This is a genomic window from Delftia deserti, assembly GCF_042653485.1.
In the GTDB taxonomy this organism is placed as follows: domain Bacteria; phylum Pseudomonadota; class Gammaproteobacteria; order Burkholderiales; family Burkholderiaceae_C; genus Comamonas; species Comamonas acidovorans.
This window is the reverse complement of the sequence record NZ_JBHSIH010000001.1, coordinates 113978-224987: the sequence shown is the minus strand read 5'-3', so window position 1 is coordinate 224987 and position 111010 is coordinate 113978. Positions and strand designations below refer to the sequence as shown.

Here is a 111010-nt window from a genome sequence, read left to right as displayed (position 1 = left end):
GGTCGGACAGCAGCGAGGCTGCCAGTTGCGTGGAGCGCGACTGCGTGCCGCCCACCCAGCTGCCGGCATCGCGGTGGTTGAGGTCCAGGCGCAGGTAATGGGTGGTGCCCTGGCTGGCGGTGGCATCGCCCAGGCGGCGGTTCAGCCCTACGGAGGCTTCCTTCAGCCCGTAGCTGCCCAGGCGCAGCTGGCCTTCGGTGAAGCTGTCGCGCTGGGCCAGCTTGGTGATGTAGTTCAGCGTGCCGCCTACGCCGCCTGCGCCGTAGAGAAAGCCGGAGGCCCCGCCGATGGCCTCCACCCGGTCGTAGATCCAGCTGTCCACGGGCCGGGCCGCAATGGAGTACTGCAGGTTGATACCGTTGAACAGCTGGCTGACCGAGCCCGTGCCGAAGCCCCGGTAGCTGATGCCGATGTTGCCGGGCGGGCTGTAGGCCGTGACGCCCGGAATGGAGCGCAGGATCTCCTGCGTGTCCTGGGCGCCGCGCGCCTCGATGGCCGCGCGGTCCACGATGTGCACCGAGGCCGGTGTCTCGCGCGCCGTCAGGCCCAGACGGCTGGCCGTGCCTACGGTCTTGTTCAGCGGCAGCAGTCCGTTGGCGTCGGCCGTGGCCTGGTCGGAGACTTCGACGGCGGGCAGTGCCGCCTCGGCCAGGACCTGCGCGTGTGCGGCAGGCGCCCATGCGGCGCCCAGCGCACAGTACAGCGCCGTGGCCAGGGGGTGGAGACGAAAGGCGTGCGTGTACGCGCGCACCGGCGCCGTCATCGCGGGGAAAGGGGAAGAATTCACGAACTGACTCCGGGTCTTGCGCCGCGCAGGCGGCGCAGTCCTGGGCCGCAGGCGCGGCACAGGCGGGCCGGGCGCGCATCAGCAGGCCCGGCGGCGATTCAAGAGAACACGGCAGTCAGTGCGGGAGGGCCGCGCGCCGGCAGCGGCGCGCGCGTGACGGAGGCAATGTGCGCCGCCACCAGCGGCAGCAGCGCGTGGGCCAGCGGCTGCTGGTGGGGTATCGCCATCTGTGGCAGGGCCGGCGGTGGTGCGCCGACGGGCAGGCACATCGGGCAGTCGAGCTGGTGGTGGCCCATGCCCGGGGCTGCGCTGTCGCCCAGCGCCACCAGCTTGACGTCGCCGCTGGCCGTGCAGACCAGCTCGAAGCCCTGTGGATTCACCAGGGGCGAAGCCACGGCAACGCCCAGCGTCACGGCAAACCAGGCCAATATCAGCCGGGTGAGCCAGAACGAGGAGCGAAGCGCTTGCATGGGCCGTGATTATGGCTTGGCGGCAGGCGTGGACGTGAACAGGCTGCCGCCCAGCTTGACGCCGGCCTTCAGGCCGCGCTTGGCAAACCAGCCCTGGTTCATCTCCAGCACATAGCGCACGGGCTTGGCCGAGCAGTGCGAGTCCTCGGTCATGGGCTTCATGTCGGCCAGGTTCACGATGGTGCCGTCATCGGCCACGAAGGCGGCGGTCAGCGGCAGCAGGGTGTTGCGCATCCAGAAGCACTGCACGGCGGGCACCTCGAAGACGAAGATCATGCCCTCCTGCGCGGGCATGTCCTGGCGGAACATCAGGCCGATGGCGCGCTCGCGGTCCGAGGCGGCCACCTGGGCATCGATGCGATGGAACCCGGCCGTCAACTCCACGCGGCGCAGATTCATCTGGGGGGTGCCCTGGGGCTGTGCGCCTGCCGATACGGCGGCACCGGCCAGGCAGGCGGCCATGAGCAACCGCTGCAGCGCGCGGCGTGAAAGGGATGTGTGGAGGGGGGTCGAAGGCTTCGTCATCTTGCACATTCTGTCGCAGGGGGAGTATGGCCGGACGCAAAAATCGGCCTGGCCGGGCCATCATGGCCGGGCGGGCGGCAAAAAGCCCGCAGGGCATTGCTGACTTGCGGGCTTTTTTTGAGGGGATGCCGGCTGGCATCCCGTGGCATGGATCAGGCCACGGCCTTGTGTGCCTTCTTCGTGGAGCGCTTGGCGTGCTTCTTGCCGGAGTGCTTGCCGCTCTTGGCGACCTTGGCCTTCTTGGCTGTGTGAGCGGGAGCAGCTGCGGAAGCGGCCGTGGGAGCCGACATCGGCGCTTCGGGTGCTGCGGCGGCCTGTGCGAAGGCGCCTGCGGCAAACGAACCGGCGATCAGGACAGCGAGGAGTTTTTTCATATATGCCATTTCCTAGAAAAGCGGTAGAAGCCAAGTTGAATCAGACAACGGTGCGAAATTCTTGATGCACCGCACATGCTCAACGCGCTTACTGTATCGCCGTTGACAGGAGGGCGGCCCGATTGTCGTTAGAATTTTCTGCACCAAATTCGTGCCCGATCCGGGCATTCACTCTTGCCTCGTGCACCAGCCAACGGAGACCCGTCCCCATGAACCGCTTCCAGCACATCCAGGTGCCGGCCGAGGGCCAGAAGATCACTGTCAACGCCGACATGTCGTTGAACGTGCCAGACCAGCCCATCATTCCTTTCATCGAAGGTGACGGCACCGGCGTGGACATCACGCCGGTGATGATCAAGGTGGTGGATGCCGCCGTGGCCAAGGCCTATGGCGGCAAGCGCAAGATCCAGTGGATGGAGGTCTTCGCAGGCGAGAAATCCACGCGCATCTACGGCCCCGATGTGTGGCTACCCGAAGAAACCATGCAGGCCCTGCGCGAGTACGTGGTCTCCATCAAGGGCCCGCTGACCACGCCCGTGGGCGGCGGCATCCGCTCGCTGAACGTGGCGCTGCGCCAGGAGCTGGACCTCTACGTCTGCCTGCGCCCCGTGCAGTATTTCAAGGGCGTGCCCTCGCCGCTGAAGGAGCCCGAGAAGACCAACATGGTCATCTTCCGCGAGAACTCCGAGGACATCTACGCGGGCATCGAGTACGAGGCCCGCAGCGAGAACGCGAAAAAGCTCATCGACTTCCTGGTCAAGGAAATGGGCGTCAAGAAGATCCGCTTCCCCGAGACCTCGGGCATCGGCGTCAAGCCCGTGTCCATCGAGGGCACGGAGCGCCTGGTGCGCAAGGCCATCCAGTACGCCATCGACAATGACAAGCCCAGCGTGACCCTGGTCCACAAGGGCAACATCATGAAGTTCACCGAAGGGGGCTTCCGCGACTGGGGCTACGCGCTGGCGGCGCGCGAGTTCGGCGCCCAGCCCATCGACGGCGGACCCTGGCTCAAGTTCAAGAACCCGCGCACGGGCCGCGACATCGTCATCAAGGACTCGATTGCCGACGCCTTCCTGCAGCAGATCCTGCTGCGCCCGGCCGAGTACTCGGTGGTGGCCACGCTCAACCTCAACGGCGACTACATCTCGGACGCGCTGGCGGCCCAGGTCGGCGGCATCGGCATTGCGCCCGGCGCCAACATGTCCGACTCCGTGGCCTGCTTCGAGGCCACGCACGGCACGGCCCCCAAGTACGCGGGCAAGGACTATGTGAACCCGGGCTCCGAAATCCTCTCGGCCGAGATGATGCTGCGCCACATGGGCTGGCGCGAGGCGGCCGACCTGGTCATCAGCGCGCTGGAAAAGGCCATCCAGAGCAAGCAGGTCACCTATGACTTCGCCCGCCTGATGGACGGCGCCACCCAGGTGTCGTGCTCCGGCTTTGGCCAGGTGATGATTTCCAAGATGGACTGAACTGCGCAGCCACGGCGAGGCCACCCGCCCCGCGTGGCCGCGCCGAACTCAAGGCGCCGTGATGGTGACGGGCACCGTCGCCTGGGCGCTGCGGCCCAGGGAATCACGTGCCACCACCAGCAGCGCATAGCTGCCGGCCACAGGCTGGGCCCACCGCATGCTGATCGCGGAGCCCTGGGCCGCGAACACCATGCCCAGCGGCACGCCGGACAGGGAGACGGACACGGAGGTGGCGCCAGGCGCCGACACGCTGATCGTTGCGGACAGGGGGATGCCTGCCTTGCCCTGCACGGCAGCGGCGGTGATGGCCAGGCCGGTGCCCGCTGTACCGGCGGCGGCCACCTTCACCGTGAAGACGGCGCTGCCGCTCAGTCCGGTCGCCGTGTCCCGGGCCACCACCGTAACGTTGTAGTTGCCCGCCACGGGCTTGGGCCAGCTCACCAGGCCGGTGGTGCTGATGGCCATGCCGGAAGGCGCGGAGACCAGGCTGTAGCTGACGGGGTGGGGCGCGGTTGCGGCGGCGCTGAACGATAGCGCCACGTTGGCCGTACCGCTGATGCTGGCTCCGGTGACCACGGGAGGCTGGGGCGGTGCGATCCTGACCGTATAGGCCGCCTGCCCGGTCAGGCCTGTTTTTGTGTCCGTGGCCCGGGCCGTGATGGCGTAGCTTCCCGCCACGGGGGCTGGCCAGGTGACGATGCCGGTCGTGGCTGCGATCGTCATTCCCGTTGGAGCGCCTGCCAGGTTGTAGCTCAGCGGGTTGCTGCCTGTCGCCGACACGGTGAAGCTCAGGGCCTTGCCGGCATCGCCCGAGATGGTGGCCGCGGCCACGATCGGTGCCACCGCAGCGGGTGTGGCGGCGCCCAGTGCGCTGAGCAGATCCGTGGCATTGGGCGTGCCAAGGCCGGTGAGTTCGTCAAAGCCTGCACGCGCAGAACAGGTGGCGCAACTGCCGTGCGAGCCGCTGGTGATGTCGGCGAATGCCCTGGAATAGCTCGTGGGCGTTGCCGCCACCTTGCCGTACAGCATGGGCTGGGTGCTGCCCAGGGGTGCCAGCGCAGATTGGGCGCGCATGGCGTTGGCTACGGCGACCAGTCCAGCCCACATCGGGGAAGACAGGCTGGTGCCGCCGGCGCTGACCCACTGCACGGCCGTGCCGCCCGAGGGGATGACGGCCAGATAGTGCCCGGTGGACGGATCCGCGTTCATTGCCACATCGGCCACGGTGCGGCGGCTCAACCCGCCCACGCCCGGCACGCCGCTTTGCTGGTAGGCCGATGCGGGCACGTAGGCGCTGATGCCGCCTCCGGTGCCCGACCAGGCCACCTCGGAGCGGCTGCCTGCCCCGGAGTAGCTCAGCGAAGTGCCTCCAACCGCGAGCACCCTGGAGGAGACCGAAGGCCACATCACACCCGCTCCCCAGTCGCCGGTGGCAGCCAGGTACGTCATCTGGCTGGCGCCGAACACGGAGTCCACCGAGGTGGTCCAGCTGCCCTCGGCCGTGCCGAAGCTCATGGAGAGCGCTCCCGGGCCCATGGCATTGGCCAGTTGCACGGCACGCAGCAGGCTGTTGGTCGATGCGTCAGGCGCCTCGATCAGAACGATGCGTGCAAGCGGTGCTATGGCATGCGACCACTGCACATCCAGCGCGATCTCGGTGGCCCAGCCTGCGTTGTAGGCCGGTGCGCTGGCCGCCAACTGGCCCGATGTGTCGCTGTACGCCACCAGCAGCTCGCAGCCTGTCGAGGGTGCCGCGGGCATGGGCAGCGGGGTCGCGGGCGCCAGTACCCGGCCAGTACAGCCGGGCAGGCCGAAGCGCTGGTTGAAGGTGGCCAGTTCGGTCGCGACGTTGGGGTTGTGGTAGGCATTCACGACGTAGATGGTCTGACCTGCGCCCATCTGCGCTGCCTGTGCCGGTGTGAGTGGGCTGCCGGACGGTGCCAGTGCGGGAAAGCCATAGGCTGCCCGAACCTGCGCCGGGGTGTAGGTCACGATGGAGCCAGAGGCCAGGGGCGTGGGCGTGCCCTGCTGGGATGTGATCTCCATGGATGGCTGTCCGCGCTGGGCTGCCAGCAACTCGTCGGGGGTGAGCCTGCGGGTGGACAGCGATCTGGTCTGAGGCGGCAGGATGCTGGCCACAGGCGGCAGCTGCGCCCCGGCGCCTGCAACTGCGACGCCTGGCCCCTGCGGTGGCTCCACAAATACGGGGGCAATGTGGAACTGCGGCTGCGCTATGGCCGAGCCCACGGTGTCGTCCAGCACCACGAGGTTCTCGAGGGTCGTCGTGCCGGAGGCCAGCGGGCCGGCCACCGACTGGGAGGGGGAGGCCGTGTCGCTTCCCCCTCCGCAGGCTGAAAGGGCTGCTGCGCACAGCGCCGTGGTAGCCCACCAGCGCGGTGGTGCGAGGAAAAGGTTCAAGCGAATCGTGCGGCAGGGTGCCATGCTGATCTCCGTCAATTGTGGCCATGCACGGCCCTGGCGAAGTCGCATGCAGGGGCCGGCAGGAACGACGGAACCTGGCAACCCCGCTGTCATGCCCGCCCGTCAAAGGGCGGGGGTAGACCGGAGGCTTTGCGACCCCGCCTTTCGTACGGGTGTGCTGGTTCACAAATTGTAGGTAAATTTAATATTTTTATCAAATTGTATTTTATCAAATATGCTGATTTTCACTGGCGCAACCGTGCACCTCCAGCAAGTGCTCTGGGTCCTCAGCCTTGCCCTGGCAGGGCGCATCCGTCTGCATCACATCCGGGCGCGTCGGCGGGGGCAGCTGATCCACCCTGAAGTGCCGACACCTGTTCGACCCACTCGCCCAGTTGCACGGCCCAGCCATCGGCATCTCCCAGCCAGGGCCCGATGTCGATGCGCTGGACGGCGCGCTGGCCCGGCTGCTCGGCCTCGGGGTGGTCGAACTCCAGCGCAAAGGTCGGGAAACCCTGGCCTTGGGCCAGTTCCAGCCATTCGCGTGCCTCGGTGATATGCGCCTGGGTGGCAGCGCCGGACAGGCGCTGGAAGGCCTGGGCAAAGGCCTGGCCGCCCAGGCCCAGGTCCCGGGCCAGTTCCTGCAGCACGGCGGGGTCGCTGATGCGGCGGCCTTCCACATAGTGGGCCTGCTGCTGGCGCGCCAGCATGTCCAGGCCACGGCCGGCGACCTCTTCGGCGGCGAGCAGGGCCGTGGTCGGCGGCTCGGAGTCCAGCACGGCGCCCAGGTCGTTGAGCAGGCCGTCGAAGTAGGCCGTGCCGAAGGGCTGGCCCGTCATCTCGGCAATGCGCTGGTCGTGCGGCATCACGTGGCCGCGCCAGTCGGCCGTGATGGTGCGGGTATGGGCGCCCGTGAGCATGCCGCCGCCATGCCATTGCAGCGTGACGCCGGGCACGCTGCGCGCGGCCTTGACCAGTGGCGCGGCGGCATAGCACCAGCCGCACAGCGGGTCGAAGATGTAGTGGAGGACAAAGGGCGGCTGCGCGGTCGTGGTCATGGCAGGAGCGGGCTGTGATGAAGGCGCCCACTGTAGCGGCTATTGGCTTGGCCGTGGCGGGGCGGGGCTGCAGGCAGAATGGGCGACCGCCACCTTGCTGCCACCGTCGATCCCGTCTGCATTGCCATGCGCCTGAAATCCACGCCGCGTTCGCCCGATCCGTCCGCTTCCTCCTCTGCCGGCACGGCCGCCGAGCCCAGCGTCCAGTCCGTCGCCCGCCGCGGCATGCTGGGTTTTCTGCTGTTCTGGCTGCTGGTCATGGGCGTGCTGTACTGGGCCATGCAGATGTACCTGAAGCCGGCCGGCGTCAAGGTCCAGGCCGATGGCACCGTGGCCATTGCGCGCGACCGCGACGGGCATTTCCGCGTGGAAGGTGCCGTCAACGGGCAGCCCGTCATGTTCCTGGTGGACACGGGCGCCAGCATGGTCGGCGTGACCGAGCCGCTGGCCGAGCGTGCGGGCCTGGACGGCGGCGAGCCCGTGCGCTTTCGCACCGCCAATGGCGAGCGCGACGGCCGCATGGTGGTGGCCGAGCAGGTGCGCGTGGCCTCTCTGGTGGTCAGCGGCCTGCGCGTGGGCACGGGCTATACCGGCAGCACGGACAGGGATGCGCTGCTGGGCCAGAACTTCCTGCGCCAGTTCGACGTGGAAATACGCGGCGACCGCATGCTGATCCATCCGCGCGGCAGCGGGTCTTCGCCCAGGCTGTAAGTACGTAAGTAAATAAGTAAGTAAGGGAGAGGGATATGACAAACAACGGCTTTCGCATCGACAGGCGCAGATGGCTGCAGACGGGCGCAGCCCTGGCGGCGCTGGGCTGCACGGCCTGTGCCAGCGTGGGGCAGGGCGGTGCCTCTTCCACAGGCACCGGCCTGGCCGACGATCTGGGCGAACGCCTGGACCGGGGCGTGCAGAGCGGAGAGCTGGCGAACCTGCACGCCCTCGTCGTGATGCGCCACGGCCGGCTGGCGCTGGAGCGCTATTTCGAGGGAGAGGACGAACGCTGGGGCGAGCCGCTGGGCAAGGTGGCCTTCAACACCGACTCCCTGCACGATGTGCGCTCGGTCAGCAAGAGCATCGTCGGCCTGCTGTACGGCATGGCCCTGGCCGAAGGCAAGGTGCCCGCGCTGGACACGCCCCTGGTCCAGGCCTTTCCCGCCTACAGCGATCTGGCGGCCGATGAGGGCCGGCGCGGCATCCTGGTCTCCCATGCCCTGGGCATGACCATGGGCCTGCAATGGGACGAGGAGATTCCGTACTCCGACCCGCGCAACAGTGAAATCGCCATGGAGCGCAGCAGCGACCGCTACCGCTACGTGCTGGAGCAGCCCGTCGTCGCCCCGCCCGGCGAACGCTGGTGCTACAGCGGCGGTGCGACGGCACTGCTGGGCCATCTGATCGCGCAGGGCAGCGGCATGCCCCTGCTGGACTATGCGCGCCACAAGCTGTTTGCCCCGCTGGGCATCGACAAGGCCGAGTGGACGCCTGGCACCAACGGCGAGGCCGCCGCCGCCTCTGGCCTGCGCCTGCGGGCGCGCGACCTGGCCCGCATCGGCCAACTGGTGCTGCAGCAGGGCGAGTGGCCGGGTGAAGGGCAAGGAGGAAGGCAGGGCCGGGCGCTGGTGCCCCGGAATTGGATTGTGCAATCCATGCTGCCGCGCGTGGACGCCTGGCCCGGCCTGCGCTACGGCCACCACTGGTATGTGGGGCAGACCCGCGCGGGCCTGGCGTACTACATGGCCATCGGCCTGGGCGGCCAGCGGCTGGTGGTCGTGCCCCAGCATTCGCTGGTGTATGCCGTCTTCATGGGCAACTACGACAGCCCCCAGCAGGTGCAGCGCGTGGCCGCCGTGCAGGGCCTGATCGCCGCTGCCTTGCGTTGACAGCCTTGCCCTGACAGCCGAGCGCGGGCACGTCGGGCGTGCGAGAATCCCCGTTTCCAAGGTCGGCCGCATGCCCGGCTCGCGCAAGCAAGGCGCGAAGCGGGGCGGGCCGGTGCGTGTCGAGGCTCGATCCACTTTCCTGGTTCCGGTGCCGGTCCATGAGCCCCTGAGGCCATGGCGCCGGTTGTTTCTGCCTCCCGCATGATCGCCAGATCACCGTTTGCCCGTGTCCCACCGCCAGCCTATCCGCATCGCCGACCGCCACCAGTTCGACACCCTGATCGACGCCCGTTCTCCTGCCGAATTTGCGCAGGACCACATTCCCGGCGCCATCAACTGCCCCGTGCTCGACAACGAGGAGCGCGCCCGGATCGGCACCATCTACAAGCAGGTCAGCCCCTTCGAGGCCAAGCGCCTGGGCGCGGCCATGGTCTCGGCCAATCTGGCGCGCCATCTGCAGGAAACCTTCGCCGACAAGCCCGCCAACTGGAAGCCGCTGGTCTACTGCTGGCGCGGCGGCCTGCGCAGCGGCTCCATGGTCACCTGGCTGCGCCTGGTCGGCTGGGATGCCCAGCAACTGGCCAACGGCTACAAGTCCTATCGCGGCCATGTGATCGAGCTGATCGATCGCCTTGTGCCCCAGTTGCGCCTGCAGGTGCTGTGCGGCGCCACCGGCAGCGCCAAGACCCGGGTGCTGCATGCCCTGGCCGAGGCCGGCGAGCAGGTGCTGGACCTGGAGGGCTATGCCAGCCACAAGGGCTCCTTGCTGGGCAACCTGCCCGGCGTGGAGCAGCCCAGCCAGAAGTACTTCGAGACGCTGCTGGCCCAGCAGCTGGAGAGCTTCGATCCGTCGCGCACCGTGTACGTGGAAGGCGAGAGCGCCAAGATCGGCCGCGTGTCCCTGCCACTGGTGCTGGTCGAGCACATGCGCCAGTCGCCCGTGATTGCGCTCGATGCCACGCCCGAGGCGCGCCTGGCCTACCTGCTGCGCGACTACGCCTACCTGGGCGACGATCCGCAAATGCTGGCCGACAAGCTCGGCTGGCTCAAGGAGCTGCAGGGCAAGGAGACCATCTCGCGCTGGCAGGCCTGGGCGCATGAGCGCAGCCTCTCGCCGCTGTTCTCCGAACTCATGGCCCAGCACTACGACCCGCACTACGAGCGCTCGCAGGAGCGGCATTTCACGCAGTGGCGCACGCGCCGCAGGGTGCAGGCCGACGACCTCAGCGAGGCCGGCATCGCCGCGCTGGCGCGCCAGATACTGGCGCTGGATGCGGCATCAGCCGGGTGAGCCGACCTTGTGGTTCAGGCCGGTGAGTCGGCCAGCACCGGGTACAGCGACACCAGCAGCAGGGCCGCCATGCACCAGTTGAAGCGGCGCAGTGCCTGCGGCGAGCGCAGTGCGCGCCCCACGGCGCTGCCGAACAGCGTCCAGACGCTGACGCTGGGATAGTTCACGATGCCCAGCACCAGGGCCGCCAGCACCAGGTTGATGAAGAAATCCTCGCGCGGCGTGTACGTGGCAATCACGCCGATGGCCATGATCCAGGCCTTGGGGTTGACCCACTGGAAGGCCGCCGCCTGCCAGAACCCGAAGGGCCGGGCGCCCGCGTTGCCGCCGTCGATGCCGCCGCTGCCCGCAATCTTCCACGCCAGCCAGACCAGGTAGGCCGCACCCAGGTACTTGAGCGCGGTGTAGATCACCGGCAGGCGTTCGAACACCGCGCCCAGGCCCGCGCCCACCAGCAGCACCATGACCACCACGCCCATGGTGATGCCCAGCATGTGGGGCACCGTGCGGCGGTAGCCGAAGCTGGCACCCGAGGCCGTCAGCATCACATTGTTGGGGCCGGGCGTGACGGAGCTGACGAAGGAGAACATGGCCAGCGGCAGCAGGAACGAGGTGTGGGCGGTATCGAAGGGCATGGTGTCAGAAGGCAAGGCTGGGAATCCGGCGCCCTGTCTGCGCATGCCGCAGGCCGCGGCGCCGTCAGGCCATGCTAATGGCAGCTTTCGGTACAGTAGCAGTACACTTTGCCATAACAATTTGCCAACTGGCCTGCCCGTATGACCCTGACACTCGATCCGGCCGCCATGCCGAATACACCGCAGGCACCGCGCGCATCCTCCGATACGGCTTTCCAGGCCGCTGCACCCTGGCGTCCGCTGCGGTCCTCCGATCTCTCGCTGGTCGATCAGCTCGTGGACCATTACGGAGGTCTCATCCGCCACCATGGCCTGCGCGCGGGCTCGCGGCTGCCCTCGGTGCGCGCGCTGGCACAGCAGGCTGGCGTCAGCCGCGATACCGTGGTCCAGGCCTACGACCGGCTGGCTGCCCAGGGCCTGGTGCATTCCCGGCGCGGCTCGGGTGTCTTCGTCAGCGCCCGGCGCGCGGCCCAGGCCGTGCCGCGCGCCAGCCAGGGCCTGCCCACGCTGGAGCAGGGCGCTGCCTTCGATACCGCCTTTCTGTTGCGCAGCATGTTCCGCGAAGGCATGGAACACTCGGGCGGCGCCGGCATGCTGCCGCCCGACTGGCTGGACCAGGAAATGCTGGCCTCGGCCCTGCGCGCCGTGGGCCGCAGCACGGGACCGGGCCTGCTGACCTATGGCGTGCCCCAGGGCTATCTGCCGCTGCGCCAGCAGATCGCCTCGGTGCTGCAGGCCCAGGACGTGCCTGCCCACCCCGAGGCCCACCTGATGACCGTGGCCGGCGTCACGCAGGGGCTGGACCTCATCGTGCGCAGCCTGGTGCGCCCTGGCGATACCGTGCTGGTGGAAGACCCCGGCTGGTTTCTCATCTTCGGCCGGCTCAACGCCCTGGGCGTGAACGTGGTCGGCGTGCCCCGCCTGCCCGGCGGCCCTGATGTGGAGGCGCTGGAGCGGCTGGCCCGCCAGCACCAGCCCCGGCTTTTCATCCTGAACACGGCCGTGCACAACCCCACGGGCCAGACCCTGTCGGCTGGCGTGGCCCACGAGGTGCTGCGCATTGCCGAGCGCCACGACTTCTACCTGGCCGAGGACGACACCTACTCCGACTTCCTGCCCGGCGTGCCCGTGCGCCTGGCCGCCATGGACCGGCTGCAGCGCGTGCTCCTGGTGGGCGGCTACTCCAAGACCCTGGCCGGCAGCCTGCGCGTGGGCTATGTCGCGGCACACACCGATCTGATACGGCGGCTGACCGACCTCAAGCTGCTGGGCGGGCTGACCACGGCGCTGCCGGGCGAGCAGGTGGTGCACCGCGTGCTGGCCGATGGCCAGTACCGCAAGCATGTGGACCGCCTGCGCGAGCGCGTGGACCGCGCGCGCAACCGCTGCCTGCGCATGCTCGAAGCCCTGGACTGCCGGGCCCCGCACGAACCGCAGGCCGGCATGTTCGCCTGGGTGGACTGCGGCGTGGACTCGGAGGTGCTGGCCCGCCATGCCGCGCCGCAGGGCCTGCTGCTGGCACCGGGCCTGCTGTTTTCGCCCAGGCAGGCCGCGGGCAGCATGCTGCGCATTCCCGTGCCCATGGTGGAGCAGCCCCAGACCTGGAAGATCCTCGGCCACCTGCTGGCGCAGCACCGGGGCGGTGGTGGATGACTGGATGACGGGATGGTGCAGCAACGCTGCCTGACGGGAGGTTGACGCTGCCGGTGCCAGGGCATGTAAGACAGAGCATCGGGCTTCGGCGCCCCGGTAGTCCGCTGCTATCGTTCCGGGATGACTATTGAGCTTGTCTTGCCGGGGAGGGCCGGCCGCAGAGCCGGGGTGAACGACAGCCAGCCCCGACCGGGAGGTGGCACGGCGCGCCGCCTGGCGCCGGTGCTGGCGCTGCTGCTGACAGCGGGCTGTGCCGACACGCCCGCGCCGCGCGGCAAGGTGGAGGGTGCCTCGTTCGAGCCCAGCGAAATCGTGCAGTCCGACAGCAACCGCATGGCCACGCTGGCCATGAAGGAGAATCTGGACAGCCTGATGCGCATCATGGACAAGCTCTACCTGCGCAACCCCGCCGAGTGGAAGAAAACCGCTGAAAGCCGCGAGGCCGCATCCGCCTACGTGCGCATCGCCATCACCGAGCGCCAGCCCTGGGCCGACCTGCGCGGCGCCCAGGACGTGGCCGCGCTCTCGCTGGCGCTGCAGCCCGACTTCAAGGGCGACCGCGTGGCCGCCTTCGTCCATGCGCTGGCCGACACCATCATCACCGCCCATGGCGGGCGCACCAGCTTCACCCTGGTCCACGGGCTGGACCCGCAGCTGATCTACAACGCCGCACGCAACGTGGAAGTGGCCAACTGGATACTCAACTCGCGGCGCAACGCAGCGGGCGGGCCGCTGCTGCTGTCCAACCACCTGGGCGACGACGCGCGCAACCTGAGCTTCGAGCGCGAGATGGGCAAGATCATCGGCCGGCTGGACCTGATCGCCAACTACACCACCGAGCGCTACAGGCGCTCCTTCATCGGCTATGGGCAGGGGCTGGTGGCTGGGCCGTTCATGCAGTTCCTGCCCGTGCGTTGAGGCGCGGCCTCAGAGCCTGTAGCTGAGCGTCACGGCCACCGAGCGCGGTGCTCCGTAGCGCGCCAGGGCCCCCGACCATGAATAGCCAAGATCCTGGTAGTAGCGACGGTCCAGCAGGTTGTCCACGCTCAGCTGCACATGGGCATTGGCATTGACCTGGTAGCCCACGCCCAGGCCCAGCAGGGCGTAGCTGCGCTGCGTGGTCTCGAAGCCGGTTTCGCGGCGGAACATCTTGCTTTGCGCATGCAGCGATCCGTACAGGCTCCAGCGCCCGTACTCGCCGGGCAGGCGATAGCTGGTGTAGAGCTTGAGTAGATGCTGGGGCTCGTCGGTGCTCACGCGCTGGCCGATGTTGGTGGCAATCCGGTCCTTGGTGTAGCGCGCCCGCACATAGGTGTAGCCGGCCGAAACCTGCCAGCCGGGCTGCAGCAGTCCGGACAGCTGCAACTCCAGGCCATCGCTTTGGATCTCGCCCGCCGCGCGAAAGCAACTGATGGCGCCGCTGGTGGGGCAATTGGCATCGTCACGCACGGCACGGTTGCGCTGCGTGATGCGGAACACCGAGGCGCTGGCATGGAGTCGCCCGTCAAAGTACTCGCCCTTGGCGCCCAGCTCGTAGTTGGTGCCTGTCATCGGGTCCAGGGTGTTGCCCCGCACGTCCATCGAGCTTTGGGGCTGGTAGCTCTGTGTCAGGCTGGCATAGACCGAATGCCTGTCATCCACGTCATAGACCAGGCCCGCATAAGGAACGAACTTGGCGCTCTCGTCCAGGCTGCGCTTCCAGTTGGGCGTGCCGGTGTACCAGCCCGTCGTGTCCTGCTCGTACCAGCCCAGACGCCCGCCCAGAATCAGGTGCAGCGGATCGGCCAGGCTGAAGTTGCCGCTGGCGTAGATGGCTTTTTCGCGCGTCTTGCGGCCCCACAGGTCGCCATTGGCAGGCACCGAGCCGGTCCAGGGCGCGGAGTAGGGATTCCAGGTGGCAATGTCGACGATGCGCGAGGCTGACGACCCCCAGGTCTCGGCCGCATGCGAGCTGTCATTGCGGTAGCTGGCGCCCACGGCGATCTCGTGCGCGCGCCCGAACCACTCGACCGGGCCCCGGGCGCGCAGGTCGGCCACGGTCTGGCGTGTGCCGTAGCGCCAGCCCGTCTCGGACTGCTCCAGCTGTGTGGTCGATCCCGCGACGCGGCTGTTGGTGGTGTTGCGGATGTCGGAATCGGCCTCGACATGGTTGATGCCCAGCTTGACCGTCCAGCCGTTGCGCAGGCGCTGCTCCAGATCAACGAACACGCCATCGTTGTCGCGGTTCTGGAAAGACCCCGCGTTGTTGAGGAAGGTGGAGCGCGGCAGGTCCATATGGCCGCCATCGGGCAGGGTGGGCAGGCCCGTGAACACGCCCTTGGTGCGCGTGCGCTGGCGGTAGGCGCCCACGCCCAGCGTGGTGTCTGGCGTGAGGTCCGCTTCCACGATGCCGTACAGGCTGGCATTGCGGGTGTTGGTGACATCGACAAAGCTGTCGCTGTCGCGCCAGCCGCCCACCACGCGAGCGCGCACGCTGCCGCTGGCATTGAGCGCACGGCTTGCGTCCAGCGAGGCCTGGCGGTTGTTCCAACTGCCCAGGCCCAGCGTGGCATTGAGCAGCGGCTGGGCCGTGGGACGCTTGCGCACCAGGTTGACTGAGCCCGAAGGCGCGCCCACGCCATCCATCAGGCCCGTGGCGCCGCGCACCACCTCCACGCGGTCATACATCAGCAGGTCGGCCGAGACATTGCGCGAATTGAAGCCCGTCACATCCAGCGGCAGGCCGTCCACATTCACATGGTCCAGCGCAAATCCGCGCGCGTAGAAGGTGGACTCCGAATCGGTCACGGCCTGGTTCTTGGCGTACAGCCCGGGCGTGACCTTGGCAATGTCCTGCAGGGTGCTCAGGTGGAAGTCATCCATTTGCTGGCGCGTCACCACGCTCACGGACTGCGGCGTCTGGCGCTGCGACAGGTTCAGCCCCGTGGCGCTGGCCATGCTGGGCGTGGTGTATGAGCCCGTGCCTTCCGTGGCGCTGCTGCGCTCCGCATCGGCCGTCACATTGACGGTCTGCAGCGTGCTGGCGGAAGAGGGTGGGGTGGGACCTGCCGCAGCAGGCAAGGGCGCGGCAGCCTTCAGTGAAAAGCCTCCGCCAGGCTGCTGCACGGCTGCCACGCCGCTGCCCGCCAGCAGTTGCTGCAACCCGGCAGACACGCCGTGGCTGCCGGTCAGCCCGCCCGTGCGCAGGCCCGCCACCAGTGCCGGGTCATAGGAGAGGCTGACGCCCGCTGCGCGGGAGAAGCGATCCAGTGCCGCATCGAGCGGACCTGCTGCAATGCTGAAATCGCGCGTGAGCGCTCCGGCCTGGCCAGTGGCCGTCTGCGCCCATGCTGCGCCTGAAGGCACGAGGGTCGACATCGCCATGCCGATGACGGCGGCTTGCACAAGGGTGACAAGCGGCCGGGGACGCCACTGTGGTTGGCTACCGGGCCTGGGCGGGTGATGACGGGACATGCTGGGTTCTCCTGGATGGAATACGGGAAAGGATTGAAGGACTCATTCCCAGGCCGTACGAAAATCCGGATCCCCTCACTTTTTCTGAAAAAAAGTGGAAATCACTGGCCGGATGCCGGCCCCACATGAACCCACCAGCGCGTACGCCGGCTGATGCTCACGGGCTGCGTCTGCGCGATGAGCTGGAGCACCTGCTCGGTCTGGCGCACATGGAAGGTGCCCGACAGGCGCAGGCCTGCCACGCGCTCATCGCAACTGATGTGCCCATGGCGGTAGCGCCCCAGTTCCGCCAGAAGGTCACCCAGGCGGATGGCCCGGCCTGCCATCACGCCATCTGCCCAGTCGTCCGCACCAAAGTCCGGGGGAGGTGCCGGGGTACTGGCATCGGCCGACAGCCACCACGGCGAGCCGGACATCGCGGTTTGCCGTGCGGCGCTGTCTGCGGCCTTTGCAGGCGTCAGCCGTACGGCGCCCTCCTGCACGCTGACAAGGGCCCGATGCTTGTGCAGTCTGACCACAAAGCGCGTGCCCAGGGCCTGTAGATCGCCAAACGGCGTGCGCACCCTGAAGGGCCGGTGGCCGGGTGCAGTCTCGTCGGCGCCCGTGGTCACCAGGATTTCCCCACGGCTGAGCACCACCAGGCGCTGCTGCGGGTCCAGCTCCGTGCGGATGGCCGTGTCCGTGTTGAGCACGATGGTGCTGCCATCGTCCAGCCTGACGGTGCGCTGCCCGCCCACCGAGGTGCTGGCGCTGGCCAGCAGGCGCTGCCAAGGCGTGTGGCTGTAGACCATCCAGCCCGTTGCCGTGGCGATTCCAGACAAGGACAGCAGCTTGAGGGCGCGGCGGCGCGAGACGCTGCGGGACTGGCGCAGGCGCTGCGCTGCATCCAGCGTGTCCAGTGCCAGGCGTTGCGGTATGCGGCCAAAGTCAGTCCTTAGCGATTGCACCCGATCCCAGGCCAGGGCGTGGGCGGGCTGCGCATGCAGCCATTGCTCGAAGGCCTGCCGTGTGTCGGGGCTGGGCGTGTTGAAGTCCAGCCGTACGGACCATTGGATGGCTTCGTCGATCAGGCCGGGCGAAAGATCGCTGCTCATGCCCCGAAGCGCAGTGCGTAGCAGTGGCTCAGGGCCGTTGCGATGTAGCGCTCGGCCGTGGCCAGGGACACGCCCAGTCGTTCGGCGATCTGCGGGCAGGTGAGTCCTTCCAGCTGCGCCCACAGAAAGGCGCTGCGCACGCGGGGCTTCAAGGCATTCAGCATGCGGTCTATGGCGACCAGGGTTTCCAGGAAGATCAGCCGGCTTTCCGGCGAGGGGGCCTGCGCCTCGGGCATGAGGGCCAGGGTCTCCAGCCAGGCGCGCTCCAGCTCGCGGCGGCGCCAGTGGTCCACCAGCAGGCCATGGGCAATGGTGCTCAGGTAGGCGCGGGGCTGGCGCAGGCCGGTTGCGTCAGGGCCGGGTTGGCGGGTGAGCAGGCGCATGAACACGTCCTGCGCCATGTCGGCCGCGTCGAAGGAGTCGCCCAACCGGCGCCGCAACCAGCCCTGCAGCCAGCTCTGGTGGCTGTGGTACAGGCTTTCCAGGCTGGTTGTCGCCTTGGCGGACTGGGAAATCTGCGCGTCCATGGAGCGTCCATTCAACGAATGCAATCACGGGGCTCGTCATGCATTGCGAAGGGCCGGCGGCGGCTGCGTCCATGGCGTGAGCTAACGAGAAAGGCGTGATTATAGATTTGGTAATGAGAATGAATCGCAAATGGAGCGCAGGCACAACCATTCGCACGCGGGCAGGCCGCGCGCGAGGCTGCATGATCCGCGTCAGCCGTTCAGCTGCACAGAACGATGGTGACCAGAGCGGAGGTGTCCTCGATGGCGCGTACCGCATGCGCCATGTTGGCCGGCAGGTGCATCAGCTGGCCGGCCTGCAGGGACTGGCGGCTTTCGCCGAGCATCACCTCCAGCTCGCCTTCCAGGCAGTGCAGGCTGACGCTGCCCGGCACCTTGTGGGGCGGCAGCGACTGGCTGGCGCGCAGCACCACGCGGATGACCTCCATGTCCTGGGACTTGAACAGGGCGCAGGTCCGGGCGCCCGCCAGCCGCGCACCAAACGGCAGGACATCGATGGCTTGAGCGGTCAGTGCAAAGGGGGTGGCCATGGCGGACCTCCGGGCGTTGGCGGGCAATACTGCCATTGTCCTCCGAAGCACCGCAATCCATCAACCGCAGCTGTGTGACAGCAGGGGCTTGTGCAGGGTCTCAGCCCGGCACGCTGGCCTCCACCAGCAGGGTCAGCAACTGCAGTGACTCCTGCCAGCCCAGGTGACAGGCCTCGGCGGGAATGACGGCGGGCACGCCTTCCTGGGTCACATCCATTTCAGTGCCGCAGAACACCTCGCGCAGCGTGATGGTGGTGATCATCTCGCCAGGCAGTTGCGGGTCGTCGAAGCGGTCGGTATGGCGTACCAGCCGACCGGGCTCCAGGTCCAGGAACTCCCCGCCGAAGCCGCTTCGCCCGCCCGTGGACAGATTGACGAAGGCCATGCGGTAGCGCCCGCCGACCCGGGCGTCGAACTCGGGCACCTCGCAGACGTAGCCGTGGGGCGGCAGCCATTTGGCCAGGGCAGCGGCCGTGGTGAAGGCCTGGTACACGCGCTGCGGCGGCGCCTTGAGGACGCGGTGCAGCCGGATGGTGTGGACGGTGTGCGACATGCGGAACTCCTTGGCGTGGTGTCGTGCAAGGCTGCCAGCCTCGCACCGATGCAGTCCTTGCGCAAGAGGCGGGACATGGAGCCTGACGCAGGATTCAATGATTCATAAATCGAATCCTTGCTTGGTTTTAAAGAATTGGACTTGAATCATTGACGCCCGCACCATGGCGGCGAGCGCTGGATACACAGCGCCGCTTTCCATAGGAAACAGGATAGAAAACAGGAGACAAGCAAATGAAGCATTCCCCGTTGCGCAGGGCCCTGGCCCTTGGCGCTATCAGCAGCATTGCGGCCGTGGCCGCGCCCTCCGTGTCGGCACAGGGTGGTTACCCCTCCAATCCCATCACCCTGGTCGTGCCGTTCGCGGCCGGCAGCGGCACGGACGCCGTGGCGCGCCTGGTGGCCACCCGGCTGGGCGAGCGGCTCAGGCAGCCCGTGATCGTGGACAACAAGGCCGGCGCCAATGCCCAGATTGCCGCCAACCATGTGGCCAAGGCCAGGCCGGACGGCTACACCCTGTTCATGACCACCAACACCTCGCACTCGGCCAACCCCTGGCTGGTCAAGGGCCTGAAGTACGACCCCGTCAAGGACTTCACGCCCGTGGCGCGCGTGGGCGAGCTGCCGTTCGCGCTGCTGGTCCACCCCTCCGTTCCGGCCAAGACCGTGCAGGAACTGATCGACTACGCAAAGGCCAATCCCGACCGCCTGTCCTACGGCACGCCCAACAGCACCTCGCTGGTGGCCTCGGAAACCTTCAAGTACGTCACGCACACCCAGATCACTTCGGTGCCCTACAAGTCCAGCCCGCAGGCGCTGACCGACCTCATGGGCAACCAGATCCAGGTCTATGTGGCCGACCTGGGCTCGGCCTGGGGCACGATCAAGACCGACCGCGTGCGCACCCTGGCCGTGACGGCGGCCAAGGGTTCCACCCTGCTGCCCAATGTGCCGGCCATCGGCAAGACGCTGCCGGGCTTCGACATCACCTCATGGAACGGCATCTTCGGCCCGGCCGGCATGTCGGCCGAGATCACCGAGCGGCTGAACACCGAGCTGCAGGCCATCCTCAAGGACAAGGCCGTGCAGGAGCAATTGGCCCAGGTCGGCTTCGAGGTCTGGCCCACGGCCACGCCCGCCGAGTTCGCCACCTATGTGAAGGACCAGATGGCCCGCTGGGGGCAACTGGTCAAGCAGGCGGGCATCGAGGCGCAGTGAGGGAGACCGGCATGCAAGAAGCGCAGCAGGGGCAGCAGGAGCAGCAGGGACAGCAAGGCCCTCTTGCCGGCGTGAAGGTGCTGGACATGACCTCGGTGGTCATGGGCCCCTTTGCCACCCAGATCCTTGCGGGCCTGGGGGCCGAGGTGATCAAGGTCGAATCGCCCGAGGGCGACAACATGCGCCACGTCGGCCCCATGCGCAACCCCGCCATGGGCCACATCTTCCTGCAGGCCAACCAGGGCAAGCGCTCCGTGGTGCTGGACCTCAAGCAGGGCGCCGCGCGCGAGGCCCTGCTGCGCCTGGCCGAAGGCTGCGACGTGCTCATCAGCAACGTGCGGCCCCAGGCCATGGCGCGCCTGGGCCTGGCCTACGAGGACGTGGCTGCGCGCAACCCGCGCATCATCCACGTGAGCTGCTGCGGCTTCGACCAGCGCGGCCCCCATGCGGCCCGGCCCGCCTATGACGATCTCATCCAGGGCGCCACCGGCGTGCCCTGGCTGGCGCAGCAATACGGCGGCGGCGAGCCGGCCTATGCCCCCATGACCCTGGGCGACCGCGTCACCGGCCTGCACGCGGTCTACGCCGTCACGGCCGCCCTCTATGCGCGCGAGAAGACCGGCAAGGGCCAGGCCGTGGTCGTGCCCATGTTCGAGGCCATGACCCAGTTCATCCTGGGCGACCACATGGCGGGCCTGTCGTTCGAGCCGCAGCTGGGCGGCCCCGGCTATGCGCGCCTGCTCACGGCCCACCGCAGGCCCTACCGTACGCGCGACGGCCATCTATGCGTGCTCATCTACAACGACAAGCACTGGCACAGCTTCTTCACCGCCATAGGCCAGCCAGGGCGCATGGCCGAGCCCATCTTCGCCACCCACAGCCAGCGCGCCCTGCACATCGATGCCGTCTATGCCGAAGTCTCGCGGCTGATGGCCGAGCGCAGCACCGCCGAATGGCGCACGCTGCTGGACGCGGCCGATGTGCCCAACATGCCCATGGCCTCGCCCGAGGACCTGATCGCCGACCCCCAGCACCAGGCCACCGGCTTCGTGCACGAGATAGACCACCCCAGCGAAGGCCGGCTGCGCACCACGGCCAGCCCCACGCGCTGGAGCGCCACGCCGCCCGCAGAACGCGCCGCCCCCGCGCCGCGCCTGGGCGAACACACCCTGCAGGTGCTGCGCGACGCGGGCCTGACCGAGGCCGAACTGGCCGCCCTGCAGGCCAGCCGTGCCTGCAGCCAGGCAGCCCCGCTGCAAGACACACCACCACAAACACAAGTGCAAACACAAGCACAAACAGAAGGAAACCGCCCATGCCCCGCTATCTGATCCGCGAACAGGACGTGCCCGGCTACAGCCCCGCCAACCACCACGGCACCGTCAACCGGCGCCTGGTCAGCGCCGCCAACGTGGGCGCGCGCCATATGGAACTGGTGCTGGGCACGCTGGAGCAGGGCGGCGGCGCGCTGCCCCATGCCCACCCCGGCATGGAACAGGCCTGCTACCTGCTGGCCGGCACGGCCGAAGTGGAAATCGACACCCCGCACGGCAAGGAGAGCTTTGCCATGCAGCCCGGCGACACCTGCTTCTTCCCCGAGGACTGCATGCATATCTTCCGCGTGACCAGCGCCGAGCCCGTGCGCCTGCTGGTCTTCTACAGCCCGCCGTACGGCGAGAACCCCGAGCGCGTGCGCCGACCGGCAGCCTGAGCGCCGTCACCCCACGGACACTACAAGCGAACAGCAACAAGCAACGGAGAACTCACCATGGACTTTCTGTGGAACGAAGAACAGGAACAGATACGCGACGCCGTCGAGCGCGCCTGCGCCCCCTTTGACGCCGACTACTGGCTGCGCAAGGACCACGAAGGCGGCTTCCCGCACGACTTCCACAAGGCCCTGGCCGACGCGGGCTGGCTGGGCATTGCCATGCCCGAAGAGTTTGGCGGCGCGGGCCTGGGCATCAGCGAGGCGGCGCTGATGATGCACACCATCTCGGCCACGGGCGCGGGCCTGTCGGGCGCCTCGGCCGTGCACATGAACATCTTCGGACTGCACCCGGCCGTGGTCTTCGGCAGTGATGAGCAAAAGCGCCGCTGGCTGCCCCCGCTGATCGCGGGCACGGACAAGGCCTGCTTCGGCGTCACCGAGCCCAATGCCGGCCTCAACACCCTCAAGCTGCAGACCCGCGCCGTGCGCGATGGCGACGTCTACGTGGTCCATGGCCAGAAAGTCTTCATCTCCACCGCCCAGGTTGCCAACAAGATCCTGCTGCTGGTGCGCACCAAGCCCGTGGAAGAGTGCAAGGGCACGGAAGGCCTGAGCCTGTTCTATACCGACCTGGACCGCGAACGCATCGAGGTGCGCGAGATCGACAAGCTGGGCCGCAAATGCGTGGACACCAACCAGCTGTTCATCGACGGCCTGCGCATCCCCGCCGAGGACCGCATCGGCGAGGAGGGCAAGGGCTTCTCGTACATCCTGCACGGCCTCAACCCCGAGCGCATCCTCATCGCCGCCGAGGCCGTTGGCCTGGGCCGCGCCGCCCTGGCGCGCGCCACCCAGTACGCCAAGGAGCGCGTGGTCTTCGACCGCCCCATCGGCCAGAACCAGGGCATACAGCACCCGCTGGCCCAGGCCTGGATGGGCCTGGAAGCCGCCCACCTCATGGTGCAGAAAGCCGCCTTCCTCTACGACAGGGGCCTGCCCTGCGGCGCCGAGGCCAACGCCGCCAAATACCTGGCGGCCGAAGCCTGCGCCAAGGCCTGCGAAACCGCCATCTTCACGCACGGCGGCATGGGCTACGCCAAGGAATACCACGTGGAGCGCTACATGCGCGAATCCTGGATCCCGCGCCTGGCGCCCGTCAGCCCCCAATTGATCATGTGCTTCATCGCCGAAAAGGTATTGGGCTTGCCTAAATCGTATTGACCCCCTGAGTCGCTTCGCGCCTTCCCCCTTCTCGCTGCGCGGAGGGGGACGACACCCTCGGTGCGGGGCGGCCCTTCCTCGGTGTCTCAAAGTTGAGGTGCGCGGGTTTTGTGGCTGCGAACCATCTGAAGTCCCATGATTTATCAATCTGTATTTCAGAGGTAGCCATGGTGCAAGATGCCATCTCGCTTGCTCCTCATCCGCCGCCTCTCATGAAGACCCACCTGCTGCGCTATTTCGTCGCCCTGGCCGAGGAACGCCACTTCGGCCGCGCGGCCCAGCGCCTGTGCATCACCCAGCCGCCGCTGAGCATGGCGCTCAAGACCCTGGAGCAGGACCTGGGCGCCAGCCTCATGGACCGCGACGCCAAGAACGTGCGCCTCACCCCTGCGGGCGAGGCCTTCCTGGTCGAGGCACGCAAGGTGCTCGCCCAACTGCAGCATGCGGCCGACGTGGTGCGCGGCGTGGCCGAGGGCATGCAGGGCCGGCTGGACGTGGGCATTACCGGCTCCATGGTCTATCGCCAGGTGCCGGATTTCTGCCGCGCCTTCCGCGCCGAGCGCCCCCTGGTCGAAGTCTGCCTGCATGAAATGTCCACGCGCGAGCAACTGCAGGCCATTGCCAGCGGCCAGATCGACTGCGGCTTTCTCAACATAGCCACCCCGCCAGACGGCCTGCAGACCCTGTCGATTGGCGAGGAACCCTTTGTCTGCTGCCTGCCCGCCACGCATGCGCTGGCCCGGCAGCCCGATCTCGACCTGCGCGAACTGGCCCGCGACACCTTCGTCATGTTCGCGCGCGAAGTGGCCCCGGCCAACTACGACAACGTCATCGCCTGCCTGCAGCAGGCCGGCATCCACCCCCACACCCGCCACGCGGCGCGCCAGTGGCTCACCGTCATGGCCCTGGTCTCGGCAGAGCAGGGCGTGGCCCTGGTGCCCAGCTGCATGCAGCGCGTGGGCATGAACGGCGTGGTGTTCGTGCCGCTGCGCGGTCCACAGCAGGCCATGACGCCGGCTGTCATGGCCTGGCGGGCGGACCAGCCTGCGGCGGTGCTGCAGGCGTTTATCGAGAGGGTGAGGGTTATGGCATCCACCGCCGTCAAGGGTGGTAGGGGTTGAGGGCTGTCACCTCTACAGACCCTTCGCAATAGTGCATGGCGAAAACCACCAGCTCCTTACCATTCGATTGGGTGAAGGCCTCCACGTGCCAAAAAGGCACTTTTTCTCCCGGAGAAAACGTCACCTTGGTGATATCGAATGCGTACTGAGGAAACTTCTCTTTCAGTTTTTTCAGTACATTCGTCCGAACCAGATTAAGGTCATGGTTTTCGCAAGCGGTTGCGTTTTTTGCGTCCCCGCATGCTGTGATCAGCAAGACTGAGCCAGCCAACACACTGCGCAAAAAGCTGGATCTTGACATGGTTTTTTCATATCAGCGGCCTGTGAAGTAATTGGCCAAAGCCGTTGATGGCCGGATACTGGCTGGAGTTATGCGCGGATGTGCGGCGTTGTGCGGGCACCATCGTCAAAGACGGGTTGCCATGGTACTTTCTCCTGTTTTAGCCTGAAGAAGGCACCATGGCTTCCTGGTGTCATGCACTTGGTTTATTGTTGCTTCAATAGATTTCCATTATCCCATTTTCACTGGCCGAGTATTTGCTTTCCGAAACTGCTCGAGCAGAAACGGCCTTTCCCCCTGTGCCGGCCAAATGGGGGTACATGTAGCACAGAACTGCGACTTGCAAATTTGCTACTGGAATGCTACCAGCCATGGTGAAACCATTGTTATAGCAATTTGGAATTCCTCGAACTCCAACGGCGAGTGAAAGATCGCCACCTCTCGCGACAGAAAAGTCAACTCCTGCACTTGCAGATACTCTTGTATACGAACCAGCACGTGGGTAAGGGGCGTAGCTTAGAGATAGAACAGGTCTGTAGTCCCATTGGCCACCAGGCATGTAATAGTAGTTGGAATGTTGCTTAAATGACATTTCCTTTTGAAGGGAAGCTGGTTCTCAATGAAGAGGTATATTCCTTTCATCGCTGCCAATTACCATTTTTCCAGGAGATTCTGGATTTTTGTCTCCGTACATTTCACACAACCTCTTGTTGAATTCAATTGCTTCATCATTTTGATTGGTGGTTTCGTAGAGATACGATCCATTTGATAGCTTGACTAGATTTATGGTAACAGTACCATTCATTCCAGCCATGCTGCCAGAAATACTTCTGGCGACCATTGGCATGCCGTTCTTTTCAATTTCCTCATTCCCTATCAAAAAATCTTGAGCCATTGCAGAGATTGATACGAGAAAAAGTATAGATCCGGTCAGAATTTTACTTGGCATAGTTCCCTCTGTGCTGAAATGTTAATAGGCCTTTGCTACATGGCAGTGAGTGGCGCTATCAGTCTAAGTTCTTTCGAATTTTCAGATCAAGTGGAGACTGCTGTCGTTTTCTATTTTTTCTGAAAAATAAGATACTTCCTAGGAATTGACGTGAATTGACGATCAACGGTCTAAACACACGCATTCGGATGGCCTGATGAGCAAGGCTTGCGCTGATTCGCAGGCTTGATGAATCCGTAAGCTCCTGGTGCCGTGCATCCGAGTGCTCTTGCCGCTTTGGCAGTGCCCCTTTGTCGTCGGCGATCGAGTCTGCCCACATAGCCACTACGAGGGCCGAGGGAGATGCGATATGGCAGGGTTTGAGCTGCGAGACAGGCGCCCGGAATCTGCGGGTCACCACGGCGCCAGCCGCGCAACTCAGTCCGATGGCACAGCGTCGGTACTGCCCAGAATCTCCGCCACCTTGAGCGCCAGCGCATCCAATGTGAACGGCTTGGTCAGAAGCTGCGTCCCGGGGTGCAGGTTTTCCTGGCTGAGCGGAGATGCCTCGGTGAACCCCGTGATGAAGAGCACCGGCAGGTCGGACCGGGCCAGGCGTGCCTCGTCGGCCAGTTGCTTGCCGTTCATTCCGCCGCGAAGCCTCATGTCCGTGATCAGCATGTCCACCCGGGTTCCGGCACGCAGTACCTGCAGCGCGGCGGCTGCATCGGCCACGGCAAGCACCGTGTAGCCCAGGTCGACAAGCGCCTCGTCGATGAGATGGCGGATCGGGGCCTCGTCATCCACGACCAGCAAGGTCCTTTGGGCAGGAACGACCGCCTGCCTTGCCGCATCGACCGCGCGTTCTGCAACGGGCGCGGCGTCGCACCGGGGCAGATACAGGCAGACCGTGGTGCCCTGGCCCGGCTGGGAGAAGATCCTTACCGCTCCTCCCGATTGCCGCGCGAAGCCGTAGATCATCGACAGCCCCAACCCTGTTCCATGGCCCACCGGCTTGGTGGTGTAGAACGGCTCGAAGGCACGCGCAATGGTCTGCTCCGACATTCCGGTGCCCGTGTCGGTGACGCAAAGCGACACATAGCCGCCCGGCGGAAGATCCCACTCCCGGGCTGCCGCCTCTTCAAGCTCGATATTGGCTGTCCTGATGGTCAGCCGGCCGCCTTCGGGCATGGCATCGCGGGCGTTGATGCACAGGTTCAGGATGGCGTTCTCCAGCTGCGTTCCATCGATTTGCGCGTGCCACAGATGGGCTGCCGGCACGATATCTATGTCCACGCTGGCGCCCACGGTCCTGCGCAACAGGTCCTCCCAATCGGCCAGGAGCGCGGCCATGTCGGTGGGCTTGGAGTCCAGGATCTGCCGGCGCGAGAACGCAAGCAGCCGCTGCGTGAGCGTGGCGGCGCGCCGCACCGCCCCCTGCGCTCCATGGATGAAGCGCGTGAGGTTGTCCACCTGGCCGCGCGCCAGCATCCGCTGCAGCAGCTCCAGATTGCCCATGACGGCCGCTAGCAGGTTGTTGAAGTCGTGCGCAAGGCCGCCCGTCAACTGGCCCACCGCCTCCATCTTCTGCGACTGGCGCAGTTGCTCCTGCACCTTGGCCAGCGCTTCGGCCTTGGCCATTTCGGAGGTGATGTCGCGGCCCACGGCATTGATGCGGCCTGCCGCCGAACGCGTGGACCAGGAGATCCAGCGATAGCTCCCGTCCCGATGGCGATACCGGTTGTCAAACCGGGCATGCGCCATGCCTGTGGCCAGCTCCTGCGTGTCCTGGATGGTGCGCGCCAGATCCTCCGGATGGATGAGATGAAAAAGCGTCGTGCCCAGCAGCTCGTCTTCACGCCAGCCCAATACCTCGGTCCAGGCCGGGTTGACCGCAGTGATGATGCCCTCGAACGTGCAGCGCATCATGATGTCGGAAGACAGCTGCCACAGCGCGTTGCGGTCGGCCGTGCGCTCTGCCACCTGTTCCTCCAGCGTGGCATTCAAGCGCTCCAGCGCGGCCTGGGCCTGCTTGCGCTCGGTGATGTCGGAGGCTGCTCCCAGCCAGCCGGTGATGGCGCCTGCGGCATCGAACAGCGGCACGGCGCGCGAGAACGCCCAGCCCACGCTGCCATCGACCCGGTTCACCCGGTGCTCGATCACATAGTCGGTCTTCGTTCGGATGGCCCGCGCGATTTCCGCGCGCACCAGGTCGCGGTCCTCCGGGGGGATGTAATCTTCCAGCCAGTTCGTGTTGGACGCCTGCGTGTCAGGGATGAACCCGCCGCCTGCCAGCTGATGCAGTTCGCTCCAGTCCGCACTGATGGAGTAGCGCACCTCCGAGGAGGAACGCACCAGCGCATCCAGCCGTTCCTCGCTCTGGCGCAACATGTCCAGCGCGCGCCGTTCCGCATCGATGTCCAGAATGGCGATGGCCGTGGCCACCACCTCCCTGTCCGCATTGCGCAGCGGCACCCCGAACACGCGCGTCCATACCTCAAGCCCCTGGGGCGTGTCATAGACACAGTCAACACCCGGCACCACCAGCTCCCCGCGGAACGCGCGGGCGGCCACAAACTGGTCGCGGGGAACGGGCTTGCCATCCTTGTCCCAACTGCGCCAGCGCCCCCGGTCTTCCTCGGCCGACAGCAGCGACGGGATGGGGGTGTCCGGCAGGAAATGTCGGTAGGCCGGGTTGGACATCAGCACCTTGCCGCCCTTGCCCACCAGGCACAGGCCTATCGGCAGATGCTCGATGAAATCCGAAAACAGCGTCTTCTGGTCTGCCACCTGTGCATCGAAGGGGTCCTGATCGCTGGCGCCCGCGCCCTGCATGGCGCTGGCATGGCCCGCCGTGGCAATCGCCAGCTGCGCCCGCAGCCGGGCGTTTTCCTCGCGAAGCAGGGCAATCTCTTCGGACTCTTGGATCATGGGGGGGATGGGGCGGGGCGTTGGGTGGAGGAGAGGGGGCAGCTCGCCGCTGGCGGGGACGGCGATGCTGCCTGAGGATCATAGCGGTGACTGCTGGTGCGACCGATGTTGAGGCTGCAGTCCTCGGTGCGGCAATTCTTGTGGGTTTTCGGCCTCCCAGGGACTATGGGGTTGAACTGGCCGTGCAATGGGCTGAATTTGGGTCCCCAATGACCGATGAATCGGTCGACGAACGCTCGAAATGTTCCATTGAAAATCTGAAAGTCGAGAACCTTATTGGGAAAATGGCAAAAGGATGCATATTTCCGCCAATTCCTCGAATATGAATCAAACAAATCGGCAATGAATGATCTGCCCCGTCGTGCAAGCCATGGCTGAAGGGGGGCGGCGAGAGGGCTTCCCTGCAGGAAATGTGCCGCAGGCACCGCCGCTGCTGTGACTTTCATGTCACACAGCACAGCTGTCACGAAGAATACTTATGTGTTGCTTAGAGTTCCCGCAGCGGTGGCAGGAGGCTACCGTCATTCTCATTAATAAGTTCAGTTCGTATCTCGCCAATGAAAAATCCAAAAACGTGCTCGCGCATTCTGGGACTCGCGATGGGCACATTCTTCGCCTCTTCTTCCAGCTTGGCCTTGGCACAATCTTCCGTCACCATTTTTGGTGTGGTGGACGTCGGCGTCACCATTGCCAAGTCCGGCAGCAACAGGCTCAATGCACTGAACTCCAGCCAAGGCAAGACCAGCTTGCTTGGCTTGCGTGGCACGGAGGACCTCGGCGGCGGCAACCGAGCTCAGCTCTGGCTTGAAGGCGGCCTCAACCCCGATGTCGGCACTGGCGGCAGCAGCGGCTCCCTTGGCTTCGAGCGCCGCTCCACGATCGGGCTGAGCAACAATTCCTGGGGTGAAATCCGGCTGGGTCGCGACTACACCCCCAGCTACAACATCTTCACCGCTTTCGCGGGCCCCGACACCACCACCGGTGTGCAGGCCAATCTGTTCCAGACGATCCGCCAGACTGCCTACAACGCCGCCAGCCAAAGCGGCGTGGTCGACCGCACGCGCATCAGCAACGCCGTGGGCTACTTCCTGCCGAGCGACCTGGGCGGTGTCTATGGCCAGTTCTCGATTTCCTTTGGCGACGAGAACGCCTCCGGCTCTGGCGCAAGCAAGGCCCGCAGGTACATAGGCGGCAACCTGGGCTATCGCTCAGGCCCGCTGAACGTGGGTATCGGCTACGGCAGGATCGACGGCACCGCAGCCGTGGCTTCGCCCAGCGCCATCGCCGCAACCAGCGATCTCGAAGACCTGGTGCTGGGCGCCTCGTACAACTTCGGCAGTTTCCTGCTCAATGGCGGATACAACAGCCTGAAGTGGGAGCCCGTCAACGGCGCAACCTCCGGGAAGGTGGACGGTTTCTACCTGGGCGCGACCATCCCCATGGGGCCAGGCAGCTTGCGCGTCAAGTACGCCAGCGCCAAGTTCAGCGGCAACGCCTCTGCCCTCACGCGCAGCGGCGGCAAGGCCGACAAGTATTCGATCGGATATGTCTACGACTTCTCCAAGCGCACCTCTCTGTACGCAGGGCTGGCGCGTGTGAACAACAAGAACGGCGCCAGCGTTGGCCTGATCGGCGGCCCTGCGGGTGTGGCCAACGCCGGCTCGACCGGTGTGGATCTGGGCATCAGCCACTCGTTCTGAGCGGCACAGCGCCTTTTCCAGAAACGAAGCCTTCAAGCTTGGGCAGGCCCTTGCCACGCAGGGCCTGCCGATCTGCCGATCTGCCGATCTGCCGATCTGCCTATCTGCCTATCTGCCTATCTGCCTATCTGCCTATCTGCCTATCTGCCTATCTGCCTATCTGCCTATCTGCCTATCTGCCTATCTGCCTATCTGCCTATCTTCGTATCAGGCTTGCCTCTTCTTCTCAAGACCTACTCGCCATGCGACCCCCCACTTCTTCTTCCTGCCTGATGGCAGTGATCGCCGCCGCGGCTGCCTTGCTGAGCGCCTGCGCCGACACCCGCCCGCTCCAGGTCGCCGGCTCCGAGACGGTGACGCAGACCACCGGCGTCGGCAGCATCCGCGCCATCGTCACGCGCCAGGACGTCCAGTTCGACGACAGGTTCTATTTCCCCTACGAAGGCCAACACCCCGCCACCAAGGCCGATTTCCCCAAGGGCTTTCTGCCAGCCTACGGTTCGGGCCTGGCCTTGAAGGGCAGGCGTGCCGACGGCACGCTGGAGTTCTACGCCATCACCGATCGCGGCCCGAACGCGACCACCGGCCCGGTCACGCAGATCACCGACGGCTCCAATCCCACGGGCTTTGCCAGTTCCACGGTGTTTCCCTCGCCCAACTTCACTCCGTCCATCGGCGTGATCGCCCTGGGAAAGGACGGAGCCAGGCTCGTCTCCACCCTGCCGCTCAGATTCAGCGCCACACAGAATGCCAACGGCCGCGTGCAGCCACGGGGCATCACAGGCAACACGGGCGAGCAAGTCCTGGACGACTCCTTCACCTATCCCGGCAAGGCCAAGGGCTACAGCGAATTCGGCCTGGACACAGAATCCGTGGTGGTGGATGCCGCACGCAATGCGCTGTGGGTGTCCGACGAATACGGACCCTTCATCGTGAAGATCGACCCGGCGACCGGCATCATCCAGAAGAAATACGGGCCCGGTACCAGCGCGGCCGATCTGCCGGCCATTCTCGCCAAGCGCCGCGCCAACCGTGGCATGGAGGGGCTGAGCATTGATGTGGCCAGCGGCAAGCTGCACGGTTTCCTGCAAAGCCCCCTGGACGACGGCAAGGCCGACTACACCACCGCTGCCGTTGCCGACGCCACTGGCAAGTCGGAGAACGTGCGCGACTACGCTCGCTTTGTGCGCTGGGTGGAGTTTGACCCGGCCACCGAGAAAACCCGCCTGTTTGCCTTGCCCGTGGACAGCCGCTGGTACAACCAAGGCAAGACCGGCAATGCCAAGCTGGGTGATGTGGTCTCACTGGGCAAGGGGAAGTTCGTCGCCATCGAGCAAGGCACGGGCAAGGACAAGAAAGTCTTCAACGACCTGGTTCTGATCGAGTTTCCGGCCAACGCCACCGACATCACCGCGCTGGGCTCCGACCTGGAAAAGAGCAGCCTGACTGGCAAGCCGGTCAATGGCTCGGACTATTCCAAGGTCGTGACGCTCAAGAAGACCCGGCTCTTCAACCTGAACGCCACCGGCTGGGTGGCCGAGAAGGCCGAAGGCCTGGCACTGGTCGATGACTACACGTTGGCGCTGACCAACGACACCGACTTCGGTGTTTCGCTGGCCGTGCTGGACGCCAGCGGCAAGGAAATCGAAGGCTCGGACGTCACCAAATGCATGGTGGACGCCGACGGCAAGATCGTGAACGACGGCCAATGCGCCAAGGGCGCGGCGAGCCTGCGCTTTACCACCAATGACGTCAACGATCGCACGCAGCGGCTGTGGACCTTTGGGTTCAGCAAGAAGCTGAGCGAATACGGCACTCCCTGAACGACTGCGACTGCGACTGCATGGCATAGGCAAGACAACGGGGCCACGGCGATCCAGGGCGGTTCGTCCAGCGCGAAGGCGCTGCGACGGGCCGCAACGCTGATGTCGCCTCCTCTGGCATCTGCACGGAGCAGCACCGCCGTTGCGGCGCAAGTGCGGGCTTGCCACAATGACTGGTCCTTTCGACCTTCGGAAGTGTTCCGGCATTGCCCAAGGCGGTAGTCGTCGAGTGCGTAGATGGCTGGTATACGTCCGAGCCAAGCACTTTCACAATCAAATCCCCCTCTGCTTGGCCATTTCAAAAGCGCTCTCGGATTCCATACTGGTTTCCCCGTGAATCGAGGAAATTCAACAGTGAGCAGTGACCCGTTCAGAGTCCCTCTCGGATTTCCGATGGCTTGGAATTGGCCAGTCATCGAATTCCTGAAGAGATGGCGCGTGCGGTATCCTCAGCCGCTCTGTGGAGGAGAAGAAAGTGGCGGTACTGATTCCTGCGATGGGGGCGTGCGTTGGGCGCATGACGCCTGGCGAGCGACGCTTGGCCGAGCGTTTGGAGCAAAAGCTCGAAGACGATTACATGCTCTGGTATGACGTGCCCATCGGTCCCAAGCAGACGCATCCTGATTTTGTCGTCATTCATCCACGCAGGGGCGTTCTGATTCTTGAGACCAAGGATTGGCGGCTCGAGACGGTTCAAGAGGCGACCAAACAGGCCTGGACGCTCATCGTGGATGGAAGGCCCAAGGTCGTCATCAATCCGGCAGCTCAGGCGCGACACTGCGCCATTCAAGTGGTCAACGCACTGGAGCGGGATCAGCAACTCATTCACGGCGAAGGCCCTCATCAGGGGAAGCTGGCATTTCCATGGGGCAGCGGCGTGGTGTTCACCAACATCACGCGCAAGCAGTTTGAAGAGTCTGCACTGGACCAGACGATTGATGCGCATCTGGTCATCTGCAAGGACGAGATGCTGGAATCCGTTGATGCGGAGGCTTTTCAGCAGCGCCTGTGGAACATGTTCCCCCACGCTTTCGGCAAAGCCATGTCGGTGCCGCAGCTCGAGCGCACGCGGTGGATCATGTTCCCGCAGGTGCGTGTTCCGGTGCAAGGCAGCCTTCTGCCGGAAGACGCGGACGAGCTGCCGGACATCATGCGCGTCATGGACTTGCAGCAGGAGCAACTCGCGCGCAGCCTGGGCGATGGGCATCGCGTGATCCACGGAGTTGCCGGCTCAGGCAAGACCATGATTCTTGGCTATCGTGCGGAACACCTGGCCAAGACCGCTTCGACCAAGCCCATCCTCGTGCTCTGCTACAACGAGCCCTTGGCCGTGAAGCTCAATGCCTGGTTCGCGGCCAAGGGCCTGGCCGATCGGGTGCACGCCCGCAACTTCCACAAGTGGTGTCGCCAGCAGTTGGTGGCCTATGGTCAGACGCTACCCGCTCAGGGCGCAGGCATGTTTGATCAGATGGTGGAGTTTGTGATTCGCGGCGTGGACAGGCAACAGATTCCGTCCGGGCAATACCAGGCCGTGATGGTCGACGAGGGGCACGACTTTCAGCCTGAATGGCTCAAGCTCGTCACCCAGATGGTGGACCCCGAGACCAACAGCCTTTTGATCCTGTACGACAGCGCCCAGAACATCTATGGCAAGAGCAAGGCGCGTGGCTTCAGCTTCAAGAGCGTGGGAATCCAGGCCTCTGGGCGCACGACCATTCTCAAGATCAACTACCGCAACACCAGGCAGATCCTGCAAATCGCCAACCGCGTCGCCGCCGAGTTCCTGCAACCCAATGCCCAGGATGAGGACGGTGTTCCGCTGGTGCAACCCATCAGCTGCGGCCGCGAAGGGCAGGAGCCGCTGATCGTGCGCCTGCCGAGCTTGAGGGACGAGCCCGCCAAGATCGCCGAGCTGCTGGCTGCGGCGCATCAGGAAGGCCACGCCTGGGGTGACATGGCCATCCTGTGCCGCGATCACGACTCCATGAACCAGTGCGCCATGGCACTTGGCCGCAGAAAACTGCCGCATCGCGTGCGACATCGGTCAGGTGACTTCGATCCACTGGCCGACACCATCAAAGTGATGACAATGCACGCCAGCAAGGGATTGGAGTTCCCGGTCGTGGCCGTTGCAGGAGTGGGGCAGATGCCGCGTGAAGGCGAGGATGCGGCGGACGAGGCCAAACTGTTCTATGTGGCTGCGACGCGGGCGACACAAAAACTGGTATTGACTGTGGCGGGTGAAGGAGCGTTTGCGAAAGCGCTGGTGAATGCGGGGTGAATGCGGGGTGAATGCGGGTTGAGGGCAGGGCGAGGACGGGCACAAGTCCGTGGTGCGGTGTTCAGTGCTCCAGGCGTGGCCCCAGTGGCGTTGCGCCCGCAGCGCATTCTTGAGGATGGCGCTGCGATCCGAAAAGGATTTCGCGCCTGTCACCCTTCCCACTCGGATGTGCACGCCATCTTGCCACTCGGTGCATTGCGCAGGCGGTTCAGGAAATCCAACTGGCTTTTGGCCGTTTGATTCCCTTTTGCCACGGCTTGCCGCAGCCAGTGCACTGCTTCGCAGCGATCCGCTTTCACCGCGGTGCCGTACAGGGTTGGGCCTGCCAGAAGAATCCATGCCAGTGTTTCCTGGGCTTGTGGCTCGCCATCCCGGGCCGCCTGGCGCAGCAACGCGAGCATGGAGGCGTAGTCACCCGCAGTCTGCGCCTCCAGGGCCAATTGAAATCGCTGCTCGGGAGTAGTGGCCATGTCAAAAGGCAAGGGTGTCGCCTGTGCCAGCGCGCAGGACAGGGCCGCTGCGATGAACAAGCCATGGCGTGCATGCCGTACCAGCGTGGCAATTGGGCGGAATTCGAATCGCATTTTTGTCTCCACTTGAACTGAGTGGCCCCATCGTCTTCGCAATCCCGATCCCTGAAAATTCGGAATTTTCAAAGGCGCCCTCAGGGCTACCCAGAGGCTGACTCGAATCGGCCGTGCAGGCCGCGCGCGCAAGGCTTCAACCCATGAACCCCAGATCGATGGGATACGCCGAGCCGCCGAAGTTGCCGATGTGCGGCAGCTGTGCGTTTGTACGGAGCAGCGGTGCCGAGCGGTATCTGTCGCCTGGCGTTCGCATGGCAAGGCTCCTGAACGTTGCACCCAGGCTCAGCCGCATCCGGTATGCCAAGCTCAGGCAATCCTCTGGTTGCCAGTGTGTGTATGGTGAAGTCATTCGTGCACGTTGCCTAAGGTTCAGGTGTTGCACTTCATATTTGAGATCGCCGTAAATCAACTCTGCAAAGACAATGACAAGAATCTTCTTTATGTTGGTGGCGATCATGATTTCTGGCGCCACGTCTGCTGGTGGGAAGAATTCACCACCAATCCAAGATTTGCAAGAAATAAAGAGATCTGCAGATGAATTCTTGATAGAGGAAAACAGGCAGAAGAGAACGAAATTCACGGCTGTTCGAATCAATCCAAAAATAATAGTCGAACAGTGCGCTGTTCCACTTGAATCAGTTTGGGCATCCTCAGACAGTGGAGTTTTAGGAAAAAGAGTTCAAGTTGTCTGCCAATCGACATTGCACGATCAAAAGGGTTGGCGTGTTCTGTTGCCAATTGCAGCGTCAGCCGCACAAAAGAATTAGAGTGAAGTTCTATGCACCAGGAATTCTTGGCTGCCGCGCAAACGAAGGGCGATTCCAAGAGGCGCTGATTAGTGGCCTGGTTTGGTTCAATGAATGTAGAGCTATTCTTTCTCATTGATTTTGCTTCTATCGTATTTTTTATTGAAGCGTGTTATGAGTTTTCGTTTGCTGTGACAAGAAGCTGACGCAGAGTTCGGCGATGTCTCGCAAGCCATACCTAACAGATGCACCTTGGCGACTGCTGCCAAATGACATGAGCAGTCCTTCGTGCCCCCACCAGCAGCTTCAACCAGTTACTGTTCATCTGGTGAAGCAATATTCAGAATGTGCTGTTCATAGATTTCGGAAATTCGCTCCAGGACAAGCGCCTTTCCTAGAATTTCCGCATCTATAACAGCATCCCGTAATAATTCTGGAGAGACCTGCTTCAGGGCCTTTGTTGACAGCGGTGCGTAGCTAAGATGCCAAGGCTCAGGATACATCCCACCTTTGAAAAATTTGTAGGGTCGGAAAAATCCGTACTTGGCAATGTTTTCATCGAGCCAAAGATGCAGTGGGTGAAATACTCCACCTTTCACGGTCTCTTCCGGAAGTAGCTTGGGTTCATAGCCTACAGGCATCGCGGCGCCATCAACTACATCGATTTCTGTGCCCCACTGATGGCGGCTTCCTCCAGGTAGAGCAGACCAGTTGAGAATGCAGTCAATGATCTGATCGTCATCTAAATTTGCCTTATCACGAGGAACACCTTTGATGTCATACAGAGGTTTTTCCCGGAAAATTTCCCGTTCCAAATTCTCAGTTGAGTCCGAAAATCTCTAAACGTACTAAAAGGTAGTAGATCTATTCCTGCTTTTTTGGCGTCGTTGCGCATTGCAAGAAATGCATGTCCGGCATCCAGTTGGGCCGCGAATCGGGGTTCATCAAACTGGGTGACATGAGTGCGTGATCTGCCAGTAAGCTCTAGGTCATTCAGCATATGTCTTTCAGTTTATTTTGGAGTCACTTGGTCTTGTTTTGTCGTAAGCAGTGTATTGATGAGCGGCCACTTCTGGCCGGCAGCAGTCCTTCACTAGGTACCACTTTCACGCTTTTTCACTCGCTTGTCCACTTCACCCACTACATCCCCCGGCGCAACCCCCAACATCTTGCACAGGCAGACCGAAGGCTTGGCCTCGTATCAGCTTCTGTCTTCTCTGCCTCTTTACAAAATTCCAACTACAGGTGGCAGACAGAGACTTGGCAAAGCCTGAAGCTTTGCTGTCCGGTTCTCCCGCTTCCACTGGGTGCAGTGGCTCTGGGGCCGAAACCTTCTCGTCAGGAACCCCAATGCCCCAGCCAACCCTCGCCACCACACCCCCACCCAAACTCGAAGACCTCGCCATAGACGCCGTCCTGCACATGGGCGCCGCGCTGGATGTGCTGGACCTGCACGCTCGCCACAACATCACGGCCATCAATTGCGTGTGCCGTGACCTGCTGCGCATCTACTACGTGAAGGCCGATCAGGCGCAGTCGCTGGAGCCGCAGGACAAGGAGTTGGTGGGCCTGCTGCACGACACGGCGGTGAACCTGGGCTATGCCATTGAGGTGGTGGAGCATCTCAATGGCGATGAGGCCGACGACCCCATTCTTTATGCCGTGAGCTATCTGCTCAGGGCGGCGAAGCGGTTTGCGGATGAGGGTGTGTCGGTGGCGTTGGCCTGAGGAGTGCTGCGGGCGCGGATGGCCTGCGGATATGGCGGGAGCGAGGCAAAAAATGGGCGAAAAAAAAGCGCGCCTCATGCTGAAGCGCGCTGCCGGGTTGGGGTCGAGACTCAGTCCTTCTTGGCCCGGATGACTTCGCCGCCCACGGCGTCGATCTTGACTTCCATGAGCGTGCCGTTGGCCTGCAGCACTTCGACCTGGTAGCTGGTCTGGCCCCAGTGGGAGTCCAGTTCCGCGCTGACGGGCGTGCCGGGGGTGTGGCGGGTGGCGGCCTGGATGGCTTGCTCTATGGTGGATTTGGCCTTTTCCAGGCGCTGGCGGTCCTTGCGCTTGGCGGCGCCGTCGTTCTTGTGCTGGGCGGCCTGGCCGGTGATGGCGTTGACCCAGACTTCCACGCTGTCGCCGGCCGGGGTGATGACTTCGATTTCGTAGCGCGGGCCCATGCCGTCGCCGTCGTCCAGCTGGGCTTCGATGGCCTTGCCGGGCACGGCCTGGGTGGCGCGGGTGATGGCCTGTTCCAGCGGGATCTTGGCCTGGCTGGTGATGGTCTGCCATTCGGCCACCGACTTGGCTGCGGCGGGCAGGGCGGCGGTGGCGCAGGTCAGGGCCAGGGCGATGGAGAGGGCGGCAGTGCGTGCGAACGGGGCAGGCTTCATGGGTGTGGGCTCCTTCCGGGAATGGGGTTGGACAAGACAACGGTCGGGGCCATTGTCTCCACCGTCCCGGAGAGCGGTTGTCGGAGAGGGCGCCCTTTGCCCCCTCCGGTGTGCTGCGGCTTGATCCAGCGCAGGCTCTGCGTTCAGAGGCCCAGCACCTTGGCCACGTAGTCGGCGTCCTTGTCGCCCCGGCCCGAGAGGTTGATGAGGATGTGCTGGTCCTTGGGCAGGCCGGGCGCCACGCGCATGGCCCAGGCCACGGCGTGGGCGCTTTCCAGCGCGGGGATGATGCCTTCCACGCGCGACAGCTGCATGAAGGCGTCCAGGCATTCCTTGTCGGTGACGGATTCGTACTGCACGCGGCCCAGGTCCTTGAGGTAGCTGTGCTGCGGGCCCACGCCCGGATAGTCCAGGCCCGAGGCAATGCTGTGCACGGCAGCCGGCGTGCCGTCTGCGTTTTCCAGCACGTAGCATTTCATGCCGTGGATTTCACCGGGCTTGCCCATGCTGAGCGTGGCCGCATGGCGGCCGGGCTTGTCCGTGCCTTCGCCCGAGGGCTCCACGCCGACGAGCTTGACCGAGGCATCGCCCAGGAAGGCCGTGAAGATGCCCATGGCGTTGGAGCCGCCGCCCACGCAGGCTGCCACATGGTCGGGCAGCTTGCCGTGTTTGGCCTGGAATTGCTCGCGCGCCTCGCGGCCGATGATGCTCTGGAAGTCGCGCACCATCATCGGGAACGGGTGGGGGCCGACCACGGAGCCGATGGCGTAGATGTAGTCGGTGGGGTTGGTGAGGTATTCCTCGAAGGCGCTGTCCACTGCCTCCTTGAGCGTGGCCGCGCCGCGCGTGACGGGCACGAGCTTGCAGCCCAGGATGCGCATCTTGGTGACGTTGGGGTGTTCCTTCTCGATGTCCACCTGGCCCATGTGGATCTCGCAGGGAATGCCCACCAGCGCGCAGGCCGTGGCCAGGGCCACGCCGTGCTGGCCGGCGCCGGTTTCTGCGATGACCTTTTTCTTGCCCATGAACTTGGCCAGCAGGGCCTCGCCCAGGCAGTGGTTGATCTTGTGGGCGCCGGTGTGGTTGAGGTCTTCGCGCTTGAGGTGGATCTGTGCGCCGCCGAGCTGCTCCGACAGGCGCCGCGCGTGGAAGATGGGGCTGGGGCGGCCCACGTAGTCGGCGAAGAGTTGGGCCAGTTCCTGCTGGAAGTCTTGGCGTTTCGTGATTTCGGCGTAGGCGGTGTTGATGTCGTCCATGGCCTGCTTGAGGTGGGGCGGGACCAACTGGCCGCCGTAGGGGCCGAAGTAGCCTTCCTCGTTGGGCATGGGGGCGAAGGTGGGAGGTGTAGTGGTCATGTTTGCTTGTGTTCGTTGTGATGGATGACGCTCTGACGATTCAGGGTAGCCGTGGCAGCTTACGCAGGGCTGTTGGGAATGGCCGAGAGAGAAAACCCCGGTTGGATTGACCGGGGTTTCTTGCTTTTTGACCCTGCCGGGTGGTTGTTTTTCGAGGCCGGGTCTCGGCCCGGCGGCCGACCTACCTTTCTTTGATTCGTCACCGGTACGCCGGCCGAAGAAACGTAGGCCAAAGAAAGACGACCCGAATGCCCGCGACCCCTTCGCTGCGCTGCGGGGCAACCTGCGTCGGGCCGCCTGCGGGGTTCGCCGCAGAACTCACTGCGCGCTGCGCGCTCCGTTCAGACAACTGCGGCGAGTCAGTTGACGAGGCAGTCCTGTCCTTCGGCAGGACTGCAACCCCGCAGGCGGCCCGACGCAGGCGCGGGCATACGGGATTGGGGGCGGGTGCGGGTGCATGGGCATCCGGCCGCTGGCCTGAGCCTGGCGGTCAGCCGTTCTTTTGCAGGGAGCGGATGACGCTGGAGAAGTCCAGGGCGCCGTTGCCGGCGATGGAGTGCATGGCGTACATGGCGCGGGCCATGCCGCCCAGGGGCGTGGAGGCCTTGACGGCCATGGCGTTTTCCTGGGCCAGGCCCAGGTCCTTGAGCATGAGGTCGGTGCCGAAGCCGCCAGCATAGTTCTTGGAGGCGGGGGCGTTTTCGTGGACGCCGGGGAAGGGGTTGTATTTTTCCAGGGCCCAGTTGCCGCCCGAGCTGCGGCGCATGATTTCGCTGAGGACCTTGGGGTCCAGGCCGTTGGCCACGCCCAGGGCGATGGCTTCGCTGGTGCCGATCATGAGGATGCCCAGCAGCATGTTGTTGCAGATCTTGGCGGTCTGGCCCGCGCCTACGGCGCCGGCGTGGAAGATGTTGGCGCCCATTTTTTCGAGCAGGGGGCGGGCGCGCTCCAGGTCGGCGTCGCTGCCGCCGACCATGAAGGTGAGGGTGCCCGCAATGGCGCCGCCCGTGCCGCCGGAGACGGGGGCGTCGATGAAGGCGATGCCTGCGGCCTGGGCGGCCTTGGCGACCTTTTGGCTGGTGGCGGCGGCGATGGTGGAGCTGTCGATGATGAGCGCGCCCTTGGCAATGCGCTGCAGCAGGCCGGCTGCGCCGTCGCGGCCCAGGAAGAGGCCTTCCACATGCTGGCTGGCGGGCAGCATGGAGACCACGGCGTCGGCGCCCTGTACGGCGTCCTCGGCGCTGGCGGCAATGGCCAGGCCTTCGGCGGCGACCTTGGCGCAGGCGTCCTTGGAGAGGTCGAAGGCCTTGACCGTGTGGCCTGCCTTGTGCAGGTTGATGGCCATGGGGCCGCCCATGTTGCCGAGTCCGATGAATGCGATCTGCATGTGCTTGTCTCCTGTGTTGTGAAGCTTGTGGTGTGTCTCAGTGGCCGGTGTCGCTAGTGTTCGTGTCGCCGTTCGCAATGTCGGCGCCGCGTTCCTTGAGCAGGGAGCGCAGGATGCCGCGATGGCAGCGCGCCTCCTGCTCGCAGTAGCAGCCGATGGCAAAGGCGCTGTGCTGCGAGAGGGCGGCCAGCAGGTCCAGGGTGCGGCTGGCGGCGGGCTCGGCCATTTCCTTGCGGAATTTGCGCACGAATTGCTGCCAGAGCTTGTCGGCCTCGGCCTGCTGGCCGTGGTCCTGCAGCCGGTGCGATTCGAGCGCGGTGTGCATGGTGTCGGGCTGGGGCGAGAGTTCGGGGTACCAGACGTCGTAGTAGTCGCGGCTGGCGAATTCGGCCTTGGGCACGCCGCGCGGCGGGCGGCGCACGGTGCCTATGCGCAGGCCTTCATCGGCGTGGCGGGGGCTGCCTAGCTGGACGATGCGGATGGGCATGGGGCTCTCCTGCAAAGGCGGCTTATTCGTCGCCGAAGATGGGGTGCTTGCGTGTGCGGCGCCCGGCCGGGGCGGGCGGCGCTGGCGGGGTCTTTGCGTCGGCGGGCGCGGGTTCGCTGGCCTGGGGCTTGCGTTTTCTGGGGGGCGTGGCCTTGGCGTGGGGGTTGAAGGCCAGGGCCTGGGCAATCCAGTGCTGCCACTGCTGGCGCGTGGCATAGGCGGCGGGGCCGATGAAGAAGTAGCCGTCCATCTGGCCCTTGGACGAGAGCGGGCGCAGGCCCGGCGTCTCGGCCACGGCGGCGTGCTGCGAGGGCGGCAGGCGCACCAGCAGTTCGTCGTCCTCCACGCCCAGGCACAGCTTGCCGTTGACCATGAAGACATGGCAGCCGAACATGCGCTTTTCCTGCACGTCGTCGCAGCCGGCCAGGGCTTCGCGCACGGCGTCTATGAGGTGCAGCGTGGTGTCGGAGAGCGGGCGGGCGGGCATGGGGTGACGTGCTGGTGCAGGGCGGGTGGCGCAGCCCGGTTCAGCGGATCATGTCGGGCGCATCGCCTTCCAGCATGCGCCGCGCGATGATGACGCGCATGATTTCGTTCGTGCCTTCGAGGATCTGGTGCACGCGGGCATCGCGCATGAGGCGCTCCAGCGGGTATTCGCGGATGTAGCCGTAGCCGCCGTGCAGTTGCAGGGCTTCGTTGCAGACCATGAAGCCGGCATCGGTGGCAAAGCGCTTGGCCATGGCGCAGTAGGTGGAGGCGTCGCGCGCGCCGGCATCGAGCTTGGAGGCGGCCAGGCGCACCATCTGGCGCGCGGCCACGAGTTCGGTGGCCATGTCGGCCAGCTTGAACTGCAGGGCCTGGAAGCTGGCAATGGGTTTGCCGAACTGCTTGCGCTCGTGCATGTACTGCTGGGCCTGGGTCAGCGCGCCCTGGGCGGCGCCCACGGAGCAGGTGGCGATGTTGATGCGCCCGCCGTCCAGGCCCTTCATGGCGATCTTGAAGCCTTCGCCCTCGCGGCCCAGCAGGTTCTGGGCGGGAATGCGCACGTTGTCGAAGCTGATGACGCGCGTGGGCTGGCTGTTCCAGCCCATCTTCTCTTCCTTCTTGCCGTAGCTGATGCCGGGCAGGTCGGCAGGCACGGCAAAGGCCGAGATACCGCTGGCGCCCGAGCCTGCGTCGCCCGTTCTGGCCATCAGCACCAGCATGTCGGTGCTGCCCGCGCCGCTGATGAAGGCCTTGGCGCCGTTGATGATGTATTCATGCCCCGCCAGCTCGGCCCGGGTCTTGAGCGAGCCGGCGTCCGAGCCCGCGCCGGGCTCGGTCAGGCAGTAGCTGGCCAGCTTGCGGCCGCTGGTCAGGGCCTCGCCCCATTCGGCGCGCACGGCGCCGGTGGCCCAGGTGCCCAGCATCCAGGTGGCCATGTTGTGGATGGTGATGAAGGCGGTGGTGGAGGGATCGACGGCGGCCAGTTCCTCGAAGACCATGGTGGCGTCCAGGCGCGGCAGTTGCAGGCCGCCTGCGTTCTCGGGCGCGTACAAGCCGCAAAAGCCCAGTTCGCCCGCCTTGGCGATGGCCTCGCGCGGGAAGATGGATTCACGGTCCCAGTGCGCGGCATGGGGCGCGAGTTCGGCCTGGGCAAAGGCGCGGGCCGATTCGGCAAAGGCGCGCTGGTCGTCGTTGAGTTCGAAGTCCATGGCTGGCTTGTCTCCTGCGTTGGGCTCTGGGGCCCTTGTTGTTCTGGGGGGGCTGTCGGTGCCTGTCGGTGCGTGCGGTGCTCAGTGCTGCAACCAGCGCTCCAGCGCCTGCATGCGCTCCTGTGTCGCGGCCGTGAGGCACTCGTGGTATAGGCGCGGTCCTTCGGGCCGGGTTTCGCTGTCGCGCGTGGCGGCCTTGCAGCGCGCCGTGCGGCCCTTGATCCAGCCGTTCTGGTCGTGGCGCAGGCCCGTGCGCTTGCCCTGGGGCAGTTGCTGCATGACATCCAGGTAGCGGATGTTGAGCGCGGTGTCGGCCTCCTGGAAGGCCTGGACCGCACAGGCATTGCGGCTGGCGGCGGCGCTGGATGCCGGGTCGCAGGCTGCACCGGCCTGCGCGTGAAGGGTCAGGGGCAGGGCGCACAGGGTGGTCAGCAAGGCAGTGCCCAGGCACCGGGAGAGGGAGGCGGTCATTGGAAAACGCATGCCGTCATCATCCCAGAGCCGGGGCCTGCCCCGGATCAATCCGTGTCCGCCGACCCGTGCATCAGCGCAGGCTGATGGTGGTGTTCACGCCCTGGCTGGTGGTGCTGTCGTCGAACCAGCGCGCCGTGACGGTCTTGGTCTGCGTGTAGAACAGCACGACCTGCTTGCCGTAGGGGCCCAGGTCGCCCAGCTTGGAGGCGCGGCTGCCCGTGAAGGAGAACAGGGGAACCGGCACGGGAATCGGCACGTTGATGCCGACCTGGCCCACGTCGATGTCTTCCTGGAACTTGCGCGCCGCGGCGCCCGACTGCGTGAAGATGGCCGTGCCGTTGCCGTTGGGGTTGGCGTTGATGAACTCGATGGCCTCGTCCAGGCTGTCGGCAGCCGCCAGGCACAGCACGGGGCCGAAGATTTCCTGGTCATACACGCTCATGCCGGGCTTGACGCCGCTGAACACGGTGGGGCCGACGAAGTTGCCCTTGTCGTAGCCGGCCACCTGGGGCTTGCGGCCGTCCAGCTCCAGCTTGGCGCCGTCGGCCAGGCCGCGTTCGATCAGGCTTTCCACACGCGACAGCGCCGCGCAGGACACCAGCGGGCCTACGTCGGTGCCGGGCTCGGTGCCGCCGCTGACCTTGAGGGTCTTGGACTTTTCCACCAGCTCGGGAATCCACTTCTGTGCATCGCCCACCAGCACGGCCACCGACAGCGCCATGCAGCGCTGGCCTGCCGCGCCGAAGGCTGCGCCCAGCAGGGCGTTGAGCGTTTGCTCCTTGTTGGCGTCGGGCATGACGATGGCGTGGTTCTTGGCGCCCATCATGCATTGCACGCGCTTGCCGGCCAGGCTTGCGCGGTTGTAGACATGGGTGCCGACCTTGGTGGAGCCCACGAAGCTGATGGCCTTGATGTCGGGGTGGTCGCAGATGGCGTTGACCACGTCCTCGCCGCCGTGCACCACGTTCAGCACGCCGGGCGGAATGCCGGCTTCCAGTGCCAGTTCGCACAGGCGCATGGTGACCATGGGGTCCTGCTCGGAGGGCTTGAGCACGAAGGTGTTGCCCGTGGCGATGGCCATGGGGAACATCCACAGCGGAATCATGGCCGGGAAGTTGAAGGGGGTGATGCCCGCGCACACGCCCAGGGGCTGCAGCACGGAATAGGTGTCCACGCCGTTGGCCACGTTGTTGGCCAGCTCGCCCAACTGCAGCGAGCCGATGTTGGCCGCATGCTCCACCACTTCCAGGCCGCGGAAGACGTCGCCTTCGGCGTCAGGCAGGGTCTTGCCCTGTTCGGCCGTCAGCAGCGCGGCCAGCTCCTTCATGTTCTCGCGGATCAGCTGCTGCAGCTTCAGGAAGATGCGGGCGCGCTGGCCGATGGGCGTCTTGCGCCAGGTCTTGAAGGCTTCCTTGGCGTTGGCGACGGCGGCATTGACCTCGTCGGGCGTGGCAAAGGGCACGCGGGCCAGAACCTCCTGCGTGGCCGGGTTGACCACATCGCGCCATTGGGTGCTTTGGGATTCGACCAGCTTGCCGTTGATCAGCAGCTTGACCGTGGGCGCCAAAACCTTGGCGGACGTGGATGCATTCATGGCTTGTCTCCTGTTGCGGTGGTGTCAGCCCGGCATGCCGTGCGCCGGGCGTTCATCGCATGGTAGCTGTGCGGTTTTTCGCAAGCAATGGAGATGTTTGCAGTATGTATGTGCGTTTTTGCACAGCATTGCGCAATCCTGTCCGCGCAAGAAAGCATGGCCTGCGAGTGGCGCAGGCCATGCGGGTCCGGAAACTCGAAAGCTCAGTTCGTGCCGGTGGCGGGCAGTGGCCGATCGCCAGCGGATGCAGGCGTCTGAACGGCGGGGGCGCAGGGCTTGTGCAGCGGCTCCAGCTTCACGCGGGCGTTGGCGCCCAGGCCGGATTCCAGCTTGGTCAGCAGGCGCAGCAGTTCCTGCAGCTCATCGTCTTGCAGCGGGGACACCAGGCGTTGGTAGGCCTGATCCACCAGCGGCACGCTGGCGGCCAGGAGGGCGCGGCCTTTGTCGGTCAGCGTCAGCTCGTGCTGGCGGCGGTCGCGCGTGCTCAGGGCGCGGTGCACGTATTCGCGCTCTTCCAGCCCGCGCACCAGGCGCAGCGTGGTCACCTTGTCGAAGCCCATGGCTCGCGCCAGGGAGCTTTGGTCGGAGCCGGGGGAGGCGTCGATCAACACCAGCGCGCCGTACTGCGGCGGCGTCAGACCCAGTGGGCGGCATTGCTCTTCAAAAATGCCGACCGAAATCTGGTGGGCGCGCCGCAGCAAAAAGCCAGGGCGCTGATATAGCGGCAGTGGTGCAGGCGTCATCGTGTCCATATGCGTCTAGTATTCTTGCAAAGGTGTCCAGTATTCATTCGTTTTCCACCAATTGTGCCCATTCTGGTGCATGATCAGCATGCGTTTGCATGCTAACTACAAAAGAGGTCTACATGAGGAATTTTGTTGGCAGACGGCAATTTTTGAAGACAAGCGGATTGGGGGTATTGGGTTTACCCGTAGCAGGCGCTATCGCCAGTACCGAGAGTGTGCCTCTGAAATTGATTGTGCCATTCACTCCGGGTACTGGAATCGACACGATCGCGCGAACGATCGGTCCTTTGCTGGCCAGGCGTCAGGGCCGGCCCGTGGTGGTGGAGAACAAGCCGGGCGCCTCTGGAAATATCGGGACCGAGGCCGTTGTGCGCTCGCCCGCCAATGGCCAGACGCTTTTGGTGACAGTGAATACCCTGGTGATGAACGCATCGCTGTATCCCAAGTTGCCATTCAATCCGCTGACAGACCTCGAGCCTGTGACGCTGACCAGCTGGGGACAGCTGATTCTGGTGACGCCCACGGCCTCCGCCTATCGGACGGCGACCGATCTGGTCAAGGCTGCCAAGGCTTCGCCGGGCCGCATCAATTACGCATCGCCGGGAGTGGGCACTCCGCACCATATGGCGATGGAGCTTTTCAAGAGCACGGCTGGCGTCTCGATCACGCACATCCCGTATCGCGGAACAGGGCCGGCGCTGACGGACCTGCTGGGCGGCCAGGTGGAATGCATGTTCCTGCCCATTCACGTGGCCCTGGTGCATGTGAGGGCCGGCAAGCTGCGCGCGCTGGGCATTGGCAGCCAACAGCGCCACCCGCTGCTGCCCGATGTGCCCACGCTCAAGGAGGCCAAGGCGGGCGACGTGAACGTGGATATGTGGTACGGCGTGTTTGCGCCGGCCGGCATGCCGGCGGACCAGGTCGATGCCCTCAATCGCGAGATCCGCGCGATTTTGGCGTCGGAGGAAGTCCGGCATGCCTTCGCGCCCCAGGGGATGGATCCGGCCGGCAGCACGCCGGCCGAGTTCAAGGCCCTGGTGCAAAAGGACGCCCGGCGCTGGGCCGATCTGGTCAGGGCGCGGGGGATTACCGCCGAGTAGGCGGGGCGGGCGCAACCGGCGCCCAGGGGAGAAAGCATGGAGAGGCAGCGGATGAAAGTAGCGATCGTGGGGGGCGGCATCGGAGGCCTGTGTCTGGCATTGGCCCTGCATCAAAGAGGCATTGCCTGCGAAGTCTTCGAGGCCGTGCCCGAGGTCCGCGAGATCGGCGCGGGCATTACCCTGCTGCCGCATGCCATGCGCGAGCTCAGCGACCTGGGCCTGCAGCCGCAGCTGGAGGCCCTGGCGATCGAGAACCTGGAAAGCGTGTTCTTCAACCGCTACGGCCAGTTCGTCTACCGCGAGCTACGCGGCCGCCATGCGGGCTACGAGCTGCCGGAACTGGGCATACACCGGGGCCGCCTGCACCGCGTTCTTTTCGAGGCGACCGTGCAGCGCCTGGGCCAGGGCGCCGTGCACACTGGCCACCGCTGCGTTCGTGTGGACCAGTCGGCCCATGGCGCCACCGTGCATTTCGCGCCGGATGCCCAGGGCCATGCGCCGCCGTCCGCCACGGCCGACATCGTCGTGGCCTGCGATGGCGTCAACTCCGCCGTGCGGCGCCAGTTCTATCCGCAGGAGGAGCTGGCCTTCGGCGGCATCAATACATGGCGCGGCGTGTCGCGCTTCAAGCCCATCCTCACGGGCAAGAGCTATCTGCGCATCGGCTCGGTCGATACCGGCAAGATGGTGATCTATCCCATCGAGGACGATATCGACGGGCAGGGCACGCAGCTGATCAACTGGGTGGCAGAGATCCGCGACCCGCAGATGCGCATGAACGACTGGAACCGCGCCGGCCGCATGGAGGATGTGCTGGCCATCTTTGGCGGCTGGACCTTCGACTGGCTGGATGTGCCGGCGCTGATCCGCTCGGCCGAAACCATCTTCGAGTACCCCATGGTGGACAAGGACCCCGTGGACCAGTGGAGCTTTGGCCGCGTGACCCTGCTGGGCGATGCGGCCCACCCCATGTATCCGCGCGGCTCCAACGGCTCGGCCCAGGCCATGCGCGATGCGCGCGTGCTGGCCGACCTGCTGGCCGCCGACCCGCAAGGCGACCCGCTGGCGCTGCTGGCCGCCTACGAGGCCAGCCGCCTGCCCGCCACCAGCCAGATCGTGCTGACCAACCGCTCCACGCCGCCCGACTTCATCATCATGAAGGCCGACGAGCTCAGCGGCGGCCAGCCCTTCGGCCATATCGACGAGCTGATCAGCCAGGATGAGCTGCGCGCCATTGCGCGCAACTACGAGCAGGTGGCGGGGTTCGCGAATCCGCAGTCGCAAGGCTGAGTTGCTGAGGCGACAACTAGCCTGACATAGTGGGTATCAGAACAAGGCGGACCAATTGAGCCAAGGTGTTGATCCCCATCTTGGCTTCAATGATCTTGATTTGGGAACGGATCGTATGGATGGACACACGCCTCTCGTCGGCACATTCTTGTGGTGTCAATCCGTCATAGGCAAGCATGACACATAGCGTGGCTTCCCCATGAGTCAGTCCATACAACACCCGCAGGCGGCTGGCCCGCCCTGGATCCTCTGGTGCGGCTGGCCCTGTCATCAACAGCAAAGGCTTTTGCCATTGTCTGGCAATCTCGGCTGACGGTGGGACGGGTGTCAGTGCAAGCTGCAAAGGAGCACCTGAGCGGCGGCGCAATGACACGGCACCTTGTGAGCAAGCAGCCTGCCAGAGTGCAGGTTCTTCATAGCCTTCAGGTGCGAACCGTCCAGATCGAAAACGCACCGCAGGCTCGCTGGCGATCAGTTGGTGCGCTGCCGCATTCCCCAAGAGCAGCCTGCCTGTCTCATCGAGCACGAAGACGGATGCTGCCAACCCATTCAATGCTGACTCGGCCAGGGCAGAACGTTCCTGTGGCTGTGCCAGACGTTGCTGCAACTGGAGTACCCGCACCATGTGCGAACGCAGGCTGTCCACCTCTCTCCGTCGCCAGAGCTGCCTTGCCACGCCTGCCACCTGTGGTTGACCGTGATAGGCCAGGAACTCCACTTGCTGAAGTGTGCGTGAGATCACGACCCCGGACCAACTGCCTACACCGTTGGGTCGTAGGTACTCCTGATAGAACACGCCGCGTTCACGCACTTCAGGAGGGAACTCCTGCAGGTCGTCAAGCCAGTAGCCTCCGCTCCAGTTTCTAGACAGACCCTGAGCGGGGTCGTAACGAACAAATTCTTGCGTGTAGCTGCCCAGCATGTGATTCATCCATGACGAATCATCGGCAGCCAATCCACGAATGCCCGTTTCACCTGACTCTAGGTCATGCCACAACCAGGTGGCGAGCCGGGTTCCTGAGTGCGTGCGCAGCCCCTCGATAGCCTCTGACCAAGCCACATCACCCAAGGCTGCGGCATAGAGGTCGTTGACCAAGCCCCCGAATTCTTTTTTATCACCAAAATTCATGATGGATCGATTTTTATGTGATCAAAAGAATAAACGTGCGAATGATCTCACCCAGCCTAACCCAAAATTTGGGGATGCGAACCTGGGAGTAAGCCGATGTAATGAAGCAAAATGTACCCTGCGCACTTTCGATTGCAGGTTTAAGCAATTCCCTGTTATTGATGGAAAGACTCTTGGGGCGATCTATGCCAGCATATTTCGTATGTCTCAACTTTCTCTGAGGAGAATTCAGGAATGAAGAAGTGATTAAATCCGTCACATTTCCTGAATGATTGAAATGAATATCATGAAAATGAAACTTGCAATAATCCTTTCGGCATCCATGTTCGTATTGGCCGGTGCATACGGCCAAAATAGAGTTATCTCGATCAAATCAGGTGAGAGTGCCGATATCGGAGTTGTGTACTGGGTCAAGAACTGCAATTCCACATTGCAAAAAGTTTCTGGCATCGATATACTCGACGGGAACAATCCGGCACTTCAATTTGGAGTGAGAGAGGAGCTGGTTAATGCGTCCAGGCAAAACTGTGCATCCAAGGTTCCCGGTGGAGTCGTGTATGTGACTGCCAGCCAGGTGGCGGAAAAGCAGTCAACTGTCATAAAATATCGTGTGAAGTACGAAACCACTGATGGTCAGCAGCAATCGACACACTCTGTTCAGTTGGATATGTATCCATGATGGCTTTCGAGTTTCGATGGAATCGCCATGAATGGATTGAATTCGTCACCGGCTTCGGCCGCATTCTTGCTGGTTTCAGGAGTGCAGGCTGCGGATGTCAGATCACCGGTTGCTTTCCTGCCATGCCAGCAGGAGAGCCAGGTCACGCAATGGAAGACCCGGATTGGGAAGCCAGTCCAATTTCCAACGTAAAAAAGAGGACCTATCACGCCCCGACCTAAAAGACTATTCCCGGAGCACGAGTGATACTGCTTTGCGGATATTTCAGGCAATAACTAATTTCATGACGCAAGTGATATGGAAGGCACTTGACAAGACAGCCCCCGCAACCGCCACGACCCGGGCACGGGCACGGGCACGGGCACGGACATATGGGGCGGGGGCCGAAAAGCAGGGGCGCGCTGCGCCCCGTTGCTGGGTCGATACCGGCCTTTCAATCCAGACTGATATTCGCCTTCTGAATCAGCAGCTTATATTGATCGGCCTTGGTCCTGGCGAATTTCTCCATCTCCGGCACCTCCCAGGTGATGGGCTGGAAGGCGAAGGTGGCGAATTTCTCGCGCACCTGCGGGTCCTGCAGCACGGCGACCACGTCGGCATGGATCCGGTCGCGCAAGGCGGCGTCCACGCCCTTGGGCGTCAGCAGGGAGACGAAGGAGTTCACGATGAGCTCTGCCGGGCCGCCCGATTCGGCCACGGTGGGCACGTCGGGCATCTGGGCGATGCGCTGTGGAGCGGCCACGGCCAGGTAGCGGATCTTGCCGGACTTGTAGATGCCCTGGCTGGAGGGAATGCTGGCAAAGCTCCAGGCCGGATCGCCATTGGCCACCGAGGTGTAGAGCTGGCTGACCTCGCGATAGGGCACATGGGTCATCTTGCTGCCGGTCAGGAAGTCCAGCCATTCGCCGCCCAGGTGGCCGGGGCTGCCCACGCCCCAGGAGCCGTAGCTGACCTTGCCGGGCTCCGACTTGGCCGCCTTGATCAGGTCGCCCATGCTTTTCCAGTGCGAGTTCGTGGGCACGGCCACGAAGAAGGGCGTGAGGAACAGCGGCGCCACGGGATCGAAGTGCTGCAGCGGATGGAAGTTGCGCTGCCTGTAGAGATAGGGCAGGGCGGAGATGTGTTCGCTGTCGAGCTGCAGCAGCGTGTAGCCGTCGGGCTTGGCGCGGCGTGCGGCTTCGATGGCGACAAAGCCGCCGCCGCCAGGGCGGTTGTCCACGGTCACGCCCTGCTTCCAGCGCGCGGCAAGCTTTTCGCCCACGATGCGCAGCACGGCATCAGGGCCGCTGCCCACGGCAAAGGCCGTGATCACGGTGACGGGGCGCGTGGGAAAGCTGGCGGTGCTGCTGGAGCCTGCCTGTGCCCAGGCGCAATGCAGCGGGGCGATGGAAGCCAGCAGCAGGGCTGCGCCTGCAAGGGCCTTGCGGCGGTAGAGGGCGGCGCCGAGGCGGTCGGATGGGGATGCTTTCACAGTCTGTCTCCTGTTGGATCTGCTTTTTTCACTGCTTGCAATGCCCCGGTCCTTCTGGCGAGGACTCGGGGCGGGGTGGGGCTGCCGGCAAAGGCGCGGCGGGTTCCGGGCGCGGTTCAGCCGGCGTCAGGCTGGGCCGAGGGCGCGGCCCGTGCAAAGGCGGGCAGGGCGGCGCAGGCGCGGTCCACTGCGCTGATCAGCGGCCAGCGGGCCAGGTCCACGCCGAAGCGGCGCGCGCTTTCGATCTGGGGAACCAGGTAGACATCGGCCAGCGTGGGCGCGTGGCCAAAGCAGAAGTCGCCGCGCCGCGTGTCCTGCGCGAGCAGGGCCTCGATGGCGTCGAAGCCGTCGGCAATCCAGGTGGCACACCAGGCGTTGATGGCGGCTTCGTCCGCACCGAACTGGCGGCGCAGGGTCTGCAGGATGCGGCGGTTGTTGATGGGATGCACGTCGCAGCCCACGATGGCGGCCAGCGCGCGCACCTGGGCGCGGTCCTCGGGGTCGGCGGGCAGCAGCGGCGGCTCGGGGTGGCGCTCCTCCAGCCATTCGATGATGGCCGGCGACTGGATCAGCGTGCGGCCGTCGTCCAGCGTCAGCGCCGGCACCAGGCCCTGCGGGTTGATCTGCCTGAAGGGCGGCCGGGCCTGCTCGTCCACGCGCAGGTCCACGGGAAAGTAGTCAGGGCTCAGGCCCTTGAGGTTGAGCGCGATGCGCAGGCGGTGCGAGGTGCCGCTGCGGAAAAAGCCGTAGAGCTTCATGGCGGTTGTCTCCCTGGCCTTATTCGGGCTGGCCCACGGTGAGCGCGATCTCGCCCACGCCCTGCACATGGCCCGTGATGCGGTCGCCCGGCAGCACGGCGCCCACGCCTTCGGGCGTGCCCGTGTAGATGAGGTCGCCGGGCTGCAGGTGATAGAAAAGCGAGAGGTCGGCAATGATTTCGCGGATGTTCCAGATCAGCTTGTCCACGTCGGACTGCTGCCTGGTCTCGCCATTGACGGCCAGTGCAATGGCGCCGGATTCGATCACCTGGCCCGGCATGGACACGATCTCGCCGGCCACCGAGGACTGCTCCACATCCTTGCCCAGATCCCAGGGCCGGCCCTTGTCGCGCGCCACCAGCTGCAGGTCGCGGCGCGTCATGTCCAGGCCGCAGGCGTAGCCGTAGATGTGTTCATGGGCCTGGTCCGCCGCAATGCGAAAGCCCGCCTTGCCGATGGCCACCACCAGTTCCATCTCGAAGTGGTAGTTGTTCGTCTCGGGCGGGTAGGCCACGGTGGCGCCCGATTCGGTCAGGGTGGAGGGGGCCTTGGTGAAGTAGAAGGGGCGCTCCACGCTCTTGTCCACCGGGCGGCCCATCTCGACGGCATGGGCGTGGTAGTTGCGGCCCACGAAGAACAGGCGGTTCACGGGCAGGCGCTGCGTGCTGCCGCGCACGGGCAGGGATTGGACGGGGGGCGGGGTCCAGAGATATTGGGGGGCGGTCATGGTATTGGCGATGGGGGAGGAAAGAGAAATCGGAGGATTCAAGGCCGGACTTCGTAGAGGCCCAGCTTTCGGTGCAAAGGAGCCTCGTCGGCCAGGAAGAGGAAGGCCGGCTCGCTGGCGCTGGCATTGGCCAGCGTGGCGGGCGCCCAGCCGGGCACGCAGCAGGTGTCCGCCGGTGCCAGGTCGAAATGGCGGTCCACGGCGGCCACGCTGGCGCCGCCCTCGATGACATGGAACACGCAGGCCGGCGAGCGGGCAGGCAACTGCAGCGTCTGCCCCGGGCGCAGCATCAGCGCGTAGAAGCCCAGGATGTTTTCGCAGTCGGCACCGGTCTCGGGGTTGGTATAGGTGAGCTGCACGCAGTCCAGGTCCGGCCGGTCGGCGGCCAGCTCCAGCAGCGCGGCGCGGGCATCCTTCCAGGGGTAGCGCAGCATGGGGTAGGCCTTGGCGCTGCGCGCGAACACCTGCGTGGGCGCCAGGCCACCGCGCGCATACGCCCGGTCGCCACGGCCGGGCAGGGCGGGCTGGCGCGGGCCGTCCACGTGATAGGTGACTTCCAGGTAGTAGGCCAGGGGCAGGTCCAGCACATCGAGCCAGACCACGGCCTCGTCCCCGTCGTGGCCATGCTCATGCCACAGCCCCGTGGGCGTGAGGATGAGGTCGCCGCGCTCCATGGGGCATTTCTCGCCATCGACCAGGCTCCATGCGCCCTGGCCTTCCACCACCATGCGCACGGCATTGGGCGTGTGGCGGTGCGAGGGCGCCCACTCGCCGGGCAGCAGCAGCTGCATGCCCAGGTAGATGGAGGAGCTGGCCTGCATCTTCTCCAGCCCATGGCCGGGATTGGCCAGCACCAGCACGCGGCGCTCGGCTTTTTCGATGGGCGTCAGCTCGCCCGCCTGCATCAGCAGCGGGCGGATGGTCTGGTACGGCCAGGCGATGGGCTGGGTGCGCGGGCGCGGCGTGTGCGGCGGCATCACGTTGCGCAGGCTGGGCCACAGCGGCACCAGGTTGTTGCGCGTGAGTTCGTCTCGGTAGTCCTGGGGCAGGTCTTCCAGGCGGCCAAGTTCTTGCATGGCGGTCTCCTTGTGTTCAGTCTTCGGCGAGGCAGGTTTCGGCCTTCCAGCCGTACAGCCATTCCATGGCGTCGTAGAAACGCTGGGGCGTGCGGCCCTTCCAGAGGTCGTTGCGCACCAGGCGCTCCACGCCGCTGGCGTGGAAGATGCGGCCCATCTCGCGCGCGGACAGCACCACGCGTGCCGTGCGGGCGATGCGCGAGCGCTCGTACAGCCGCAGCGCCTGCGGCCAGTCGTTGCCGCAGCGCTTGAGCGCCTGGCCCAGTGTCACCGCGTCTTCCAGCGCCATGCAGGCGCCCTGGGCGATGTACTGCAGCGTGGGGTGTGCGGCATCGCCCAGCAGCGTGGCGCGGCCGAAGCTCCACTGGCCAATGGGCTCGCGGTCGGCCGTGGCCCAGCGCTTCCAGCTTTTGGGCAGGGCTATGAGCTGGCGGGCGCGCGGGCAGCAGTCGCTGTAGTAGCTTTGCACCTCTTCGCTGCTGCCTTCGCGCACGCCCCATTCCTCCTGCTCGCGGCTGTGGAAGGTGACGACCACGTTGTACTGCTCGCCGCCGCGCAACGGGTAGTGCACCAGGTGGTAGTTGGGGCCGACCCAGATGCTGGCCGCGTTCCAGCGCAGGTCCTCGGGGAAGTCGTTCTTCTCCACCACGGCGCGGTACACCACGTGGCCGGAGACGCGCGCCGCATCGCCCACGTACTGCTGGCGCACCACGGACTTCACGCCATCTGCGCCGATCAGGGCCTGGCCCACATGGACCTGGCCGTGCTGGTCGCGCACGGTGACGGTGTCGCCCTCCTGCTGCACGGCTTCGATGCGCGTGCCCGTCAGCGTCTCGATTTGGCCGTGGGTGCGCGCGCCTTCGAGCAGCGAGGTGTGGATGTCGGCGCGGTGGATCACCGCATACGGGTTGCCGAAGCGGGCGCGAAACGCCTCGCCCGTGGGAATGCGGCCGACCAGCCGCTCATCGAGCGCGTCGTGCATCACCATCTCGTCGGTATAGACGGCGCGGCCACGGGCCAGCTCGCCAATGCCCAGCGCGTCGAAGGCCGCGAATGCGTTGGGCCCCAGCTGTATGCCGGCGCCGATCTCGCCCAGCTGCGGCGCCTGCTCCAGCACCTTGACGGCGAATCCCTGGCGCGCCAGGGCCAGCGCGGCCGCCACGCCGCCAATGCCGCCGCCTGCCACAAGAACGGGCAGCGCCCGGGAAGAAATGCTGGTGCTCATGGATGTCCTGTGCTTCGTGGTGCGTGTCGCCCGCCAGCGGGTCAGCTGCGTCGCGAGTAATTAAACAGTATGCTGACGATAAGTGTAGTGTTGATTTGCATCAGGCCAGCTTGGGGTTTCCCTGGATGCAGGCAAAACGACGGCGGACAGCGTGTCTGGGTGAATCACCTGTCTGCCAGCCAACGCCAACGGAGGGGGCGGTTCATGCGAACATCTGCGCTTGCCCGCAGGGACACGGAAAAGAGCGCAATGGCCATGGACTACCAACCCGCAGAACTAGAAAACTACCCCGGCTACCACATCCGCCGCCTGCAGCAGATCGCGGTAGCCGTCTTCATGGAGGAGACCCAGGAATTCGGCGTGACCCCCGTGCAGTACGCGGCGCTGTCGGCCGTGCTGCGCCAGCCCGGCGTGGACCAGCGCACGCTGGCGCGGATGATCGGTTTCGACACCTCCACCATCGGCAGCGTCATCGACCGGCTGGAGGCGCGCGGCCTCATGGTGCGCAACAGCAGCCCGGCCGACCGGCGCGTGCGCCTGCTGTCGGTCACTGCAGAAGGTGCTGCGCTGCTGGCCGCTGCCGAGCCCTCGGTGCTGCGGGCCCAGCAGCGCATGCTGGAGCCGCTGCCCCGGGACCAGCGAGGCCTGTTCATGGACATGATGGCCGTCCTGGTGCGGCAAAACGACGATCTGGCGCGTGCGCCCAGCACCCTGGCAGCGCGCCGCGCCGCAGCCGACTGAGGCGGCCTCGACCCATGGACTGGGACCACCTGAGATTCTTTGGCGAGCTGGCGCGCAGCGGCAGCATGGCCGCCGCCGCGCGGCAACTGGGCGTGGAGCACACCACGGTGTCGCGCCGCATCCAGGCCCTGGAAAAACAGCTGGGGGCCGTGCTCTTCGAGCGCGAGGCCGGCCAATGGCGGCCCACGGAGGCCGGCCGCCAGCTGCTGGGCGTGGCAGATGCCATGCAGCGCGCCGCCGCCGGCCTGGACCGCATGCCGCTGGCTGCGGAATCCACCAGCCAGGGACCGTCGGGCCTGGTGCGCGTGGGCGCCACCGAAGGCTTCGGCACCCAGCTGCTGGCCCCGCAGCTGGCCGCGCTGACCCAGCGCCATCCTCTGCTGAGCATCGACCTGCTGGCCCTGCCGCGCCTGCTGCACCTGTCGCGGCGCGAGGCTGACATCGTCATCTCGCTGGAGCGCCCCACGCGCGGCTCGGCCGTGGTCACCAAGCTTACGGACTACCGGCTCTTCCTCTACGGCCAGCGCGAATACCTTGCGCGCCGCCCGTTGGTGGCGCACACCGAGGACCTGCGCCATCACAGCTTCATCCACTATGTGGACGACCTGCTGTTCACGCGCGAGCTGCAGCTGCTGTCCACCCTGTTCCAGCCCGAGCGCTTTGCCTTTCGCAGCACCAGCATCACCGCGCAGTACGAGGCCGTGCGCGCCGGCGCCGGCCTGGCCGTGCTGCCCGCCTTCATCGCCGACCGCGACCCCGTGCTCAGCCGCGTGCTGCCCGCCGAGGCCTGCTTCACCCGCACCTTCTGGATGAGCATGCCCTCGGATGCCCGGCAGGTTCAGCGCATCGAGGCGGTCTGGGGGTTTTTGCGGGAGGCTGTGCAGGGGATGGGCGGCTTGCTGAAGCCCAGAGCCTGAGGGCCTGCGGCGGTCAGGCCCCTGCCGCTATACTGCCCGCCCCGAATCTCGTCATCCGACAGCAGGATCCCTGGCATGCGCCTGAAAGCCCTTTTGCGTCCACTGGTGTACCTGAGCCTGGCGGGGGGGCTGGCCGCTTGCGGCAGCAACCCGCCCAGCCCCTCGGCGGCCACGCCCGAGTCCACGCCCACCGCGCCGGGCACGCCCGTGGCGCCCATCAGGATCGGCCTGGCCCTGGGCGGCGGGGCCGTGAAGGGCTTTGCCCATATCGGCGTCATCAAGATGCTGGAAGCCAATGGCCTTGCGCCTGCGGTGGTGTCCGGCACCAGCGCGGGCAGCGTGGTGGGGGCGCTGTATGCGAGCGGCATGAACGCCTTCGAGCTGCAGGAAAAGGCCGTGGCGCTGGATGAAACCAGGATCCGCGACCTGCAGCTGTCCTCGGGCGGCCTGCTGGTGGGGCAGAAGCTGGAAGACTATGTGAACGAACAGGTGGGCCGCAAGCCGCTGGAGCAGCTGGCCAAGCCCTTCGTGGCCGTGTCCACGCGGCTGGAAGATGGCGAGCGCACCGTGTTTGCGCGCGGCAATACGGGGCAGGCGGTGCGTGCCTCCAGCAGCATTCCGGGTGTGTTCCAGCCCGTGGCCATCGGCAAATTCCACTTCGTCGATGGCGGCATCACCAGCCCCGTGCCCGTGGACGCCGCGCGCCAGCTGGGCGCCGACCTGGTGATTGCCGTGGACATCTCCAACAAGGCGCGCGGCAAGGCGCCCGAGAACATGCTGGGCGCACTGGGCCAGTCCATTGCCATCATGGGCCAGAAGCTGGGCCAGGCCGAGCTGGCCCGCGCCGACATCACCATCCGCCCCAAGGTGCTGGACATCGGCCCGGCCGACTTCACCCAGCGCGCCAGCGCCATTCTTGAGGGCGAAAAGGCCGCCGTGGCCGCCATGCCCCAGATCCGCGAGCGCATCGCCCAGTTGCAGGCCGAGCGTGCCAAGGCCGCGAAGCTGGCCCAGCAAAAGGCGGCCGAAGCCCAGCACCAGGCCTGCCTGGACCAGCGCTCGCGCATGCAGAAGCTGGCGGAGATGGCGGGGATGGACGGCGCCTGCGCCAACCCCAACCTCAACGCCAACCCCTGATCCACCACGGCTGCGCGCGGGCTATCCGTAGACCGGATAGCGGCTGCACAGCTCCGTCACCTGCTCCCTGACCCGCGCCGCCACCTTGGCAAAGCGGGCGCCTTCCTGCGCGTCCAGCGCATCCAGCACATCGCAGAGCCAGCCGGCCAGCTGTTCGCACTGCGCCTGGCCGAAGCCGCGCGTGGTGACGGCGGGCGTGCCTATGCGCAGGCCCGAGGTCACGAAGGGCGAGCGAGGGTCGTTGGGCACGGTGTTCTTGTTGGTGGTGATGTGCGCCTCGCTGAGCGCTGCGTCGGCATCCTTGCCGGTGTAGCTGCGGTCGGACAGGTCGATCAGCATCAGGTGGTTGTCCGTGCCTCCCGAGACGATGCGGTAGCCGCGCTGCTGGATCACGGCGGCCATGGCGCGGGCGTTGGCCAGCACCTGGCGCTGGTAGGCCTTGAACCCGGGCTGCAGCGCCTCCTTGAAGGCGACGGCCTTGGCGGCGATCACATGCATGAGCGGCCCGCCCTGCACGCCGGGGAACACGGCCGAGCTCAGGCGGCGGTTGAAGGTTTCGTCCTGTCCCTTGGACAGGATCAGGCCGCCGCGCGGGCCGCGCAGCGTCTTGTGCGTGGTGCTGGTGACCACATGCGCATGGGGCAAGGGGCTGGGGTACTCGCCCGCCGCGACCAGGCCCGCCACATGGGCCATGTCCACCCAGAACACGGCGCCCACCTTGTCGGCAATGGCGCGCATGCGGGCCCAGTCCTTGTGGCGCGAGTAGGCGGAGAAGCCGCCGATGAGCATGCGGGGCCGGTGCTCCAGGGCGATGCGCTCCATCTCGTCGTAGTCGATCAGGCCCGTGGCGGGGTCCAGCCCGTAGGGAACGATGCTGTAGTGGCGGCCCGAGAAATTGGACGGGTTGCCATGCGTCAGGTGGCCGCCCTGGGCCAGGTTCATGCCCATGACGGTGTCTCCGGGCTGGGCCAGCGCCAGGAACACGGCGGCATTGGCCTGGGCGCCGGCATGGGGCTGCACGTTGGCGTAGTCGCAGTCGAACAGCGCCATGGCGCGTTCCACGGCCAGGCGCTCGGCCACGTCCACGTTCTCGCAGCCGCTGTAGTAGCGCTTGCCGGGGTAGCCCTCGGCGTACTTGTTGGTGAAGACCGAGTTCTGCACCGCCATCACCAGGGGGCTGGCGTAGTTTTCGGAGGCGATGAGCTCCACATGGTCTTCCTGGCGGCGTTTCTCGCTCTGGATGGCCTTGGCCAGCTGCGGGTCGAAGTCGGCCAGGGTCAGGGATGCGTCGTACATGGGTGAATGGTTCCTGTGTCGGGGCAAGGGCTGTGGGGGAGCGATGGTCATGCAGCCGCCAGCTGGCCTGCGGCGGGCGCGCCTGGCTGCGCCGCGCTGGCCGGTTTCAGCAGGCAGGCCACGCGGGCGACGATGTCGTCGATCTGGCTCTCGTCGCATATCAGCGGCGGCAGCAGGCGGATGGTGGATTCGCGCGTCACCGTGATCAGCAGGCGCTGCCGGGCCAGCGCGCGGCCCACCAGCTCCTGGCAGTTGCGGTTCAGCTCGATGCCCACCATCAGGCCCTGGCCGCGCACGGCCAGCACGTCGGGGTGGCCGTGCAGGGCCTGTTGCAGGCCGTTGAGCAGGCGTCGGCCCAGGCGCCTGGCTCGGCCGGGGATGTCCTCGCGTTCCATGATGTCCAGCACGGTGCAGCCCACGCGGCAGGCCAGCGGGTTGCCGCCAAAGGTCGATCCATGCTGGCCGGGCGAGATCAGGTCGGCCGCAGGCCCGCGCGCCAGGCAGGCGCCGATCGGAATGCCGTTGCCCAGGGCCTTGGCCAGGGTCATCACATCGGGGGCGATGTCCGCATGCTGGTGGCCGAACCAGGCTCCGGTGCGTCCCAGGCCGGTCTGGATCTCGTCCAGCATCAGCAGCCAGCCGTGCTGGTCGCACAGGCTGCGCAGCTGGCGCAGGTAGTCGGGGCTGGCCAGGCGGATGCCGCCTTCGCCCTGCACGGGCTCGATCAGCACGGCCACGATGTCGCCATGCTGGGCGGCGGCGTGGTGCACGGCCCCGATGTCGTCATAGGGCACGCGCACGAAGCCCGGCATCAGCGGCTCGAAGCCGCGCTGCTTGGCCGGGTTGCCCGTGGCCGACAGCGTGGCCAGCGTGCGGCCGTGAAAGCCGTTGTCCATCACCAGGATCTGCGGCCGCGCCACCTGCCTGCGGTGGCCATGCAGGCGCGCCAGCTTGAGCGCGGCCTCGTTGGCCTCGGCGCCGGAGTTGCAGAAGAAGGCCGTCTCCATGCCGGCCAGGGCGCACAGGCGCTGGCCCAGGCGTTCCTGCCAGTCGATGCGGAACACGTTGGAGGTGTGTAGCAGCAGGCCGGCCTGCTCGGCAATCACGGCAGCGATCTCCGGATGGGCGTGGCCCAGGCCGGTCACGGCCACGCCGGCAATGGCATCCAGGTATTCGGTGCCGTGCTCGTCCCACAGCCGGGCTCCACGGCCACGGACGAAGGAGACGGGCTGGCGGGCATAGGCCTTCATCAGGCGGGAATCAAGGGGTTGCATGGCTTTTTGCATGTCAAGGTCCTCAAGCGGGGTCAGGGTGGAATTGAAAAGGGTGGCGAGGGGGCGCGTTCAGGGCAGTGCCTGGGCCGCGGGATCGGGGCCGCCTGCGGGCCAGTAGAAGCTGTCCGGCTGGGCGCGGGCGCCGAAGATGGCCTGGCCCACGCGCACCACGGTGGCGCCTTCCTCGATGGCGATCTCGAAGTCGCCGGACATGCCCATGGACAGTTCATCCAGCGAGATGCCCGCCGGCGCGCCCTGGCGCAGCTGGTCGCGCAGGCGGCGCAGCAGCACGAAGCATTGGCGCACGCGCTCGGCCTCGCTGGAGAACAGGGCCAGCGTCATCAGGCCGCGCACGCGCAGCGCACTGAAGGCGGGCAGGGCCTGGACAAATCCCTGCACCTCGTCGGGCGGCAGGCCGTACTTGCTGGCCTCGCCCGAGGTGTTGACCTGCACGAACACGTCCAGCGCCCGGCCTTCGGCCTGCAGGCGGCGGTCCAGCGCCTCGGCCACGCGCAGGTTGTCCAGCGCCTGGAACTCGCTGGCAAAGCGCGCCACCAGCCTGGCCTTGTTGGTCTGCAGGTGGCCGATGACGGACCACTGCAGATCGGCCAGGTCCTGCATGGCCTCCCATTTGCCGAAGGCTTCCTGGACCTTGTTCTCGCCCAGCATGCGGCAGCCCGCCGCATGGGCCAGGCGCAGGCTGGACTCGGGCTTGGTCTTGCTCACGGGCAGCAGGCGCACGCTGGCCGGCTCGCGCCCCGCGCGGCGGCACGCCGCGGCCATGCGCGCCTGCACGGTGGCCAGGTTGTGCCGGAAATCGTCCACCGTCTCGGCCTGGGGGTAGCGGCCGTGCTGGTCGTGGCGGGTCAGGGTGTCGGCGGTTTGGGCGGTGCCGCCGGTGGTGTCTTGTGTCGCAAGCATGGTTTCAGCTCCTTTTGATGGCGGCATCGGCGGCGGGCACGTTGCCGGTGCCCGCCTCGCTGCGGGCGGCCCGGCGCGGCCACTGGCCGTTGAGCACGGCATGGGCCACCAGGCCGATGACCAGGCCCCAGAAGGCGCCGCCTATGCCCAGCATGGAAATGTTGGCTGCGGCGGCCAGGAAGGTGATCAGCGAGGCCTCGCGGGTTTTGGCGTCGGCCAGCGCATTGGCCAGGCTGCCGCCGATGGTGCCCAGCAGCGCCAGGCCCGCCAGCGTGGTGATGAAGGTGGCGGGAAACGCCATGAACACGGCCGCCAGCGTGACGCCGAACACGCCCACCAGGATGTAGAACACGCCCGCAGCGATGCCCGCGATCCAGCGCCTGGACGGCTCTTCATGCGCCTCCTTGCCCGTGCAGATGGCGGCCGTGATGGCGGCGATGTTGAAGGCGTGCGAGCCGAACGGCGCCATCAGCAGCGAGCCCAGGCCCGTCAGCGTGACGATGGGGTTGGCGCTGGTCTTGAAGCCGTCGTTGCGCAGCACCAGCATGCCGGGCATGTACTGGCCGGTCAGCGTGATCAGGAACAGCGGCAGAGCCACGCTCAGCAGGGCGTTGAGAGTGAATTCCGGCCGCGTGAACACGGGCGCGGCAAAGCGCAGCTGCAGCCCGGACAGGTCCACACGGTCCTGCGCCAGCAGGAACGCCAGGCCCAGCGCCAGGATGCCGACCACCGCATAGCGTGCCGTCAGCCGCTTGAGCAGCACATAGGCCACGATCAGCAGGCCGGCCAGCAGCGGGTCCACGCTCATGCCGCCAAAGGCCTTGATGCCGAACTGCAGCAGGATGCCCGCCAGCAGGCCCGAGGCCACGCCCGGTGGAATCAGCCGGATCACGCGCTCGAACCAGCCCGACAGTCCCAGCAGCACGAAGGCCGCGGCCGACACCACATAGGCGCCCACAGCTTCGGCATACGGCGTGGTGGCCAGCGCCGTCACCAGGAAGGCTGCGGCCGGCGTGGACCAGGCCGTGATGATGGGCTCGCGCGAGAGCCAGCTGAGCACCAGGCCCGTAACGCCCACGCCAATCGAAATCGACCACACCCACGAAGCCGTGAGTTCCGGGCTCAGGCCGGCCACCTTGGCTGCCTGGAACACCAGGATGAAGGTGCCGCCGTAGTTGACGATGACCGAGATCAGTCCGGCCACCACGGGGTGGACGAGGTCGCTGAAGCGAAGGGGTGAGTGTGTGTCTGATGAAGGCATGGTCTTCTCGTTTTCCTTGGGGGTTGGATTCCTGGCTGTCTGGGGAAAGAGGTATTTGAGCGCTGAAGTGGACTGAATGATCCGTACACTTCATCTTCTTGTTTCAGACCACTTTGCAATGGGTCCACAGCAGTTGCGTCAGTACAATGGCCTGCCAAAGAGGTGCATTGAGATGAAAGGCAGCAGACCGCATGAGCAAGACCTTCGAGCTTGAGACCCTGAAGATCCGCATGGGAGATGCCGACCTCCGCCAGCTGGATCTGCACCAGCGGGTGCAGCGCGCCATGCGTGCGCTCATCCTGGACGGCGCGCTGCTGCCTGGCCTGAAGCTGCCGGCCACGCGCTCGCTGGCGGACTCGCTGGGCATTGCCCGGGACACGGTGGAGAACGCCTACACCCAGCTGCACCGCGACGGCTTCATCGTGCGGCGCCAGGGTTCGGGCAGCTATGTCTCCGAGACCATCGGCACCGAGCTGCGAGGCCGGGCGGCGCGGCGCGGCCGGTCGCCCGAGCAAGAGCGCAGCACCTTTGCGGTCGGCGCAGCCGGCGCCACCAGGGCCGGCGCGGGCCTGAGCCGGCGCGGCCAGGCCATCGTCGATGGCGGCGGCATCACCGACCAGCAGACCATCCGGGCCTTTGCCACCGGCCTGCCCGAGACGCGCACCTTTCCCACCGATGTCTGGGAGCGGCTGCAGCGCCAGGCGCTCAAGGACTACCGTGCCAGCGTCCTGCTGCACGGCGACCCGCAGGGCGCCGAGCCGCTGCGCAAGGCCATTGCCACCTACCTCAACCTGGAGCGCGGCGCCAAGGTGGACGCCGGGCAGATCGTTGTCCTCAGCAGCACGCGGCAGGCGCTGTTCCTGTGCGCGCAGCTGCTGGTGGATGCGGGCCGACCCATCCTTCTGGAGAACCCGGGCTACTTTGGTGCCCGCAAGGCCTTCGAGTCGGCCGAGGCCAAGGTCCTGCCCATCGACGTGGACGCGCAAGGCATTCGCACCGACCTGCTGCACGCCGACCGCAGCGGCGCCACCTGTGTCTATGTCACGCCATCGCACCAGTACCCCACGGGCGTCACCATGCAGCTGGAGCGGCGGCTGGACCTGATCCGCTGGGCAGCCGAAAGCGGGCGCTGGATCATCGAGGACGACTACGACAGCGAATTCCACTACGACGGCATGCCCACCGCCTGCGTGCAAGGCCTGGACAAGCATGCGCGCACCATCTACATCGGCACCTTCGGCAAGACCCTGTACCCGGGCCTGCGCATGGGCTACATGGCCTTGCCGCAGGAACTGGTGCGCGCCTTTGTCCAGGCGCGCAGCATCATGGACGGGCACACGCCCCAGATCCAGCAGCTGACGCTGGCGCGCTTCATGGAAGACGGCCACTACAACTCCCACGTGCGGGCCATGCGCAAGCTGTACGCGGGGCGGCGCGAGGTCATCCTCGAATCCATAGGCAGGCACCTGGCCGGCATCGTCACCGCGCCACGGCCCCAGGGCGGCATGCAGGTGCCCTGCCTGCTGGAGCCCGGCTGGTCCGAGGAGGACACCATCCGCCGCGCTGCCGCTGCCGGCGTGCTGCTGCAGGGGCTCAGCCGCCTGTACGCGGGCGAGCAGCGGCAGTCGGGCTGGCTGCTGGGCTATGCCTCGCTCACGGCCTACGAGATCGAGGCCGCCGTGCTGCGCCTGGCCAACGCGCTGCGAAAACCCTGACAGGTTGGGAGAAGCTGGACGCCGCATGCCTCAGTAGGGCAGGGGAAAGCGCCCGGTCAGGTCGGACACGCCTTCGTGGATGGACTTGAGCGTGCGCGCGTTCATGGTGCCGCTGCGTATGCCGCCCAGCGTGGCAAGAATCATGTCGCCGATCTCGCGGAACTCGTCGGCCCCCATGCCGCGCGTGGTGCAGGCTGCGCTGCCCACGCGGATGCCCGAGGTCACCAGCGGCCGCGCGCCATCGCCGGGCACGGCGTTCTTGTTGACCGTGATGCCGATCTGCTCCAGCGCCGTTTCCGCGGCCTTGCCCGTCAGCTCCCAGGGGCGCAGGTCGATCACGCCCAGATGGCAGTCCGTGCCTGCGGACACCACGGACAGCCCGCCCTGCGACAGCCGGTCGCACAGCACGCGGGCGTTGTCCACCACGGCCCGCGCATAGGTGCGAAAGGCGGGCTTGAGCGCCTCGCCCAGCGCCACCGCCTTGGCCGCCACCACATGCATCAGCGGCCCGGACTGCAGGCCCGGAAACACGGCGGCGTCTATGCGCCTGGCGATCTCGGCGTCGGCCGAGAGGATCATGCCGCCGCGCGGCCCGCGCAGCGTCTTGTGGGTGGTGGTCGTGGTCACATGGGCATGCTCCACGGGCGAGGGAAACACGCCTGCGGCCACCAGCCCCGCCACGTGCGCGATGTCGGCCATGAAGATGGCGCCCACCTGGTCGGCAATGCGCCGGAACTCGGCCCAGTCCATCTGCCGCGAATAGGCCGAGCCCCCCGCAATGATGAGCCTGGGCCGCTCCTTCAGCGCAATGCGCCGCACTTGGTCCATGTCGATGCGCTGGGAGCGGGCGTCCACCTCGTAGCTGATGGACTGGAACCACTTGCCCGACACGCTCACGCGGGAGCCGTGCGTCAGGTGCCCGCCCGAGCGCAGGTCCAGCCCCATGATCTTGTCGCCGGGCTCCAGGAACGCCAGGTACACGCCCTGGTTGGCCTGGCTGCCCGAGTGCGGCTGCACGTTGGCGTGCGCGCAGCCGAACAGCGCCTTGGCACGCGCAATGGCCAGGTTTTCCACGGCATCGGCATTGGCGCAGCCGCCGTAGTAGCGCACGCCCGGATAGCCCTCGGCGTATTTGTTGGTCAGCACCGAGCCCTGCGCCTCCATCACCGCGCGGCTCACGAAATTTTCCGAGGCAATCAATTCAATCGAGCGCGACTGGCGAATCCGCTCGGCCGCGATGGCATCCCAGGCCTCGCTGTCTGCCTGTTGAAGATCCAGTGAATTGATTTTGGGGAGCGATAAATCGTCCATGTCGCATTGGCTGTCTTGAGGGCTGAAAGCAGGAAAATTGGCGCTGCCCGTGTTTTTCGGGATTTGAAAACGGCAGCGCAACGGCTATCGGCAGTCTATAGAGCGAGACGGGCTTGATTCCGACCATGTTTTGGGAGTCGGGCAGACCAATCAAGGTGGCATGCCAATGTAATTCATGAAAAAAAGCGGTCTGGTTCATTCATGGAAATAGGTCTGTTTGAATCCATGATGCCTCCATAGAATTCGCCGCCAGACGTTGAAAGTCATGAGGTTCAATATCGCAGGGAATCATCCGGAATCTTCAGTCGGGATGATTCATTCAAGGCGAAATAATGACGGATCAAGAAAATCCATGACAACGTGTCTGCCGTTTGCGGAGCGATTGCCAATTGGTAGTTGGAAATTGGTGATTGCGGCAGATGGAGAAGGCGGAGGGAGGGAATGGGCGATTTGACTCATATCAATCAAGTTCAATCACGCGGAGTTGAAAAATGAATCTCGATATCTCTCGGACGGATGACCCCGTGCGCGATGCACTCAAGAAGCTGTCCCTGCTCTGGAAGTCAAGAGCGGCCGTGAACCAGGACCTGCCTGATTACTGCGGCCTGGCGTTCGACCCCGCCCGGCAGGACTTCACCGCCTCGCTGCTGCCTTTTCGCGAGCACCAGGCATGGACAGAGGCGCCGCAGCACCTCAGGGACCAATGCCTGTCCTATGCCTGGGGCATCTACAACCTCAAGACCATCTACATCGAGTGCAACGTGGTCACGCCGGCCTGCGAGGACATCATCAAGACCCCGCCGCCCGGCGCCAACCGCGCGCTGCTGCAGGACGTCATGTCCCAGGCCCTGCTGGACGAGGCCTTGCACACCCGCATGTCCGTCATGGCCTGCAACTACATCTACGAGATGCGCGGCCTGCAGCCCCTGGACTTCTCTGACTTCAACCTCGTCGGCTGGCGCGATGGCGTGCTGGCGCAGTGCGGCGCCGAATGGGAGCGCCGCCTGGCGCGCTTCGCCATTGCCTGCGCCAGCGAGACCCTGATCACCGACTACCTCAAGACCATGGCCGAGGACCGCAGCATCCAGCCCATCTGCCATGAAGTCACCCGCACCCACGCCGTCGACGAATGGAGCCACTCCAGCGTCTTCAGCTCGGTGGCCACCGACATCGTCCAGGGCCTGAGCAACCGCGAGCGCAGCTACCTGCGCTCCATCATCCTCAAGACCGTGCAGATGTTCGCCAACAACGAACTGGGCGCCTGGTCCACCGTCTTCACCATGGTCGGCATGCCGCATGCGCGCGACATCCTGCACGACGTGGGCGACAGCAACGAGATCGGCGTCTACACCGACTCGGTGCAAAGCCTGATCGACCGCATCGGCCTGGCGGGCCGCAACCTTGGCGGCAGCGTGGCGCTGGTGTCCTCGGTCCTCGAGGAGATGCAGGCATGAGCGCCGCCCTCCAGGCAGGCGGCACGGCGGCGCAGTGCGCCGCGGCGCGGGCAGAGGCGGGCGGCGTCATGGTCTACACCCTGCGCGTGCAGGGCGCTTCGCCGCAGTTCCTCGGCGGACTGCGGCCGGGGCGGCATGTATCCATCGAGCATGCCGACGCCAGCGGCGCCGTGCAGCAGCGGCTGTACTCCATCACCCGCTACGAGCCCTGCAGCGAGCACGACGGCGCCGGCCAGTTCGACATTGCCGTCAAAAGCTCGGGCCGGGGCAGCGTCTCAGACCACATGCATGCAGTGCTGCGCGCAGGTTCCACGCTGCCGCTCGGCCATGTGGCCGGCGACATCACGGCCGACCTGGTGCTGGGCCTGGACTCCCTGGTCATGCTGGCCGGTGGCATCGGCCTGACCCTGCCGCTGGCGCTGCTGCGCGAACTGGACCGGCTGCGCCAGCAGGGCCGGCGCGTGCCCCGCACCACGCTGCTGCTGTGCTTTGCGCGCGTGGCCGACATTCCGTTCCTGCAGGAACTGCAGCACCTGGCCGCCCATGCGCCCTGGTTCGACCTGCGCATACACATTACGCGCGAAGACATCACCGCCCACGGCCCCTTCGTACCGGGCCGCCCCTCGCCGCAGTCCCTGCTGGCGCTGGGCCAGCCCCAGGCAGTTGTCATCTGCGGCGGCCACGCCTTTGCGCAGACCTTTCGCGAGCATGCGCGGGCCTGCTTTCCCGGTGCCATACAGCACATCGAGGCCTTCACGCCGCCCGTCGCATCCACGGCCCCGGCAGGCGACGCCGCGCAGGCATGCCAGTTGCAGATCGCGCACAGCGGGCAGATTGTCGAAGCCGCGTCCGGCAAAAGCCTGCTGGAAATCCTGGAGGGCGTGGGCATTGTCATCCGCAGCCAGTGCCGGGCCGGCATCTGCGGCAGCTGCCGCATCCGCATCACGGGAGGCAGTTCACGGCTGGAGGCGGACTTCTGCCTCAGCGACAGGGAAAAGGACGCCGGCTATGCCTTGGCCTGCTGCACTTTCCCCTCGGCAGGCCATATCCACGTCGATCTCAAGCCCGGCGCCTGACGGGCTCCGCACGTTCCAAGCCACCTTCCTGCATCCACCCGAGTTCCTCCCATGAAAAAAGCCATCGCGTTGCGCCACATCCACTTCGAAGACCTGGGCACCCTGCATGCCGAGTTCGCCAGCCGCGGCTATGAAGTGCAGTACGTCGATCCCAGCATCGGCGAGCTTGACACCCTGGACCTGGGCCGTGCCGACCTGCTGGTCGTGCTGGGCGGCCCCATAGGTGCCTATGACGAGGCGCTTTATCCCTTCGTCGCCCAGGAACTGGCGGCCGTGCGCCGCTGGCTGGACAGCGGCAAGCCGCTGCTGGGCATCTGCCTGGGCGCCCAGCTCATTGCGCGCGCGCTGGGCGCCAGGGTCTATCCGCTGGGCGTCAAGGAAATCGGCTTTTCGCCCCTGGCGCTCACCGACGCGGGCCTGGCCTCGCCGCTGGCCAGGCTGGATGGCGTGCCCGTGCTCCATTGGCATGGCGACCAGTTCGATATCCCCGAAGGCGCCGTGCACCTGGCCGGCACCGCCATCGGCGCCAACCAGGCCTTTGCCGTGGGCACGCAGGTGCTGGGCCTGCAATTCCATCTGGAGGCCGACGCGGCCCGGCTGGAGCGCTGGCTGGTCGGCCATGCCTGCGAACTTGGCGTCGCCCAGGTGGACCCGCGCACCCTGCGCGCCGATGCCCAGAAATACGGCGGCCTGCTGGCCCTGGCCGCGCGCGATGTGCTGGCCGCCTGGCTGACCAACCTGGAGCGCAGCCGCTGAACCTGCGGCGCCGCCCATTCACCCATTTCCCCCACGCCGGAGCCGCCGCTGCGCGGCGCCGGAACCTCTGTTCCCGAAAAAAAGGAGAGTCGAAGATGGTTGTCGTGTTGTTCGAACTGCAGGCCTTGCCCGGCCAGAACCAGACCTATGTGGACCTGGTCAACAAGCTCACCCCCATGCTCAAGCCCATGGAGGGGTTCATCTCGGTGGAGTGCTTCCAGAGCACGCTGAACCCCGAAAAAGTCATGTCCGTCACCACCTGGCGGGACGAGGAGGCCGTCGTCCAGTGGCGCAATGTGGAAGCCCACCTCAGCGCCCAGCGCGCGGGCCGCGACAAGATCTTCAAGGACTACCGCGTGCGCGTCACCCAGGTGCTGCGCGACTACGGCCTGAACGACCGCGTGCAGGCGCCTGCGGACAGCATCATGGGCAAGGCAGGCAGCTGCCCGGTCAGCCACGCCTGAGCGGCTGATCAGGCAAAAAAGGCAGGCGCCAAGAGGGCGCCTGCCTGTTCCTTGTCCGCTGTGCCTTGTGCCTTCAATGCATGGGCTGTGCCGCCGGCAATGTCTGCAGACAGTCTGCGGCGCCGGAGTCCGACGGTGCAGGGCTGCCCGGTTCAACGGCCCATTCAACCCGATTGCGCCCGGCGGCCTTGCCTCGGTAAAGCGCTGCATCGGCCTGGCGAAGCGCGTCCTCCAGGCCATGCGTGCCGTGGAAAGGCGGAGAAATCCCGATGGTGACCGTGCAGCGCAGCACGGGACCGGCGCCTGCAATCCTGATCGCCTGGCTTTCAATGCCTGCACGCAGGCGCTCTGCCAGCTGCATGACGCCATCGCCGTCCGTTTCCAGGCAAACGGCCACGAACTCCTCGCCGCCAATGCGGCCTGTCAAGTCACCACGCCGCGCCGTGGTGCGCAGCAGGTCTGCCACGCGGCAGATCACCTCGTCCCCTGCCTGGTGGCCGTGCGTATCGTTGATCAGCTTGAAGTGATCGACGTCCATCAGCAACAGGCAGGCCGGCCTGGCACTGCGGTTGTTGAAGTACAGCTGCAATGCTTCAGAAAGCCCCCGGCGATTGAGCAGATGCGTCATGGGGTCGCGCGCTGCCGTATGGCGCAGGGCATCGGTCAGGCGCCGCAGCACAAGCCAGACAATGGAGGGCGGCAGCACCGTGGCCAGGGTGCACATGTAGACGTAGAAAAAGGTATGGAAGCGGCTGTCCAGCTGCAGGGCCTCCATGCCGCCATCGACGATCTTCAGGAACTTCATCGCGTTCAGCACGCAGATGCCACCGATCAGAATCGCGAAGAAGATCATCTCCCCATACAGGTCCTTGGCGAACGTTCGCACGCCATACAGAGCGGTCAAGGCCATGACGAGGAACAGCACGGCCGCCATCGCCGCCAGCAAGGCGTAGCGTCCCGCGGGGCCGGCGCTCCACTGCACCAGGCACTGGGTCAGGCAATAGGCCACGGAAAACGCCAGCAGCGGGCGCCACAGCGGAACCTGTTGCCCAAAAAAGCGCATGGCGCCCAGCCAGTAGGCAATGGGCGCCGCCAACGTGAGCGTGTGGTTGGTCACGCTCATCACGCTCCAGTCGGGGCTGCCCTCGATCAGCTGCAGCACATAGGCCGAGCCCAGCAGCAGATTGCCCACGGCGAAGAAATCCATCCCCATCCTGTTGCCGTGCAGGCGCTGGCTGATGAGCAGGAACATGACCGAAAAGCACAGCAGGTGTGCGCACAGCATGCCGACAAGAATGGATGCAACCATGGGAACCGTGGTGAGGGAAAGGCACCTTGCTGATGCTGCCCGGCCGTGGTCAGCCGTGCGTCGCCAGAAACAACCATGCCAGATCGAGACGCGCGCTGTTTTGCGGCACCGGCATGGGCGGGAAGTCTAGTCACTTTCCGCTTCTTGTGGCCACGGTGTCTTGCCCGCGGCCTTGATCTGCGGCAATGCGAAGGCCCGGCAGGCCCTCGTGCATGGCCGGGACGGGCATTTTGGAGAGATGGACGGGGTGGCCGCCTCGCTGGCGCCAAGCCTGAAAAAAGCCCGCTGAGTGATCAGCGGGCTTGTTCTTGACAGCACCTGTCTGCCGTTGTGGGCGGTGCCAACGCAAGAAGGTGATGGTCCGGGTCCGGCCTTCAGTTGCGAGCTGCCGCTGCCGCCATTTCGGCGAGAAACGGGCCTTGGGCCGCTTCGGGCTTGCATTCGATGAGGAAGTCTTCGCGATCCTGGTCCTTGATCCAGTTCGGAGGCTTGCCCCGACCTGTCCACGTCGCGCCTGTGGCCGCGTCGCGATACTTCGCCGGCGCGCTGGTTTTTGCAGGGATGTAGGGGAACACTTGCTGCATGGTGAACCCGAAATCGGTCACCAGCTTCTGGACCTTGGACAGGGCTGCGTCGGCCGCCGAGGTGCGGGCCTTGGCAATTTCCATGTCCAGCGCGGCCTTGGCCGCAAGGAGTTCTTTGAGGGGCTGTGTCATTGGTGTCGTGAAATTTTGAAGCCAGATTATGGGGCCGATCGGGTGGGCCGCGCTTGCTGGCCGGATCGTGCGAGCCGTGGTACGAGGGGGTGATGGCACGGCTTGTGGCTCCCGGCCCTGCCGTGGGGCGCCAGGATGTCGGCGGCCCGAAGCGTGGTTTGGACACTGCCTCGGCAAGAGCGTGGGAAAGCGGTGCGGCTATGGCTGCTTTGGTCAGAATCCATGTGCCACAACGAAGAGCCGTGGCCCGCGAAGGGCTGTGGCCCGAATGCATTGTGCAGGCAGCCGGTCTACCGGGATTTCACGCTGCGCACGAATTCCGTGCCTACCTCACCTCCCAAAAGGCCGTCCAGGGCCGCCACACGCTTCAGCGCTTCCTCGGCTTTGAAGCCATTGCCCTCCAACACGGCCAATGCATCGTTGTGCAGGGCATAGGCCAGGTGTGCAGCGATCCGTACGCTCGGATCTGCGTCCACGTTGCTTCCCAGATACCCGCTCAGGAGAAGCCGGATGTCGTACAAGGCTTGGGCCAGGATTTTTGACTCGTCGGTGACCATGGGTTGTTCCTGCCATGAATACTGGCGACTGTGTGCCGCGGAGCTATGAATGAAAACACTCGGGCCATTTACGGCCCGGCGTGATGGTGGGCATCAAGGCAAATGGCACCGTACTTTGCGACACAATCCGCCTCTTGAACAATTCTGAAGGAGATGGCCTGTGCCAGCGCCCCGCCATTGGATCGAATTCGTCGAGGACTGGCGTGCCGAACCCATGGCCTACTGGGTGCATGCCGAGCAAGAGGTCGGGCTCTGGTGCCGCGCCAGCCGTTACCTGCCTTCGGCACCTGCCCGCATTCCCCACAAGGGCTTTGCCGTTCTCTGTGTGGCGTTCGGGGCGCATGTACTGCGCTTTTCCTCTGCAGTCCAGCTCGATGAGTGCATTCGTGTACTTTCCATGAAACCCTTGCCCACATCGCGTCAGTTGTCCAGCCTGCGCGGCACGTCCCTGGGGCCAAACGGGCATTGGTTGAGCCGGCTGCCGGTAGCGATCAAATCCGGAAAGGCCAGAGGGCGGGTAGTGATGGGGCTTGAGCAGACGCGGGCAGCGATAGTAGATTGCAGCTGGCACATGCTGGACCGCAGCATCGACCAAGTCGCTCCGTGTGCAGGATCAAATCTCCAAACAACCTCTTGACGGTTCACGGCTAGTCGGGCCGAGTGGCGAAAGCTCGGCACTCCCATCACCAACACCCAGGAGCTCCAATGATCATCACCACCACCCCCCAGATCGAAGGCCGCCGCATCACCCGCTACTGCGGCGTGGTCGCGGGCGAGGCAATTCTGGGCGCCAATGTGTTCAAGGATCTGTTCGCAGGGCTGCGCGACATCGTGGGCGGGCGCTCGGCTACCTATGAGCGCGAGCTGCAGCGGGCGCGCGAGATTGCGCTCAAGGAGCTGGAGGAACGCGCCCAGGAACTGGGCGCCAATGCCGTGGTGGGGGTGGACCTGGATTACGAAGTGCTGGGCCAGGGCAACGGCATGTTGATGGTGTCCGCCAGCGGCACGGCCGTGGTGCTGGAGTAGGCAGGGCCATTGGCCAAATTGGCCAAATTTGGCCAGGGAGGCCTGGGAAGTCAACCCGGCGCTGCGCCCGGCATCCCCAGGCAGCGGCCCAGCGCCCGCGCTGCCTCGCCCAGGCGCGGGCCGGGGCGGGAGACCACGTCCGTCTCGACCAGGTCCAACGCGCAGATGCGGCCCGAGCGCACGGCCGGGATGCGGCTCCAGCCGGGGCGGGTGGCAAAGCTGGCCGATGGCGTCTGCGGCGTGTGGATGATGAGTTCTGGCTGCTGGCGCAGCACGTATTCGGGCGTGATACGTGGAAAGGGCCCCAGATTGGGTGGCAGCACGTTGCGCGCGCCCAGGCGCTGCAGCAGCTGGCCGATGAAGGAGTCCGGCCCCGCCGCGTAAGGCGTGGCGTCCACCTCGAAATACACCTTCTGTCCGGCAGGCGCGTGCGCAGCCAGCGCCCTGGCCTGCTGGTCCACCTCGGCCTGCATGCGCGCCAGCAAGGCGCTGGCGCGCTGCACCTGCAGCAGTTGGTCGAGCTTGTTCAGCACCTGCTCCAGCTGCGCCATGTCGTTGGCATCCAGCGCCAGCACGGGAACGCCGAAGCGCTCCAGCTGTGCGATGACGGGTGCGGAATACGCCATCAGCACCACGTCGGGCCTGAGCCGCACGGTGGCCTCCACCAGCGGGGCAAAGGTGTGGCCCAGCTTGGGCAGGGCGGCCACGCGCGCCGGGTGGTTGGAGAATTCGTCCACGCCCACGATGCGCTCGCAGGCTTCCAGCGCGCACAGCGATTCGGTCAGCGAAGGCAGCAGCGAGACGATGCGCTGTGGCACGCGCTCCAGGCGCACCTGCCGCCCACGCATGTCGGTGACGGTGTAGGCGGCGGTTGCCCCGCCTGTTCCCGCATTCGCCGCCTTTTGCGCAAAGGCATTGCCCACGCCGCCTGCGCAGGCCAGGGCGGCGGTCAGCAGCAGGATGCGGGGCAGGCGCGAAAGCAGGGGCAAAAGCAGGGGCATGGGGTCAGGGCAGAGGTGTCCAGCGCACGCTGACGAACACGGTGCGGCCTGCGTTGGCATAGCCGCGCGTGGGGGCGTAGTCGCGGTCGGCGATGTTGTTGACACGGGCCAGCAGCGTCCATTGCCTGTTCAACTGGCGCTGGGCGTAGAGGTTGACCACGCCGTAGCCGCCCAGCTTGAAGGTATTCGCCTCGTCTGCGTAGCGGCCGCTGTACAGCTGGGCTTCGCCGCCCAGCGTCCAGCCGGCCGCCTGGGTGTCGGCATTGAGCTTGAGCATGCGCTTGGAGCGGTAGGGCAGCAGCTTGCCGGTCTCCAGGTTCTCGGGGTTCATGAAGTCCAGCGAGGCGCCCAGATTGGCGCTGCCCAGGCGCGTGCTGCCCGCCAGCGTCAGGCCGGTGATCTCCACGCTCTGCCAGTTGCGGTAGCAGTTGCAGGGAAGGGCGCTGTTCCAGTCGTAGGTGATGAGGTTCTTGAACTTGTTGCGGTAGACCACGGCCGAGAGGCGGTTGGCACCGGCCGCATAGTGCAGGCCCGTTTCCACGTTGGTGCTGCTTTCGGGCTTGAGGTCGGCCGCTGCCTGGCCGGTGAAGCGCTCGTACAGCGTGGGGGTTCTGAAGGCCGTGCCGGCCGATGCCACCCAGCGCCAGCGCTCGTCGATCTGCAGGCCGTAGCCCAGGCCGCCCGTAGTCTTGTTCTGCTGGTCGCGCACCTGGTCGTGGCGCAGGTTGGCGTCGAACTGGTGGCGCCCCTCCGTCAGGCGCCAGCCGGCCGACAGGGAGTTCTGCACGCGCCGGCTGTCGGTGTTCTGGGTCCAGGCGTATTGCGTGTCCAGCTTGTCCTCGCGGCGCTCCAGGTCGATGTTGAAACGGTGCTGGCCCAGCGTGAACAGGTTCTGCAGCAGGTAGTTGGTGGAGCGGCCCTTGGCGCTTTCGGGCGACTGGGTGTGGCGGTCGCTTTGGCTGTCGGTATGGGAGATCTGGACCACGCTTTTGTAAATGGCGTTCCAGCCGGCCTGCCAGCGCAGGCTGCCGGTGGTGTTCTTGACGACGTCGTAGTCGTCGAACGGCGGCGGGCTCTGGTCGTAGTGGGTGCGCAGGCGGCTGTGCAGCAGGCTGGCGTCGATCTGGTGGATGCCTGTCTTGTAGCCCGCGTTCAGGCCCAGCGAGGTGTTGCTGTAGCCATCCTTGTCCGGGTTGGGCGAGAAGGTGTTGCCGGGGTAGACGTCAAAGCCGTCGCTGCGCTCGTCAGCCAGGTTCAGCCCATAGGTGAAGCCGTTGGCCCCGCCCTGAAATCCCGTGGCCAGCTTGCTGCTGCCCTGGTTGCCTATGCCGGCCTCGGCATAGGCGCGGGTCTGGCCGTCCGCCCGCTTGGTGAAGATCTGGATCACGCCGCCCATGGCGTCTGAGCCATAGATGGCGGCGGCCGGGCCGCGCAGCACTTCGATGCGCTCTATCTGCGCCAGCGGCAGCGTGGACCAGACCGCGCCGCCCTGCAACTCCTGCGAGCTGTAGCGCACGCCGTCGATGAACACGGCAGTGTGCTGGTTGCTGGTGCCGCGCAGGTAGACCGAGGTGACCTGGCCTGGCCCGCCATTGCGGTTGATCTGCACGCCCGGCACCTGCGCCAGCAGGTCGGCCACGCCGGTGGCGCCGCTGCGGGCAATGGTCTCGGCGTCGATCACGGTCATGTCGGCCGTGACGGTGCGCAGGGACTGCTCGCTGCGCGAGGCGGTGACGACCACGGTATCGAGCAGGGAGGTCTGTGCGCGCTGCGCCTGTTGTGCCTGTGCTTGGGCCTGGCAGGCCAGCAGCGAGGCCGCAGCCAGGGCGGACAACGTGCGCAGTACGGGGAACGCCGAGGGCGAGCGAAGAGCGGCGCCAGGGGCGCGCGCGAGGGCGAGGGTGTGCATGGATGCGGACCAGTTGCGCGCCAGCGACCCCGCCGGCACGGAAACCAAAAAGACCGGCTGCGCTGCATGCGCGGCCGGCCGCCTGTTGGCCGGTATCCAGACTGGTGACGCACTCGCCAAGGCCTTCCCGGGCTGTACGCCCAGTGGCACGGGTTTGGCGGGGGCCGGTGCATGCACGCGGCGTTTCACTCACTGTTGCGGGGGCAGTACACGCGGGCGGCTTTATCTGGCCGCCCCATGTTTCCCGTTTAACCGCAGCCCCTGGGGCTGCTGGCACCAACGGCGGCGATTGTACGGCGGGGCGTTCAGTGAGAATGTAAAGCTTGCTTGACATGTCCGTGGATGGCGGCGCACAATGTCAAGCATCCTTTACATATTGCGAGAGACTTCCATGAATCAAACAACGGTCACCAACCGCCGCTACCAGAAGGAGCTGGGATTTGCGCTGCTGCTCTACATGGCGCTGCTTGTGGGGGCGCTTTTGCTCAGCGCCGACATGCAGGCCGGGGCCCTGCGCACGGCGCTGCTGCTCAGCCCCATGCTGGCGTTTGCGCTGGCCGTGCGGGCCATCGTGCGCCTGGTGCGCGATACCGACGAGTTCCTGCGCAAGTCCATGCTGGAGCAACTGGCGATTGCGGCGGCGGGTACGGCGGGCCTCACCTTCACCTACGGATTCCTGGAAATGGCAGGTTTTCCCAAGCTCAGCATGTTCATGGTGTGGCCCTTGATGGGCGCGCTCTGGGTGGCTGCCTCGGTGGCCCACTGGCTGCGCAGCCGATGAGCCGGCCTGCCAAGGTGGCCCTCCCATGAAAAATGACCCCCACGCTACCCTTGCTGAGCAAGGTCCGCAGCCCCCCGAGGGGGTGCTTTTTCATCTTGGGGCGGCCCGGCGATGAAAAATGACCCCTACGCTACCCTTGCTGCGCAAGGTCCGCTGCCCCCCAAGGGGGTGCTTTTTCATCTTGGGGCGGCCCGGCGATGAAAAACACCATCCGTGAACTGCGCGCCGAGCGCGGCTGGAGCCAGGCTGCGCTGGCGGACCTGCTGGGCGTGTCGCGCCAGACCGTGAACGCGATCGAGACGGGCCGCTACGACCCCAGCCTGCCGCTGGCATTCGCCATTGCCCGGGTGTTCGAGACCCGGATCGAGGCGATCTTCCAGGAGGGTTGAGCGCAGCGCTCAGGCCACGATCATGACCAGCAGCACCAGGCCCAGCAGGGCCAGGTAGGCCTTGGCATGCAGGGCATCGGGAATGCGGCCGATCAGCGGTGCCGCCAGCCTGATGCCCGTCCACGATCCGGCCGTCAGCAGCGCAAAGGCCTGCAGGTCCACATAGCCCACATGCCAGGGGCCCAGCCCCGCGCCTTGCGATGCCAGCATGTAGGCAGCGGTGCCCGCCACGGCCATGGGCAGGGACAGCGGGCTGGCCATGGCCGTGGCGGCCGCCATGCTGGCGCCGCGCCGGCGCATCAGCGGCACGGTCATCACGCTGCCGCCCACGCCCAGGAAGGCCGCGATCGCACCAATGGCCAGGCCCGCCGTGGCCGCCGCCCGCCGGCCCATGGGCTGCATGCCGGCGGCGGTGCCGTGCACGAAGCCCGGGCGCAGCAGCGCGTCGGCGATGGTCAGGGCCAGGTAGGCGATGAAAGCCCAGCGCACCCATTCCCCGCTGATCCAGGTGGCGGCCGCCGCGCCCGCCACGGCGCCGGCCGCGATGAAGCCGGCCAGCGGTCGCACCTGCTCCCACGGCAGGGCGCCCGCACGATGCTGGCGCAGCGTGGCCATGGAGGCGCCGAAAATCATCACGCAGGTGGAGGTGGCCACGGCAATGTGCATGGCCGCCTGGCCAATGGCGGAGTCCGCACCGTGGATGGTGGTCAGCAGCGCATAGAGCAGCGGAACGGCCACGAAGCCGCCGCCAAAGCCGAAGAGCACGGTGGTCACGCCGGCAAGCACACCGAAAGCCAGCAGCAGGAGAGGAAACACAGACAGTCCTTTGGAAAAACGAGCAAGGACTGAACCTTAGGATGCCGCGGTTTGGCCTGCTTTCGCGGATAGGTCAATAATCCTCGAATTCCTGCCAAAGCCTGCTGGCTGTTTTCCGGACCTTCCCATGCTCAACATCCCGCTGCATTCCGTGGACGCCGTGGCGCGCGATGTGCTGGCCATCGGCACCGACTACACGCCCGGCACCTTGCTGCCCACGCACAGCCACCGGCGCGCACAGTTTCTCTATGGCATGAGCGGGCTGATGGAGGTGGCCACCGACGACGGCGCCTGGACCATCCCGCCCTACAGCGGCGTATGGATTCCGGCCGGCAAGCCGCACAGCGTGCGCATGCAGGGCGTGAGCACGCGCAGCCTGTACATCGAACCGGCCGCCGCGCCCCGCCCGGGTGTGCACTGCGAGGCCCTGGTCGTCACCCCGCTGCTGCACCAGCTGCTGCTGTCCTGCGCCGACCTGCCGGCGCTGTACGACGAAGCAGGCCGCGACGGCGCCCTGGTCACGCTGGTGCTGCACGAGCTGGCCTCGGCCCGCAGCCTGCCGCTGTTCGCGCCCATTCCCCGCGATGAAAAACTGGCCGCCCTGTGCAAGCAGTTCCTGGCCCAGCCCAGCATCCGCGCCACGCCCCAGGATTGGGCACAGGCGCTGAACAAGAGCCTGCGCACCTTCAGCAGGTTTTTCCAGCAGCACACAGGCATGGCCTTTGGCGCCTGGCGCCAGCAGGCCTGCCTGCTGGCGGCGGTGTCGCGGCTGTCTGCGGGCGCCTCGGTCACGCAGGTGGCGCTGGACCTGGGCTATGACAGCCCCAGCGCGTTTTCCACCATGTTCCGCAAGGCGCTGGGGCGGGTGCCTTCGGAGCTGGTGAGCCGGGTCTAGGCGGGAACGCTGGCCTGGGCAGCCGTTTCCCGTGTCATGGCCCAGAACACCAGGGCCGCCAGGCTGAACGCCGCCCCTGCCACGCAGACGCCGTGCCAGCCAAACCGCGCGTAGGCATTGGTGGCAATCAGCGCCCCCAGCCCGCTGCCCACGGCATAGAACAGCATGTACAGGCCCACCAGCCGGCTGTGGGCCTGCGGGTTGCTGCGAAAGATCAGGCTCTGGTTGGTTACATGCAGGGCCTGGCCGCCCAGGTCCAGCAGCACGATGCCGGCGACCAGCGCCCACAGCGATTGCTCCAGCAGTGCAATCGGCGCCCAGGCCAGCAGCAGGATCACCAGCGCGCCCAGGCTGGTGCGCTGCGCGAAACCCTGGTCGGCCCAGTGCCCGGCACGGGCTGCTGCCAGTGCGCCGACCACGCCGGCCAGGCCAAAGGCGCCGATGGCCGTGAGCGACAGGCTGTAGGGCGGTGCGCTCAGCGGCAGGACCAGGGCGCTCCAGAAGATGTTGAAGGTGGCAAACATCAGCAGGGCCAGCATGCCGCGTGTGCGCAGCATGCGATCCTGGCGCAGCAGCTGGAGCATGGAGGCGAGCAGCTGCGTGTAGCTGGGTGCATGCAAGGGCATCGCCAGCCGGGGAAGTTGCCGCCACAGGGGCCAGGCCAGGGCCAGCATCAGCAGGGCCGAGCAGGCATAGACGCCACGCCAGCCAGCCAGGTCACCCACGGCGCCGGCAAACACGCGCGCCAAAAGCAGGCCGATGAAAACCCCGCCCTGGGCTGCGCCCACCACGCGCCCGCGCTCATGCGCCTGGCTGGCGCTGGCCGCATAGGCGATCAGCCCCTGCGTCATGGCCGTGCCCAGCAGGCCCACGGCCAGCATGCCCGCCAGCAGCAGAACGGCCGAACGCGCAGTGCCGACTGCCGCCAGGGCCAGCACCAGGCCCAGCAACTGCAAAAGCATGAGCCGCCGCCGCTCCAGCCGGTCGCCCAGCGGCACCAGCAGCAGCAGCGCCAGCGCACAGCCGGCCTGCGTGGCGGTGACCACGCCGCCCACGGCTGCATGGCTGATGCCGAAGTCGGCCGCCAGCGCCTCCAGCAGCGGCTGGGCGTAATAGACATTGGCCACGCTCAGGCCGCTGGCAGCGGCGAACAGCAGCACCAGGCTGCGCGGCATGCGGACCGTGTCCGGGGCAGGGAAGGTGTTCATGGGATGAATCCAGTTGCAAAACAAAACTGGTTGGATGCTAGTTGAACCAGTTTTGAAATGCAACCACAATGACGTCATGAAAGAAGACATCCGCCCTGACACACCGCAGCCCTGTCCGGTGGCCCGCTCCCTGGATGTGATCGGCGACCGCTGGTCGCTGCTCATCGTTCGCGATGCCTTCGATGGCATCAGCCGCTTTGGCGATTTCCAGCGCAGCCTGGGCGCGGCCCGCAATATCCTGGCCGACCGGCTGCGCCGGCTGGTGGAGGCCGGCATCCTCGAAACCCGCCCCGCCGCCGAAGGCTCGGCCTACCTGGAATACGTACTCACGGCCCAGGGCCTTGAGCTGTTCCCGGTGATCGTGGCCTTGCGGCAATGGGGCGAAGGCCATCTGTTCGCGCCGGGCGAGGCGCATTCGCTGCTGCTGGACCGCCAGACCGGCCAGCCCGTTGCCCCCATGCTGCCGCGCGGTGGGGATGGCCGGGCCTTGCTGCCGGGCCAGACCGTGGTTCAGAAAATTGGTTGATGGATATCCATGCTCTCTGCCTTCATATCACTCATCTACGTACAGATTTCTCCCGAGCGCCTGACGCTGAAGGATCCGAAGACCGGGCAGACCCTGTCGGAGGTTCCCGAGCTGGCCCTGAGTCCGCCGCCCCGGCGCCGGATTCTCGCGGCCGGCCCGCAGGCCAGGCTCGCGGCTGCATCGGAGCCTGCCGAACTCGTCAATCCCTTCGCCCACCCGCGTTCGCTGATATCGGACTTCATCCTGGCCGAGCAGCTTCTGAAGTACCAGCTCAGGCGCATGCATCGGCGTGCCTGGCTGGCGGCCTCCCCGCACATCGTCATCCATCCGCTGGGCGACCCCGAGGGCGGATTCACCCAGGTGGAACTGAGGGCCTTGCGCGAGCTGGCCAACGCGGCCGGCGCCTCGAAGGTGAATGTCTGGACAGGCCGACCCTTGACAGACGAGGAATTGCTGACGCGCAAGCCCCCTACGCAGGGCGGTGTCTGGGAGTGAGGCTTTGCTCTTCGCCATGAAAAAAGCGCCCGTCACAACGGGCGCTTTGTCTGGGTCAGCGCAAGCGCCGGCAACGGGCCATCAGGACCGCGCCATCAGAACCGCGCCGTCATCCCTACGAAGTAGGTACGGCCGCCGTTGTCGTAGTTGGCGCCGATGGTGCGGGTTTCCTTGTCGGCGAGGTTGATGATGCCGGCGCGCAGGGTCAGGGTGTCGGTCACGTTGTAGTTCATGGACACGTCAAAGGTCGTATAGGCCTTGGCGAAGGTGGTGGCCGTGCCCGTGGTCACGACTTCCTTGCCCACGTGGCGGGCGCTGAACATGGCGGACCAGCCCTGGCGGATCTGCCACTGCAGCGACGAGTAGATGGACAGCTCGGGCACGGCCAGCAGCGAGGCGCCCGTGCTCAGGTTCTTGGATTCGAACATCTTGGTGATGTTGGTGTTCCAGGTCAGGCCCTTGGCCAGGGGAACATTCACGAAGCCTTCCAGGCCGCGCGTGCGGGCACGCTGGGCGTTGGCCATGCGGGTCCACCAGAAGCCGTTGTAGAAGCCCAGCGGCTGGTAGTCGATCTTGTTCTTGAAGTTGGTGTGGAAGTAGGTGACACCCAGCGCCCAGCCATTGCGGTCCCAGCTGGTGCCCAGCTCGAAGTTGGTGCTGGTCTCGGGCTGCAGGTCGGGGTTGCCGGCCATGTAGCAGCCGCGCGTGCCGTCGGCGTTGACGCTGGTGTTGGTCCAGCCCATGCCGGCCAGGCTGCGGCAGCCGTTGCCCCCGGATTGCGTGGCGGCGCTGGCCGAGTTTTCCTTCAGATTGGGCGCACGGAAGCCGCGCGAGACGCCGCCGCGAACCGTCCACTCCGAGGCCGGGTGGTAGACCAGGTAGGCGCGCGGGCTCCAGTTGTTGCCGTATTTCTGGTGGTGGTCCATGCGCAGGCCCAGCGTCAGCGCCAGGTTCTCTCGCAGGAAGATCTGGTCCTCGCCGAACAGTGCCCAGGTGGTGGCGCTCAGGCCCGATCCCGAGACCGGGCGCCCCGCGTAGTCGATGGGCGCCAGGCCGATGGTGTCGCGGTTGTCCAGCGACTCGCGGCGCCACTGCATGCCCAGCGTCATGGCCTGGTCCAGGCCCCACAGCTTCAACGGCTTGTCGATGCGGCCGTCCAGCGTGGTTTCCTTGGAGTTGTTGCCGATGGTGTCGCCCTTGTCCTCGTACTTGTTGTGCACGAGGTTGAGCTTGGAGGTCAGGTCGCCCCAGCGGCCGTCATGGCTGAGGCCGAACTTGGTCTGCTCCAGCTTGCTCAGGCCCCAGGGATAGACCACCTGGTCGCCCGACGCCGTGCGCGCGTCGGATCCCGTGGCGCGCTGGATGCCTTGCGCGGCCTCGATGCCGATCACCTGGTCGGGTGTGAGCTGCCAGTTGAGCAGGGCGTTGAGGTTTTGCTTGCGCGAGCCGGCCGTCGATTGGTAGGTGCCCGGGAAGCCGCCCGTGCTCTCGTCGGCTGCGCGGTCCGTGTAGTTGCCGCCCAGGCGCAGGCCGAACTTGTCGGACAGCGGACCGCTGATGTTGAAGCCCAGCTGGCGCGTGTCGCCGCGGTCGCCGTCGGAGGGCTTGCTGTAGTTCAGCGTCGTCGAGCCGCTCCAGCGCTTGCCGATCTTGCGCGTGATGATGTTGATCACGCCGCCCATGGCGTCCGAGCCGTACAGCGAGGACATGGGGCCGCGCACCACCTCGATGCGCTCGATCATCTCAGGCGAGATCCAGTCCAGATCCTGCGAGCCCAGGTCGTCGCGGTAGTTGATGCCGGCCGAGTTGCCCTGGCGCTTGCCGTCCACCAGGATCAGCGTGTACTTCTCGGGCAGGCCGCGCAGCTTGATCTTGGACTGGGCGCCCGTGCCGGACAGGCCGCCGGTCACGCCGGGAATGGTGGACAGCAGCTCGCCGATGCTGGTGACGGGCTTGCGCTCGATGTCCTCGCGGGTGATCACGCTGATGCTGGCCGGCGCTTCCTTGATGTCCACGGCCGTGCCCGAGGCGGTCACCACCACGGTGGACAGGGACGTGTCGGCCTTGTTGTCGGCTGACTGGGCATGGGCCATGGCTGTGCATGCCAGGGCGGCGCAAAGAGGAAGCGGGCGGAGCACCGAGATTCTGACCATCTTTGTAAAGTTCCGGTTTGGTTAAAAATCAAGGTGCGAATGATAACGATTTGTATCCACATCTTTTTGTTGGCGTAAAGACAGTTGTTTTTTTGTTCACTCGTTATCTAACTGCTGGACAGGCCAAAGATGCTGTGCACAAGTTTGGTGCGCATCAAGAGGGGCAGCGGAGTCGCTGAAGGAGTCGCTGAAGGGGGCGCAGAGGGAGCGCGGGCGCCAAAGGCACCCTGCAATGGCCGCCCCCATGCGCAGGGGGGCGGCCGGGAGAGGGTCAGCGCGGTTCGGCTGCCGTGCCCGCAAGGGCGGTGGAGCGCTCCGCCGACTGGCGCGATGCCTGGCGGCGCACGAACTGGTAGGCGATGGCCAGCAGGGCAAACCAGGCCGGCGTCACCACCAGCGCCTGGCGCGTGTCGGCCTGCAGGGTGAGCAGGCCCAGGATGGCGGCAAAGAACACCAGGCAGGCCCAGCACATGGCCACGCCGCCGGGCATCTTGTAGCGCGAAGCCTCATGCAGGGCCGCGCGCTGGCGCCGGTAGGCGATATAGGACAGCAGGATCAGCGACCACACGAACATGAACAGGATGGCCGATACCGTGGTCACCAGCGTGAAGGCCTCCACCAGATCGGGCACCACCCACATCAGAAACGCGCCGGCCAGCAGGCAGGTGCATGAAAACAGCAGCCCGCGCGAGGGCACGCTGCTGCGCGACAGCCGGTGGAAGGCCTTGGGTGCATCGCCCTTGATCGCCAGGCCGTAGAGCATGCGGCTGGTGGAGAACACACCGCTGTTGGCCGACGAGGCGGCCGAGGTCAGCACCACGAAATTGATCACGCCCGCGGCCGCCGGCAGGCCCGCCAGCACGAACAGCTCCACGAACGGGCTCTTGCCCGGCACCACATCGCGCCAGGGCGTGACGGCCATGATGGCGATCAGGGCCAGCACGTAGAACACGATGATGCGCACGGGAATGGAGTTGATGGCGCGCGGCAGCGTGCGCTCGGGGTCCTTGGCCTCGGCCGCCGTGGTGCCCACCAGCTCGATGCCCACGAAGGCGAACACCGCGATCTGGAAGCCCGCGAAGAAACCCATCATTCCGTTGGGGAACATGCCGCCGTCATTCCAGAGGTTGGACAGGCTGGCCGCACGCCCCGCAGGCGAGACGAAGGCGGCACCCACCATGTACAGCCCCGTGCCCACCAGGGCCACGATGGCCACGATCTTGATCATGGCGAACCAGAACTCGATCTCGCCGAACAGCTTCACCGTCAGCAGGTTCAGGCTCAGCAGCAGGCCCACGCAGGCGATGGCCGGTGCCCACTGCGGCAGGTCCGGGAACCAGAACTGGGAGTAGGCCGATATGGCAATCACATCGGCAATGCCCGTGACGATCCAGCAGAACCAGTAGGTCCAGCCCGTGAAGAACCCGGCCCAGGGGCCGAGCAGGTCGGACGAGAAGTCGATGAAGGAGCGGTACTGCAGGTTGGACAGCAGCAGCTCGCCCATGGCCCGCATCACGAAGAACAGCATCACGCCGATGATGGTGTAGACAAAGATGATGGACGGGCCGGCCAGGCTGATGGTCTTGCCCGAGCCCATGAACAGGCCCGTGCCTATGGCCCCGCCGATGGCGATGAGCTGGATATGGCGGTTGGTGAGATTGCGCTGCAGGTCGTCTTGACCGTGCAGGCCATGGCCGGCTGGCGGGGCCTTGTGTGTCATCAGAGAACTCCGGGAAGACTGGCAAAGCGATGGCAGAAAGGAGGAATCCGCCTGCCGCGGCCGTGTTTTCAGTCTCTGCATGGAGTCCATGCCTGGAAATGCGGCAGCGCAGCAAAACGGAACGAAGGTCGCGAGGATACCCGAACCTCGCCCCCGCATCGGCCCTGCCGCGTGGCCGCGCTCCGGTGAATGGAGCGGGCTTGATATGGGTGGATCAGCCGCGTTGGGCAGCGATCAGTCGCACTTGGCCGTGCTCAGCCACGCGCCAGGCGCTTGGCATTGGCCACCGCCGTGCGGTGCACGGGGGCCAGGCCCTTGCCCACCACGCCCCACATGGCGTTTTGCCATTGCGAAGCCTGCGATGCCAGGGCACCGCCGTTCCAGGTGGAGGTGCTCCAGGGGGTCCAGCACATGCGCATCCAGGCCTGCATCAGGGCCTGGCTGGCGACCATGGACTGCATGCCCATAGCCGCCCAGGATTGCTGGAAGGCTGTCTGTTTCTCGGACACCATGCGTGTGAATTCACGCCGGTCCCGCGCGGAGGGATTGGCGCCTGCCATGGCCATGCGGGTGAGGCGATGGGCCACGACCTGGGGCGCTGCGACGGCCAGGTCGGTGGCCTGGCGGGCGACCAGGGCGGCCCGGGGATTTTTGCGATTTGCCATGTGCACTCCTGAAGCTGGATCCACTTTATCCAGATGGATGCCGGCCCGCGTAGGCCGATGACGCAATGCAGCAAAAACGGATTTATCGCGGCTGCGCCTGTGGCGCTGATGCGGCTGCGTCCTGCACGGCATGGGGCACCAGGGCGCGCCACCAACGCTCGCCTGCATGGGGGGCGGCCAGGTCCACGCGCTCGCCCATCATGGGGGTGGCCACGGCAATGCCGTGCTCGGCACCCAGCGCCAGCACGCGCTCGAAGGGGTCCCACCAGGCATGCATGGCCAGGCTGAAGGTGCCGTTGTGAATGGGCAGCAGCCAGCGTCCGCCCAGGTCGCGGTGGGCCTGCACGGTCTGGGCCGGGTGCATGTGCACATACGGCCAGTGCGGATCGTAGGCGCCGGTTTCCATCAGCGTGAGGTCGAAGGGGCCGAAGCGCCGGCCGATTTCCGCAAAGCCGTCGAAGTAGCCGCCGTCGCCGCTGAAGAAGACACGCAGCGTGTCGGCGCTTGCCAGGTCCTCGATGACCCAGGAAGCCCACAGCGTGCGGTTGCCGTCGCGCAGGCCCCGGCCCGAGAAATGCTGGGCCGGCGTGGCCGTGAAGCGCAGGCCGTCCACCTGCACGTCCTGCCACCAGTCGAACTGGCGCACCTTCTCGGGGTCCACGCCCCAGGCCATGAGCCGGTCGCCCACGCCCAGCGTGCACAGGAAGAAGTCGACCCGGGGCGCCAGGGCGCGGATGGTGGCACGGTCCAGATGGTCGTAGTGGTCGTGCGAGAGCACCACGCCGCGCAGCGCGGGCAGTTCATGCAGGGCGATGGGCGGCGCATGAAAGCGCTTGGGGCCGATGAAGGAAAAGGGTGAGGCGCGCTCGGCAAACACCGGGTCGGTGATCCACCAGCCGCCGCGCAGTTTCATCAGCAGCGTGGAGTGGCCCAGGCGGTACAGGCTGCGCTCGGGCGCGGCGGCCAGGTCGGTGGGGGTGAGCCGCTGCACGGGCAGGGGCACCGCAGGCTCGGTGTCCTTGGGCTTGTTGAAGAAGAAGTCCCACATCACCTTGGCGTCGGGCTGGGGCGCGTTGGCGGGGCGGGGATGGACGTTGCGAAAGCGCCCGCCCGCCGACTGGGGTGATTGGGCGTAGTCGGCAATCGGGGCGCGGAAGATGCGGGGTGTTTTCACGGTGCTCCGTCGGTGTTCAGGCCGCCGCCATCATGGAACCGGTGGCGCAGCCCTGTCGAGATGGTGGTCTTGGCGGTCCCATTCAAGGCGCCTTGCGTGTCGTCATGTAAACAAAAAAGGAGCTGCCCCTGCAGGCAGCTCCTTGTCGTGATGGCCGCAAGCTGGGCCTCAATGGGCGCCGGCCGCCTCGGCACCACCGGCATGGCCCGCAGGGCGCCGCGTCATCCAGATCAGCACGATCAGCACCAGGAACAGCACGGACGACGCCAGGAAGATGTCGTCCGCCGCCCGCGTATAGGCCTGCTGGTCGATGAGGCGGTTGATCTGGGCCAGCGCCTGCGCTTGGCTCAGGCCTGCGGCCTGCAGCCCCTGCAGGGTGACGCCGAACACGCCCTGGCCCTGGACCAGCCCTTCGGTCAGATGGGCGTGGTGCAGCGCGGCGCGGTTTTCCCAGAGCGTGGTGGCGATGGAGGTGCCCATGGCACCCGCCGTGATGCGCACGAAGTTGCTCAGGCCGGCGGCGGCCGGGATACGGTCCGGCGAGATGCCCGACAGCGTGATCGTCGTCAGCGGGATGAAGAAGAACGCCATGGCCCCGCCCTGGATCAGCGTGGGCACCAGGATGTGCATGAAGTCCGTCTCCACCGTGAAGCGCGAGCGCATCCACAGCACCAGGGCGAACACGACGAAGGCGCCCGTGGCCATCTTGCGCGGGTCCCACTGCGTGACCTTGCGGCCCACCAGCGGCGTCAGGATGATGGCGAAGATGCCCACCGGCGCCAGCGCCATGCCGGCCGTGGTGGAGGTGTAGCCCATCCACTGCTGCAGCCACAGCGGCAGCAGCACCACGTTGCCGAAGAACAGGCCGTAGGCAATCGACAGCGCCACCGAGCCTGCCGCGAAATTGCGGCGCATGAACAGGCGCAGGTCCACCACCGGGTGCGCATCCGTCAGCTCCCAGACCAGGAAGACCACGAAGCTCACGATGGCCAGCACGCACAGCGTGATGATCTCGCCCGAGGCGAACCAGTCCAGCTCCTTGCCCTTGTCCAGCATCAGCTGCAGCGCGCCCACCCACAGCACCAGCAGGGCCAGGCCCACGGAGTCGATGGGCAGCTTGCGCGTGGGGGTCTCGCGGCTGCGGTAGATGCTCCAGGTCATCAGGGCCGACAGCAGGCCCACGGGCACGTTGATGTAGAAGATCCAGGGCCAGGAGATGTTGTCCGTGATCCAGCCCCCCAGCAGCGGGCCGACCACGGGCGCCACCAGGGTGGTCATTCCCCACAGCGCCAGGGCCACCCCGGCCTTGGCTGGCGGATAGCTGGACAGCAGCAGCGTCTGCGACAGAGGGATCATGGGTCCGGCGACCAGCCCCTGGAGCACGCGGAACAGCACCAGCATCTCCAGCGACGAGGCAAAGCCGCACAGCCAGGAGGTCAGCACGAACAGCAGCACGCTCATGGTGAACAGGCGCACGGCGCCGAAGCGCTGGGTGAGCCAGCCCGTGAGCGGCACCGAGATGGCATTGGCCACGCCAAAGCTGGTGATCACCCAGGTGCCCTGGCTGGGGCTGACGCCCACGTCGCCCGAGATCGCCGGAATGGCGACGTTGGCAATGGACGAGTCCAGCACGTTCATGAAGGTGGCCAGCGACAGGGCCAGCGTGCCCAGGGCCAGCTGGGCGCCCTTGAGCGGTGCGGGCCGTGCGGGCATGGCCGGCGGTGCCGAGGGTGGCGCGGCAGGCGGCACGGTCGGGCCACCCGGCTGCGCCGGCTCCGGCACGGCGGTGGTAGAGGAAGTCATAGGCAGTCCGCGTAGGTTCTGGGAAGGCGGGGAAGCGATGCCTGCTTACTTGGACTGCGTGGCCTGCGCATCAACCGGCGCGGAGGCCACTGCGGCTGGCGCCTTGCCCTGTGCCCTGTCTTGCGCATCGGCCATGGCAACGGGCGGCAGCTCGGGCAACTGCTTGAGCGGCGCCACGTTCTGGCCTGCCACGATGTGGGCGATGCGCTCCTCCGCCTGCGGCAACGCCATGTCGTAGATGGAGGTCTGGGCCACGGGGGCATTGCGCGTGGCGGTTGCCAGCACTTCACCCTGCTGGTCGCGCACGTCCACCTTGGCCTCCATCGACAGGCCCACGCGCAGCGGGTGCTGGGCCAGGTCTTCCGGCGACAGGGCAATGCGTACGGGCACGCGCTGCACCACCTTGATCCAGTTGCCGGTGGCGTTCTGCGCGGGCAGCAGCGAGAAGGCCGCGCCCGTGCCTGCGCCCATGCCCACCACGGTGCCGTGGTAGCTGATCTTGTCGCCGTACACATCGGCCGTCAGCTCGGTCTTCTGGCCTATGCGCAGCTGGGCCAGCTGGCTTTCCTTGAAGTTGGCATCCACCCAGAGGTTGTGCAGGCCCACCACCGTCATCAGCGGCGCGCCCGAGGCCACGCGCTGGCCCAGTTGCACGCCGCGCTTGGCCACATAGCCTTCCACGGGCGAGACCAGGCGCGTGCGCTGCAGCGCCAGATAGGCCTCGCGCACCTTGGCCGATGCGGCGATCACGCTGGGGTGCTCTTCGGCGCTGCTGCCCTTGGTCTGGGCTTCGGCAGCGGTCAGCTGCGCCTTGGCTGCGCGCACGGCGGCTTCTGCTGCAGAGGCGGCATTGCCTGCCGTGCGGGCCAGGGACTGGGCGTGGTCGAACTCCTCCTTGCCCACGGCGCCCGTGGCCAGCAGCGGGCGGCGGCGGTCCACGTCCTCGCGGGCGCGGGCGGCGTCGGCCTGCAGCCGGGCCAGGTCGGCCTCGCGCTGGGCCACCTGGGCGACCAGGGGCGCATTGTTGGCGTACAGGGTGCGAACCTGGCGCACGGTCTGGGCCAGTTGCGACTCGGCCTGGGACAGGGCGACCAGGGCATCGGCCGAGTCCAGCTGCACCAGCAACTGGCCGGGCTTGACGTAGTCGGTGTCGTCGGCGCCGATGCTGATCACCGTGCCGCCGATCTGCGGCGTGATCTGCACCACGTTGCCCGCCACATAGGCGTTGTCCGTGGTCTGGTAGTTGCGGGCCACCATCCAGTGCCAGCCGCCCCAGGCGACGGCGGCCACCGCGACGGCGGCGGCGATGAGGGTCAGGCCCTTGCGGCGGCCCTGCGGATTGGCCACGGGCGAGGCTGCGGCCGGTGCGGCGGCAGGGCTGGGTGCTTGCTTGTTGGTGTCGGTCATGGTGTACGGCGCTTTGTTATCTGTGAATGTGGTTGTGCGGCCGGGGCAGGGAGCTGGCGGTCTGTCACGCTGGCTGGCGGTCTGCCCGGTGGAGGGTCAAGAGTGCGGTGGATTCCTGTGCGGGTTGCGATCTCAGTGCTGGCTGACCTGCACGGCAGCCGTGCCATCGGTCCAGCCGCCGCCCAGCGCCTTCATCAGCGACACGCGCGTGTCCAGCGCGCGGGCGCGCAGGTCCACGTCCAGGCGGCGCTGGGTGATCACCTGGGTTTCGGTGTTCAGCACCGTCACCTGGCTGGCCAGGCCCGCCTTGTAGCGCTGCACGGCAAAGTCGTAGGCGCGTTCGGCCTTCTCCAGCGACTCGGCCTGCAGCTGCTGTTGGCGCACCAGCGATTGCACGGAAGTGATGGCGTCGCCCGCTTCCTTGACCGCATCGAGCACCACGCCGTTGTACTGGGCGATGGCGGTGTCCAGGTCGGCCTGCGTGCCGCGCAACTGGGCGCGCAGGCGCTTGCCGTCGAACAGGGGCAGGCGCAGCGCGGGCGTGATGCCCATCTGGCGCGAGCTGCCCTTGAACAGGTTGTCCAGGCCGATGGCATTGAGGCCGATGAAGGCCGTGAGATTGATATCGGGGTAGAAATCCGCCCGCGCGCTCTCTATGCCCTGCGTTGCCGACTCCACGCGCCAGCGCGCGGCCACCACATCGGGGCGGCGGCCCAGCAGATCGGCACCCAACTGGCCGGGCATGGCCTGGATCTGCAGCGCGGCCAGACGGGGCGACAGCTGCAGCTGCGCCTCGGGCGCCTGCCCGCAGAGCACGGCGATGGTGCGGCGCGCCAGCGTGATCTGCTCGTCCAGCATCTCGATCTGGGTGCCGGCATCGGGCAGGCCGGCCTGGGCCTGGGTCAGCTCCACCTGGCTGTCCAGCCCGGCGCGCGTGCGCTGCTGGCTCAGGTCCAGCAGCGACTGGCGCTGGGTCAGCGTGCGGCCAGCCACATCCTTTTGGGCAATCAGGCGAGCCAGCGCCACATAGCTGCGCGCCACCTGGGCGGCGAGCTGGTTGGCGGCGGCGGCGCTGTCGGCCTGGGCGGCACGGGCCTGGCCCAGGGCAGCCTGCAGGTCGGCGGCATGGCGGCCAAAGAAATCCGGTGTCCAGCTCAGGCCGGCCTGCAGGTTGCCGGTGTTGTAGGTATGGCCTGCAATGGGTGCGGGCACCAGGCCATTGGCGCTGTAGTGCTGGCGCGTGGCATCGACGCCGAGCGTGCCGCGCACATCGGTGGCCGTGCTGGTGGCCGTGGCCAGGGCGGCGGCCTTGTCGAAGCGGGCGCGGCTCATGGCCAGGCTGGGGCTGCCCTGCAGCGCCTGGGCGATCAGGCCGTCCAGCTGGGCATCACCCAGGGACTTCCACCAATCGGCGGCGGGCAGGCTGGTGTTGGCGCCTGTCTCGGACTGGGCCGTCAGACCCAGGTCGGCGGCGCCCAGCCGGGCCAGCGGCTCATGGGCCGGGCCCTGGGAAGCACAACCGGCCAGGGCCAGCGCGGCGCACAGGGTAGCCGCTGCGGCGGCCACGCGGCGGGGCGCGGCGGACACGGAAACAAAGGATTTGGGCATGGTGGTCTGCCTGTTGGGGGTCAAGAATCAGGAAATAGCAAATCGGAAACCGGGGCGGAAAAGGGGGCTGGCGCTGTCAGCCGACGGGCGTGGCAGGCGCAGGGGCCGGCGGCGCAGCTTCCGGCGCGCGCATCGCATCGCCGTTGGCCAGCAGGCGGCGCAACATGTCCAGCAGCTGGCGCGACTCGTCATGGCTGAAGCCGGCCATATGGGCATTCATCACGCTGGACAGCACCTGCGGCACCTTGGCCGCCATGGCGCGGCCTTCATCGGTCAGCACCAGCTTGACCACGCGCCGGTCCACCGTGGAGCGCTCGCGCCGCAGCATGCCCTTGGACTCCAGCCGGTCCAGCGCCCGCGTGATGGAGGCCGGATCCAGCCCCAGGTCACGTGCCATGCCGGCATTCGTGGCGTCGCTGCACAGCAGCAGCTTGTACAGCGGCAGCCACTGCACATAGGTCAACTCATGCTCGGCCAGTTGCGCATCGGCCTGCTGGAGGATGGAGCTGAGCACCTTGCGCATGAGGAACCCCACGCTCTCGAAGGGCGTGTAGCTGCCTGGGCTGTAGAAGTCCGAGGGCTGCAGGCCGTTGGGCAGGGGTGGCTGGGTCATGGTGTCTGCGGGTGAAATAGTTGACTGCGCAATGATTGTCGAGGCAATTATTGCAGAAACATGGGTTGGATGCGTGGCATACAGGTAGCATGGTCAGGACAAGGGTTTTCAAGGTCGCCGGAACTCTTGATTGCTTTGGACGAGCTTGCAAGGAGTGTTCTCCTTGGCGTTGTTGCATAAGTCGGCCGAGACAGTGGTGCCCCCCGGGTTCTTGGTAGGCTTGGGCCATGAGCAGGCCTGCACGGGCGAAGTACCGCACGACGAACGACCGGGGGAGCGGGTGATGGCGCGCGACTTCGACCGGCAGGTCACGGAACTGCAGGTGCGAGCCTCCATCCTCAACAGGTTCACCAGCCTGGGCACGCCCCGAACCCTGCGCGTGGCTTAATTCCGTCTGGGGCAAGGGGAAGCTCGACCTCAGATCGGGTTATGCAACAGCGCCGTTCAAAACTATCAATGAAGACTTGCTGTTGGTAAGCCAGCCTATATGCCAGTCACACCGACTACTTGAACACGCGACAGCACCTGACCAACCAGCAGGGGCAGGTGGCCTGGCAGTGGTTGATCTCGGGGTTCGGGGATGTGCGTCCCTCCCCGGGCGACCGTGGCTACGGCCGGACGGTGAGCGGCCCCAGCTATGCGCAGGCGGTGAAGTTCGACCTGCGGTATCCGAGCTTTGACCGTTACAACAACTATCGTGCCTTGCCAAAAACGACCAGCACAACCGCTGCCTTCGTTTCGACTTGGGCAATGGTGTTCTCCATGATGCGGATGGCAGTGTCTTCATTGAAGCCTCCAGATCCGCAACCGATGAGGGGAAAGGCTACGGATTTGAAGCCGTGATCGTTGACGAGTTGAAGGGCCGACTGTGTGGACTTCTCAATGGAGAGTTGTGACGCCCTCCAAAGAAGATTGATACCCGCCACATGGATGATGCCTTTGAAGGGCAGTCTGCCGGCAGATGTCAGGACGGCATCGCCCAGAGGAATGGGGCCGGCCCGCGCAACTTCCAGGAATGGCTGCAGTCCACCCTTGCGCTTGATTGCGCCGGACACGCCTTGGGGGATCAACAGCCACCAGGGAATGATGTTTCTATTCCATGAGTTGACGATGACTTCAACGTCCTGGTCCAGAAGGTCGCCTTTGACTATGCGGATGTTCATGGGGTGAGGGGCTATGCCCGTAGGTGCGGAAATTGCACAGTATCTCGCGCCTCGCGTCACCCCAACGCTCACTTGTCTTGAGCCACCGCATGCCCCTTCTCCAGCCTTGCCACGGCCTCAGGGTAGGCAGGGCTGGCGCGCAGTTGCTGGTAGCGCTCCAGGCCGCGCTGGTATTCGGTGGAGCGGACGTCGATCTCGCGGTCCGAGACATAGGTGAGTCCGGCGCGGTGCCACATTTCCAGGTCGGCCAGCACCTGGGCGCGGCTGAGGTCGGTGGGGGCAGCGGTGGAGGAGGGCGCGGCGTCCTGGGCGAGGGCGGTGCCGGCCAGGCCCAGGCTGAGGGCAGTCAGGGCGATGAAGCGGGAAGTGCGCATGGGGAACCTTTCAGGTGAAGCGAAGTGATGAGGGCTTCATGGTCCCGCCGCCGCCCTGGCCGGCACAGCCGTTTGCGACGCACTGCAGCATGGCGGGAGCCAATGGCTGTCGGCTTTCGTGAAATGCCTGGGGTGCAAGCGCGGCCATCTGCGGAGCGCCGCCAGCCATGGAAATGGGTTGAGCGGCATGTGTGCGGCAGATTGTTCTGGGTTTCTCTCACAGATCGGCATGAACAGCCGTGAAATGGCTGGTGAAGGCATGAATCGGCAGCAAATTCCAGCTGCACAGGCAGACAATCGCCGCTCTCCATGAACTCATCCATCCCACTTTCCCCCGCTGCCGTTTCGGCAGATTCCGTCTCCCGCAGTTCCGAGGCCCTGCGCGGCTTCAGGGACGCGATTCCCGTGATGCTGGGCTTTGTGCCCTTTGCCCTGGTGCTGGGTGCGCAGGCCGTGCAGAAAGGGCTGGCTCCGCTGGAGGTTCCTCTGATGACCGGCATGAACTTCGGCGGCGGCTCGGAGTTCACGGCCATACGGCTGTGGACGTCGCCGCCGCATGTGCTGCTGATCGTCGCAATGTCCTTCCTGGTCAATTGCCGGCACATCCTGATGGGCGCGGCGCTGGCGCCCTATCTGCGCCATCTGCCCAGGCGCCGTGCGCTGCCGGCACTGTTCTTCATGTGCGACGAAAGCTGGGCACTGGCCCTGGCGGACGCGCAGCGCAGTGCCGCCCGGCGTGTGAGCCTGCCTTACTACATGGGCGTGTCGGCAGGCCTGTACATGGCCTGGGTGTCGTGCACGGCGGCCGGTGCGTTTCTGGGACCGCGCATTGGCGACCTGGAGCAATATGGGTTCGACATGGCGTTCACCGCCGTGTTTCTGGTGCTGCTGCGTGGCATGTGGAAGGGGATTCGGCCCTGCCGCCCCTGGCTGGTGAGCCTTGTGACGGCGGCCCTGGTCTACAAGCTGGTGCCTGGCGCCTGGTATGTGGCGGCCGGCGCCGTTTCGGGCCTGATCTGCGCGGCCTTGCTGGCACCCAGGAGCTGAGCGATGGAAGCCACAACCTTGCTGACGCTGGTGCTCATGGCGTGCAGCACTTATTTCACGCGGGTGATCGGCTACCTGCTGCTGCGCGGGCGCACGCTGAGCCCGCGCATGCAGTACGTGATGGAAAGCCTGCCGGGCTGCGTGCTGATCTCGGTGATTGCCCCGGCGTTTGTGTCCGAGCGTCCTGCGGATCTGCTGGCCCTGGGGGTGACGATGGTGGCGGCGAGCCGGCTGCCCATCCTTCCCACGGTGCTGATCGGCATTGGATCGGCGGCAGCGCTGCGGCATTGGCTGGGGTGACTGCGGGCGGGGCGGGGTATTTTGGGGCCTTCAGTTCGCGCGCCAGTGGTCGATGTACGGGGCATGCAAGTCTCATCCTCCACATCGGCTTCCGCCTCGGGAGCCGCTTCATCGTCCGGCGGCAATGACATCGCTGCGTTGCAGCGCAAGCTCAAGGAACTGCAGCAGGCGCTCAAGGAAGTGTCTTCCGAGAACATCGACGCCAAGGCCAAGCAGACGAAGGCCAAGCTGCTGCAGTCGCAGATCATGATGGTGCAAAGCCAGATCGAGGCGCTGATGCGCGCCAGGCAGCAGGCCCAGATCGACAAGCAGCGAGAGCAGCAGCAGGCGGCCGAAGCCAAGTCGCAGTCCCAGCCGAAGAGCAACAAGGCGCCCGGACCGGGTGGCGTGGTCAACGTCTACGTCTGAATGGAAATGGCACGTGCTTCACGGGCCATTTTTTTGATGATCTTGATGTAACTTACATGTGCGGATTTGCTACGCTTTGGATGGGTTGGCTTGGCAACGGGGCTGAGGGCAGAGGCTGGGCATCCGCACTGTGGCGGGTGTCTTTACACATCTCCCGGGACTTATTGAGTTTTGTCTCTCAAGTAACCGGCCGCCGCTACCGATAAGGCTGCTAATGTGACTGCCTGGATGCGATAGCGATGGCCTATACCGACGGCAGCACTGGGCCAGAGGTTCTGCGATGAAAAAACTCAGCGATGTGCGTATCGGTACCCGGCTTACTGCCGTCTTTCTTGTCCTGCTGGTCTGCCTGATGGCCGTGGGGGGCGTTGGCGCAAGGGCGCTGGGCCATGTGTTCTCGGGCACGGAGACCCTGTACCAGGACCGTGTGGTTCCACTCAAGCAGCTCAAGCAGATTGCGGATGCCTATGCCGTCAACGTCATAGACACGGTCAACAAGGCGAATGCGGGCCTGATCACGGCGCAGGAGGCATCGGCCAGCATCTCGGGCACGCTGCCCGTGATCGAGGCCGCCTGGCGCAGCTACTCGTCCACCCAGCTCACAGCGCAGGAGGCCGTGCTGGCCAAGCAGGCCCAGGCACTGTTCGCGCCTGCCAACCAGAGCATCGACAAACTGCTGCAGCGCCTCAAGCAGCTGGACGGCAAGAAGGCCGGCAGCCTGGATGAGTTCGACGGTGCGCTGTATGCCAGCATCGACCCCATCAGCGCCAAGATCGGCGAGCTGGTCGAGCTGCAGCTCAAGGCGTCCGAGGATGTATTTGCAGACTCCAGGCAGGTCCTTGGGCAGTCGCAGATGCTGATCTACGGCTTTGTGGCGGCCGCTGTCATCCTGGCCGTGGCGCTGGGCTATGCGGTCACGCGCTCCATCACCCTTCCCTTGAAGTCTGCGGTGGAAGTGGCCCGGCACATCGAGCAGGGCGACCTGGCTTCCGAGATCCAGGCCGCAGGGCGTGATGAGGTCGGCGATCTGCTGCGCTCCATGAGCGCCATGCGCGAGTCGCTGGCAAACATCGTTGGCGATGTGCGGCGCGGGGTGGAGTCGGTGACCACGGCGTCCAGCCAGATTGCTGCCGGCAACCAGGATTTGAGCAGCCGCACCGAGCACCAGGCCTCCAGCCTGCAGGAAACGGCGGCGTCCATGGAGCAACTGGCCGGCAACGTGGGCCAGAGTTCCGAGAACGCGCGGCAGGCCAGTGCCCTGGCCGTGCGTGCCAAGGAGGTGGCCGGTGTGGGCGGCGGCGCGGTCGCCAGGGTCATCGGCACCATGGACGAAATCTCTGCCAGCAGCGCAAAGATTGCCGAGATCACGGGCGTGATCGACTCCATCGCCTTCCAGACCAATATCCTGGCGCTCAATGCAGCGGTGGAGGCCGCGCGGGCAGGCGAGCAGGGCAGGGGCTTTGCCGTGGTGGCCGGGGAAGTGCGCTCCCTGGCCCAGCGCAGCGCCGCAGCGGCGCGGGAAATCAAGGCATTGATCACGGCATCCACTGACAAGGTGAGAACAGGCGGCAACCAGGTCCGGGAGGCCGGCAAGGCCATGGATGCCATTGAAGCCCAGGTGCGCGAGGTGGCGTCGCTGATCGAGGCCATCTCTGCCTCCAGCGTGGAGCAAAGCGGCGGCCTGGGGCAGATCAGCCAGGCCGTCTCCCAGATGGACCAGGTCACGCAGCAGAATGCCGCCCTGGTGGAAGAGTCGGCTGCCGCCGCGGCCAGCCTGGAACGGCAGGCGCGGGTGCTGGCACAGGCGGTGGCCACGTTCCAGATCAGCTCGGTGAAGGAGAACGGCATGCCGAGCCCCGGCCTGACATTGGCAGCCGCTTGAAGCAGACCCGGGAAGAGCGTGCGCAGAGCGCTCTTCCTTCCTTTTTGATCAATTCAATGTAACTTACATAAATTGAATTCATTTCAAGAATAGAAAAAGCCGCCGTTTCGAGCGGCGGCTGCTTGTCAGGAACAGGGGGGCAACCCGCGCTGTTGCGGCCTTGCCAGCGCTCGGCAGGCTTGGTGTACATGGCGGCGATCTGCGACTCGAACCGCGCCATCAGGTTGTTCCGCTTGAGCTTCAACGTAGGGGTCATCAGCCCGTTTTCTATGGTCCAGGGCTCCAGCTCCAGATGCACGGCGCGTGGCACGGCATAGCGGGCAAAGCTGGCCACCTGCTTTTCGATGCGGGCCAGTGCCTCGCGTTCGGCGGCGGAGTGGTTCAGGCTCTTGGGGTCTTCGGGATCCAGGCCCAGGCGCCGGGCCATGGCCTGCCATTCGCCGCGCTCGATCACAGCCACGGCGGCGATGAAAGGGCGGTCTTCGCCCACCACAAAGACCTGGGTGAAGAACGGGTCGCCGGTAATGGCCAGCTCCAGGTCGGCCGGTGGAATCTTTTCGCCGGTGGAGGTGACGATGATTTCCTTGATGCGTCCCTGTATGCGCACGCGCCCGTCCTCGATCACGGCCTGGTCGCCCGTGCGCAGCCAGCCGTCGTCGGTGAAGGTCTTGGCCGTGTCTTCGGGGCGCTCCCAATAGCCGCGCATCACGCAGGGGCCGCGCACCTGCAGCTCCCGGTTCTCGCCAATGCGCACGTCCACGCCGGGCAGGGCGCGGCCCACGGTGGCGGGGTGGTTGTCCTCCAGCGTGTTGGCACAGACCACGGGCGAGGTTTCCGTCATTCCATAGCCCTGGATCAGCGGCAGGCCCAGGCCCAGAAAACAGCGCGCAATCGTGGGTGACAGCGGCGCGCCGCCGCTGACGGCCACGCGCACGCGGCCACCGAACTGGGCCAGCAGCGGCTTGGCCACCAGGTGGTTGAGCACCGGCCAGGGCAGCCATTGCATCCAGCCCGGCACTTCGGGCTGGGGCGCTTGCGCATCGGCAATGCCTTGTGCTTCACAAAAGCGCTGCCAGCCCCTGGCCTGGGCCAGTTCGAAAAGTTGGGCCTTGAGCGGTGCACTGGCCAGCGTCTCCATGACCTTGGCGTGCACGCGCTCGTAGATGCGTGGCACGGACACCAGCACCGTGGGGCGCTGGGTCTTGAGATCCTCGGCCAGCTGGGCCACCGAGCGCGCATAGGCCACGCAGGCGCCCACGGCCAGCGCCAGGTAGTAGCCAGCCGTGCGCTCGAAGGTGTGCGACAGCGGCAGGAAGGAGAGGAAAACATCATCGCTGCGCGGCTGCAGCCGTTGCATCACCGCCTGCACGTTGGAGACCACGTTGCGGTGCGTGAGCATCACGCCCTTGGGCTTGCCCGTGGTGCCCGAGGTGTAGACGACGGCGGCCAGGTCCTCGGCAGACGGGGGCGGGGGCAGGGGGACTGCGCCGCCTTCAGCCAGCCATCGGGCCAGTGGCTGCACGGGGATCCGGCTCAGGGCATCCAGGACGGCGGCATCGCCTTCGGTTTCAGGCTCTGCGGCCCGGGAAGCCGGCTTGGCCGACGCCACGACCACCTTGCGCAGCGCAGGCAGGGCCTGGCCCGTGGCGCAGATCTTGTCCCAAGTGGATTGCTGTGCCACGAACAGCATGGACACCTGGGCGTTGGCCAGGATGTAGGCAATGCTGCCCGCGTTGTCTATGGCGTGCAGCGGCACGGGCACATGGCCGCAGCGCAGGCTGGCCAGGTCGATGGACATGGCGTCCAGCCCGTTGGGCAGCAAGATGGCGATGCGCGATCCTGCCGGCAGCTCCTGCGCGGCCAGCGCCTGCGCCCAGAGGGCCACACGCTCGCCGGCCTGTGCCCAGTTCAGCGTCTTCCAGCTGCGCACATTCTCGTCATAGGCCCGGTAGGCCTCGCCTGCAGGCGTCTGCTGCACGCGCAGGGCCAGCATTTCCACCAGGGTCGAGGCCGTGGCCATGGTGGCATCGGCTGGCAGGCTCATGGCCAGGGAAGGGGCGCGGGCTGGGTCTTGGATGCTCATGCGAGGAGGGTGCAGGCCGAAGTGGATGTAGCCGCTGATGATAGCCGGGGCTTTCCGCAGGCCCTGGCGTCAGCTTCGGATATGAGAGGGTGCGGCGCACGCGTTTATGCTGCACTGCAGCGTTTTCGTGTGTCCACTCTGAAACCAACCAGGAGCCGCATGTCTGCCTACGTCGCCACCGTTGCACACCGGGCCCGATTCCAGACGGGGCGGCCGCCTGCGCGACATGGCCGCGCCAGATGGTGCCGGCTGTGCAGTGGCGCCGAACGGCAGGCTTCAGGACGCCGCAGCCAGGCCGTTCTGGAAATGCTGACGCATGGCCTGGGCCGCTGCAGCGCCATCGCGGCGCAGCAGGGCCTGCATGACGGTCTCGTGCTCGGCCAGCGAATCCTCGATGCGGCCCTGCTTGAACAGCGACTTGTGCCGGTTGAGCTTCATCACCTTGCGCAGATCGGCCACCAGCTGGTTGCGCCAGCGGTTGTCGGCGATCTGCAGCAGCTGCATGTGAAAGCTCTCGTTGAGTTCGAAGAAGCGGTCTGCATCGCGCGTCTGCGCCTTGAGTTCCTCGTGGGTCTGCTGCAGGGCGGCAAGCTCTTCGTCGCTGCCCGAGTCGGCCACCACCTGCACGGCATCGGATTCCAGCAGGCTCAGCAGGTGGTAGACATCGGCAATGTCCTTGGACGACACCTCGGTCACATAGGCGCCGCGGCGCACCTTCATGGTGACCAGGCCCTCGGCGGCCAGCACCTTCAGGGCCTCGCGCAGCGGGGTGCGGCTGATGCCGTATTCCTCGGCAATCTTCAGTTCGTCGATCCAGTCACCGGGTGCCAGCTCATGCTCGAAGATGCGCAGGCGCAGCTTCTCGGCCACCTGTTCGTAGAGCGCACGGGGAGTGAGGGTGTTTGTCGACATGTGGCCCGGATTGTATCGGCAAAGATATTTTGAATGAATAATTATGAATGATGTAAACTGCGGCAGCTCTGGGGCATGCCCTCAAGGGCACCTGTCATTCACGAGCCTGAGAACATGAGACAAGACCATCCGACAGCGCAGAACGGCCAGGAATTCGCAACTGCCGACCTGCAGAAATGGGCCCAGGCGGCCGCCAAGGCCGCTCCCGGGGGCGACATCCAGGCACTGCACTGGACCACGCCCGACGGCATCGACGTCAAGCCGCTGTACACGGCTGCAGACACGGCCAACCTGCCCCATACGGATAGCCTGCCAGGCTTCGAGCCCTACATCCGCGGCCCGCAGGCCACCATGTACGCGGGCCGGCCCTGGACCATTCGCCAGTACGCGGGCTTTTCAACGGCCGAGGAGTCCAACGCCTTCTACCGCAAGGCGCTGGCCGCCGGCGGGCAGGGCGTGTCGGTGGCCTTCGACCTGGCCACGCACCGGGGCTACGACAGCGACCATCCGCGCGTCACGGGCGACGTGGGCAAGGCCGGCGTGGCCATCGATTCGGTCGAGGACATGAAGGTGCTGTTCGACCAGATCCCGCTGGACAAGATCAGCGTGTCCATGACCATGAACGGCGCCGTGCTGCCCGTGCTGGCCGGCTACGTGGTGGCGGCCGAGGAGCAGGGCGTGGCCCAGGACCAGCTGTCGGGGACCATACAGAACGACATCCTCAAGGAGTTCATGGTCCGCAACACCTATATCTACCCGCCCCAGCCGTCGATGCGCATCATCGGCGACATCATCGAGTACACGAGCAAGAACATGCCCAAGTTCAACTCGATCTCGATCTCGGGCTACCACATGCAGGAGGCGGGCGCCAACCAGGCGCTGGAACTGGCCTTCACGCTGGCCGACGGCAAGGAGTACGTCAAGACCGCCACGGCCAAGGGCATGGATGTGGACGATTTCGCGGGCCGGCTGTCCTTCTTCTGGGCCATCGGCATGAATTTCTACCTGGAGATCGCCAAGATGCGCGCGGCCCGCCTGCTGTGGTGCCGCATCATGAAGGGCTTCGGCGCCAAGAAGGCCAAGAGCCTGATGCTGCGCACGCACTGCCAGACTTCGGGCTGGTCGCTGACCGAGCAGGACCCCTACAACAACGTGGTGCGCACCACCATCGAGGCCATGGCCGCCGTCTTCGGCGGCACGCAGAGCCTGCACACCAACAGTTTCGACGAAGCCATTGCGCTGCCCACCGAGTTCTCGGCCCGCATTGCGCGCAACACGCAGCTGATCATCCAGGAAGAGACCCACATCACCAATGTGATCGACCCCTGGGCCGGCAGCTACATGATGGAAAAGCTGACCCAGGACATGGCCGACGCCGCCTGGAAGATCATCGAGGAGGTCGAGGCCATGGGCGGCATGACGGCCGCCGTGGATTCGGGCTGGGCCAAGCTCAAGATCGAGGCCGCCGCCGCCGAGAAGCAGGCGCGCATCGACTCGGGCAAGGACGTCATCGTCGGCGTCAACAAGTACAAGCTGGCCAAGGAAGACGCCATCGACATCCTCGAGGTGGACAACGTCAAGGTGCGCGACAGCCAGATCGCACGCCTGAACCAGATCAAGGCCAGCCGCGATGCGGCCGAGGTCGAGGCCGCCCTGCAGGCGCTGACCCAGGCCGCCGAAAGCGGCGAGGGCAACCTGCTGGACCTGGCCATCCAGGCCGTGCGCCTGCGCGCCACGGTGGGTGAGGTCTCGGATGCACTGGAGAAGGTTTTCGGGCGCCACCGCGCCGATACGCAGAAGGTGACCGGCGTGTATGCAGCAGCCTACGACTCGGCCGAGGGCTGGGAAAAGCTCAAGGGCGAGATCGATGCATCGTCCGAGCAACTGGGCCGCCGCCCGCGCGTGATGATCGCCAAGCTCGGCCAGGACGGCCATGACCGCGGCGCCAAGGTGGTGGCCACGGCCTTTGCCGACCTGGGCTTCGACGTGGACATGGGACCGCTGTTCCAGACGCCCGAGGAATGCGCGCGCCAGGCCATCGAGAACGACGTGCACGCCGTGGGCGTGTCCACGCTGGCAGCCGGCCACAAGACCCTGGTGCCGGCCATCATCGAGGAGCTGCGCCGCCAGGGCGCGGACGACATCATCGTCTTCGTGGGCGGCGTGATTCCCGCGCAGGACTACGACTTCCTCTACAACGCCGGCGTCAAGGGCGTCTATGGTCCGGGCACACCCATCCCCGCCAGCGCCAAGGATGTGCTCGAACAGATCCGCCAGGCCAACAGCCTCTGAGCCGCCGCAGTGACTCCCGAGCAAATGCAAGACGGCATCCTGAACGGCAACCCCGCCGTTCAGCGCCGGGCCATGGCCAAGGCCATCACCCTGCTGGAATCCACGCGCGCCGATCACCGTGCGGCGGCCGATGTGCTGCTCACGGCCCTGCTGCCGCATACGGGCGGGTCTTTCCGCCTGGGCATCAGCGGCGTGCCGGGCGTGGGCAAGAGCACCTTCATCGAGACGCTGGGCCTGTTCCTGATTGCGCGCGGCCTTCGCGTGGCGGTGCTGGCCATCGACCCCTCGTCCACCGTGTCGGGCGGCTCCATCCTCGGCGACAAGACGCGCATGGAGCATCTGTCCGTCCACCTGGATGCCTACATCCGCCCCAGCCCCAGCAGCGGCACCCTGGGCGGCGTGGCCGAGAAAACCCGCGAGGCCATGCTGGTCTGCGAGGCGGCTGGCTACGATGTGGTCATCGTCGAGACCGTGGGCGTGGGCCAGAGCGAGATCGCCGTGCAGGGCATGTGCGACATGTTCTGCCTGCTGCAGCTGCCCAATGCGGGCGACGACCTGCAGGCCATCAAGAAGGGCGTGATGGAGCTGGCCGACCTGGTCGTCATCAACAAGGCCGACATCGACCCGCATGCCGCCACGCGCGCACAGGCGCAGATCACCTCCAGCCTGCGCCTGCTGGGCATGCACGGCAACCCCGAGCATGCCCACCACGACGAACGCCTGTGGCAGCCCCAGGTCATCACCATCAGCGCGCTCAAGAAAGAGGGCGTTGACGGCTTCTGGAGCGCGGTGGAGGAATTCCGCCGCCTGCAGCAGGCCAACGGCCGCCTGGCGCTGCGCCGTGAACGCCAGGCACTGTCCTGGATGTGGGAGCGCATCGACTCCGGCCTCAAGCAGGCCTTCCGGCAGCATCCGCAGGTGCGGGCGCTGCTGCCCCAGCTGCAGGCCGACGTGGCAGCAGGGCGGATCGCGGCCAGCACGGCCGCCAGAACTCTGCTGCAGGCGCAGGCCGGGCCCGCGATGGCACCCGCTCCTGCACCGGCTGCAGCCCCCGCCGCAGCGCCGCAGTGACCGCAGACAAGACAACACCAGCAACCCGTATCGTTAGACGTTAGAGGAATCGCAGCATGCAAGACATCCTGGATCAACTGGAGACAAAGCGCGAACAGGCCCGCCTGGGGGGCGGCCAAAAGCGCATAGACGCACAGCACAAGAAGGGCAAGCTCACGGCGCGCGAGCGCATCGAGCTGCTGCTGGACGACGGCACCTTCGAGGAATGGGACATGTTCGTCGAGCACCGCTGCACCGACTTCGGCATGGAAGACAGCAAGATCCCCGGCGACGGCGTGGTCACCGGCTACGGCATGATCAACGGCCGCCTGGTCTTCGTCTTCAGCCAGGACTTCACCGTCTTCGGCGGCGCGCTGTCCGAGACCCATGCAGAGAAGATCTGCAAGATCATGGACCAGGCCATGAAGGTCGGCGCGCCCGTGATCGGCCTCAACGACTCGGGCGGCGCCCGCATCCAGGAGGGCGTGGCCTCCCTGGGCGGCTATGCCGACGTGTTCCAGAAGAACGTGCTGGCCAGCGGCGTGGTGCCGCAGATCTCCATGATCATGGGCCCCTGCGCGGGCGGCGCCGTGTACTCGCCGGCCATGACGGACTTCATCTTCATGGTCAAGGACAGCAGCTACATGTTCGTCACCGGCCCCGAAGTGGTGAAGACCGTGACGCACGAGGAAGTCACGGCCGAGGAGTTGGGCGGCGCCATCACCCACACCACGCGCAGCGGCGTGGCCGACATGGCCTTCGACAACGATGTGGAGGCGCTGATGATGCTGCGCCGCCTGTACAACTACCTGCCGCTGAACAACCGCGAGAAGGCGCCGGTGCGCTACACCTCGGACCCCGTGGACCGTGCCGACAGGTCGCTGGACACCCTGGTGCCCGACAACGCCAACAAGCCCTACGACATGAAGGAGCTGATCCTCAAGACCGTGGACGATGGCGACTTCTTCGAGCTGCAGCCCGACTACGCCAGGAACATCGTCACCGGCTTCGCGCGCATGGACGGGCAGACCGTGGGCATCGTCGCCAACCAGCCCCTGGTGCTGGCCGGCTGCCTGGACATCAAGAGCTCCATCAAGGCCGCGCGCTTCGTGCGTTTCTGCGATGCCTTCAACATCCCCGTGGTCACCTTCGTGGACGTGCCCGGCTTCATGCCCGGCACCAGCCAGGAGTACGGCGGCATCATCAAGCACGGCGCCAAGCTGCTGTATGCCTATGCCGAGGCCACGGTGCCGAAAATCACCGTCATCACGCGCAAGGCCTACGGCGGCGCCTATGACGTGATGGCCTCCAAGCACCTGCGCGGCGACGTCAACCTGGCCTGGCCCCATGCCGAGATCGCCGTGATGGGCGCCAAGGGCGCCGTGGAGATCATCTTCCGCGAGGACAAGAACGACCCCTCCAAGCTGGCCGCGCGCGAGGCCGAGTACAAGGCCCGTTTCGCCAACCCCTTCGTGGCAGGCGCGCGCGGTTTCATCGACGATGTGATCCAGCCGCATGAGACGCGCAAGCGCATCTGCCGCTCGCTGCAGATGCTCAAGAACAAGCAGCTGGAAAATCCGTGGCGCAAGCATGGAAACATTCCCTTGTGAAACACCCCCTGAGCGGCTACGCCGCTTCCCCCTCTCTAACTCGCTTCGCGAGGGAGGGGGACGACACCCTCGGTGCGGGGCGGCGCGGCCGGCCTAGTCCCTTCCTCGGTGTCCCTCGCTTTGGTCGCGCCGGTTACTGACAGTGCTGGCGAAGCGCAAAACAGGGACAGCGAAGCTGACTACAGCTCCGGTTCCCATGATTTAGTTCCAAGAATGGGCTAAGAAGATGTTCAAGAAGATCCTGATTGCCAACCGCGGCGAGATTGCCTGCCGCGTTATCGCCACCGCCCGCAAGATGGGCATACAGACCGTGGCGGTGTACTCCGATGCGGACCGCGAGGCACGCCACGTCAAGCTGGCCGACGAGGCCGTGCACATAGGCGCCGCGCCCAGCCGCGAGTCCTACCTGCAGGCCGACCGCATCATTGCCGCCTGCAAGCAGACCGGCGCCCAGGCCGTGCACCCGGGCTACGGATTCCTGTCCGAGAACGAGGCCTTCGCCCGGCGCGTGGAGGAAGAGGGCATCACCTTCATCGGCCCCAAGCACGCGGCCATTGCGGCCATGGGCGACAAGATCGCCTCCAAGAAGCTGGCCGACAAGGCCGGCGTGAGCACCATCCCCGGCTACAACGACCCCATTGCCGGCCCCGAGGCCGCCGTGGAAATCGCCAAGGGCATCGGCTACCCCGTGATGATCAAGGCCAGCGCCGGCGGCGGCGGCAAGGGCCTGCGCGTGGCCTACAACGACAAGGAAGCCTTCGAGGGCTTTGCCAGCTGCCAGAACGAGGCACGCAACAGCTTCGGCGACGACCGCATCTTCATCGAGAAGTTCGTGCAGGAGCCGCGCCACATCGAGATCCAGGTGCTGGGCGACGGCCACGGCAACGTGATCTACCTGAACGAGCGCGAATGCTCCATCCAGCGCCGGCACCAGAAGGTGATCGAAGAGGCGCCGTCCCCCTTCATCAGCGACGCCACGCGCCGCGCCATGGGCGAGCAGGCCGTGGCCCTGGCCAAGGCCGTGGGCTACCAGAGCGCGGGCACGGTGGAATTCGTGGTCGGCAAGGACCAGGATTTCTACTTCCTGGAAATGAACACCCGCCTGCAGGTGGAGCACCCGGTGACCGAGTGCATCACCGGCCTGGACCTGGTAGAGCAGATGATCCGCGTGGCCGCTGGCGAGAAGCTGGCCATCGCGCAGGAAGACGTCAAGCGCAATGGCTGGGCCATCGAGTGCCGCATCAATGCCGAGGACCCGTTCCGCAACTTCCTGCCCTCCACGGGCCGCCTGGTACGCTTTGCGCCGCCCGAGCAGTCCATGTGGCAGGCCGACACCGGCCACCTGCATGGCGTGCGCGTGGACACGGGCGTCTACGAAGGCGGCGAGATCCCCATGTTCTACGACTCGATGATCGCCAAGCTCATCGTGCACGGCAGCGACCGCAACGACGCCATCGCCAAGATGCGCGAGGCGCTCAATGCCTTCGTGATCCGGGGCATCAGCTCCAACATCCCGTTCCAGGCCGCGCTGCTGGCCCATCCCAAGTTCAAGAGCGGCGACTTCAACACCGGCTTCATCGCCGAGCACTACTCCCACGGCTTCCACGCCGAGGACGTGCCCCACGGCGATCCGGACTTCCTGGTCGCCCTGGCCGGCCACATGAACCGCCGCTACCGCGCACGCGCCGCCACCATCAGCGGCCAGATGCGGGGGCACGAGCTCAAGGTTTCGGCCGACTACTGCGTGGTCGTGCTGGGCGCCGAAGGCCAGCACCAATACCGCGCCGTGCAGGTCTCGGACTTCGACGCCGAAAGCCGCGCCAGCACCGTCACGGTGGATGGCAAGCCCTACACCTTCCGCAGCGAAACCCCCATGCGTGCCATGTGCGTGCAGGGCAGCTGCAACGGCAAGCCCTTCACGGCCCAGGTCGAGCGCGGCACGGCCAGGAACCCGCTGGCCCTGCGCGTCATCCACAACGGCACGCAGATCGACGCCCTGGTGCTCTCGCCGCGCGGCGGCGAACTGCACCGCCTCATGCCCTACAAGGCGCCGCCGGACCTGTCCAGGTTCCTGCTGTCGCCCATGCCGGGGCTGCTGGTGGACGTGGCCGTGCAACCGGGCCAGAAGGTGCAGGCGGGCGAGAAGCTGGCGGTGATCGAGGCGATGAAGATGGAGAACATCCTGTTCGCCTCGCAGGACGGCGTGGTCGGCAAGATCAGCGCCAGCAAGGGCGATTCGCTGGCCGTGGACGATGTGATCCTGGAATTCGAGTGATTCCTCTGCGTGACCTCTTTCCCGGCGCCGGGATCAATGCCCCTGGCGCAGCCAGTTTTCGATCCTGAGCCCGGGAATGCGCTCGAAATGCCGCACATTGTCTGTGACCAGGATCGCGTCCAGGGCCAGCGCATGTGCGGCGATCATTTCGTCGAAGTCTCCAATCGGCGAGCCCTGGGCACGCAGATAAGCACGCAACTGACCATGCTGGTTGGCCGCCCTGGCGTCCCAGGGCAGGATGGCGGTGATGTGCAGGAACGCCTCCACGAGCCGTGCCAGCCGTACCGCCTCGGGCCGCCGGGCAATTCCATAGCGCAGCTCGGAACAGGTCACTGCACCTACGCACCACTGCCCTGGTGCGAGGGCTTGCAAGCGCGCATCAAACAAGGGATTGCCCCGGATGGCTTCGCTGGCGGCATGGGTGTCCAGCATGTACAGCATCATTCCTCCCAACCTTGGAAGGGATCGCGTTGCTCGCTGCCCTGTTGGCGCACGGGGAGGGCCGACTCGGCCGCATGCCCCAGCTGGTGGCGCAGCCGCATGAATTCACTCCAGTCCGCGCGAGGAATGGTCGAAAGAATGACGTCTCCGGTGTTTTCATCGCGGCGGATATACACCTCGGCTCGATCTTCGAAGCGAAACTCGGCAGGCAGCTTTACGGCTTGAACGCCATCGGTGGCGAAAAGTTGGGCGGTAACGGGTGGCATGGCGCGCTCCTCATGGTGCTGGCGGAAAGATCCATCTTCCTATATTGACCGGATATGGATCTGTCTGTTCAGATCCGGCCTCGAACCCGACGGCGCTGGCGCACGGACTGCCCATACCTTGACCCAGCGCTGCTGCGTTGTTGGCGCCACAGGCAAACTGCCTTGCGCAATAAATTTTTGCTAAATCCGAGGCGCTCGCTTTAGAATTTGTAAAAAGATGTGTCACTCTCCAGGACCGGCATGAACCTCAATTCCAAGGCAGCTCAAAGAGAGATCGACGAGCGCACCAACCTCACGAGCAACAACAAGTTCGAGCTGCTGCTGTTCCGGCTGGGCAGCGACTCCGGCCTGGGCCAGTCCGAGCTGTTCGGGATCAATGTGTTCAAGGTCCGCGAAATCGTGGCCATGCCGCACATCACGCCCATCGCGGGGGGCACGGCCCATTCGCTGGGTGTGGCGAACCTGCGCGGGCAGGTGATCCCGGTGCTGAATCTTCCCGCCATCATGGGCTGCAAGCCCCAGACCGGCCTGAACATCATGCTGGTCACCGAATATGCGCGCACCACCCAGGCATTCGCGGTGGAGGCCGTCGAGGACATCGTGCGCCTGGACTGGAAGCAGGTGCTGTCGGCCGAGGCCAGCGGCACCGGCGGCAAGCTGGTCACCAGCATCGCCCGCCTGGATGGCGACACCGACAACTCGCGCCTGGCCCAGGTGCTGGATGTGGAGGCCATCCTGCAATTGGTGTCTCCCACCGACGCCCAGGAAATCACGCCGGAAAAAGTGGGCGCCAGGCTCAAGCTCAAGCCCGGCGCCATCGTGCTGGCCGCCGATGATTCCTTCGTGGCGCGCTCGCTGATCGAGAAGGAGCTCAAGGTCCTGCAGGCACCGTATGAAATGCTCAAGTCCGGCAAGGAGGCCTGGGACCGCCTCAACGCCATCGCCGACAGCGCCCAGGCAGAGGGACTGACGGCGGCCGACAAGGTCGCCCTGGTGCTGACCGACCTGGAGATGCCCGAGATGGACGGCTTCACGCTCACCCGCCACATCAAGCAGGACGCGCGCTTCCATTCCATTCCCGTGCTCATCCATTCCTCGCTGTCCGGGTCGGCCAACGAAGACCATGTGCGCAGCGTCGGCGCGGACGGCTACGTGGCCAAGTTCGCGGCAGAGGATCTGGCCGAGACCCTGCGCCGCCTGCTGCCGGGCTGATGGCCGCGCAGGAGGGCTCCCAAAGCCCTCTTCGCTTCAACTGCTCTGCCGCACCACCAGTTCGTAGCCCAGATCCACGCTGGGCGGCTCCACGGCCTCGCCACGCATCAGCTGCAGCAGCATGCGCGCACCTTCGGTGCCGATAGGGCCGCGCGGCGTGCGGATGGTGGTCAGCGGCGGCACCATCTGGTCGCTGCCGGGCAGGTCGTTGAAACCTGCAATGGCGATCTGCTCGGGCACGCGTATCCCCCGGCGCAGCGCCTCCAGCAGCGCACCCTGGGCGATGTCGTCGTTGCAGAAAAACAGGGCATCGACGGCAGGGTCCAGGCGCAGGGCCGCGTCCAGCAGCTCGGCGCCCAGCGCCATCGACGTGGGGCGGGGCCAGAGCAGTTCCAGGGCGGGGTCATGCAGGCCCGCCGCCTGCAGGGCATGGCGGTAGCCGGCGGCGCGCTGCATCACGCGGGCATCGAGCTGGCCTGCGCAAAAGGCAATGCGCCTGTGCCCGCGCTCCATCAAATGCCGCGTGATGGCGGCTCCGGCCTCGGCCTGCGAAAAGCCCACGCTGGGCGCACCAGGCTCGCCACCCAGTTCCATCAGGTGCACGCAGGGGACCTTGCTGGCCTGCACCAGTTCACGCGCAGCGGGGCTGCGGTCAAAACCCGTCAGCAGCAGGCCGGCCGGGCGCATGGGCAGATAGGTGCGCAGCAGTTGTTCCTCTTCGGCCCGGTCGTAGTGGGTCACGCCGATCAGCGCGTGGTAGCCCGCGGAGAACAGCACCTTGTGGACCGCCTCGATCAGGTCCACGAACAGCGTGTTGGACAGCATGGGCACCAGCACCAGCACCTGGGCGCTTTTCTGCGAGGCCAGGGCGCGTGCGGCAGGGTCGGGCACGTAGCCCATCTGCGCGGCGGCCGTGCGGATTTTCTCGACCAGGGCCGGGTCCACGCGGCGCTCGCCGCGCAGGGCGCGCGAGACCGTCATGGGGCTGACGCCAGCGGCCTGCGCCACATCGCTGAGCGTGATGCGCCCGCTGGCCCGCGAGGAGCGGGCGCGGCCCGTGGCGGGCAGGGCCGGGCCGGAAACATCGGCGGAGGGCGATTCTGGGGAGGCAGGCGGAATCTGGCGGGCCAAGGGATTGTCCTAGGTCTGGGGCGGGAGGGTTGAAGATTATGATAGCGCTATCCCAATCATTTGAAGGCCCTTGCTCCTGCGTGTAAACCCGGGTGAAGGCCTCTGAAGCACACCGAAATCCAAGGCAGACCCTGGTCTGCCAATTTTTGCAAGAACATGGATAGCGCTATCCCAACAACCACCGCGGCCGCCCCCGCAGACGCCAGCCCACGGGCGCTGGTCGTCATGGGCGTTTCCGGCTGCGGCAAGTCCAGCGTGGGGCAGGCCCTGGCCGATGCCCTGGGCTGGACCCTGCACGAGGGCGACGCCCACCATGCCGAGGAAAGCATCCGCAAGATGCAGGCCGGCATCCCCTTGACCGACGACGACCGCAGCGGCTGGCTGGACCGGCTGGCACAGCTGCTGGGCCAGGCCATGCCGGGGCAGGGCGTGGTGCTGACCTGCTCGGCCCTCAAGCGCAAGTACCGCGACCGGCTGCGTGCCGCCGGCCCGGCCGGTGCCGTGGGCTTCGTGTTCCTGGACCTGAACTACGACACGGCGCTGCAGCGCGTGCAGGAGCGCGCCGGCCACTTCTTCTCGCCCGAGCTGGTGGCCAACCAGTTCGCCACGCTGGAACGCCCTG

105 protein-coding genes, 1 pseudogene and 2 riboswitches (2 of these 108 cut by a window edge) are annotated in these 111010 nt (G+C 65.9%); of the genes and pseudogenes, 45 read left to right on the top strand and 61 right to left on the bottom strand.

The window, feature by feature from the left end:
* From ACFPFG_RS01070 to ACFPFG_RS01055, 4 genes are all read right to left on the bottom strand, one after another.
* Nucleotides 1-763 carry the beginning of a TonB-dependent receptor gene (locus tag ACFPFG_RS01070; RefSeq protein ID WP_380110199.1) on the bottom strand. Its footprint begins 1445 nt before the window's first position, so 763 of the gene's 2208 nt are visible here — the first part of the coding sequence; the start codon lies at nt 761-763; its stop codon lies beyond the left edge, outside the window.
* A gap of 122 nt (nt 764-885) precedes the next feature.
* On the bottom strand, nt 886-1257 hold the full coding sequence (locus ACFPFG_RS01065; RefSeq protein WP_183017971.1) for a DUF2946 family protein: 372 nt from the start codon (nt 1255-1257) through the stop codon (nt 886-888).
* Nucleotides 1258-1266: 9 nt separating this feature from the next.
* Complete coding sequence (locus tag ACFPFG_RS01060; protein WP_232245930.1) at nt 1267-1719, bottom strand: DUF192 domain-containing protein; 453 nt, start codon at nt 1717-1719, stop codon at nt 1267-1269.
* A 215-nt stretch (nt 1720-1934) separates the two neighbouring features.
* A complete protein-coding gene (locus ACFPFG_RS01055; RefSeq protein ID WP_012205488.1) occupies nt 1935-2156 on the bottom strand; it encodes a hypothetical protein in 222 nt (73 codons plus the stop codon).
* A 209-nt stretch (nt 2157-2365) separates the two neighbouring features.
* Between ACFPFG_RS01055 and icd the strand changes: the two genes are divergently transcribed.
* Nucleotides 2366-3628 (top strand): NADP-dependent isocitrate dehydrogenase, encoded by a 1263-nt coding sequence (gene icd, locus ACFPFG_RS01050; RefSeq protein WP_183017973.1) that lies wholly within the window; start codon nt 2366-2368, stop codon nt 3626-3628.
* 48 nt (nt 3629-3676) lie between these two features.
* Here the strand turns inward: icd and ACFPFG_RS01045 are convergent, their stop codons facing one another.
* Entirely contained in the window at nt 3677-6046 is a 2370-nt protein-coding gene (locus ACFPFG_RS01045) for a S53 family peptidase (protein ID WP_380104474.1), read from the bottom strand.
* Between the two features lie 97 nt (nt 6047-6143).
* A riboswitch (cyclic di-GMP riboswitch) is annotated at nt 6144-6239 on the bottom strand.
* A 97-nt stretch (nt 6240-6336) separates the two neighbouring features.
* Complete coding sequence (locus tag ACFPFG_RS01040) at nt 6337-7107, bottom strand: DsbA family protein (RefSeq protein WP_380104472.1); 771 nt, start codon at nt 7105-7107, stop codon at nt 6337-6339.
* Nucleotides 7108-7185: 78 nt separating this feature from the next.
* Between ACFPFG_RS01040 and ACFPFG_RS01035 the strand changes: the two genes are divergently transcribed.
* The 3 genes from ACFPFG_RS01035 (at nt 7186) to mnmH (ending at nt 10281) form a co-directional block, all read left to right on the top strand.
* A complete protein-coding gene (locus ACFPFG_RS01035) occupies nt 7186-7818 on the top strand; it encodes a retropepsin-like aspartic protease family protein (protein ID WP_312376433.1) in 633 nt (210 codons plus the stop codon).
* Between the two features lie 35 nt (nt 7819-7853).
* The gene (locus ACFPFG_RS01030; RefSeq protein ID WP_380104470.1) at nt 7854-8990 is read left to right on the top strand and encodes a serine hydrolase domain-containing protein; all 1137 of its coding nucleotides are present in this window, start codon (nt 7854-7856) and stop codon (nt 8988-8990) included.
* Between the two features lie 226 nt (nt 8991-9216).
* Complete coding sequence (gene mnmH, locus ACFPFG_RS01025; protein WP_183017977.1) at nt 9217-10281, top strand: tRNA 2-selenouridine(34) synthase MnmH; 1065 nt, start codon at nt 9217-9219, stop codon at nt 10279-10281.
* A gap of 14 nt (nt 10282-10295) precedes the next feature.
* On the opposite strand, the gene ACFPFG_RS01020 is transcribed toward mnmH, so the two are convergent.
* Nucleotides 10296-10931, bottom strand: coding sequence for a LysE family translocator (locus ACFPFG_RS01020; RefSeq protein ID WP_197956321.1), 636 nt, complete (start codon nt 10929-10931; stop codon nt 10296-10298).
* A gap of 126 nt (nt 10932-11057) precedes the next feature.
* Between ACFPFG_RS01020 and ACFPFG_RS01015 the strand changes: the two genes are divergently transcribed.
* Together ACFPFG_RS01015 and ACFPFG_RS01010 are read left to right on the top strand one after the other, a co-directional pair.
* Nucleotides 11058-12569 carry an aminotransferase-like domain-containing protein gene (locus ACFPFG_RS01015; RefSeq protein ID WP_380104468.1) on the top strand — a complete coding sequence of 504 codons (1512 nt, stop codon included), beginning with the start codon at nt 11058-11060 and terminating at the stop codon, nt 12567-12569.
* A gap of 120 nt (nt 12570-12689) precedes the next feature.
* Complete coding sequence (locus ACFPFG_RS01010; protein ID WP_380104466.1) at nt 12690-13487, top strand: hypothetical protein; 798 nt, start codon at nt 12690-12692, stop codon at nt 13485-13487.
* Nucleotides 13488-13496: 9 nt separating this feature from the next.
* On the opposite strand, the gene ACFPFG_RS01005 is transcribed toward ACFPFG_RS01010, so the two are convergent.
* The 5 genes from ACFPFG_RS01005 to ACFPFG_RS00985 all read right to left on the bottom strand — a co-directional run bounded on the left by ACFPFG_RS01005 (nt 13497) and on the right by ACFPFG_RS00985 (nt 18726).
* Nucleotides 13497-15932: a TonB-dependent siderophore receptor gene (locus tag ACFPFG_RS01005; protein WP_380104464.1), complete on the bottom strand. Its 2436-nt coding sequence runs from the start codon at nt 15930-15932 to the stop codon at nt 13497-13499.
* Between the two features lie 191 nt (nt 15933-16123).
* Complete coding sequence (locus ACFPFG_RS01000) at nt 16124-17116, bottom strand: FecR domain-containing protein (protein ID WP_380104462.1); 993 nt, start codon at nt 17114-17116, stop codon at nt 16124-16126.
* On the bottom strand, nt 17113-17643 hold the full coding sequence (locus tag ACFPFG_RS00995; RefSeq protein WP_380104460.1) for a sigma-70 family RNA polymerase sigma factor: 531 nt from the start codon (nt 17641-17643) through the stop codon (nt 17113-17115). Before ACFPFG_RS00995 ends, ACFPFG_RS01000 begins: the two co-directional genes overlap by 4 nt.
* 200 nt (nt 17644-17843) lie before the next feature.
* On the bottom strand, nt 17844-18173 hold the full coding sequence (locus ACFPFG_RS00990; RefSeq protein ID WP_013802496.1) for a cupin domain-containing protein: 330 nt from the start codon (nt 18171-18173) through the stop codon (nt 17844-17846).
* Nucleotides 18174-18273: 100 nt separating this feature from the next.
* Complete coding sequence (locus tag ACFPFG_RS00985; RefSeq protein ID WP_197956318.1) at nt 18274-18726, bottom strand: SRPBCC family protein; 453 nt, start codon at nt 18724-18726, stop codon at nt 18274-18276.
* 233 nt (nt 18727-18959) lie between these two features.
* Between ACFPFG_RS00985 and ACFPFG_RS00980 the strand changes: the two genes are divergently transcribed.
* The 5 genes from ACFPFG_RS00980 (at nt 18960) to ACFPFG_RS00960 (ending at nt 23996) form a co-directional block, all read left to right on the top strand.
* Entirely contained in the window at nt 18960-19943 is a 984-nt protein-coding gene (locus tag ACFPFG_RS00980) for a Bug family tripartite tricarboxylate transporter substrate binding protein (RefSeq protein ID WP_380104458.1), read from the top strand.
* An 86-nt stretch (nt 19944-20029) separates the two neighbouring features.
* On the top strand, nt 20030-21274 hold the full coding sequence (locus ACFPFG_RS00975; protein WP_380110197.1) for a CaiB/BaiF CoA transferase family protein: 1245 nt from the start codon (nt 20030-20032) through the stop codon (nt 21272-21274).
* Entirely contained in the window at nt 21259-21654 is a 396-nt protein-coding gene (locus ACFPFG_RS00970; RefSeq protein WP_380104456.1) for a cupin domain-containing protein, read from the top strand. Before ACFPFG_RS00975 ends, ACFPFG_RS00970 begins: the two co-directional genes overlap by 16 nt.
* 57 nt (nt 21655-21711) lie before the next feature.
* On the top strand, nt 21712-22875 hold the full coding sequence (locus ACFPFG_RS00965; protein WP_183017985.1) for an acyl-CoA dehydrogenase family protein: 1164 nt from the start codon (nt 21712-21714) through the stop codon (nt 22873-22875).
* A gap of 167 nt (nt 22876-23042) precedes the next feature.
* Nucleotides 23043-23996: a LysR family transcriptional regulator gene (locus ACFPFG_RS00960; protein ID WP_380104454.1), complete on the top strand. Its 954-nt coding sequence runs from the start codon at nt 23043-23045 to the stop codon at nt 23994-23996.
* Here ACFPFG_RS00960 and ACFPFG_RS00955 read toward each other — a convergent pair.
* The 3 genes from ACFPFG_RS00955 to ACFPFG_RS00945 all read right to left on the bottom strand — a co-directional run bounded on the left by ACFPFG_RS00955 (nt 23977) and on the right by ACFPFG_RS00945 (nt 28135).
* The gene (locus tag ACFPFG_RS00955) at nt 23977-24297 is read right to left on the bottom strand and encodes a hypothetical protein (protein ID WP_380104452.1); all 321 of its coding nucleotides are present in this window, start codon (nt 24295-24297) and stop codon (nt 23977-23979) included. The genes ACFPFG_RS00960 and ACFPFG_RS00955 overlap by 20 nt on opposite strands.
* Nucleotides 24298-24892: 595 nt before the next feature.
* A complete protein-coding gene (locus ACFPFG_RS00950) occupies nt 24893-25225 on the bottom strand; it encodes a hypothetical protein (RefSeq protein WP_380104450.1) in 333 nt (110 codons plus the stop codon).
* 417 nt (nt 25226-25642) lie between these two features.
* A complete protein-coding gene (locus ACFPFG_RS00945; protein WP_380104448.1) occupies nt 25643-28135 on the bottom strand; it encodes a hybrid sensor histidine kinase/response regulator in 2493 nt (830 codons plus the stop codon).
* Nucleotides 28136-28734: 599 nt separating this feature from the next.
* Here ACFPFG_RS00945 and ACFPFG_RS00940 point away from each other — a divergent pair.
* The 3 genes from ACFPFG_RS00940 (at nt 28735) to ACFPFG_RS00930 (ending at nt 33939) form a co-directional block, all read left to right on the top strand.
* Nucleotides 28735-29835, top strand: coding sequence for a porin (locus ACFPFG_RS00940; RefSeq protein ID WP_183017990.1), 1101 nt, complete (start codon nt 28735-28737; stop codon nt 29833-29835).
* Between the two features lie 242 nt (nt 29836-30077).
* Nucleotides 30078-31658 (top strand): esterase-like activity of phytase family protein, encoded by a 1581-nt coding sequence (locus ACFPFG_RS00935; protein ID WP_380104447.1) that lies wholly within the window; start codon nt 30078-30080, stop codon nt 31656-31658.
* 517 nt (nt 31659-32175) lie between these two features.
* Nucleotides 32176-33939, top strand: a complete 1764-nt coding sequence (locus ACFPFG_RS00930; protein WP_312376854.1) for a DEAD/DEAH box helicase — start codon at nt 32176-32178, stop codon at nt 33937-33939.
* A 149-nt stretch (nt 33940-34088) separates the two neighbouring features.
* On the opposite strand, the gene ACFPFG_RS00925 is transcribed toward ACFPFG_RS00930, so the two are convergent.
* From ACFPFG_RS00925 to ACFPFG_RS00910, 4 genes are all read right to left on the bottom strand, one after another.
* Nucleotides 34089-34523 carry an SEL1-like repeat protein gene (locus tag ACFPFG_RS00925; protein WP_374621796.1) on the bottom strand — a complete coding sequence of 145 codons (435 nt, stop codon included), beginning with the start codon at nt 34521-34523 and terminating at the stop codon, nt 34089-34091.
* A 136-nt stretch (nt 34524-34659) separates the two neighbouring features.
* The gene (locus ACFPFG_RS00920; RefSeq protein WP_380104445.1) at nt 34660-35106 is read right to left on the bottom strand and encodes a hypothetical protein; all 447 of its coding nucleotides are present in this window, start codon (nt 35104-35106) and stop codon (nt 34660-34662) included.
* 480 nt (nt 35107-35586) lie between these two features.
* Entirely contained in the window at nt 35587-36087 is a 501-nt protein-coding gene (locus ACFPFG_RS00915) for a M15 family metallopeptidase (RefSeq protein WP_380104443.1), read from the bottom strand.
* Nucleotides 36015-36167 (bottom strand): M15 family metallopeptidase domain-containing protein, encoded by a 153-nt coding sequence (locus tag ACFPFG_RS00910; RefSeq protein WP_380110195.1) that lies wholly within the window; start codon nt 36165-36167, stop codon nt 36015-36017. The genes ACFPFG_RS00915 and ACFPFG_RS00910 overlap by 73 nt, the downstream gene beginning before the upstream one ends.
* A 455-nt stretch (nt 36168-36622) precedes the next feature.
* Here ACFPFG_RS00910 and ACFPFG_RS00905 point away from each other — a divergent pair, with 455 nt between their 5' ends.
* On the top strand, nt 36623-37000 hold the full coding sequence (locus ACFPFG_RS00905; protein ID WP_197956307.1) for a hypothetical protein: 378 nt from the start codon (nt 36623-36625) through the stop codon (nt 36998-37000).
* Between the two features lie 110 nt (nt 37001-37110).
* On the opposite strand, the gene ACFPFG_RS00900 is transcribed toward ACFPFG_RS00905, so the two are convergent.
* The 9 genes from ACFPFG_RS00900 to ACFPFG_RS00860 all read right to left on the bottom strand — a co-directional run bounded on the left by ACFPFG_RS00900 (nt 37111) and on the right by ACFPFG_RS00860 (nt 45399).
* Nucleotides 37111-37656: a PepSY domain-containing protein gene (locus ACFPFG_RS00900; protein ID WP_016445999.1), complete on the bottom strand. Its 546-nt coding sequence runs from the start codon at nt 37654-37656 to the stop codon at nt 37111-37113.
* Nucleotides 37657-37799: 143 nt separating this feature from the next.
* Nucleotides 37800-39011, bottom strand: coding sequence for a tryptophan synthase subunit beta (trpB, locus tag ACFPFG_RS00895; RefSeq protein WP_380104440.1), 1212 nt, complete (start codon nt 39009-39011; stop codon nt 37800-37802).
* A gap of 490 nt (nt 39012-39501) precedes the next feature.
* Nucleotides 39502-40476 (bottom strand): 3-hydroxyisobutyrate dehydrogenase, encoded by a 975-nt coding sequence (mmsB, locus tag ACFPFG_RS00890; protein ID WP_374621811.1) that lies wholly within the window; start codon nt 40474-40476, stop codon nt 39502-39504.
* Nucleotides 40436-40885: a DUF488 domain-containing protein gene (locus tag ACFPFG_RS00885; protein ID WP_180317115.1), complete on the bottom strand. Its 450-nt coding sequence runs from the start codon at nt 40883-40885 to the stop codon at nt 40436-40438. The genes mmsB and ACFPFG_RS00885 overlap by 41 nt, the downstream gene beginning before the upstream one ends.
* 22 nt (nt 40886-40907) lie before the next feature.
* A complete protein-coding gene (locus tag ACFPFG_RS00880) occupies nt 40908-41372 on the bottom strand; it encodes a TfoX/Sxy family protein (protein WP_380104437.1) in 465 nt (154 codons plus the stop codon).
* A 40-nt stretch (nt 41373-41412) separates the two neighbouring features.
* Nucleotides 41413-42579: an acyl-CoA dehydrogenase family protein gene (locus tag ACFPFG_RS00875; protein WP_312376500.1), complete on the bottom strand. Its 1167-nt coding sequence runs from the start codon at nt 42577-42579 to the stop codon at nt 41413-41415.
* Between the two features lie 81 nt (nt 42580-42660).
* Nucleotides 42661-43062 (bottom strand): lysozyme inhibitor LprI family protein, encoded by a 402-nt coding sequence (locus ACFPFG_RS00870; protein ID WP_183018003.1) that lies wholly within the window; start codon nt 43060-43062, stop codon nt 42661-42663.
* 61 nt (nt 43063-43123) lie between these two features.
* Nucleotides 43124-44647, bottom strand: a complete 1524-nt coding sequence (locus tag ACFPFG_RS00865) for a CoA-acylating methylmalonate-semialdehyde dehydrogenase (RefSeq protein ID WP_012205523.1) — start codon at nt 44645-44647, stop codon at nt 43124-43126.
* A gap of 203 nt (nt 44648-44850) precedes the next feature.
* On the bottom strand, nt 44851-45399 hold the full coding sequence (locus ACFPFG_RS00860) for a MarR family winged helix-turn-helix transcriptional regulator (protein WP_183018004.1): 549 nt from the start codon (nt 45397-45399) through the stop codon (nt 44851-44853).
* Nucleotides 45400-45512: 113 nt separating this feature from the next.
* On the opposite strand from ACFPFG_RS00860, the gene ACFPFG_RS00855 reads away from it, so the two are divergent.
* Both ACFPFG_RS00855 and ACFPFG_RS00850 read left to right on the top strand, forming a co-directional pair.
* Complete coding sequence (locus tag ACFPFG_RS00855) at nt 45513-46493, top strand: tripartite tricarboxylate transporter substrate binding protein (protein WP_183018005.1); 981 nt, start codon at nt 45513-45515, stop codon at nt 46491-46493.
* A gap of 51 nt (nt 46494-46544) precedes the next feature.
* Nucleotides 46545-47783, top strand: coding sequence for a flavin-dependent oxidoreductase (locus ACFPFG_RS00850; protein ID WP_380104434.1), 1239 nt, complete (start codon nt 46545-46547; stop codon nt 47781-47783).
* 16 nt (nt 47784-47799) lie between these two features.
* Here ACFPFG_RS00850 and ACFPFG_RS00845 read toward each other — a convergent pair whose 3' ends face one another.
* Complete coding sequence (locus ACFPFG_RS00845; RefSeq protein ID WP_380104432.1) at nt 47800-48912, bottom strand: helix-turn-helix transcriptional regulator; 1113 nt, start codon at nt 48910-48912, stop codon at nt 47800-47802.
* Between the two features lie 286 nt (nt 48913-49198).
* On the opposite strand from ACFPFG_RS00845, the gene ACFPFG_RS00840 reads away from it, so the two are divergent.
* Nucleotides 49199-49591, top strand: a complete 393-nt coding sequence (locus ACFPFG_RS00840) for a hypothetical protein (protein WP_380104430.1) — start codon at nt 49199-49201, stop codon at nt 49589-49591.
* Nucleotides 49588-49812, top strand: a complete 225-nt coding sequence (locus ACFPFG_RS00835) for a hypothetical protein (RefSeq protein WP_380104429.1) — start codon at nt 49588-49590, stop codon at nt 49810-49812. The genes ACFPFG_RS00840 and ACFPFG_RS00835 overlap by 4 nt, the downstream gene beginning before the upstream one ends.
* 212 nt (nt 49813-50024) lie before the next feature.
* Here ACFPFG_RS00835 and ACFPFG_RS00830 read toward each other — a convergent pair whose 3' ends face one another.
* The 5 genes from ACFPFG_RS00830 to ACFPFG_RS00810 all read right to left on the bottom strand — a co-directional run bounded on the left by ACFPFG_RS00830 (nt 50025) and on the right by ACFPFG_RS00810 (nt 54848).
* Nucleotides 50025-51062, bottom strand: a complete 1038-nt coding sequence (locus tag ACFPFG_RS00830; protein ID WP_312376518.1) for a Bug family tripartite tricarboxylate transporter substrate binding protein — start codon at nt 51060-51062, stop codon at nt 50025-50027.
* Between the two features lie 116 nt (nt 51063-51178).
* On the bottom strand, nt 51179-51820 hold the full coding sequence (gene maiA / locus ACFPFG_RS00825; RefSeq protein ID WP_183018011.1) for a maleylacetoacetate isomerase: 642 nt from the start codon (nt 51818-51820) through the stop codon (nt 51179-51181).
* A 19-nt stretch (nt 51821-51839) separates the two neighbouring features.
* Nucleotides 51840-52547, bottom strand: a complete 708-nt coding sequence (locus ACFPFG_RS00820) for a fumarylacetoacetate hydrolase family protein (protein WP_374621834.1) — start codon at nt 52545-52547, stop codon at nt 51840-51842.
* Nucleotides 52548-52585: 38 nt separating this feature from the next.
* Nucleotides 52586-53623 (bottom strand): cupin domain-containing protein, encoded by a 1038-nt coding sequence (locus tag ACFPFG_RS00815; protein WP_183018013.1) that lies wholly within the window; start codon nt 53621-53623, stop codon nt 52586-52588.
* A gap of 16 nt (nt 53624-53639) precedes the next feature.
* On the bottom strand, nt 53640-54848 hold the full coding sequence (locus ACFPFG_RS00810) for a 3-hydroxybenzoate 6-monooxygenase (RefSeq protein ID WP_380104426.1): 1209 nt from the start codon (nt 54846-54848) through the stop codon (nt 53640-53642).
* 204 nt (nt 54849-55052) lie between these two features.
* Between ACFPFG_RS00810 and ACFPFG_RS00805 the strand changes: the two genes are divergently transcribed.
* The 3 genes from ACFPFG_RS00805 (at nt 55053) to ACFPFG_RS00795 (ending at nt 57643) form a co-directional block, all read left to right on the top strand.
* Nucleotides 55053-55589, top strand: coding sequence for a MarR family winged helix-turn-helix transcriptional regulator (locus ACFPFG_RS00805; protein ID WP_197956296.1), 537 nt, complete (start codon nt 55053-55055; stop codon nt 55587-55589).
* Nucleotides 55590-55603: 14 nt separating this feature from the next.
* Nucleotides 55604-56506: a LysR family transcriptional regulator gene (locus tag ACFPFG_RS00800; protein WP_183018015.1), complete on the top strand. Its 903-nt coding sequence runs from the start codon at nt 55604-55606 to the stop codon at nt 56504-56506.
* 75 nt (nt 56507-56581) lie between these two features.
* A complete protein-coding gene (locus tag ACFPFG_RS00795) occupies nt 56582-57643 on the top strand; it encodes a patatin-like phospholipase family protein (RefSeq protein WP_380104423.1) in 1062 nt (353 codons plus the stop codon).
* 21 nt (nt 57644-57664) lie between these two features.
* Here ACFPFG_RS00795 and glyA read toward each other — a convergent pair whose 3' ends face one another.
* From glyA to ACFPFG_RS00775, 4 genes are read right to left on the bottom strand one after another with little or no spacing between them, the layout of a single operon-like run.
* Nucleotides 57665-58939 (bottom strand): serine hydroxymethyltransferase, encoded by a 1275-nt coding sequence (glyA, locus tag ACFPFG_RS00790; RefSeq protein ID WP_380104421.1) that lies wholly within the window; start codon nt 58937-58939, stop codon nt 57665-57667.
* A gap of 47 nt (nt 58940-58986) precedes the next feature.
* Nucleotides 58987-60225 (bottom strand): acetylornithine/succinylornithine family transaminase, encoded by a 1239-nt coding sequence (locus ACFPFG_RS00785; protein WP_465251916.1) that lies wholly within the window; start codon nt 60223-60225, stop codon nt 58987-58989.
* 57 nt (nt 60226-60282) lie between these two features.
* Nucleotides 60283-61134, bottom strand: a complete 852-nt coding sequence (locus ACFPFG_RS00780; RefSeq protein WP_312376544.1) for a YggS family pyridoxal phosphate-dependent enzyme — start codon at nt 61132-61134, stop codon at nt 60283-60285.
* 4 nt (nt 61135-61138) lie between these two features.
* Nucleotides 61139-62395: a benzoate/H(+) symporter BenE family transporter gene (locus ACFPFG_RS00775; RefSeq protein ID WP_183018022.1), complete on the bottom strand. Its 1257-nt coding sequence runs from the start codon at nt 62393-62395 to the stop codon at nt 61139-61141.
* Between the two features lie 191 nt (nt 62396-62586).
* Between ACFPFG_RS00775 and pdxR the strand changes: the two genes are divergently transcribed.
* Nucleotides 62587-64110, top strand: coding sequence for a MocR-like pyridoxine biosynthesis transcription factor PdxR (gene pdxR, locus ACFPFG_RS00770; protein ID WP_374621849.1), 1524 nt, complete (start codon nt 62587-62589; stop codon nt 64108-64110).
* Between the two features lie 30 nt (nt 64111-64140).
* Here the strand turns inward: pdxR and ACFPFG_RS00765 are convergent, their stop codons facing one another.
* Nucleotides 64141-65421: a serine hydroxymethyltransferase gene (locus ACFPFG_RS00765; RefSeq protein ID WP_374621852.1), complete on the bottom strand. Its 1281-nt coding sequence runs from the start codon at nt 65419-65421 to the stop codon at nt 64141-64143.
* A gap of 491 nt (nt 65422-65912) precedes the next feature.
* Here ACFPFG_RS00765 and ACFPFG_RS00760 point away from each other — a divergent pair, with 491 nt between their 5' ends.
* From ACFPFG_RS00760 to ACFPFG_RS00745, 4 genes are all read left to right on the top strand, one after another.
* Complete coding sequence (locus ACFPFG_RS00760) at nt 65913-66875, top strand: AurF N-oxygenase family protein (RefSeq protein ID WP_183018025.1); 963 nt, start codon at nt 65913-65915, stop codon at nt 66873-66875.
* Nucleotides 66872-67951 (top strand): 2Fe-2S iron-sulfur cluster-binding protein, encoded by a 1080-nt coding sequence (locus ACFPFG_RS00755; protein WP_380104417.1) that lies wholly within the window; start codon nt 66872-66874, stop codon nt 67949-67951. Before ACFPFG_RS00760 ends, ACFPFG_RS00755 begins: the two co-directional genes overlap by 4 nt.
* A gap of 51 nt (nt 67952-68002) precedes the next feature.
* Nucleotides 68003-68707 carry a glutamine amidotransferase gene (locus ACFPFG_RS00750; RefSeq protein WP_197956286.1) on the top strand — a complete coding sequence of 235 codons (705 nt, stop codon included), beginning with the start codon at nt 68003-68005 and terminating at the stop codon, nt 68705-68707.
* Between the two features lie 95 nt (nt 68708-68802).
* Nucleotides 68803-69171, top strand: a complete 369-nt coding sequence (locus ACFPFG_RS00745; RefSeq protein WP_183018028.1) for an antibiotic biosynthesis monooxygenase family protein — start codon at nt 68803-68805, stop codon at nt 69169-69171.
* A gap of 73 nt (nt 69172-69244) precedes the next feature.
* Here the strand turns inward: ACFPFG_RS00745 and ACFPFG_RS00740 are convergent, their stop codons facing one another.
* From ACFPFG_RS00740 to ACFPFG_RS00730, 3 genes are all read right to left on the bottom strand, one after another.
* A complete protein-coding gene (locus ACFPFG_RS00740; protein WP_183018029.1) occupies nt 69245-70480 on the bottom strand; it encodes a GGDEF domain-containing protein in 1236 nt (411 codons plus the stop codon).
* Between the two features lie 374 nt (nt 70481-70854).
* Nucleotides 70855-71196, bottom strand: a complete 342-nt coding sequence (locus tag ACFPFG_RS00735; RefSeq protein ID WP_183018030.1) for an H-NS histone family protein — start codon at nt 71194-71196, stop codon at nt 70855-70857.
* 290 nt (nt 71197-71486) lie between these two features.
* Complete coding sequence (locus ACFPFG_RS00730) at nt 71487-71753, bottom strand: hypothetical protein (protein WP_183018031.1); 267 nt, start codon at nt 71751-71753, stop codon at nt 71487-71489.
* Nucleotides 71754-71913: 160 nt separating this feature from the next.
* Here ACFPFG_RS00730 and ACFPFG_RS00725 point away from each other — a divergent pair, with 160 nt between their 5' ends.
* Together ACFPFG_RS00725 and ACFPFG_RS00720 are read left to right on the top strand one after the other, a co-directional pair.
* The gene (locus ACFPFG_RS00725) at nt 71914-72390 is read left to right on the top strand and encodes a hypothetical protein (protein WP_183018032.1); all 477 of its coding nucleotides are present in this window, start codon (nt 71914-71916) and stop codon (nt 72388-72390) included.
* A gap of 68 nt (nt 72391-72458) precedes the next feature.
* Nucleotides 72459-72779, top strand: coding sequence for a heavy metal-binding domain-containing protein (locus tag ACFPFG_RS00720; protein ID WP_012205554.1), 321 nt, complete (start codon nt 72459-72461; stop codon nt 72777-72779).
* A 50-nt stretch (nt 72780-72829) separates the two neighbouring features.
* Here ACFPFG_RS00720 and ACFPFG_RS00715 read toward each other — a convergent pair whose 3' ends face one another.
* Entirely contained in the window at nt 72830-73780 is a 951-nt protein-coding gene (locus tag ACFPFG_RS00715; RefSeq protein WP_380104414.1) for an ABC transporter substrate-binding protein, read from the bottom strand.
* A gap of 4 nt (nt 73781-73784) precedes the next feature.
* Nucleotides 73785-75689: a TonB-dependent receptor domain-containing protein gene (locus ACFPFG_RS00710; protein ID WP_380104412.1), complete on the bottom strand. Its 1905-nt coding sequence runs from the start codon at nt 75687-75689 to the stop codon at nt 73785-73787.
* A 70-nt stretch (nt 75690-75759) separates the two neighbouring features.
* Nucleotides 75760-75984: riboswitch (cobalamin riboswitch) on the bottom strand.
* Between the two features lie 96 nt (nt 75985-76080).
* Here ACFPFG_RS00710 and ACFPFG_RS00705 point away from each other — a divergent pair.
* Both ACFPFG_RS00705 and ACFPFG_RS00700 read left to right on the top strand, forming a co-directional pair.
* Nucleotides 76081-76470, top strand: coding sequence for a hypothetical protein (locus tag ACFPFG_RS00705; protein ID WP_017406629.1), 390 nt, complete (start codon nt 76081-76083; stop codon nt 76468-76470).
* 197 nt (nt 76471-76667) lie between these two features.
* Nucleotides 76668-76859, top strand: coding sequence for a helix-turn-helix transcriptional regulator (locus tag ACFPFG_RS00700; protein WP_013802457.1), 192 nt, complete (start codon nt 76668-76670; stop codon nt 76857-76859).
* 9 nt (nt 76860-76868) lie between these two features.
* On the opposite strand, the gene ACFPFG_RS00695 is transcribed toward ACFPFG_RS00700, so the two are convergent.
* The gene (locus ACFPFG_RS00695; RefSeq protein ID WP_380104409.1) at nt 76869-77675 is read right to left on the bottom strand and encodes a sulfite exporter TauE/SafE family protein; all 807 of its coding nucleotides are present in this window, start codon (nt 77673-77675) and stop codon (nt 76869-76871) included.
* Nucleotides 77676-77802: 127 nt separating this feature from the next.
* On the opposite strand from ACFPFG_RS00695, the gene ACFPFG_RS00690 reads away from it, so the two are divergent.
* A complete protein-coding gene (locus tag ACFPFG_RS00690) occupies nt 77803-78570 on the top strand; it encodes an AraC family transcriptional regulator (protein ID WP_183018036.1) in 768 nt (255 codons plus the stop codon).
* Here the strand turns inward: ACFPFG_RS00690 and ACFPFG_RS00685 are convergent.
* Nucleotides 78567-79778, bottom strand: coding sequence for an MFS transporter (locus ACFPFG_RS00685; protein WP_380104407.1), 1212 nt, complete (start codon nt 79776-79778; stop codon nt 78567-78569). The genes ACFPFG_RS00690 and ACFPFG_RS00685 overlap by 4 nt on opposite strands.
* 76 nt (nt 79779-79854) lie before the next feature.
* Between ACFPFG_RS00685 and ACFPFG_RS00680 the strand changes: the two genes are divergently transcribed.
* Both ACFPFG_RS00680 and ACFPFG_RS00675 read left to right on the top strand, forming a co-directional pair.
* Complete coding sequence (locus tag ACFPFG_RS00680; RefSeq protein ID WP_380104405.1) at nt 79855-80304, top strand: winged helix-turn-helix transcriptional regulator; 450 nt, start codon at nt 79855-79857, stop codon at nt 80302-80304.
* A gap of 9 nt (nt 80305-80313) precedes the next feature.
* Nucleotides 80314-80799 carry a rod shape-determining protein gene (locus tag ACFPFG_RS00675; RefSeq protein WP_312376583.1) on the top strand — a complete coding sequence of 162 codons (486 nt, stop codon included), beginning with the start codon at nt 80314-80316 and terminating at the stop codon, nt 80797-80799.
* Nucleotides 80800-80894: 95 nt separating this feature from the next.
* On the opposite strand, the gene ACFPFG_RS00670 is transcribed toward ACFPFG_RS00675, so the two are convergent.
* The 8 genes from ACFPFG_RS00670 to ACFPFG_RS00635 form a co-directional block, all read right to left on the bottom strand.
* The gene (locus tag ACFPFG_RS00670) at nt 80895-82892 is read right to left on the bottom strand and encodes a TonB-dependent receptor domain-containing protein (RefSeq protein ID WP_380104403.1); all 1998 of its coding nucleotides are present in this window, start codon (nt 82890-82892) and stop codon (nt 80895-80897) included.
* Between the two features lie 331 nt (nt 82893-83223).
* On the bottom strand, nt 83224-84672 hold the full coding sequence (gene cycA / locus ACFPFG_RS00665) for a D-serine/D-alanine/glycine transporter (RefSeq protein ID WP_380104401.1): 1449 nt from the start codon (nt 84670-84672) through the stop codon (nt 83224-83226).
* A 254-nt stretch (nt 84673-84926) separates the two neighbouring features.
* On the bottom strand, nt 84927-85337 hold the full coding sequence (locus ACFPFG_RS00660) for a polyhydroxyalkanoate granule-associated phasin (protein WP_065345843.1): 411 nt from the start codon (nt 85335-85337) through the stop codon (nt 84927-84929).
* A gap of 82 nt (nt 85338-85419) precedes the next feature.
* Nucleotides 85420-86511, bottom strand: coding sequence for an MBL fold metallo-hydrolase (locus ACFPFG_RS00655; RefSeq protein WP_380104399.1), 1092 nt, complete (start codon nt 86509-86511; stop codon nt 85420-85422).
* 168 nt (nt 86512-86679) lie between these two features.
* On the bottom strand, nt 86680-88314 hold the full coding sequence (locus tag ACFPFG_RS00650) for a DHA2 family efflux MFS transporter permease subunit (protein ID WP_380104397.1): 1635 nt from the start codon (nt 88312-88314) through the stop codon (nt 86680-86682).
* 45 nt (nt 88315-88359) lie between these two features.
* Entirely contained in the window at nt 88360-89721 is a 1362-nt protein-coding gene (locus ACFPFG_RS00645) for an HlyD/EmrA/EmrK family protein (protein WP_013802447.1), read from the bottom strand.
* A gap of 132 nt (nt 89722-89853) precedes the next feature.
* A complete protein-coding gene (locus ACFPFG_RS00640) occupies nt 89854-91329 on the bottom strand; it encodes an efflux transporter outer membrane subunit (protein ID WP_197956274.1) in 1476 nt (491 codons plus the stop codon).
* Nucleotides 91330-91405: 76 nt separating this feature from the next.
* A complete protein-coding gene (locus ACFPFG_RS00635; RefSeq protein ID WP_043791990.1) occupies nt 91406-91942 on the bottom strand; it encodes a MarR family winged helix-turn-helix transcriptional regulator in 537 nt (178 codons plus the stop codon).
* 271 nt (nt 91943-92213) lie between these two features.
* Here ACFPFG_RS00635 and ACFPFG_RS00630 point away from each other — a divergent pair.
* Nucleotides 92214-92330, top strand: a pseudogene (locus ACFPFG_RS00630) (IS5/IS1182 family transposase); the annotation flags it as partial.
* Nucleotides 92331-92634: 304 nt separating this feature from the next.
* Here the strand turns inward: ACFPFG_RS00630 and ACFPFG_RS00625 are convergent.
* On the bottom strand, nt 92635-93105 hold the full coding sequence (locus ACFPFG_RS00625) for a macro domain-containing protein (RefSeq protein WP_183018044.1): 471 nt from the start codon (nt 93103-93105) through the stop codon (nt 92635-92637).
* A gap of 68 nt (nt 93106-93173) precedes the next feature.
* Entirely contained in the window at nt 93174-93479 is a 306-nt protein-coding gene (locus ACFPFG_RS00620; RefSeq protein ID WP_183018045.1) for a DUF4148 domain-containing protein, read from the bottom strand.
* A 309-nt stretch (nt 93480-93788) separates the two neighbouring features.
* On the opposite strand from ACFPFG_RS00620, the gene ACFPFG_RS00615 reads away from it, so the two are divergent.
* From ACFPFG_RS00615 to ACFPFG_RS00600, 4 genes are all read left to right on the top strand, one after another.
* Nucleotides 93789-94526, top strand: a complete 738-nt coding sequence (locus ACFPFG_RS00615; protein WP_183018046.1) for an AzlC family ABC transporter permease — start codon at nt 93789-93791, stop codon at nt 94524-94526.
* Nucleotides 94527-94529: 3 nt separating this feature from the next.
* Nucleotides 94530-94826 carry an AzlD family protein gene (locus tag ACFPFG_RS00610; RefSeq protein ID WP_183018047.1) on the top strand — a complete coding sequence of 99 codons (297 nt, stop codon included), beginning with the start codon at nt 94530-94532 and terminating at the stop codon, nt 94824-94826.
* 63 nt (nt 94827-94889) lie between these two features.
* Nucleotides 94890-95234, top strand: a complete 345-nt coding sequence (locus ACFPFG_RS00605; RefSeq protein ID WP_183018048.1) for a FlxA-like family protein — start codon at nt 94890-94892, stop codon at nt 95232-95234.
* 280 nt (nt 95235-95514) lie between these two features.
* Nucleotides 95515-97116 (top strand): methyl-accepting chemotaxis protein, encoded by a 1602-nt coding sequence (locus ACFPFG_RS00600; protein ID WP_183018049.1) that lies wholly within the window; start codon nt 95515-95517, stop codon nt 97114-97116.
* Here the strand turns inward: ACFPFG_RS00600 and ACFPFG_RS00595 are convergent.
* Both ACFPFG_RS00595 and ACFPFG_RS00590 read right to left on the bottom strand, forming a co-directional pair.
* On the bottom strand, nt 97058-99199 hold the full coding sequence (locus ACFPFG_RS00595) for an AMP-dependent synthetase/ligase (protein WP_380104393.1): 2142 nt from the start codon (nt 99197-99199) through the stop codon (nt 97058-97060). The genes ACFPFG_RS00600 and ACFPFG_RS00595 overlap by 59 nt on opposite strands.
* A 276-nt stretch (nt 99200-99475) precedes the next feature.
* Nucleotides 99476-100111, bottom strand: a complete 636-nt coding sequence (locus ACFPFG_RS00590) for a GntR family transcriptional regulator (RefSeq protein ID WP_183018051.1) — start codon at nt 100109-100111, stop codon at nt 99476-99478.
* 114 nt (nt 100112-100225) lie between these two features.
* On the opposite strand from ACFPFG_RS00590, the gene scpA reads away from it, so the two are divergent.
* The 4 genes from scpA (at nt 100226) to accC (ending at nt 107338) form a co-directional block, all read left to right on the top strand.
* Complete coding sequence (gene scpA, locus ACFPFG_RS00585) at nt 100226-102403, top strand: methylmalonyl-CoA mutase (protein ID WP_380104390.1); 2178 nt, start codon at nt 100226-100228, stop codon at nt 102401-102403.
* A 9-nt stretch (nt 102404-102412) separates the two neighbouring features.
* Nucleotides 102413-103474 carry a methylmalonyl Co-A mutase-associated GTPase MeaB gene (meaB, locus tag ACFPFG_RS00580; protein WP_197956270.1) on the top strand — a complete coding sequence of 354 codons (1062 nt, stop codon included), beginning with the start codon at nt 102413-102415 and terminating at the stop codon, nt 103472-103474.
* A 56-nt stretch (nt 103475-103530) separates the two neighbouring features.
* Nucleotides 103531-105063 carry an acyl-CoA carboxylase subunit beta gene (locus tag ACFPFG_RS00575; RefSeq protein WP_183018053.1) on the top strand — a complete coding sequence of 511 codons (1533 nt, stop codon included), beginning with the start codon at nt 103531-103533 and terminating at the stop codon, nt 105061-105063.
* 226 nt (nt 105064-105289) lie between these two features.
* The gene (gene accC, locus ACFPFG_RS00570) at nt 105290-107338 is read left to right on the top strand and encodes an acetyl-CoA carboxylase biotin carboxylase subunit (RefSeq protein ID WP_312376623.1); all 2049 of its coding nucleotides are present in this window, start codon (nt 105290-105292) and stop codon (nt 107336-107338) included.
* A 33-nt stretch (nt 107339-107371) separates the two neighbouring features.
* Here accC and ACFPFG_RS00565 read toward each other — a convergent pair whose 3' ends face one another.
* Together ACFPFG_RS00565 and ACFPFG_RS00560 are read right to left on the bottom strand one after the other, a co-directional pair.
* Complete coding sequence (locus tag ACFPFG_RS00565) at nt 107372-107770, bottom strand: type II toxin-antitoxin system VapC family toxin (protein WP_380104387.1); 399 nt, start codon at nt 107768-107770, stop codon at nt 107372-107374.
* An 8-nt stretch (nt 107771-107778) separates the two neighbouring features.
* Nucleotides 107779-108045 carry an antitoxin gene (locus ACFPFG_RS00560; protein ID WP_012205584.1) on the bottom strand — a complete coding sequence of 89 codons (267 nt, stop codon included), beginning with the start codon at nt 108043-108045 and terminating at the stop codon, nt 107779-107781.
* 240 nt (nt 108046-108285) lie between these two features.
* On the opposite strand from ACFPFG_RS00560, the gene ACFPFG_RS00555 reads away from it, so the two are divergent.
* Nucleotides 108286-109257, top strand: coding sequence for a chemotaxis protein (locus ACFPFG_RS00555; protein ID WP_183018056.1), 972 nt, complete (start codon nt 108286-108288; stop codon nt 109255-109257).
* A 36-nt stretch (nt 109258-109293) separates the two neighbouring features.
* Here the strand turns inward: ACFPFG_RS00555 and gntR are convergent, their stop codons facing one another.
* Nucleotides 109294-110388 (bottom strand): HTH-type transcriptional regulator GntR, encoded by a 1095-nt coding sequence (gene gntR / locus ACFPFG_RS00550; RefSeq protein WP_269670918.1) that lies wholly within the window; start codon nt 110386-110388, stop codon nt 109294-109296.
* Between the two features lie 156 nt (nt 110389-110544).
* Between gntR and ACFPFG_RS00545 the strand changes: the two genes are divergently transcribed.
* Nucleotides 110545-111010, top strand: the 5' portion of a protein-coding gene (locus ACFPFG_RS00545; protein ID WP_380104384.1) for a gluconokinase. It continues 122 nt past the right edge of the window; the window shows 466 of its 588 coding nt (coding positions 1-466); the start codon lies at nt 110545-110547; the stop codon falls past the right edge of the window.

Bases quoted from the DNA above. Each gene is read 5' to 3' on its own strand.
- ACFPFG_RS00565 (WP_380104387.1), bottom strand. From the start codon at position 107,770: ATGCTGGACACCCATGCCGCCAGCGAAGCCATCCGGGGCAATCCCTTG.
- ACFPFG_RS00650 (WP_380104397.1), bottom strand. From the start codon at position 88,314: ATGACTTCCTCTACCACCGCCGTGCCGGAGCCGGCGCAGCCGGGTGGC.
- ACFPFG_RS00765 (WP_374621852.1), bottom strand. From the start codon at position 65,421: ATGGACGATTTATCGCTCCCCAAAATCAATTCACTGGATCTTCAACAG.
- ACFPFG_RS01065 (WP_183017971.1), bottom strand. From the start codon at position 1,257: ATGCAAGCGCTTCGCTCCTCGTTCTGGCTCACCCGGCTGATATTGGCC.
- ACFPFG_RS00975 (WP_380110197.1), top strand. From the start codon at position 20,030: ATGACCTCGGTGGTCATGGGCCCCTTTGCCACCCAGATCCTTGCGGGC.
- ACFPFG_RS00870 (WP_183018003.1), bottom strand. From the start codon at position 43,062: ATGCGTTTTCCAATGACCGCCTCCCTCTCCCGGTGCCTGGGCACTGCC.
- ACFPFG_RS01005 (WP_380104464.1), bottom strand. From the start codon at position 15,932: ATGGCGATGTCGACCCTCGTGCCTTCAGGCGCAGCATGGGCGCAGACG.
- ACFPFG_RS01055 (WP_012205488.1), bottom strand. From the start codon at position 2,156: ATGAAAAAACTCCTCGCTGTCCTGATCGCCGGTTCGTTTGCCGCAGGC.
- ACFPFG_RS00645 (WP_013802447.1), bottom strand. From the start codon at position 89,721: ATGACCGACACCAACAAGCAAGCACCCAGCCCTGCCGCCGCACCGGCC.
- ACFPFG_RS00720 (WP_012205554.1), top strand. From the start codon at position 72,459: ATGATCATCACCACCACCCCCCAGATCGAAGGCCGCCGCATCACCCGC.
- ACFPFG_RS00675 (WP_312376583.1), top strand. From the start codon at position 80,314: ATGCTCTCTGCCTTCATATCACTCATCTACGTACAGATTTCTCCCGAG.
- ACFPFG_RS01030 (WP_380104470.1), top strand. From the start codon at position 7,854: ATGACAAACAACGGCTTTCGCATCGACAGGCGCAGATGGCTGCAGACG.
- ACFPFG_RS00640 (WP_197956274.1), bottom strand. From the start codon at position 91,329: ATGCCCAAATCCTTTGTTTCCGTGTCCGCCGCGCCCCGCCGCGTGGCC.
- ACFPFG_RS00785 (WP_465251916.1), bottom strand. From the start codon at position 60,225: ATGCAAAAAGCCATGCAACCCCTTGATTCCCGCCTGATGAAGGCCTAT.
- ACFPFG_RS00735 (WP_183018030.1), bottom strand. From the start codon at position 71,196: ATGACACAGCCCCTCAAAGAACTCCTTGCGGCCAAGGCCGCGCTGGAC.
- ACFPFG_RS00710 (WP_380104412.1), bottom strand. From the start codon at position 75,689: ATGCACACCCTCGCCCTCGCGCGCGCCCCTGGCGCCGCTCTTCGCTCG.
- ACFPFG_RS00745 (WP_183018028.1), top strand. From the start codon at position 68,803: ATGGTTGTCGTGTTGTTCGAACTGCAGGCCTTGCCCGGCCAGAACCAG.
- pdxR (WP_374621849.1), top strand. From the start codon at position 62,587: ATGAGCAAGACCTTCGAGCTTGAGACCCTGAAGATCCGCATGGGAGAT.
- ACFPFG_RS00700 (WP_013802457.1), top strand. From the start codon at position 76,668: ATGAAAAACACCATCCGTGAACTGCGCGCCGAGCGCGGCTGGAGCCAG.
- ACFPFG_RS00875 (WP_312376500.1), bottom strand. From the start codon at position 42,579: ATGGACTTCGAACTCAACGACGACCAGCGCGCCTTTGCCGAATCGGCC.
- ACFPFG_RS00925 (WP_374621796.1), bottom strand. From the start codon at position 34,523: ATGCGATTCGAATTCCGCCCAATTGCCACGCTGGTACGGCATGCACGC.
- accC (WP_312376623.1), top strand. From the start codon at position 105,290: ATGTTCAAGAAGATCCTGATTGCCAACCGCGGCGAGATTGCCTGCCGC.
- ACFPFG_RS00935 (WP_380104447.1), top strand. From the start codon at position 30,078: ATGCGACCCCCCACTTCTTCTTCCTGCCTGATGGCAGTGATCGCCGCC.
- ACFPFG_RS00940 (WP_183017990.1), top strand. From the start codon at position 28,735: ATGGGCACATTCTTCGCCTCTTCTTCCAGCTTGGCCTTGGCACAATCT.
- ACFPFG_RS01010 (WP_380104466.1), top strand. From the start codon at position 12,690: ATGACTATTGAGCTTGTCTTGCCGGGGAGGGCCGGCCGCAGAGCCGGG.
- ACFPFG_RS00590 (WP_183018051.1), bottom strand. From the start codon at position 100,111: ATGTCGACAAACACCCTCACTCCCCGTGCGCTCTACGAACAGGTGGCC.
- ACFPFG_RS00625 (WP_183018044.1), bottom strand. From the start codon at position 93,105: ATGAACATCCGCATAGTCAAAGGCGACCTTCTGGACCAGGACGTTGAA.
- ACFPFG_RS00660 (WP_065345843.1), bottom strand. From the start codon at position 85,337: ATGGCAAATCGCAAAAATCCCCGGGCCGCCCTGGTCGCCCGCCAGGCC.
- ACFPFG_RS00780 (WP_312376544.1), bottom strand. From the start codon at position 61,134: ATGCTTGCGACACAAGACACCACCGGCGGCACCGCCCAAACCGCCGAC.
- ACFPFG_RS00605 (WP_183018048.1), top strand. From the start codon at position 94,890: ATGCAAGTCTCATCCTCCACATCGGCTTCCGCCTCGGGAGCCGCTTCA.
- ACFPFG_RS00555 (WP_183018056.1), top strand. From the start codon at position 108,286: ATGAACCTCAATTCCAAGGCAGCTCAAAGAGAGATCGACGAGCGCACC.
- ACFPFG_RS00680 (WP_380104405.1), top strand. From the start codon at position 79,855: ATGAAAGAAGACATCCGCCCTGACACACCGCAGCCCTGTCCGGTGGCC.
- ACFPFG_RS00955 (WP_380104452.1), bottom strand. From the start codon at position 24,297: ATGTCAAGATCCAGCTTTTTGCGCAGTGTGTTGGCTGGCTCAGTCTTG.
- ACFPFG_RS00990 (WP_013802496.1), bottom strand. From the start codon at position 18,173: ATGGCCACCCCCTTTGCACTGACCGCTCAAGCCATCGATGTCCTGCCG.
- ACFPFG_RS00855 (WP_183018005.1), top strand. From the start codon at position 45,513: ATGAGGAATTTTGTTGGCAGACGGCAATTTTTGAAGACAAGCGGATTG.
- cycA (WP_380104401.1), bottom strand. From the start codon at position 84,672: ATGACACACAAGGCCCCGCCAGCCGGCCATGGCCTGCACGGTCAAGAC.
- ACFPFG_RS00685 (WP_380104407.1), bottom strand. From the start codon at position 79,778: ATGAACACCTTCCCTGCCCCGGACACGGTCCGCATGCCGCGCAGCCTG.
- ACFPFG_RS00740 (WP_183018029.1), bottom strand. From the start codon at position 70,480: ATGGTTGCATCCATTCTTGTCGGCATGCTGTGCGCACACCTGCTGTGC.
- ACFPFG_RS01000 (WP_380104462.1), bottom strand. From the start codon at position 17,116: ATGAGCAGCGATCTTTCGCCCGGCCTGATCGACGAAGCCATCCAATGG.
- ACFPFG_RS00690 (WP_183018036.1), top strand. From the start codon at position 77,803: ATGCTCAACATCCCGCTGCATTCCGTGGACGCCGTGGCGCGCGATGTG.
- ACFPFG_RS00775 (WP_183018022.1), bottom strand. From the start codon at position 62,395: ATGCCTTCATCAGACACACACTCACCCCTTCGCTTCAGCGACCTCGTC.
- ACFPFG_RS00760 (WP_183018025.1), top strand. From the start codon at position 65,913: ATGAATCTCGATATCTCTCGGACGGATGACCCCGTGCGCGATGCACTC.
- ACFPFG_RS00670 (WP_380104403.1), bottom strand. From the start codon at position 82,892: ATGGCCCATGCCCAGTCAGCCGACAACAAGGCCGACACGTCCCTGTCC.
- ACFPFG_RS00930 (WP_312376854.1), top strand. From the start codon at position 32,176: ATGACGCCTGGCGAGCGACGCTTGGCCGAGCGTTTGGAGCAAAAGCTC.
- ACFPFG_RS00840 (WP_380104430.1), top strand. From the start codon at position 49,199: ATGAAAATGAAACTTGCAATAATCCTTTCGGCATCCATGTTCGTATTG.
- ACFPFG_RS00615 (WP_183018046.1), top strand. From the start codon at position 93,789: ATGAACTCATCCATCCCACTTTCCCCCGCTGCCGTTTCGGCAGATTCC.
- ACFPFG_RS01015 (WP_380104468.1), top strand. From the start codon at position 11,058: ATGACCCTGACACTCGATCCGGCCGCCATGCCGAATACACCGCAGGCA.
- ACFPFG_RS00715 (WP_380104414.1), bottom strand. From the start codon at position 73,780: ATGCCCCTGCTTTTGCCCCTGCTTTCGCGCCTGCCCCGCATCCTGCTG.
- ACFPFG_RS00965 (WP_183017985.1), top strand. From the start codon at position 21,712: ATGGACTTTCTGTGGAACGAAGAACAGGAACAGATACGCGACGCCGTC.
- ACFPFG_RS00610 (WP_183018047.1), top strand. From the start codon at position 94,530: ATGGAAGCCACAACCTTGCTGACGCTGGTGCTCATGGCGTGCAGCACT.
- ACFPFG_RS00835 (WP_380104429.1), top strand. From the start codon at position 49,588: ATGATGGCTTTCGAGTTTCGATGGAATCGCCATGAATGGATTGAATTC.
- ACFPFG_RS00905 (WP_197956307.1), top strand. From the start codon at position 36,623: ATGCCCCAGCCAACCCTCGCCACCACACCCCCACCCAAACTCGAAGAC.
- ACFPFG_RS00860 (WP_183018004.1), bottom strand. From the start codon at position 45,399: ATGGACACGATGACGCCTGCACCACTGCCGCTATATCAGCGCCCTGGC.
- icd (WP_183017973.1), top strand. From the start codon at position 2,366: ATGAACCGCTTCCAGCACATCCAGGTGCCGGCCGAGGGCCAGAAGATC.
- ACFPFG_RS00850 (WP_380104434.1), top strand. From the start codon at position 46,545: ATGAAAGTAGCGATCGTGGGGGGCGGCATCGGAGGCCTGTGTCTGGCA.
- ACFPFG_RS00980 (WP_380104458.1), top strand. From the start codon at position 18,960: ATGAAGCATTCCCCGTTGCGCAGGGCCCTGGCCCTTGGCGCTATCAGC.
- ACFPFG_RS00970 (WP_380104456.1), top strand. From the start codon at position 21,259: ATGCCCCGCTATCTGATCCGCGAACAGGACGTGCCCGGCTACAGCCCC.
- ACFPFG_RS00600 (WP_183018049.1), top strand. From the start codon at position 95,515: ATGAAAAAACTCAGCGATGTGCGTATCGGTACCCGGCTTACTGCCGTC.
- ACFPFG_RS01040 (WP_380104472.1), bottom strand. From the start codon at position 7,107: ATGACCACGACCGCGCAGCCGCCCTTTGTCCTCCACTACATCTTCGAC.
- ACFPFG_RS00805 (WP_197956296.1), top strand. From the start codon at position 55,053: ATGCGAACATCTGCGCTTGCCCGCAGGGACACGGAAAAGAGCGCAATG.
- ACFPFG_RS00705 (WP_017406629.1), top strand. From the start codon at position 76,081: ATGAATCAAACAACGGTCACCAACCGCCGCTACCAGAAGGAGCTGGGA.
- trpB (WP_380104440.1), bottom strand. From the start codon at position 39,011: ATGACCACTACACCTCCCACCTTCGCCCCCATGCCCAACGAGGAAGGC.
- ACFPFG_RS00950 (WP_380104450.1), bottom strand. From the start codon at position 25,225: ATGCCAAGTAAAATTCTGACCGGATCTATACTTTTTCTCGTATCAATC.
- ACFPFG_RS00810 (WP_380104426.1), bottom strand. From the start codon at position 54,848: ATGAGCACCAGCATTTCTTCCCGGGCGCTGCCCGTTCTTGTGGCAGGC.
- ACFPFG_RS00635 (WP_043791990.1), bottom strand. From the start codon at position 91,942: ATGACCCAGCCACCCCTGCCCAACGGCCTGCAGCCCTCGGACTTCTAC.
- ACFPFG_RS00595 (WP_380104393.1), bottom strand. From the start codon at position 99,199: ATGAGCATCCAAGACCCAGCCCGCGCCCCTTCCCTGGCCATGAGCCTG.
- ACFPFG_RS00820 (WP_374621834.1), bottom strand. From the start codon at position 52,547: ATGACCGCCCCCCAATATCTCTGGACCCCGCCCCCCGTCCAATCCCTG.
- ACFPFG_RS00800 (WP_183018015.1), top strand. From the start codon at position 55,604: ATGGACTGGGACCACCTGAGATTCTTTGGCGAGCTGGCGCGCAGCGGC.
- maiA (WP_183018011.1), bottom strand. From the start codon at position 51,820: ATGAAGCTCTACGGCTTTTTCCGCAGCGGCACCTCGCACCGCCTGCGC.
- ACFPFG_RS01060 (WP_232245930.1), bottom strand. From the start codon at position 1,719: ATGGCCGCCTGCCTGGCCGGTGCCGCCGTATCGGCAGGCGCACAGCCC.
- ACFPFG_RS00885 (WP_180317115.1), bottom strand. From the start codon at position 40,885: ATGCCCATCCGCATCGTCCAGCTAGGCAGCCCCCGCCACGCCGATGAA.
- glyA (WP_380104421.1), bottom strand. From the start codon at position 58,939: ATGTACGACGCATCCCTGACCCTGGCCGACTTCGACCCGCAGCTGGCC.
- ACFPFG_RS00815 (WP_183018013.1), bottom strand. From the start codon at position 53,623: ATGCAAGAACTTGGCCGCCTGGAAGACCTGCCCCAGGACTACCGAGAC.
- ACFPFG_RS00865 (WP_012205523.1), bottom strand. From the start codon at position 44,647: ATGAATGCATCCACGTCCGCCAAGGTTTTGGCGCCCACGGTCAAGCTG.
- ACFPFG_RS00960 (WP_380104454.1), top strand. From the start codon at position 23,043: ATGGTGCAAGATGCCATCTCGCTTGCTCCTCATCCGCCGCCTCTCATG.
- ACFPFG_RS00575 (WP_183018053.1), top strand. From the start codon at position 103,531: ATGCAAGACATCCTGGATCAACTGGAGACAAAGCGCGAACAGGCCCGC.
- ACFPFG_RS00985 (WP_197956318.1), bottom strand. From the start codon at position 18,726: ATGTCGCACACCGTCCACACCATCCGGCTGCACCGCGTCCTCAAGGCG.
- scpA (WP_380104390.1), top strand. From the start codon at position 100,226: ATGAGACAAGACCATCCGACAGCGCAGAACGGCCAGGAATTCGCAACT.
- ACFPFG_RS00995 (WP_380104460.1), bottom strand. From the start codon at position 17,643: ATGGACGCGCAGATTTCCCAGTCCGCCAAGGCGACAACCAGCCTGGAA.
- ACFPFG_RS01035 (WP_312376433.1), top strand. From the start codon at position 7,186: ATGGGCGACCGCCACCTTGCTGCCACCGTCGATCCCGTCTGCATTGCC.
- ACFPFG_RS00795 (WP_380104423.1), top strand. From the start codon at position 56,582: ATGCGCCTGAAAGCCCTTTTGCGTCCACTGGTGTACCTGAGCCTGGCG.
- ACFPFG_RS00945 (WP_380104448.1), bottom strand. From the start codon at position 28,135: ATGATCCAAGAGTCCGAAGAGATTGCCCTGCTTCGCGAGGAAAACGCC.
- ACFPFG_RS00880 (WP_380104437.1), bottom strand. From the start codon at position 41,372: ATGCCCGCCCGCCCGCTCTCCGACACCACGCTGCACCTCATAGACGCC.
- ACFPFG_RS00750 (WP_197956286.1), top strand. From the start codon at position 68,003: ATGAAAAAAGCCATCGCGTTGCGCCACATCCACTTCGAAGACCTGGGC.
- ACFPFG_RS00755 (WP_380104417.1), top strand. From the start codon at position 66,872: ATGAGCGCCGCCCTCCAGGCAGGCGGCACGGCGGCGCAGTGCGCCGCG.
- ACFPFG_RS00730 (WP_183018031.1), bottom strand. From the start codon at position 71,753: ATGGTCACCGACGAGTCAAAAATCCTGGCCCAAGCCTTGTACGACATC.
- ACFPFG_RS00845 (WP_380104432.1), bottom strand. From the start codon at position 48,912: ATGAATTTTGGTGATAAAAAAGAATTCGGGGGCTTGGTCAACGACCTC.
- ACFPFG_RS00900 (WP_016445999.1), bottom strand. From the start codon at position 37,656: ATGAAGCCTGCCCCGTTCGCACGCACTGCCGCCCTCTCCATCGCCCTG.
- ACFPFG_RS00620 (WP_183018045.1), bottom strand. From the start codon at position 93,479: ATGCGCACTTCCCGCTTCATCGCCCTGACTGCCCTCAGCCTGGGCCTG.
- ACFPFG_RS00910 (WP_380110195.1), bottom strand. From the start codon at position 36,167: ATGCGCAACGACGCCAAAAAAGCAGGAATAGATCTACTACCTTTTAGT.
- ACFPFG_RS00560 (WP_012205584.1), bottom strand. From the start codon at position 108,045: ATGCCACCCGTTACCGCCCAACTTTTCGCCACCGATGGCGTTCAAGCC.